We start from the raw sequence: 109,299 nt of genomic DNA on the forward strand, positions 1-109,299 counted from the left end.
CATTGCCGTGCAGCGGGCCCGGGGCCGCGGCCGTCAGATCGCGCTCGGCGACAGGGCTGGGGCTCTGCTTGGACATGACTCTCCCTCGATTTGGGGGGTGTGCTTTCGATTGCCGACCGGTTGCCACCACCGACCAACAAGACAACTATATCTCACACGGGCCACATTTGGGGTTGCGACAGACCCCTTTCTCCTCGAATTCCCCGTGGTCACAGACCATTTGGCCCCCCTGGGCGGGGCATTGCTCGAGGTCGTTTCGCCGCCGCCGCGTGGAGCGCCAGGGGCAATGTGGACGGCGCAGCGCGCCGACCCGAGAGGGGGAGGGAGCGCTGCGCCGTAGGGGTTGCTACCGCCGGGTGTCAGTCCTCGTCGTACTGCGCGATGTTGAGCACCGGTTCGCCGTTGTCACCGCCGGTGATCTCGGCAATGACGTGTGTCTTCCGGGCAGTGCGGGTGCGGCCGTCGCGGGGGACGCGGTACAGCTCCACCGGGAACCGGAGGATCGAGGGACTGACGCGGCGGCGGAGATTGAGGCTGGTCATCCACAGGACGTCCCACAGGCGGCCGGTCTCGTCCTGGACGGTCTGGCGGTCGGTGTCCTCGTCGCTCCACTCGACAGTGTCGGCCCAGGCTGCAGCGGTCAGCGCGACGGATAGAGGGAGTCCCGCCTCCCTGGCGAGTGCTGCGGGAACCTCGATCAGCGCGCCGTCCGCGATCGCCCTGGAGCGCGTATAGACGTGGATGACGTCGCCGAAGAGCTCGGTGAGGGAATCGGCCGGCTGCGCTGGCTCGGCCGTCCAGCGCATCGCGTCTTCGCTGAGGCTGTCGTGATCGGCCGCGCCGCCCATCAGGGGATTGTCGGTCATTGCTTCTCCAAGAGGTTGGGTTTTCGGTGCGGCGGGGGTGCCACTCCCCCGCCGCCGGGCCGGGGCGCAGCCGGTCGGCTGCGCCCCGGGGGTTCTAGACGTTCAGGGGCGGTGCCTCGGCGTACTCCACGCCGCGTTCCGGCGGGATCGGCTCGCCCTCGGGGTCGGTGCAGTAGGCGTTGAAGATTTGGGCGCGGCTGAGCGGGATGGCGGTGTGGTCCTGGAGGTACCAGCCGCACACGCGGGCGCCGTTGTCGGTCGCGGTGCGCACGACCAGGCCGCCGATACGGCCCGCCAGCATCAGCGTCACGATGCGGTCGGTTTCGCCCTGGTCGACCGTGATTCGCTCGCCCGTGGTGCAGAACGGCACCGTGGACACGAAGTAGTCGTCCGACGTGGAGTGCGCGCGGATCGAGACGGTGAGTGTGTGGCACCCATCGCCGACGGCGGTAAGGACGCTGTTGAGTAGTGCGGCGGCGTTCTCGACCGCTCGCGGGAACATTGCGTGCAGGAAGTGGTGGTCCATGGAGTCGCTCGCTCTCGTGTGGTTCTCGGTGGCGGCGGGGGTGCCACTCCCCCGCCGCTTGGGTCCGGGGCGCAGCCGGTGGGCTGCGCCCCGGGTCGGGCTAATCCCAGTCGGGGTCGTTCTGGCAGTGCGCGTATGCGCTGGCTGCTGCGGTATCGGCGTCGGTCGCGTCGAACTCCATGGCCCACCGGGTGAACTCGTCCTCGCTGCTGCGCAGGCAGACGACGTCGTCGGCGACCGGGCCAGGCAGAACCGCGGCGATGAGCAGTTCGCTCAGGTCGACGTCCATGCGCAGCCCGATGACCGTGAACGTCTGGGTGGCGGGGGCGCTCATGTGGTGCGTCGCGGCCGGGGCAGGAGCGCGGGCCGCTGGAGATAGCGGTCAACCAGCATGAGGGCCTGGTCTTGGGTCAGTCCGAGGATGTTGCCCTGGGCGTCCGTGGAGCCGGTGAAGACGATGTCCCCGAAGTACGGGCTAGGCAAAGCCTGGTAGGTGCTCAGGAGCGCGCAGGCGGGGCCGTTCAGCGGCTGGTCGAGGAGGAGGGCGTCCTCATCGACCCACATGATCAGCTGGGTGGTGAGGTCAATCGGCCGCGCGGTGGTGCAACACAGCGCGCGGTCCGGAGTGGCGACGGTGTCCCAGTGGAGCAAGCGGAACCTACCGGTGGGCGAGACCCACAGTGCGAAGGTCTCCACTGCCATGGCGGTCGCGGGCATAGATGTCCCCTTTGATCGGAGGGTGCGCTTTCGGTTCGTGGTCGACTGCCACCGCCGACCAACAAGACAACTATACCATCTAAGCGTCACAAATCGGAGTGACGCGTGGACCTTTCGCGGCTTTGTTTTCCCACGTCAGATGCCGTTTCGTCCCTCTCGGGCGGGGCACCGTGCGGGGCGTGTCGTCACCCCCTGGCGCGAAGCGTCGGGGGCAAGGGAGGTGGCAGCGCGGAGCGAGGGGGCGGGGCGCGCAGCGCGCCGGGGCCGGCTGCCACCTTCCGCAGCGCGTGAGAGCGCGCAGCGCTCGGTCCGGGCCGCAGCGCAGCGGAGGCCCGGCACGCGGGGAGGCGGTACGGGGAAGCGCAGCGGACTCGTACCGCCGGACGGCGCGGGCTGCACGGTGCCCCGCCCGAGAGGGAAAGGGTGTGCAGCCTCACCGCGCCGCACGTCGCCTACTACCGCGTCGCTGCGCCCTGCTGCCGCTGTGTCAGTACGAACCCGCCAGGCGGGCGCCAGGGGGCCCGTGGAGGTTCCTGCCGGGTGGTGCGCCGGTCGTCCCCGGGTGACGGGCTCCATCGGGTAGGCCGGCGACTTCCGCACTGCGGGGCAGTGGGCGCACACCGAAGCGCCCGGGCCGCGCGTTGGGGCTCTTCGGACTGCGACGGTTTCGGTCGGCAGTCGAGGGGCCGCGCAGGCTCCGGGCGCAACGGTGGGCGGGTCGTTGACCAGGTCGGGGCTCGGTGAGGCGAATGGTCAGGTGCGGGTGGAGGGACGCACGGCGCTGTAAGGGCGCAGCGCGTCATGGTCCCACCGTGCGGGCCGCGCTTGGTCGGACAGCAGGAGGCACAGCTCCGGCGAGTTGGGCTCATCCCACCGGTCATCCGCACCCGCTGCGCCGTTGAGATCATCCGGCAGGACGTCGAAGCCGCACCCGGCCCAGTCGAGCTCCTGCAGCAGGAATTGGAGGTGGGCGGGGTTTGTCGGGTCGCGCCTGCCCCAGGCGGCGAGCAGCGTGCCGCCCTGGGGGAGTTCGGTGGGAATCGGCGCGTAGCTGCGCCCGGGGCCGCCTTCCTGTCGGAAGTCCCAGACGTTGACGTTGTCCGCGTCGCGGACGCTGTCCAGGTACAGGTCCCCGGAGTAGTCGCAGCGGTGCATGACGAGGTAGGCGGCGGTGGGGAACTGCAGCCGGAGGGTGTCGGCGATGACGTGGGCGATGCGCTGGCCCGTGGCATGGGTCGCGGCGCGCACGGCGTCCCACTCGGCAAGGTTGGCGTACGGGTGCTTGGGGCTGGCGTGGCTCATAGAGGGGCTTCCCTGTGCGGATGGGCCGGCCCCAGGAAAAGGAAGCGGGGCCGGCGGGCGGAGGTACTGGACGGCACTGCCCGGGGCGGCCGGTGTGGCGGCCGCCCCGGGGTGGTCACCGGCCGTCGGGCAGCAGCTGGTTTCCGGTGCGCTGCCAGTACCCGGCCGGGGCACGGTCCGCGATTTCGGTGAATGAGCCGCTGGCGGTGATCTCGAAGCCGTCCTCGCAGAACAAGATCCGGGCATCGGGGATGCTCTGCAGAGTCGGGCTGTCGGCGGGGAAGTCGCGGAATCCCATGAAACGATGCGCCGTGTTCACGAACCAGTAGACGTCGCCCTGCGCCAAGTCGCCGTAGCGGACGCTGACCAGGTCATCCGGGCGGAATTGGCGCCACAGGCGCACGTCGAGACTGTTACAGACCTCCGCCAGCCCTTCGTACAGGGAGTGGAATGTCTCGTCGTCCATGCCCGGCGCGCAGTCCGTCTCCGCGCTGTTGCCGGTGAAGTGGACGACTCCCCGGATGTTGTGGCCGTCGAAGCCGAACAGTTCGGCCAGACCGGCCGCGACCTGGTTCGGCGCGTCCGGAGTGCTGGGCTGGTAGTGCATCTCCACGCCGTTGGCGAGCGGGACGGTGGCGTACGGGGTGGGACCAGGGAGCAGCTCGGTGAGGTTGCGGCGGATGTCCGGTGCGCCGATGGATTCGCTGACGAGTCGGTTCGGGTGCAGGGTGCTGAAGCAGCCGATTTCGTACGGGCCGTTGTTTTCGAGCGCCACGGTGTTTCTCCTGGGTTGGATTGTGTCTTCGGTGTTGGTCGACTGCCACCGCCGACCAACAAGACAACTATATCCCATTCAAGTCATGATTTGGTGCGTGCCGTGACCTTTTCATCCATCAATTTCCGCATTCGCTGGCCGTCCCGAGGCTCATTCGGGAGCTGCGCCCCGAACGGAAACGACCCCCGCCACAGGCGGGGGTCGAGGAGTGTCCGCAGGCTGCCGGGCGGCACGGGAGGGCCGGCGCTCACCGCAGGCGTTACGTCCAATCGCGCCGGGACGGCTCATGGTTGATCTGGACCGGCAGAGGCAGGCCGTACCAGTCGGCCAGAGCCTCGGTCGCGCTCGCCCGGTCGCGGTATCCGCGCCCCACGTGAGTACCTGCAGCGTCCACGACGTACAAGGTCGCGCCAGCGAAGTTGGCATGCAGGATCACGTCCCCGCCGACCTGGCGCGGGTCATAGGGGTGCTCCGACTCTTGGTCCGTGGCTGCGGCGGCGAAGCGGACGCGCTCGGTGAACTCGTCGGGTCGACCCACGGCCTGGACGCGGGCAATGGTCGGCGCCGCCTGCGGGCGAGGAGCGCGGGCACTGACGCGCACGCGGTTGCGCGACAGGTGAGTGAATCCAGCCTCGGCCAGCGCGGCTTCCAGTTGATCCAGGGCCGCATCCCACCGTTCACGAGCTGCGGTTCCCTTGCGCGGGTCCGCGCCCCGCTGGACGCGGAGCACCATCACCCCCTGGCCGTCGGCCAGGACCTGGAATCCGTCCAACGCGCCATCGTCGTCCGCTTCGATGTCGACCATGTCGGTCCGGGCAGCGAGCTCACGCCGGGCAAGCTGGACCTGCCAGCCCTGCGCGTTCGGCGCGGGAACGCTGGCCACCTGTTCAACGACCACTCCGGCCCCGCCCGGGGTGTATTCACGCTCCCCCGTACCTCCGGCACCCCGGGCAAAGACGACGAGGTAGCGGCCGGAAACCGACACCTCCACCCGGAAGCCCTTTCCCTGCAAGTGTTCGGCGATCCGCGGCAGCTCTCCCGCGAGGGAGTCGGCCGGGCCGGCACCGCGCCACAGGATGACCACCCGCCGGTTATGGTCCTCCCCCTCCGCGCTGAACCCCTCGCTGCGCGCGGTGCCATCCGAGCGGAGCTCGGCGCGAGTGAATCCGCCGCGCGCCAGCAGGTTGGAGAGGGATGAGGCGGTGATGCCGGTAGCGCGGGCCGCGCGGCGGGCCTTGACCCGCGCTTCCTTGACGCAGCGCAGCTCCGGGCACACGGCGCCAACCGGCTTGATGTGCTGCCCGTAGGCGGCGCCCTTGGTGCGCGGGCACGGCTCCACAGTGCCGGGCTGGTACCAGTAGGCGCGGACATACGGCGAGAACGTGCCGTCAACTTGGGTGATCAACCGCTTCGCGTCGCTGACGACCGACTCTGCGGACTGCCCCGGCATTCCGTACTGGGGCCGGCCGTCGACGTCCCACTCACCGTTGATCGCGAAGGCCACGCGGGGATATTCCTCGCCCTGGTCCTCCGCTACCGGGCGCGTCTCGATCGTGCGGCCCTTGTACTCGAGGCGGGCGACCGCCGAGCTCTCGGTGTCGATCTCGCCTCGGGTGCCTGCCATGTGAGCCATGCGGATCTCCTCGTTCGGTGCGTGCGGTTCGGTTGTTGGATGGCTGCCACCACCAACCAACGAGACAACTATATCCATTTTTCATCACGAGAGGGAAGGGCGCGCCGCGTATTTCTTGATCCTGGAGTTCGCACGGTCGCGCAGATGCGAGGCGTTGGGGACGGGCCCGCTGCGTACGCGTCGACCAGGCGCGGCGTGGCCGAAGTGGGCACGCGCATGCCCGGGCCCGCCAGCGACAGCAGCGGGCCCGGGGGGACGGACGGTTAGAGCTGCTGCTCCCGGGCGCGTAGGGCGCTCAGTGGCAGGGGCCGGCTGGTGCCGCCTCGGCGGTCGCGGAGGATGGCCACATCGCCGAGCTGGTCGCGCAGCTCGTTCTCTTCGGACTCGGCTCGGGCGTACCGGTCGGGGAGGGTGGCCAGCAGGTGTTTCCACTGGCGTTGTCCTGCTCGTACGCAGACACCCCCGCAGTTGTTGTGGGAGAAGCCGAGTTCGTAGAGCCGGGGCGGCGTGACGCCGAGGCGGCGCACTTCGGCCAGCAACTCTTCCTTGGTGGCGTCCGGGCCGTCGGCGAGGGGGAAGCGCACCGGCCAGGGCTGCCAGTTGCGGGCGATGGCAGGGATGCGGCGGCGGTCGTGGTCATTGGGTTCGATGCCGACGTATGCGATGGAGTCGTCCGCTGGCGCGTGCTGTTCCATCCAGCGGCGGCACGGCTTCTGCTTGAGGATGGTGGTGCAGGGCGCCAGTCGGTCGTTCCCCAGGAAGCGCTGGTCCCGGAAGACCTCCCAGGGGTTGCGGCCGTCGCGGACGATGGTCAGCGGCACTCCCAGGAAGGCGGCTGCGTCGTCCGAGAAGCGCCACAGGTCCTCGTCCTCGGCGCGGGTGTCGGCGATCAGGAGCGTCATGTCAGCGGTGCCGTACTCCTCCGCGACACGGACTGCGGCAAGGAAGGATCCGACTCCGCCCGAGAACTGGATAACGTGGCGCGTCATGCGCTCGCTCCCAGGTCGTGCAGCTCGATGCGGCGCGCGTAGCGGATGAGGGTGACCTCGAACAGGCGCAGCGTGGACAGGTCAATGCGGTCCCGCTGCGTCGCGATCAGCCACGCATGGTGCCTGCGGACGCAGTCGCCGGTAGGCAGCACGGCCGGGCCGCGATCGAAGCGGAAGACGCGCTCCGCCGCGTGCGCACCCTCGGGCAGCTCCGGCGGTGCGGTGGCCCGGCCGGGCCCGGGAAGGTCGTCGTACGTGATGGCGCGGTCGGTGCGGTCGATGGCGTGCTCGGTCAGTTCCACCCGGTCAACGAACGGCTTGTCATCCCAGTAGCTGTACCAGCGGGACGCGGCGTCGGCCGCCTCCAGGGGCGCAGTGGTGTACACCGGCTGGCCGTTGCGGTCGCAGGCCGCGACGGTCCACCAGACCTTGCGTGTCGCAGTGTCGACAGTGCTCATGATTCCTCGCCTCTCGTGTGGTGTTCTCGGTTGGGGGTGGCTGCCACCGCCACCCCCGTTGGGTGCCGCGCGCTGGCCCGGCGGGGCCGGGCCAGCGCGCCCGGTCAAGCGGCGCGCAGCGCGGCGCGGCGCTCCTGCTGGTAGCGCGCGTTCTCCGCCGCGGCCTCGGTCGCCCACTGGGCCGCCCGGGCGTGGTTGGCGCTGACGATCGGGCCGACCACGTCATCCCGGATGATCAGGATTTCAGCGATCGCACGCGCGAGGCGGCGGCATCCCCACTTGGCGAGGACGTAGTCACCCTGAACAAAGGTGTCCAGCCACTCCGCGACCATGACGGTCGATCGGGCGTAGACGCGTCCGAAGTGGTCGCCCTGGTGGTCGTAGACGTTCCACCCCTTCAGCGGCTGCAGCCCGGTGTAGTCGTCGGGCAGGCCCAGGTAGCCCAAGTCCTCGCCTGCGAGTTCCGCGCGGGACATCGGGACTGCGGTCACCTGCTCGCCGCGCACGGTGAGGACCTGGAGCGGGGGGCGGTGGGCGTTGGCGACCATGGACATGCGGGACTCCCTTGATGGGGGGTGGGGGATGGCGGGGATCCCCGCCAACAAGACAACTATATCTTACTTGCGTCACAGTGGATAGCCCGCCAGCCCAACTGCGCACCACCGGTGCCGCACCCGCCTTCCGGGCGAGCACTCCAGCGCCCCGAACGGAAACGACCCCCGCCACAGGCGGGGGTCGGGGCGGTCCGTCGGGCGGATCAGCTGGGGAGTCGCTCGATGGTCTGCGTGTAGCCGATCGCGGCAAGCTGCTCGTTTGTGCCGAGGTAGGCCCGCCCGTAGTCGTCGCTCTGGAAGTGAATGTGCTCGACGCCTTCGATGGTGACGATTTCGAGGACTGTGCCGATCATGCTGCCGCCATTCTTGGCGGGGGTGCGGCGGACGATGATGCGGTCACCTGCGGCGGGCTGGTACACGATGTCTCCCTGCGTGATGCGGCTGTTGTGTGATTCGGTTTCGCCGACCGGCTGCCACCACCGACCAACAAGACAACTATATCGCATATAGATCACAGGGAGCAGCGAAACGCCTGCTCAAGCCGCTTTTGCTGACAACGATTTCGCTCACTCGTGGGCGTGAATGAGGCGCGCCATAGGCTGCAACTCGCCCTCCATGCGAAACCGTGGACGGATGCGCCGATACATTCCGCTCACGCTTGCCGCAGTACTGCTTACGGCAGGCTGCGCCTCAGTAGCCCCCTTGAACACGAAGACGGGCCGCGACCTGGTCCCGGCAGGCCGCGCCTCCCCTGCCGCTACGGCGACCTGGCCAGAGCCGGTACCGGCTCCCCTCCACGCAGAACTCGCCATGATCGGCCCCGGTAGCGCGTCACCCATTGACGGGAGCTCGCGTGAGGCGACCTCTGCTCGGCCAACCGTTCACACGCATCCCAGCACCCCCGACACGCGCCCGTACCGAGGCACGGTGAAGCGCCCGAGCCGTCCGGCGCGCCGCCCGGTCCAGGCTGCTCCTCGGTCGCACACGCGGCGCGGGACGGCGACCCAGCATCCGAACGCCACCTACGACAGCGGGATCGTCTGCTCCTGGGCAAAGAACAGCGGCTTGGATCCCGCTGTCGTCAGCGCCTGTCGCCAACAGCTCGGTCATCGCTGACACGAGGATCAGTTCTACATCCGCGACTGCCGTTCACACGGCGGCTCTTCCCGGTTCCGAAGTCCCGGATGGGCCCGGCCGGCGCCGACGGAGAGGAGCAGCAGAGCAGGAGGTAGGACAGGAAGTAGGAATGGCTGTAGTGGCTTCTGTGCTGAGCACCGCTCGCCCGGCGGGGAGGGAAACAGATTCCTCTCCCGGGTATACCGGGAAGAGGTGTCAACTCTGGTGGGCCGGTTGCACTCATGGGGTGAGCTGGGCAAACGCCTGATTCGAAAAATGGGCGGTGTAACCAACGGCGAAACCTTGGACGAAACCAAGCGCGAAACCGTCGGTGGACCCGTGGATAGACCCGTCGGTGGACCCGTTGGTGAAACCTGCGACGAAACCAGCCGTGCAGCTCCGATCGGCAGCGTTGCACCGCCGGGCCCGCCGCGCTCATTCGACCAGCGGAAGACTGCGTCTCCTCAGACTGCGCGGACCTTGGGCCCCTTGGAGCCCTTGCGTCCGTCACCCAGTGCATCGAGCAGTTCGTCCGGCCGCGGCTGCAGGCCGCTGCCGAGGTACCGGATCCCCTCGCCTTCGGGGGGTGTTCCAGATTCCTTGCCGAGCGGGTGCCGTCGGCTGGTCGCGGTACGCCACCCGTATCGCTCGTCCCAAACCAGCGCCGGTGCAGGTTGGCCCACGCTGAGCGGAACGGCAACCGCCAGGTACTCGCCAGGCAACTGCTGTACCTCGACCTCCATCGGATCCGCGGCGCCGGCTGCGGCCAGTGCATCAGCAACGCGCTGCAGGTACGGGCGTACCTGGCGGGCGCGCTGCTCGGCGGCAGCGACCGCCAGAGCGCGCCGGCGGGCTACTACCGGGTAGCCGAGTTGTTCGGCTGCTTCCTCGGCGGTGAGCTGTGGTTCGGCCTCGAGGACGTCGGCGATGCGCCGGCCGCGCAGTTGCGCCAGGCCGCTCATGGCGGTGGTCATGGCGACCTTCAGCTCGTCGACGACCGCGGCCGCGGTGACGGCCGGGTCCAGGTCGAGCAGCTCGGCGATGCGCGGCAGGATCTCTTCGCGCGGGACCATGTCGCCGCTGCCCTTGGGCCGACCGGAGGTGGGTGACTGGCCCTTGCCCGGGCGTGCTGCCTTGAAGGCGCGGACGATGTGGCGCGGCCAGTGCTCCGTGCCTTCCTCGCCTGCCTTGCTCGCTGGGATCCGGACGACGTGCTCGGCCAGCTTCGGCTCGTGCTTGTACTTGTTCCAGCTGGCCGGTGACACCCCCAGCTCGGCTGCCGCCTCGTGACGGTCCAGCAGGTCCTCGTCGCAGTCCTCGGCCGGGAGCTGCGGGATGGGCTTGCCGGCGTAGAAGGCCTTGGTCTGCTCGGCGTCCCACAGCAGCGCCCGCGAATTCGGGGAGCTGATCGGGGCGGGGTGGCCTTCTTGGGCGTGGGGCTTCTTGTTGCGGAAGGTGCCCAGGGGCATGCCGAGCGCTGAGGCCAGGTCGGCCATGGTCTGCGCGTACTTGCGGCGGCCGGCGCGGATCATCTTGAGGCTTCTCCATCACGGGGCGGGCGGAGCGCCGTTGTCGGCGTCCCGCCCGGATCGGGTGTTACGTGGTTGAGGGGTTGGGCACGCAGTTCGGGAGGCAGAGCTCGTTCGGGTCGGCGCCGCATCCCTCGCAGCCGCGGGTGGCGGCGTCGATGAGCGGCTGGAGGTAGACGAGGACTCCCCCGGCATGGGTCAGCGGGGCCAGGTCGTCGGCGGTAATGACGTACAGGGCGTGCGGGGCATGGCCCGTGGTGTGCACGCGGATGCCGGCCGGCTCCGGGCCGCTGGTGAGACTCGGCAGGACGAGGTCCTGGCCGTCGTGCTCCACGATGACGCCGGCGTCGGCCAGCGCGGCGGCGAGCTGGTCGAGTTCGGCCGTGGCGGCCGCGGCGGTGGTCGGCCAGGCCAGTCGGGCTCGGTGAACTGCGGCCCGGGCGGCGGCGTGGCCCACGGCAGGTGCCTCGATTTCCCGGACTCGGTCCTCGTGGTCGTGCTGGGTGCGGTAGACGGGCATGGGGGTCTCCTTGCGGTTAGGTGTTTTCGGTGGTGGTGCGCTGCCACAACGCCCCACCGAAAAAACAATACCCCTCTTACGTCATTCGCAGCAAGGATGCACGCACCCAGCACCGTGTCGGGCAGCTAGACTCGAGGACGAGACCGCCTCTCGGGTTCTCCCGCGGAGTGTGTGTTTTCGGTTGGCCGGCGCCCTTGCCACCCGCCTCGGCGGAAGTGGGCGCCGGCCGCTTACGTTTCCGGCCAGGCCCCGCTCTGCCTGAAGTCCGCCCAGCCTGCGTGATCGATCCCTCTCCCGCAGCGAAGACGTGGCGACCGCCCCCGGACGGGGACCTGAGCCGATCCGATGCCTGTACCTGCCGCCAGCCATGCCTTCTTCGCGCGCACCCGCAGCAGAGCGCGTTCGACGAGCTGCCCAGGCGAGTCCTCAGGGGCCGTCGACATGCACGCGCGCCCTGTCCTGGCGCTCTCCCCGCACGGTCAAGCTGGGTGCAACCGCTTGCCCGGTTGCACCCAGCTCGACCGTGCGGGTGATTCCAAAAGTGCAACCGCTTGACCTGCAAAAACAGCGATTTTTGCAAGGAAGAGTGCAAGGGGTGGTGAGGAGAGTTCACGGCACATGAACCGAAAGGGGCCGTGCCGTGATCCGCACCGACAACGCCGTCGACCGATTGAACGCCGAATGGTCGGTGCTGTCCGCCGATGCTTCGAATGGGACGACGGTGATCGGTTGGCTCATCGACGCTGGGGTGTTCGCGCCGGACGAGGCACCGTCTGATCTCACAGCGCTGCTGCGTGAGCTCAAGCGCCGTGACCTCCGCCTCGGGCGCAAGCACACCGACCGGTGGATGGGTGCGCTGCTGCACCATGCCATCGGTCCCGGTGAGACGGGGCAGTTGGCGACCCGCGTGGTCATGCAGGCGATGTTGGCCGGAGCATGCAGCACCGCTAGCCGCATGCAGCGGGGCGACCGCCCCTATCCCGAGGTCATCCACATCGTCGTGACGGCGCTGTTCGAAGTGGTGCGGCAGTACCCGCTGCACCGACGACCCGCCAAGATCGCGGCGAACCTCCTGATGGACACGGTGCGAATCTCCCACCGGGAGCTCCAAGGGGACGCACCCTGGCTTCCTTTTGCCGACCGCGCGCCCCTGGACGACGCGCGTCATGTCAGCGGCGCCACCGACCAGGAGCCGGAGGAATGGGCGGTGCGCATGGAGTTGGCTGCCGCCGCAGCAGTCAGCGGCCTGCCGGGGTTGGCCTGCGCTCCAGAAGATTTGGTCGGCTCCCGTGGCGAAGTGATCGGGCTCTTGGTGTGGGCGCTGTCCGAGCGTGCGGTGGACACCGCGGGCGTCATGGCCGTCACGGACCACTACCAGGAAGCAGCGGTGCCGGACGAGCTGGCGGCCCGACGGGCAGGTGTGCGCCCTGCGGCGTGGCGCAAGCGTCGCTCGCGGGTGGTGAACCAGTTGCGGCAGGTGTCGGAGAGCTGGCTGGAGCAGACCGCATGAGCACCGGGCTGCCGCATCGCGGCGGCAGGAACGTGCTGACCTCTGGCGGCGGATCGGCCGGCGCCAGGACACATCACACAGGAGAGGCGGCCGGGGTGGCTACAGGGTCGGAACAAGATCGCAGTGGGGAACAGGGTGTGCCGACGGAGCAGGAGCGGCAGCTGGTGGCGGCCCGCAAGCTCGCGACGCGGGCAGCGGTGGCGCTGGTCCGTGAGCCGTTCGCGCCGGACACGGTCACCGCGGTGCAGGCGTATCTGGCTGATGCGACACAGGCACTGGCTTCGTACGCGCAGTTGCAGATGCTGCCGTCCGAGGTCGTGCGGGCGCGGATCGCGGAACTGACCCGGGGCGGCCGGAGCGGGGAGGCCTGCTCATGAGCCGGCGGTGGCGGCGCAGCGAGCGCGTGGTCGACCCCGAGTGGGTCGAAGAGGGAGTGGTCGGGGAAGCCGAGTGGGACGCGTCGCCGGTAGTCGGCGGCTGGTCGATGACCAGCGGAGCGGCTGCGAACCGGGCCGCGCTGGCACGGTGGGCGGCCTGGGCCGTGATCGTAGCCGGTCCGCTGCTCGGTGTCGGAGCGCTGTTGTCCATTCCCGCATCGGCCGGCAGCACCGTGCCCTCGGCAGCGGTGCAGCCCAGTGCGCCAGCTCCGGCGGGGACGGGCCCGGCGGGGTTCGCCGAACTGTTCGTCACGCAGTACGTGTCTGCCGGCGAGGGTGACCAGTCGGCGTTGGCGGCCTTTTGGCCCGGTGCCCGGTCGGTGAACTTCGAAGGGGCGCCGGGCCGTCGGCAGGTGACCCAGATCGCGGCCGTGCGGACGATTGCCCTGGGTGGCGGCCTGTGGTCGGTGACCGTCGGCGCGCGGGTCATCGAGCCCGATGCGCGCCCGACCACGACCGGCACCGCGGGGACACCGGCTGCGGCAGGTCCCGGGGTGCGGTACTTCCAGGTCGCTCTCGCCTCCAGCGGAGAGTCAGCGGCCGGAGTGCCGTTCGGCTACAGCGCGCTGGCCGCCCCGGCCGAGGTCGCCGCCCCCGGGCAAGCCGCAGCCCCGCAACTGGAGTACGGGGTGATGAAGTCCGCAGCCGCCAGTGACGTGCGGGTGCAGACCGTCGGCCAGTTCCTGACCGCCTATCTGGCCGGCGGTGATCTGACGCGCTTCCTCACCCCGGGGGTGCAGATGACCGGCATCACCCCGGCCCCGTACACCGCGGTGGCCGTCGACCAGATCGCCGCCGCAGGCCTCGGAGCCGATGGGGACACGGCTGGATCGCGCGTGCCGGACGACGGCACCCGGCAGGACGTGCTGGTGACGGTGCGGGCCACCGGCGGCGACGGCACCCGCACGCCGCTGTCCTACGCGCTGAGCCTGACCGCGCGGGCCGGCCGCTGGGAGATCACCGCGCTGAACGCCGCCCCCGTCCCCGCACTGGCCCCGGTCCCCACAACCGTTCCGTCCTCCTCGGCGCGCTGACCGCGCGCCGCCCCTTGAGAAAGCGAGCACACCGATGCACACCCTCCCCCAGACGCTGGCCACCGGCTGGATCGAAACCGGCACCAATCTCGGAACGGAGTTCAAGACGTTCCTGCTCTACATCGTCATTCCGATCATCGCGCTGATCGGCGTGATCCTCACGTGGTGGAAGACACATTCGACCCCGGCCGCCATCGTCGCGCTCATCATGGGCTGCGCCGTGTGGTGGGGCGCCCTGCACATGGACATGCTGCGCGACAAGACCGGCGATGACATCAACCGCTCCAACACCGTCAGCACCACCTCGGGCGCTGGAACGGCGAACGGTGGCCCGCTGGGCACGGGCGCCCGATGAGCGCCGCCACCACGACCAACGACAGCGACGAGCTGGTCGGCCGCTGCTACACCGAGGCGCGCCGCTTCCCGCTGGCGGTCGGCCGGTTCGCTTCCGGCGGCCGGATCCCGGGCGGCCCGTACACCATGACGCAGCTGGCGGTCATGGTCGGGAGTTTCGTGTTGCTGGTGGTGACCCGCCCGCTGTGGGGCACCAACCCCCTGCTGGACGCGGCGGTCGTGGTGGCGGTCCCCTTCCCGGTGGGGTGGACGGTCGGCCGGGTGCAGATCGACCACCGCAACCCCCTGGCAGCACTGGTGAGTCTGGCCAGCCGCACCGCTGCGCCAGCAGCAGGCCGTCTGCACGGCCGGCCCTACCAGCAGCGCCCGCCCCGCCGGATCGCCCCGGTCGCCACCGTCGACTTCACCACTACGGCCTGGCCGGACGAATCCGCTGGTGAACTGAGCGCGGAACCGGAGCAGGCCGCCAGCAGTCACGCCATTCCACCTGCCCCCGCGCCCACGCCCCCGGCGTCAGTCCCGGCCCCGGCCCCGGCCCCGGCCCCGGCCCCGGTGGTGTCTGGGGTTCAGGCGCTGCTCGCCCAGCGGGCCGCACGCGCAGGACAAGGAGAACAGCTGTGAAACTCCCGATCCGGCACGTCGCCGGGAACGTCGCCTGGACTACGCACGGCACCGCATGGGGAATCTGGCGGGTCAGCGCAGCGAACTACTCCCACTCCTCGGCCACCGCCAAGAAGTCCCGACTGCGCACCATCGAAGCGTTCGTGAAGGCGTTGCCGACCGGGGGCGAGCCGATCCTGCTGTCGCTGTGCCCGCAGGTGGATCCGCGCAGCGTGGTGCGCGCCATGACGGCCGACGTCGATTTGGGCCGCAGCCAGGAATACCAGGACCTCGCCGACCGGGTGCTGACCCAGCTGGAAAGCATGGAGCTGTCCGCGCGCACCGACTGGCTGGCCGTTCCGCTGCCAGCCGGAGGCCGTCTCCAGGCACTCGCTGACCTGGCCGACGCCACCCGGGCCGGGCTCGCCTTGACGCTCGGCCTGGTGCCCGCCGGGGTGAGCGCGAGCGAGCAGGACCGGCGCATCGCTCAGGCTGCCGCGCTGGCCGCGACCTGGCCGTCCGGGGTGGGTCTGAGGCCCGCCACCGAGGCGGAGATCTTGTGGATGTACGGGCATGCCGCCCGGCGCGGCACCGCGGAACCGCTGCTGCCCGCGCCCGGAGACGAGCAGCCTGTCCTGGGCCGCGGCCGCGGGGTGGCCGCGCTGGCAGAGGTTCTGCTGGCCGAGGGGGGCCGCCCCCGGGCCGAGGAGCAGCAGGGCCGGCGGATGCCGGGCAATCCCTTCGCCAACCGGCATCTGCAGGTGACGACCGAGTGGGGTACCGCGTACCAGGCGATGCTCGCGCTCGCCCAGATGCCCAAGCGTTTCGCGTTCCCCGGCAGCGAGTATCTGGCCAGCCTGGACGACTTCGACTTCCCCATCGACTGGACGTGCCGGCTGGCGATCTCCTCCGGGGCGACCGCCCTGCGGCGGACCAAGCAGCGCGCCCGCAACGTCGCCCACCAGGACAAGGAGTACGAGCACGAGCCCACCGGCGTGCCGCCCACGCAGGTGGAGGCGGTGGCTGATCTGGCGGAGAACCGGGAGCGGCTGGCCTCCTCCCACACGGAAGTCGACATCCGGTCCATGGTCACCCTGTGCGTGTGGGGACCGACCCCCGCCGAGGCGCACGCCCGCGCCGAAGCCGTCCAGCACCACTTCGGGGGCGCCGACTACACCCTGGCCCGTCCCGTCGGTGAGCAGGAGAACCTCTGGTACGCCATGCTGCCCGGCACCCGCGCCCCCAAGGTCCTTGCCTCGTATGCGCAGTACCTGCTGGCGCGGGACTGGGCGATGGCGATGCCGTGGTGCGGGTCCCAGCTCGGTGACGACAGCGGCCCGCTGTACGGGGTGCAGCTCACCGGCGGCGGCGAACGGCCCGTCCTGGTCGACTTCAGCCGCGGCCCGGCCGAGAACGCCTCCGCCTGCGCGGCGTTCATCGGGGAGTTGGGCGCCGGCAAGTCGGTCGCCTTGAAGACCGCCATGTTCTCGGTGCTCGCCGCCGGACGCCGGGTGAACTGGCCGGGCAGCCGGGGCCGGGTCGTGGTCGTGGACCGCACCGAAGACCGCGAGTGGGAGCGGTTCGCGCGGGCCTGCCCCGGCACCACCCAGGTCATCACGGTCGACGACTCCGCGGAGATCTCCCTCGACCCGCTGCGGATCTTCGCCCCCGAACAGCGCTCCCGACGGACCAAGTCCTTCCTGACGCTGCTGCTCGGCATCAAGCCCATGGACATCGAGGGCGTCGTCCTGACCGAAGCCATCAAAGCTGTGCTGTCCCGCGACGGAGCGAGCATGCAGGCCCTGACCACCGAACTCGCCGCACGCGGCGCCCATGATGCGACGGCCAGCATGCTGGCCCGCAAGCTCGCGGCCGCCGCCGAGGAGGACCTGGCCCGGGTCATCTTCGACCCATCGCTCCCGCCGGTCGCCACCGTCACCGCGGACAGCGTGGTCTTCTCCGTCAGCTCTCTGCAGCTGCCCAAGAAGAGCGAGCTGGAGAGCGAGTTCCGCATGGAGCGCATGGAGACCGAGAAAATCATCGGACGCGCCCTGATGTACGTGGTCGCCGCTCTCTGTCGCGAGATCACCTTCGGGTCGAAGGACGAATTCGCGGTCAGCGTCTGGGACGAGTGCTGGTGGCTGACCTCCTCCCCCGAGGGCCAGGAGCTGCTCCTGGAGCAGCTGCGCGACGGCCGCAAGCACCGTGCCGGGGCGCTGCTGGGTACCCACGACTCCTACGACATCGGCCCTGCGGACAGCCATCTCGGCGCGGTCCTGCGCGGCTTGATCCCACACCGGCTCCTCTTCCGGCAGACCGACGAAACCCTCGCCACGCGAGGCCTCGAGTTTCTGGGTCTGGACTCCACCGACCGGAACCTGATCGACCTGGTCACGACCGGCCTGTCCCCGATGGACCTGTCCGCCGAAGAGAAAGCGGCGCGGGCCGGCGAGTGCCTGTACCGGGATCTCAACGGGCGGGTCGGCACGATGCGCGTGCTCTTGCCCTCCGACCCGAAGGCGCAGGCACAGATCCACTCCACCCCCGGCCGGAGCGCCGCATGATCCGCCGACTGCGGGCAGCAACCCGGGGCGCGTTCGGCCGGCGACAGATCGGCGTGCTGCTCGCGCTGGCCGCGCTCACCGCCGTGCTGTGGACCGCCGGCAACGCCCACGCCGACCCCACACCCGCGCCCCGTCCGACCGCCGGTCCCACCACCACCGCACCGACAACAGCACCGACGACACCGGCGGCCGGGCCGACGGCCGGCAGCACCACGCCTCCCGTCGACGGGTCGGGAGCGGGTGGGGGCGGCGGCCTCCCGCGCATCAGCGACCAGGACATCACCAAGCGCCTGCAGCAGGCCCAGGACATGAGTGAAGCGTTCTCGACCGCGACCCAGCGAGTGCTGATGGACCAGGCCACGGAGCAGCTGCGCAAAGAGCTCCCCGACGAGGGTGGCGTGCTGGGCGTCTTCAACACCACCGACCAGTACGGGGTCCCGATCCAGGTCTACACGATCAACCCGGACACCGGCGGTTGGTCCGACTGGTCGCTGAAGGTCTACGGATTCCTGATCGAGATCTGCTTCGCGGCCACGAAGTGGATGATCGCTTTCGCGTGCTGGCTAATCACCTGGGCGCTGAGCTTCGGCCTGGCGAAGATCCTCCTCAAGCCGGTGCTGGCCATTGCGTCCAGCCTGCACTCCCAGGTCATCGTGGAGCTCGGCCTGCCGGGCCTTTTCCTGGTAGTCGCAGCGACCGTGTGCGCGTGGCACATCATGGTCGGCGACCGGGTCCGCGGGGTCGGCGAAGCCGCACTCACCCTCGTCATCGCCGCGCTCTGCGCGACCGCGTTGGTCTCTCCGCCCGAGCAGCTCATGGGCGGCGAGAAGGGCGGGATACTCGGGGCCGCCCAGGGATTCAGCCTGGAAGTGGCCGGCATCATCATCAACAGCGGCCACACCACCGGCACCCGCTCCCCGGTCTCCACTAACGACGTCAGCGCCCTGGCCCGGCCGATCAGCGACAGCCTGGTCGATGCCCTGATCGTGAAACCGGCCGAGCTCCTGCAGTACGGCCGTACCTTCGACCGGGACTGCTCCAAGGCCTACGCCGAGGCGAAGATCCAGCAGCTGGCGTGGGACCGGCAGGCCGACAGCAACATCCAGTGGGTCAAAGACCACGACTCCCTCTCCCGCCTCACCGGTGCCCCTAGTCCTCTGGACCCGACGGGGATTCAGCAGTGGGGCACGGACCAGGTCGTCGGCATCGTCGGCGGGTGGGTCAAGGACCACTACGGCAAGCCGCCGATGGGCGCTTTCGAGGCCAAGTGCGTGCCCGGCGACGTCGCCTCCGCGAAGAAGGCATCCGTCGACAAGCTCGCCGGCGCATTGTTCGTCGCGCTGGCCGCGCTCATCGTCACCTTCTTCATCTGCCGCCTGGCCGGCAGTTTGCTGGCCGCGCAGTGCCGCATCGCGCTGGAAGCGATCCGCGGCGAGGGCGTCCTGGTCGCCGGCACCCTGCCAGGAGGTGGCCGCACCCTGCTGTGGCAGTGGTGCGCCAACCTGCTGAAAGTCTTCCAGACCCTGATCATGTCGGTACTGCTGCTCGCGGTGTTCCTCGTCTTCATCACCACACTTCTGGACCCGTCCCTGGACGACGCGTTCCTCGGCAGCCTGGCCCTGCGGTTCCTCGTGCTCGACATCGTGTGCATCGCGGCCTTCATCTATCGGAAGAAGGTCGCGAAGGCGGCACGGCGCGCTGCGGGTAATTTCCGTACGCGTATGGACGGCAACCGGGTCGGCGGTGCCGGCAAGGCGATCTTCCGGGCCGGCTACGGCGACGACTCCAGCCAGCGCAGCGGAGCGCTGGGGCGGGGTGCGCTCACGCTGGGCGCGCTGGCCATCAGCGGCGGCACCGCCACCACCCTGCGCGGCACCGGGGCCCGCCTGGCCCGCCGCTTGCATACTGCCCCACGGCGCGGTCCTCGGCCTGTTCCCCGCCCGCCCCGCCGCCCCAACGGCCGCGGCCCGAACACCGCGCCGCCGGCGCAGCCGCAGCCTCAAGGGCCGCCGACGCAGGCCGGCCCCTATCGCCCGGCCGCCCCGCAGCTGGTCATGCCACCGCAGCCCACCGCACCTCCGCAACCCACGTCGCCGCCTCAGCCCCGAACGCCACCGAGGCCGCGGCCGCGGCCTCGCCCCGGACCACTGCCGCTTCCGCGCCCCGGGCCACGCCGGGTGCCCGCTCCTGTCCCTCCCTCCACTCCGCCGCCCAACTCCACCCGTCAGGCCGAGCTCCGCCGGCGGCTGGAGCGTCGCACCCCGCCCGGCGCGCCCGCGCTCCGGCCCCGGCCGCGCGGCGGCAGCACGTGAGCCGCCGCGCCTGGTCGGTCGGCGGCGTCGCGCTCGCCTCGATCCTGGCGCTGTTCGGGGTTCTGGTGCTGTTCATCGCGGTGGCGACCGGGACGGGCAACGCCGCTCTGCAGGCCGCCGCCCGTTCCCGCACCGCCCCGGTGGGAACGGTTGGCGGCACCCTGAAGCCCGGCAGCGTGCCGGCCGCCTATGAGCCGTGGGTCCTCCGCGCTGCCGCCGCGTGCCCCGGGCTGCCCGCGCCGGTTCTCGCCGCCCAGCTCCAGCAGGAAAGCGGGTTCAATCCCGCCGCCCGCTCCGAGGCCGGCGCGGAAGGCATCGCCCAGTTCATGCCCGGGACCTGGAACACCTGGAAGGCCGACGCCAACGGGGACGGCGCCGCCAACGTCTGGGATCCCGCGGACGCCATCACCGCCCAGGGCACGTTCATGTGCAGTCTGCTCAAGCAGGCGACCGCCTCCGGCTACCCCGGGCAGCCGATCGAGTTGGCCTTGGCCGGCTACAACGCGGGCTGGGGCGCCGTGCAGCGCTACCGGGGCGTTCCTCCGAAGGAGTTCGCCTCCGGCCAGACCTACCGTTACGTGCGCACGATCATGGCGGGCGCCGCACGGTACACCGCTGCCACCGGCGCCCAGCAGCTGCCGACCGAGTACGCGCTGCCCGCGAACGCCCCCGCAAAGATCCGCATTGCCCTGGCCTGGGCCCTGCAGCAGCGCGGCGGTTGGTACCACCTGGGCGGCGACTGCACCCACGGTCTCGGCTCCGACCCGGCCCACCAGTGCGACTGCAGCTCCCTGGTCCAACAGGCCTACCACGCCGCCGGCGTGAACCTGCCGCGCACCACCTTCGACCAGGTCAACGCCGGTATCGCAGTCAGCCCCGACGCACCGCTCCCCGGTGACCTGGTGTTTTCCGCCGGCTCCGACGGCACCACCAGCAGCCCGGGACATGTCGGCCTCTACGTCGGCGGTGGCCAGCTCCTCGAGGCGCCCAGGACTGGACTACAGACCCGTCTGGTCAGTTACGCCTCCTGGCGACAGTCCACCAGCAACATCACCCGGGTTGTGGCGGTCCGCCGGGTCGTGGCGTGGTGAGCCCGACGTCACTGGCTCTGCGGCCTCGCACCACTGTTTTTCGCTCTGGTTGCCGTCGTCGTGTCACATCCGGGGTCGCCCGCGTACTTGCCGGAGGTAGATGAGGTGGGTTGGCCCATCCCGCAGATCAGGAGGCTGAACATGTTCCGTCACAGGTCCGGTGGCCGACGCCGGTGGTCGATGTGAAGGACCCACGGATCGTCCTGCATGGCATCGAGCACGTCCCGCAGCAGATGGTGGCGTTCGCGGGCGCCCACCGGTGGTGGGTCACCGCCGGCGTCCTCCTCGCCGGAGCCGGCTGGGCTGCTGCAGCGGGGTGGTGGCGTCAGCGGGCGGCGACCGCTCTACGGGATCGGGTCGCCTTCGAGCTGGTGCCCGCAGCCACCTTCGAGGCCGGCCCCTCCGAGCTTCGCTGGGCGGCAGGCCAGATCGCATCGGTCCGCGCCGCCTGCGGCCCGATGCCCCGGCGCGCGGTGGCCACCCGGCTGCGGTCCACCTACACCGACAACAAGATGCGCACCCTCCTGGAAGGTCCGGCGCGGGCGGAAAGCCTGCTGCGGATGCCCGGATACGCCGACGTCGAAGTGATCCCCGCCCACACCGGCGGCACCCGACCGAAGGTGCCGCGGATCCGCTTCGAAGGCGCACCACCCGTCGTGTCAGCGCCGGCAGCCACCCAACCCACCGGAGAGACCGCCTGATGAGCGTGAACCTGAAGAAGCGGCCGACGCCTTCGAACGGCGTGCGGGAAGGGCGGCGGATGTACGTGGCGCGGGCCGAGCTCGTGCTGGCCCGGCCCGATCACCGGCCGCTGGCCCGCCTGGGCCCTGACCCCGACCCGCTGCAACGCCTCGCCGCGGCCATGGCCGCCGTGCGCAGCCAGGACGGCGAACAGGCCGATGTGATGGTGGACCTGGTGCCGGTGCCGGACGGTCAGGTGGACCGCCGTCGCCGGTCGCTGATCGCCCGCGCGGCTCGGCGCGGGCCGTCCGCGTTCGGCGAGCGCCTCGGGCCCGGTGGTGCAGGCGGTGCGTGGGTCGACACTGTGCGCACCGTTCTGGCCGACGGCATGGGGATCAGCTCCTCCCCCGGCAGCCGGCCTCGTCCGGCGAAGGTGCCGCGGCAGGTCGACCTCGCCGACGGGGTCGGCAAGTTCACGCTGGGCGAGCCGGTCTTCGCCGTGCAGGTCCTGGTTCGAGTCACTGCCACGCATCCGGTGCGGGCTCGCGCGCTGCTGCACCAGTTGCTCGGCGCGATGGCGATGTTCTCCGGCGAGAACCGTTGGCGCCCGGTCGGACCCCGCCGCACCGCCTGGCGTCCGTACAGCAACGTGTGGTGGCGCCGACGTTCCTTCGACCGGCGGGTGGCTACCGGTGAGTTCGCCCCCGCCAAGCGGCAATGGGTCACCACCGCGGAAATCGCCGGCCTGCTCAAGCCACCTACACGGCACTGCGCGGCCACCAACGTCGCCCGGTGCGGCGGCGTAGTGCCGCCCGCCCCGGCCGGGTTGCCCCAATGGACCGGACAGCGCGGCATGCTCCCGCTGGGCCGGGTGACCGGTGCCGAGGGCCGGGAGTATCTGGCGGCCGCACACGTCGCCGACGTGCTGTTCGGCCTGGGTCTGGGCAAATCCGGTTTCGGCAAGACGGAACAGGCTCTGGTCCAGATCCTCACCATCGCCTACGGCGGATACGGAGGCTGGTTCCTGGACCCGCACGGGGAGGCGCTGGCGCGTGCGCTGCCGTACCTGACGCATCCTGCGGTACGGGACCGTGTACAGCTGATCGACCTGGCCAAGCCGTCCATGGACAGCCCCTTCGGGTGCTGGAATCCCCTGGACATGCGCGGCCGCCGCCTCGAAGACATCCAGGATGTCGTTGGCGCCGTCGTCGGCGGCATCGCCTCCGCCCAGGGCTGGGGAGGAAACGCTCCGCAGGCACGGGCGATCCTGAGCAACGCGGTGCTCGTGCTGGCCCACCTCGCATACCAGCTGGTCGCTGAGAACTGTTCGCACCTGCAACCCACCGTCTTCCAGATCAAATCCCTGCTGACGGACGATGAATGGCGGGCGGGCGTACTCGAGCGCATGCCCGACGACATCAAACGGTTCTGGCGGACCAGCTTCCCGAAATACGCCGCCACCGCCGTACCAACGGTCACCAACGCCCTGGACGTCCTGGACACCTCGCTGAGCCTGAAGGCGTTCCTGGGCGGCTCCCTGTCCACCTACAACGTGCGCCACGCCATGGACAACGGGACCGTCGTACTCGTCGCACCGTCCGGAACGGGCGCCGGCGACCCCCTCATCACCAGCCTGCTCATCTTCGATCTGTTCCTGGCCGGCCTGTCCCGCCAGGACACCCCAGTCACCGAGCGCCGCACGTTCTTCGCGTGGATGGACGAGCTCGCGGGCGTCGATGCCGCCGGCCGCGGCTTCATCGCCAAAATCTTCGAGCAGCTCCGCAAGTACGAGGTGCGGCTCATGACCATGACGCAGATGGCGATGCGCCTGTCGGAGACCACCCGGCAAGCAGCACTCCAGAACCAGTCCGTCCTGTCGGCGACCGCGTGCGACATCGACGAAGCCCGCTACGTGGCCAACCGGATGCCCGGCATCACGCCCGAGACCATCGCGGGCCTGGAGAAATACGAATACATCGTCAGCGTCATGCTCCACGGCAAGCGCACCACCCCGTTCAAAGTCCGGGGTGTGCCCGTCGACCAGGTGCTGGCCGACTACTACAACCCCGACGCCCTAGCCGATCTGGACGCCGCCATCGACGTGACCCTGGGCCGTCGCCCGGTCGAAAAGATCCTGGCCGACCTGGCCACGCTGGACGAGCGGATCGGCGACCACCTCGCCGCTCACCCCGCCACCCCCCGCCCAGCAGCAGCGACCCAGGCGCAGCACGACGTCGTCCGTCACGACCCATCCCACAACAGCTCCCCCCACAACGCCGCTGCCGACGACTTGGAAAATGAGGACCAGTAATGCCCTATCCCGCCGGAATGCCGCCCGCGCACAGTCTGTCGCGGCTCGCCGAGGAGCTGCTGCCGGTGCTGTATCAGCACCGGCTGATGACCACGAGCCAGCTTCACCAGTTGATGCAGCCGCACACCGCGCATGCGGTGTACGTGCGCCGTCAGCTGAACCGTCTGCGTGAGTTGCAGCTGGTGGAGACCACGCTGCGCCGCCGCGGTGGGCGCGGTGAGCTGGCCTGGTATTGCACGGGTTTGGGGGCTGAGGTGGTGGAGGCATCCGGGGAAGTGCGGCCCCGCTCCCATCGGCTGACCGAGCAGACTGCCGCCTTCCAGCTGCAGGAACACACGCTGGCCGTCAATGCCACCGGTCTCGCATTCGTTGCAGCGGCCCGGGCGGCCGGTCACGAATGCGGGCCGCTGGACTGGGAGCCCGAGCTCGCGCACCGGCTGCGCGACGGCGACAGTCGCATCGGTGACGAAGCCTTCCTGGTCCCCGACGCGGTGCTGTCCTACATTCACCGGCAGCACAGCACCCGCACGATCGCCAACTTCTTCCTGGAAATCGACCGCGCCACCATGACCCCGGACCGCCTCGTCGACAAGTTGCGCGCGTACGCCCGCTACCAGAGCTACCACCCCACCCCCATCGTTACCGGACGGCCCAGGACCGGCAGCGGCACACCCGGCGGGGGGGCAGCATGGCGGAATCGGTACCCCGTCTTCCCCCGTGTCTTGTTCGTTCTTGCTGGCGCCCCGCCGGCCGCCCTGGACCGGCGCATTGCGGATCTGCGTGCGTTGGCGGCAGCCGATTCCCGACTGCAACGGGCCGCCCAGCGACTTACTGCCGGAGTCACCACCCTGCACCAACTGCAGACCGCCGGCCCCTGGGAACCGATCGTCGTCCCCGTGTTCGGTGAGGATGCCACCCTCACCACCGCCCTGCTGCACGCACCAGCAGCGGAGGCCGCCTGACCGCCGGCTCAGGAGGACCCCCGGGCCCGATGCTGGGAGAGCCCTGACATCGCCGGGTGACCTTCACGCCAATTCGTGCGTTGAGGACCTGTGACAAATGAAGATGCAGCTGCGCCCGCGGGCGGGCAGCGGAAGGCTGACGCTCCCGCGATCGGGGCCCTCCTGAATCAGCTGGAATCGGTGCTCGCGGCCGGACTGGCTGTCTCGGACGCCACCATTACCGTGATGGAGGCACAGGCAGCGATCCTGCGCGAGTAACGCGGACCGGCGTCGTCCGGGTGGGTACCCGGGGTACCCACCCGGTCAGGAGTCCAGCAACGCCTGACTGGCCACACCAGGTGATCGTTTCTGCGGTGAAGTTGTCCCCCGCACGGGTGAGCGTGCCAGCCGGAGGGCGCGCCGGAACATCCCGGGCGGCTACAACTCCCTTCGTGATCACGATTCTGATGCGCGCCGCGACCGCCGCGGCGCTCGCTCTCTTGCCGATGGCCCTGTCCCCCGCGCCTGCGCACGCGCACGCCTCCACAACGATGTCCTTGTCCGAAGCGGTGGCCAGCCTGCCCCTGGCCGCCGAGAGCCGCGACGGCTACCTGCGCACCAGCTTCAAGCACTGGAACGCCGGCAAGAACCTGACCGACGGCTGTAACGCCAGGATGGAAGTGCTGCTCGCGGAGGCGGTCGACGCACCGGAGGTCCTGCCCGGCTGCAAGCTGTCCGGTGGCCGCTGGTGGTCGTACTACGACGCGAAGTGGGTCACCTCCGCGGGAGCCCTGGATGTAGACCACATGGTCCCGTTGGCTGAAGCCTGGGACTCAGGGGCATCCCAGTGGACCGCCGCCCGACGTGAGGCCTACGCCAACGACCTTGACGCCGACACTTCCCTCGTCGCCGTGACCGCCGGCTCCAACCGCAGCAAGGCTGACAAGGACCCCGCCGAATGGTTGCCGAACCCCGAGGTGACGTGCCGGTACGCCTCTGAGTGGACCGGTGACAAGAAGCGCTGGGGTCTCACCGTGGATACCGACGAGCTGGCTGCCCTGACCCAACTTGCCGAGGCGTGCCCCGCCGCGACCGTCGAATACGAGCCGGCCCCCTGACCCATGGTGCCGGCCGACCGTGCCCGCTGGGGTGCCCCGGAACTCCGGGGCGCCTCCGGCCCGGTTGCTGTCGAGATGGACAGGCGCTTCATCGGCGGCGGGGATGCAGGTGGGTGTCGGCGGTGTGCGGTGCGGTGATGACGTGGGAGGCGGGGATCGCACGGCCCGCGAGGGTGACGCCGCCAGCGATGCGGCAGTTACGGCCGATGGCGATGCCGGGGCCGAGGCTGATGTTGCTGCCAGTCTGAACGCCGTCGCCAATCAGGGCGCCGAAGCGCGGAGTCTGGCACCGGTACAGGCCGTCGGGGGTACGGAAGAAGATCTCTCGTTGTGGGGTGTGCATGTGGGGGCTCCACATGCTGATCGCTGCGACGGTGACGTTGGCGGATAGGTGGGCGTCCGCGCCGACGATGGTGCGGCCCAGGGCAATGCGGTGGCCCAGGATCGTTCGGTCGCCGATGTACGCCTGGGTGACTTCGCAGCCGTAGCCGACGGAGACGCCCGCGCACAGGATGGAGCCCTTCCGGACGGTGGAGAACTCGTGAATCCGTACGTTTGGGCCGATGATCACGTCGTCGCCGACGATGGCTTGCGGGTGGATGAACGCGGTCGGGTGAATGCGCTGCCGCATGCTGGCCAGGGCCTTGGCGTGCAGTTCTTCCCAGGAGGTCAGGAATTCCGCGAGGTCGTAGGCCTCCAAGTCCCGGTACGGCGTGGCAGCGAACGCGGGGTCGGTGGGGCCGGCGACGTAGCCGCCCATCAGCAGAGATGTCATCAGGTGTTCTCCAAGGGTCGGTGGAAGGTCAGGGCGTATCGAGCTAGGCGGATACGATCGCGGTCACTGTCAGCGAGCCTTGGAGCGCTCTGTGCCGGAACTGCGTGTGGGCGTCGCGATCCTGACCATGGGCACCCGGCCCACTGAGTTGGATGCGCTGCTGGCCTCGGTGGCCCGGCAGTCCGTGGTCGCGCAGCGGATCGTGGTTGTCGGCAACGGCACCCCGCTGCCGGAGTTCGACAAGACCGTCACCCCGGTGGAGCTGGCGGAGAACCTCGGGGTGGCGGGCGGCCGCAATGTGGCCCTGGCGCAGCTGGTGGCGCTCGGGGATGTCGATGTGGTCGTGGACCTCGACGACGACGGCCTGCTGGTCGACGACCAGGTGTTCGCGCGGATCCGGGAGTTGTTCACCGCCGATGCCCGGTTGGGGATCGCGGGGTTCCGGATCGCGGACGAGACCGGATACACCGCACGCCGGCACGTCCCCCGGTTGCGGGCGGGTGACCCGATGCGTGGCGGTCTGGTGACCGGGTTCCTCGGCGGCGGGCACGCCTTGTCCTCGGCGATGCTGGAGGAGATCGGCGGGTGGCCGGAGGACTTCTTCTTCACCCACGAAGAGACGGATCTGGCCTGGCGGGCGCTGGATGCGGGGTGGAAGATCCGGTACTGCCCAGAGCTGCTGCTGCAGCACCCGCGCACCTCGCCCGCCCGCCACGCGGTCTACTACCGGATGACGGCCCGTAACCGGGTCTGGCTGGCGCGCCGCCACCTGCCCGCCCTGCTGATCCCGATCTACCTCGGTGTCTGGACCTTGTTGACCCTCGCTCGGACCCGGTCGGTTGCCGGTCTGCGGGCGTGGGCGGCCGGCTTCACAGAAGGGGTCCGCACCCCGTGCGGGCGCCGCAAGGCGATGCGCTGGCGCACCGTGCGGCGTATGACGCGCCTTGGCCGGCCTCCGGTCATCTAGCACCGGCGGCGGCTTCCTCGCGCAGCCAGGCCGGGATGGCCTGGGGTGTGGCGGTGAGCCAGGCTGCGTACCGGGCGATCCCTTCGGCCAGCCGGATGCGCGGTGTCCAGCCCAGGACTTCGGACAGGTGGGTGGTGGAGGCGTAGCCGCCCAGGGGGTCGCCGGGTGGCAGGGGCGTCTCGGTCACGGTGGTGTGCGGAAAGTGCGTGGCGACCAGTTCGGCGACCGTTCGGATGCTGGTCGGTGTCGCGGTGCCGATGTTGAGGGTCTGCTGGTGGGCTTTGGGGGTGAGCAGGGTGCGGATGGTGGCGTGGGCGATGTCGTCGACGTGGACCAGGTCGCGGATCTGGTGTCCACCGCCGTTGAGCTGCAGCGGCAGGCCCAGGGCGGCGCGTGCACAGAACCAGGCCACGACCCAGGAGTGGCTGCCGGGTTTGATGGTCTGGGGCTCTCCGTAGACGGAGAAGTACCGCACGATCGCGTGCGAGGTCCCGACCGCGCCCAGCGTCAGGGCGGTCTGGGTTTCACCGAAGACCTTGGTATTGGCGTAGACCGACAGCGGGCGCAGCGGTGAGTGCTCGGAGAACTGCGGGGTGGTGCGGCCGCCGTGGACGAACTCCAGGGCTTTGGCCAGGGCGCGGGCTTCGGGGGCCTTGGAGGCCCAGTCGTCGGGGTCGCCGTTGCCGTAGACGCTGGCGGAGGACACGAACACTAACCGGCGCACACCTTCCGTCGCGGCCACGGCGTCCAGCACGATCTGGGTGCCTGTGACGTTGGTGTCGATCGCAGCCAGCGGGTTGCGGGTGCAGGCGGCGACATCGGCGAGCGCGGCCGCGTGGATGACGTAGTCGCAGTCGGCGACCAGGCGGCGCATCAGGGCAGGGTCGGTGACGCTGCCGGTGTGGACGTCCGGGTCGTGGGGGTTGATGCCGAACACGTCGGTATAGATGTGCGGCGGGTAGGCGTCCAGCGTGCAGATCGAGACCGGGTGGGCGCCAAGCTCGCGCAGCTGGGTGGTGATGCGGCTGCCGATCAACCCTCCCCCGCCCGTCACCAGGACCCGGGCGCCGGGAAGGTCAGCCAAGCGGTCATCGTCGGGGAAGGCGTATTGCGGGCCAGGTGTCATCGGCTCACTCCTCAGCACAGGGACCCGGTACCGGCCAAAGGCGACTGGTCGGCGCGGTTCGGTCAGGTGTTCTGATCGTGGCCGCTGACCTGGAACGCTGACAGTGAGAGATCACCGCCCCCAACGGGCGGACCCACCGCACTCATCGGGCGGGTTCACCAGGATCGACCAGCGGGAACCCTGCTGGACGTACCGTGGATTCAGCGCGTCACTCCCGAAGGCCGGATGGGCGCAGAGCAGGGGGCTTGTGATGAGCACCGCTTCTCCTCCGCACCGCGATGTGCACGACGCCGCATGCGGAAAGAGCCTGCGCGAGCGGCTACTGGGACAGTGGGGCTCACCCGATCCGGTGCCGCCGGACATCCTGCGCAAGATCGCCGAGCAGATCCACCAGTGCTGCGGCCACGGCCTGCTCAAATGTCATCGGCTGGCCGCCGGCTGGACTGTTGTCCAAGCGGTTCGGACCGCCCACGACCTGGTGGCCGAACAGCACCTGCGACCGGTCGGTCTGACCGAACGGTCCTGGAAGGACTGGGAGGCCGGCGCCGCGCTCAGCGCGCACTACCAGGACCTGGTGAGCCGGATGTTCGCCACCGGCCCGGTGCAATTAGGCCTGGCCCGCGACTACTCCGCACCACGGCCGGCCCCGACGGAAACCGCCGCAGACCCTGAGGTGGACGACGTCAGCCCCTCGCTGCCCGCGCCGCCGGGAGCAGCGCCCTTCGAAGGAGACGCCACGAACCGCCGCACCGCACTCAAACTCATCACCCTGACCGCCACGGCCGCACTCGAGGTGGGACCGCCCTCGGTGAGCGAGGCCTTCGCCTTCACTCAGGAGCTGGAGCGCACCGATCTCGGGCCGGGAACCCTGGATCAGTTGCAGGAGCAGATCGAGGCGTTCGCCGCCGACTATGCCGCCTCCCCCCCTGCGGCGGCCTGGCCCCAGGTCATGGCGCTCCGCGCATACGCGGCCCGGCTCCTGGCAGGACGGCACACGCTGGGCCAGGGCCAGGATCTCGCACACGCGGCAGGGATGCTGTCCGTGGTGCTGGCCTGGCTCGCCCAAGATCTGGGTCAACCCCGCGCCGCTCTGGCCTACTGTGCCGACGCCCGGGCTCACGGAACCGCAGCAGCCGTCGGCGATGTGTGTGCGTGGGCTGACGATGCCGCCGCCACCACCTGCCTGTACGCCGACCAGCCACACCGGGCAGCACAGTACGCCGGCCGCGGTCTGAGCACCGCTACCTCCACTTCGGCCCGTGTCCGGCTGGCCGCACAGACCGCCCGCGCCCAAGCCCGTAGCGGCAACACTGACGCTTTCACATCCGCACGGTCCCTGGCGCATGAAGCCGCTGCTGGATTGCCCCAGCACGCCAGCGGCCTGTTCTCCGCCGACCAGGTGCGGCTTCTGGGCTTCGACGCCACCAGCTACCTCGCCCTTGGAAAACCCCGCCCGGCACGCGCGGCCGCAGAAGATGCCGTCGCTCAGTACGACACCGCGGTGTACCGCTCCCCTACCCGCGCCGCCATCGCCCATCTCGACCTCGCCGACGCCCACGCCGCTCTCGGCAGCCTCGATGCTGCCCTCGCACACGGCACCATCGCCCTACGCAGCGACCGCCCTGCCGACGCCATCCATACCCGAGCCCAGCATCTCGCCAACGTCCTGACCATCAAAGATCCACGCAGCCCTGCAGTTCAGGCCTTCGTCCAGCAGTTGGCGTGCTGAGCTCCGACTGGATCACGGTGCAACTCGTTGCCATTCGACATGCGTTTTCGCCCGTTGCGGTTGCCTAGGGGCAACCGCTGGGTTCGAGACCGTCTCCTCCGGCGGGACGGCAGACGACTTCACCGCTGTGTTCATCCCATCCGGCGGGCTGCGAGCTGAGGCCCTCTCCCCTTCCCTTGCTTCGCTAGGCAAGATCGCTTCATACGCCTGCATGCAGCGGGGTGAAGGGGGGAGACAGCGGTGGCAGACGACAACGGTTTCAGGATGACTGAGGCAGAGGACGACAACGGCTTCCCCGTCACTGTGGACATGATTGACCAGGATCCCAGGCCCTTCGTCAAGCCTCTCAAGTGCCGTCATTGTCCGCGCCCAGTCAGCGCGGTTCGGAGCCATTCGAAAGCGCGACCAGGCGGTGGCCCAGCTTCGTGGGTCCATGCCCACCTGCGGCTCAACGGCTATCCCGACCACGGACCGCAGTGCCCGCTCAATCCTCTGTGGGCCATCGAGCAAATCGCCCGCGGCTCCGAGGGACTGGCCATCGCCGATCCGGACGGAAGCCTGCGCCTGGTCCTGCCCGACGACTCCGGCCCGGGCCAGGTGCCCCCCACCGACGTCGACCCCGCCGAACCGCCTACCGATGTGTTGGATGATCTCACCGCGCTGCGTATCACCACGATCCGTCCGGTGCTACCGCCTGCTCTGAACAGCGCCGTGAGGATCGTGCAGTTCCTGCAGCTGAACGCCTTTGCTGCGCCCGCACTGCGGCTCTTCAACGTCGACTACCGCGGCACCCGGATCGCCTGGCGCCGGTTCTGTTACGGGCCGCCGGCTTACACCAAACTCCTCCAGCGCGTCGTCAACAGTGGCAGCGCCCTCCCGCATCCCGTCGCGGTCTACGGCACGGTGATCCGGGCAGGTGTCGCCAAGCGCACCGGTAAGGCGTACGCCGTACTCGCCAGCCAGACGCCGGGCGCCAACGGCCAGCCGCCGTTCGATGTCCTTCTCTACAGCCTCCACCCCAGCCTCCTCGCCCCGCTCAAGCCCGGGATGCATGTCCTGGCCATCGGCGAGCGCTGGAAGTACCGAACTGACCGGCCCGAAGTGCAGTTCTGGGCAACGGCACACTGGCAGCTCGCCTACTGGGCCACCGACCAGGCCACCGGGCTGCCGGCCGAGCCTGCCTGTCCTCCCCCACTGACCGCCTCAGCACGACCGCGTGCGCCGCAGCCCCGTCGGCCCACACCACGCGCAGCCCGCCCGACCACTTCCTCGACCCCACCAACACCAGCACCGCAACCCGAAGGGTCGCTGGCGGAGACCGCTGTGCCGACTCCGACCGTGCCCGCGCCAGCACCGGAAACTGCTGGCACCGCAGACACCCCGCCTGACGTTCCCGCACCTGAACCCGCCGTAGCGCCAGATCCTCCGGTGTCGCCCTCAACGCCCAAGCCAGCGGGGCCACCCCCGAAGCCGACTGATCCCCCCATTCCCCCGCCCCCGTTGTACCCGCCCCACGTTCGGAGTGACCAGCCGGGCTCCCCAGGAGTGCGGGACTGGCTTCGCCGCTTCAGGAAGGACTCGTGATCATGACCGACGGCGTCCTGAAATTCGGCGCCCGCTCGTGGTGTTCCTCTCCAGCCTGATTGCCGGGATCTCCGGCGCCGTGCGTGCACGGTCTGGCGTGGGTCCCTGGCTGTTCCCCCGCGACGCCGCGATGGTCTGCGTGGGCTCGGCATGCGTGCTGATCAGCTGCTAGTGGCTGGACGGAAGCCTCCGCCGTGCAAGGTCTCGCTGGCTGGGTCGGTGACGGGCAGACCCCTTGGCATACCGAGCCGCAGCACCGGCCCCCTGCTTATCCGACCGCGCACGGTCCCGAGAAGGATTTGTCGGCCCCCGTTGTCACATCCCCCCGGAGCTGAGTACTTGCCGTAGTTGTAGGGCCGGAATCCGTCCGGCCGCTCGCTCTGGAGATCCCTATGCGCCGTTTCCGTCGCGCCGCCGCCGCGGTTCCCCGTCCCGGATGTGAGGCGCCAGCCTCTGGCCTGGGCCTGTCCACCCCGCTGCTCGCCGAGCTGGAAGCCCTCTGCGATCACGCCCGCAACCTCTCTTGGCTTGCTACTCGTGAACACCGGCCTGAGGAGTACCAGCGCCTCGCGAGCATCGTGGTGGCGCGTCTCCTAGACGGCTGGGCCGAGCAGTCTGATGGGCACGGCACCTTCCGAGACCTGCTCACGACGCTCATCACGGACCCGGCCGTCGGCGCGACGGGCACGACGTCTGCCGAGCACCTCATAGCGAGCGCAGGAACCGCATGCGAGAAGGGATGACCCGGTCGACCGCGAGGAGCTGATCATGCATTGGTGGGGAGGGCGCGCCGACCTGCCTGCGCCCATCGTCACCGACAGGCCAAATCTGCAGTTGGGCTGGGGAGAGCGAACCAACTCGCTGCAGAACGAACTGACAGGATTCCAAATTGACGACCGTTCAAGCGCTATGCCGTCGTCTGGGAGACGAGACCAGGCGCCTCAACGACGCCTACCACCTGCTTGCTACCCAAGGCGAGGACCCTGTGGCGCGCAAGCGTGCAGCGGTGCATCTTGTGAGGGCCGCCGATTCGATCTTGGCGACTGCCGAGGCCCTAGCAGCAGATCCGGACCCAGCCGAGGCCGATGCGGAGCGTAGGCCTCGGTCTCGATCGTTCCGCGCTACGCCGGTTCCGCCCCCAATCGAAGTCGTGCTGGGGCGGCAACGGCCTCGTAGTCGCACGGAACCGACAGGTCCCGAAGTCACGGTGCATGGAGTACGGAACGGAACCCGGACCGTCACCGTTGATGCTGTTCCGGTGGGGTACGCCCTCTGCCTGGATGATGTCTTCGCTTTGATGCGGCGCGCGGGCGTGGGGCACGACGAGATTGAGTGGCTCGGCGGTGGTCCAGGTGTCTGGCCTCCGCTGTAGAGCCGCTTCGTATAGCGGTCGGTCGGTCGCCGTTCCGGTGATGATCGCTGATGGACTGGCGGGCGACATATCGACCTTCGGGTCTGCCGTAAGGAATTGTGACGTTTCTGGGCCCGTCTTGTGCCTTGAACTGTCGATACCGACTGGGTTGTTGACGGCTTTCTGCGTAACGTGTGGGCACAGAGTGATTAGGAGCGGTTACCTGATGCAGTTGGTGGCCGCGACGGTGCTGCCCTCTCGCGTAGTTTGCGCAGGTTGGCTGGCGTCGGTTCTTACGGTCGGGGAGGCGTAGTGGCACAGCCAGCACGTGCGGGACGAGGGATGTTCTGCCATCGGAGCCGAATCCGTGCGGCAACCGGGGTTCTCGTTGCAGGCACCTTGATGGCTGTGTCTGCGTGCAGCTCGGGGAATGGTTCAGACAAGAACTCCACGACTTCTCCGTCGACGTCGACGAGTACATCCACGAAGGCCGTGGATCCGACTGAGCGCGCAAAGACTGATGCGATTGGCGTCTATAACGCGTACTGGCAGCAGATGCAGCTCGCCTACACGAAGGCCAGCACCGATGGCACCGACATCAAGAAGTACGCGGTGAGCCCCGTGCTGAACGGTGTTGAGGACGAGATGAAGAGCCTCCGGAACGCGCACAGGATCGTGATCGGCCAGGCCGCGGTCGGGAATCCCACCGTGACCAGTATTCAGCTCAACCAGAAGGTGCCCAGCGCCTCTATCACCAGCTGCCTCGATGTCAGCCGCTGGGACATGGTCGACCAGGCCACGAAGAAGAAGGTCGCGCTGCCGCCCGAGCGCCGCACCAAGTACGTCACCTTGGCAACGCTCGAGCGGTGGCCGGACGGGTGGAAGGTCATCAAGGACGACCCACAGGACCGGCCATGCTGAGGCGCGGCGCTGCGATAGCCGTGATTGCTGTGGCTGCCACGGCGATGGCCGGGAGTGCCTCCGCATCAGGGCCGGGAACCGCCGGCGACTGCGGAAAGTACTTCTGCGTGGGTGTCCAGGTGCCCGGCCACCACCCGGGACCGAAGCCCGTGGGTTCCGGAGGATCGGGCAGCACTGGGCAGGAAGACGATGGCCTGGTGCACCCGGTGTGCACGTATAAGCCGACCAGTCCTCAGCCGCCGGCGGGCAGCGCGATGTGGGAGGGTCACGCGCCGGGCGATGGTCTGGTGTATGACGAGCGCTGCGTCATCAGTCCGACGAACATCGTCAACAGGACTGTCTGGGCAGCTCAGCCGCCAACGGCCCCGGCGGTCGATCCGGCTGTTCTGGCCCAGCAGGCTGTGGACAAGATGCTGCTGCGCGGAGCGGACATCGGCATTACCCCTAAGCCGGGTGGTAGGGGCGTAGTGGGCATGCCGGTCTATCTCTGGACGACGAGATCCGCTGAAACGTACGGGCCGAACACGGCGAGCGCGTCGGCTGGCGGTGTCACGGTCACCGCGACCGCGAAGGTCTCGAAGATCGTCTGGGCGATGGGTGACGGCCACACCGTGGTCTGTACGACGGCTGGCACTCCCTACCAGGCGGCCTACGGCAAAGCGCCGTCGCCGGACTGCGGCTACCGCTACACCCAGCCGTCGTCCACACAACCGGGCGGCACGTTCCCTGTGACAGCAACGTCTACCTGGACCATCGACTGGCAGGGAGCTGGCCAGACCGGTCAGCTCACCGAGGTCCGCAACAGCGCCGTGAACATCACCGTCGCTGAAGTCCAGGTCCTCAACTAAACGCACTGCGCACCCCGAGAGGCCGAACACCGCATGGAACCCCCCGTCACCGCGCCGTCGGTGCCGCGCCCGCAGAGCCCGGGCCGTCCCGAAATCCCCATCACTACCGCGGCTCCGGTCAAGCGGGAGCGCCGGTGGGCTGTCGTCGCTTTGTGCATCGTCCTGGCTGCCCTGGCCGGGCTCGGTGCCGCCGCGGCCGTCACCTCCGCGAGTAACCGCGTCAAGGTGCTGGCCATCGCCCGCGATGTCCCCGCCGGCCAGACCCTTGCCGATGCCGATCTGGCCGTGGCAGAGGTATCCGCCGATGGTGCGCTGACCCCGGTACGGGCGACAGACCGCAACAGCGTCGTCGGCAAGCGGACCGCCGTCGACCTCCGCAAGGGCGGCCTGCTGACCAGCTCCCAGCTCGGTGCCGGCACCGGCCTGGGTGACGACAAGCAGCAGGTCGGCGTGCAGGTCAAGCGCGGCCAGAGTCCCTCGGGAACGCTCGCAGCCGGAGACAAGGTCCTCGCCGTGACCACACCCGCCCAGGGTGACCAGTCCAACGGCAAGAACGACAGCCCGCCCTCAACCATCACCGCCGTGGTCGTGTCGGTCTCCCGCCCCGACGCGTCCGGCACAGTCGTCGTCAACCTGGCAGTAGCTACCAGCGATGGGCCGCTGCTGGCGACCCGTGCCGTGATGGGTCGCATCGCGCTGGTCCGTGAACCGCGGAGCAACTGATGCCGGTTACCGCGCTGGTCTCCGCCAAGTCGGGCGGCGTCACCACGACCGCCCTCGCGCTGGCTCTGGCCTCCACGCGCCCCTCGCTGCTCGCCGAGTGTGATCCGGCGGGCGGCACAATTCGGGCTGGCTTCCTCCAAGGCCAGGTCGGCGCCGGCTTCGGGCTGTACCACCTGGCCGCCGCTGAGCGAACGGGCCCTGAGGCGATGGCCAACGCGTTTGCCTCGCACTTGTGGTCGATGGATGAGGCCGGTCACCGTCGGCTGCTGCCCGGTCTGACCGACCCGGCGCAGGCTGCTGCGCTGAGCCGGACCTGGCCTGCCCTGTCGGATGTCCTGCATGTCATGGCCGCTGAGGCCGGGTACCACGTCTTCATCGACGCCGGCCGGCTGGCGTTGGAGTCAGGGCATCTGCACCCCACCTTGACGCCGGCGCCCTTGCTGCACCGGGCCGACCTGGTGCTGCTGGTGGTCCGGGGCACTGATCAGTCCCTGACGCTGGCCCGCCATGTGATCGAACCGCTCCGCGCGGAACTCGAGGAGCACGGCACCGGAGCCGATGCGCTCGGGCTGCTACTGATCGAGGAAGCCGCCTACCGGGCCCATCAGGTCGCTGAAGCCCTCAAGACACCGGTGCTGGCCGCTCTGCCGTGGGACCCGGACACGGCCGGTTACCTCACCAACGGCGGTCGCCCGCCGCGCGGCCACGCCCGCAGTCCTTTCCTGCGGCACGCCCGCACCGCCACCGAGCAACTGGAAGCCGCCGCGAGCCGGCGCCGCATCCATCAGCAGCTGCCGAACTGGCAGGGCAACCCGCAACTAGCCGGGGCCCTGCAGCGCTTGACCCAGACGAAGGGGCTTGGACGTGGCTGACACCCACCAGCGGGCCAGCGTCAACGGTCACCCCGCACCCTTGGGCCGCGACGAGCTCGCCAACCTGCTCACCACTCACATCGGGCAAGGCCGCCCCTCCGGCCCGGCTCAACCCCACCCGCTCCCCGAGCAGCCCGCACCACCGGCAGCACCCGGGCCGGCCGTGGTGCCGCGTCTGGCTGATCTGCCGGGCGGGCTTCCGGTCGGCTGGGACGTCATCGAGGACCTGCAGATCAAGGTCTCCCAACAGCTCAGCACCCGCGACCCCGACCGGACCTTGACCGAGGACGACCGACGCGCCCTGGCCCGGTCCCTGGCCACTTCCACCGTCGCCGAGTGGGGGGCTCTGTACGCCCAGGGCAACGCGCCGCTGACCGCCGAGCAGGAAGCAATCATCGGGACCGCTGTCTTCGACGCGATGTACCGCGGCGGCCGGCTGCAGTCGCTCCTGGACCAGGAGGGTGTCGAGGACCTGATGGTCGATGGCACCCGGGCCTTCGTCGAATACTTCGACAAGCCGCGGCGCACCATCGAGCGCGTCGCCGACACACACGATGAGCTCATTGCGTGGGTCAACCGGATGGCGGGGCTGTCCGGGCACGGCGAGCGGGCGCTGACGCAGGCCTCCCCGATGGTGGGCTTCCGGATGCCCGACGGATCGCGCGTGACCGCGTCGATGCTGACCAGCCGCCCTTCGGTGGTGATCCGCAAGCACCGCATCCGTCAGCACGGCATGGCCGAACTCGTCCGCTGGGGCTCGATCAACCCGCTACTGGAGCGGTTTCTCATCGCCTGCGTTCATGCCCGGATGAACATCCTGGTCGTGGGAGATATGGGCGCCGGCAAGACGTCCCTGCTGCGCGCGCTGGGCCGGGAGATCCCGGAGGCCGAGCGCCTGGTCACCTTGGAATCGGACCGCGAGCTGTACCTGGACGAGCCCGGCCTGAAGCCCGGCCCGGTGACCTTCGCCTTCGAGGCCCGGTCCTCCAATGGCGAACGCACAGGCGACAACCGGCTCGCCGGCGAGGTCACCTTGTCGGACATGTTCGCCACGGCGCTGCGCTACAACGCCACCCGCGTCATCGTCGGTGAGGTCCGCAGCACGGAGATCGTGCCGATGCTGCAGTCGATGTCTGCCGGTGGCTCCGGGTCGATGTGCACCATGCACGTGCGGCGCCCGCACGCCATCATCAGCCGCCTGGTGCAGCTGTGCACCGAGGCCGGCATGGTCAGCGAGGCCGCCCACCACCTCATCGCCTCGTCCATCGACGTGGTCATCTACCTCACCTACCTCGATGAGACCGGCCAGGGCGGGCGCAAGCACCGGTTCGTCTCGCACATCTACGAGGTCCAGGACGTCGTCGGCGAAGGCGGCCGCCCCACCACCAGCGAGCTGTTCGCCCCGATCGGCACAGAACGCCGGGCCCTGTACCGGAACATGCCGTCATTCATCGACGACCTGGAACGCACCGGTCAGTTCCACCGCACGTGGCTGACCGACAATCCCCACGGCGCGTGGGGACCCGCCCTGCAGACAGTGAGCCCCCGATGACCGCCCCCGACCTGGACGCGGTCTTCCAAGGCCTGCCCCTCAACAGCGACCTTGAGCGGGCGGGCCTCGGCCGCTGCTGGCGCCAGGGCTCCGCGCGCACCTGGAGGTCGTGGTGACTACCTCGCAACTCGCTCTGGTCGCCGCCAGTTGCTCGGTCCTGGCGATCCTGGCCGTCATCCTGCTCGTCCGGGAACTACGCGGCCGAACCCCGGATCCGACCAAACCGGCGTCCCGCACCACGGGCCGGATCCGACGCGCGAAGGCGGAACTGCCCGAGGCCTGGCGTGCCCGCTGGCGCCTGCTGGTCACCACGGCCGGCATCGTCACCGTGAGCGTGTGGGCCTGGACCGGGTGGCCCGTCCATGGCCTGCTCGCCGGCGCCGCCGTCCTCGGCCTGCCGTTCGTCCTCAACCCGGGCACGGGTGCGAAGCTGCGCATCGAGCGCCTCGAGGCGCTCGGGCAGTGGCTCAATCACCTGGCCGGTGTGCACACCGCGGGCATCAGCCTGACCCAGACCATCCGCGCCTCGGCGAAGAACCCGCCCGCGCCCATCGCGCTGAACGTGCGGTTGCTGGCCGAGCGGCTGCGCAGCGGCGTCGACGCCCAGCGCGCCTTCGCGCAGTTCGCCGATGAGCTCGCCGACGGTGTCTCCGACCATGTGGTGCTGCTCTTCCAGTCCCACGCCGTCTACAAGGGCCCGGGCCTGTCGGATGCTTTGGAGGCGCTGGCCGTCACCATTCACCAGCAGGCCGCTGACGCCCGCGATGTGGAAGCGGACCGTGCGAAGGTCCGCAAGAGCTCCCGCATGGTCTCCGTCGTGATCTGCGTGGTCGTGATCGGCTGCATGCTCAACGGCGCCTGGTCCGCCTGGTACCAGTCGCCGGCCGGGCAGATCGTGCTGGCCTTCCTCGGCGGGATGTTCGCCTGGACGCTGTCGTGGCTGCGCCGCATCGCCCGGACCAAGCCCGACCCCCGGCTGCTGGATCCGCTGCTTGCTCACCTCACCACGCTCGGGGGGACGCGATGATCCCGGTTCACGCGGTACTGCCCGCGGCCGCGGCCGGCGCCCTCATCGGGCTGGCGGTGCGGGCCGCGATGCCCGCCCGCCCCGATCTGGCCAGCGCCCTGGACCGGCTGGACGCCAGCAAGGTCACGGTCGGACCGTCCTCCGCGGACACCGCCCGCACCGGCTCGCTGCCCGAACGCATTGGGGAGCGCCTGCTGCGGGAGTTCGGCGGCCGCCTCACGCTGCCGATGAAGGACCTGAATCTGCTGCGCAAGTCACCGGCCGAGCACCTGGGCAAGCGATTCCTGTTCGCCCTCTACGGGCTGCTGCTGCCGCAGCTGCTGCAGGCCCTGCTCGCGGCGACCGGCAGTCCCTTCCACTTCATCGCCTACGGGTTCGTGTCCCTCGGCTTCGGCGCGCTGTTCTGGGTGTGGCCCGGCAAGGAAGTCGCCCGGGACGCCGCGGCTGCGCGGCTGATCGTGCGGCACGCCGCCGCCTCCTACCTGGAGCGGGTCGCGCTGGCCCGCATCGCGAACTCGGGCGCGGCCCAGGCGCTGACGCAGACCGCGGAGGTCGGCGACGGCTGGATTTTCGTGCGGATGCGGCAGGTGTTCCACCAGGCCGATCTGTCCGGCGTCACCGTGTGGGACGCGCTCAAGCAGCTGGGCGAGGAACTCGATATCCCGGAACTGACCCGGCCCGCTGACACCCTGGCGCTGGCCGGCGACGGTGCCGCTGTCTACGCCACCTTGCAAGCCCAGGCACGGCAGCTGCGCATCGCGCTGTTGTCCGATGCCAAGGCCGAAGCCAACGCGGCCAGCGCGGTGATGATCCTGCCCGTCACCGCCGGCGTGATCCTCATGCTCACCTTCGTGATGATCCCGATCACGATCACCATCCTCGGCAGCTGAACCCTAAGGAGACGAACAGCTCATGGACATCCAGATCCTCACCGTGTGGATCCGCAGCCACTACGCGACGCTCAAGGCGGGCCGCGATGCCGGCCAGACCAGCACCGAGCTGGCGCTCATCGCCGGTGCGCTCCTGGTCGGCGCAGGCCTGCTGGTCGTGGCCATCCGCGGCAAGCTCCTGGAGAAGATCGGCATCATCAACGGCGGATGAGCGATGAGCACGGACCAGCACACGGAGAGGGAGAACAAGGTGAAAGCCCAGCGAAGCCGCTGGCGGGCCATGGCCGCGCGCCTGCGCGGCAGTCGGGGATTCGCCAGCGTCGAGTTCGCGGTCCTGGCCGTCGTGGTCCTGGCGCTGATCTTCACCGCCCTCCAGGTCGGCCTGTACTACCACGCACGCAAAGTCGCCCAGTCCGCCGCACGGCAGGGCGTCGAATCCGGCCGTGCTTTCGGTGCCACCCCAGACGACGGAGTGCGCCAGGCCGACGACTTCCTCGCCAAATTCGGCAACAGCGTGCGCGACGCCCAGGTCTCCTCCGCCGGCAGCACGCCGGAGCAGATCCGCATCACCGTGACCGGACACGTCGCGACCCTGGTGCCCGGGCTGGAACTGGACGTCACCCAGTTCGCCGACGGCCCGATCGAACGCTGGACCGCCCCATGACCCGCCCGCACCGCCTCCGAATCCGCAGCGAACACCGCGAACGGGGCAGCTACGCGCTGGAGACCGCGGTCCTGGCGCCCGTCGTCATCGGCCTTCTGGGGTTGATGGTCGCCTTCGGCCGGGTCGTCGACGCCGAGGGCGCCGTGGACTCCGCGGCCCACGCCGCCGCACGCGCCGCATCCTTGGAACGCGACGGCGAGCACGCGCAGTCCCAAGCCCAGACCGCGGCCGACCGAAGCTTGGAGGGCGACGGCATCACCTGCCAGACCTCCAGCGTGCTGGTGGACACCGGCGGCTTCTCCCTGGACGTCGGCACGGAAGCCACCGTCACGGTGACGATCTCCTGCACCGCCAACCTGGCCGACATCGGGCTGCCTGGCCTGCCGGGTTCCAAAACCCTCACCTCCAGCTGGACGAGTCCCATCGACACGTATAGGGGCCGGCAATGATCCGTGCGCTGCGCCGATGCGCCCACCAGTGCCGGCCTTCAGGAGACCGGGACCGGGGTTCGATGTCCTTGTTCTTCGCCGTGGCAGCACTGGCGATCTTCATGGTCATGGGGCTGCTCGTGGACGGAGGCGGCGCTCTGAACGCCGCCAACCGTGCCACCTCCCTCGCCCAGGAAGCCGCCCGCACCGCCGGCGAGCAACTCGACCCGGCCCAGGCCATCGAGGGCACCGCCATCACCATCGACCCGGACGCCGCCCGCACCGCCGCGCAGGACTACCTCGCCGCAGCAGGCGTACAAGGCGACGTGGAGATCACCGACGGCGGGCAAACCCTCCTCGTCAACGTCCACAGCACGTACCAAACGCTGTTCGCCTCCATGGTCGGCAAGTCCACGATCCATGTGACGGGTAGCGCGAAAGCCCATCTGCAGACCCAAGCTGGAGGCTGAGCCGCACCATGGCCCCCCACACCCCCGGACCGCTGCGCACCCTCGGCGTCCTGCTGCGCGCCCTTGCCGGCCTCGCCCTCCTGCTCGCCCTGATCGCAGGAGTTCCCTACGCGCTCCTGGCGATCGGGCACCAGCCCACCGAACTGTCCGGCGGCCTGGACCTGCTGCTGCGCCAGGACGACGGCACCTTGTTCCTGGTCGTCATCACCCTCCTGGGATGGGCCGCCTGGGCCGCTTTCACCCTCTCCGCGCTCGTGGAGATCGTGGCGGTACTGCAGCGCCGCTCCGCCCCCCGGATCCGCGGTCTGAGCGGTATGCAGTCTCTCGCCAGCTTCCTCATCGGCGGGATCGTGCTCCTCGCGCCGACCGCCGCATCCGCAGCGACCGCCACCCACGCCGCCGCCGTCACCGTGACGCAGAGCGTCGCCCACGGCCAGGGCAGCGCGAGCGCCTCCGCATCGTCCACGCCCTCAGCGGATGCCACGCACTGGCTCACGCACACCGTCACCTCACCCACCGAATCCCCATGGGACCTCGCCGAGCACTACCTCGGAGCCGGCCAGCGGTGGAAGGACATCGCCGCGCTGAACCCCGAGATCCACCAGCTCGCTGCCGGCGACGGCTACCTTCCGCAGGGCGCGGTCATCAAGCTGCCCGCTGATGCCCGCACCACCACACCGACCACCAGCCCCGATCCCGCTGCAGACGCGCTCACCACCACCCGGGCGGAAGGTTCGCAGGAACATCCGGCAATGCCCGCCAGTACCAGGCCGGCCACCACGCCAGCCACCGCCGGAAGCGGGCCGGAGGTTCCGACCATCTACACCGTCGTGCCCGACGACTCCCTGTCGGGCATCGCGCAGGAGCAACTTGGCGACGCCGACCAGTGGCCGAAGATCTACAACCTGAACGCCGGCCACCTTCAGCCCGGCGGTCACCATCTCACTGACCCCGACCTGATCTACCCCGGCGAGCACCTGACCCTGCCCGCACCGGCCGAGACCACCCCGCCCTCGGCCCCGGCCACACCCCATCCTCAGCAGAAGCCCTCCGGCCCCACCGAGCAACCCCCGACGCACGCGCCGACCGAGCACCCTGCTCCCGCGCCGTCCACGACCGCCCCGGACAGCCGCCCTTCCCGTGAGCAGGCGTCGCCGAGCACGCAGTCGCCCAGGCCGAGTACCACGCCGTCCGTTCCGGCCACCCGGGCGCCGGCCCCGAACAGTGTCCCCTCCCCCGCCGCCCCGGTGCCGGCGGGCACCACCACGGCGGAGAGCACGGCCACCGGCAGCCGGATGCCGGTCTACGCACTCGGCGGCGGGCTGCTGGCCGCAGCGCTGCTCACCCTGCTCGCCACCCGCCGCAAACTGCAGCAGCGCCGACGCCGCCCCGGCCGCCGCATCCCGCTACCCACCGGCAACGCTGCCGCCACCGAGAGCGCCCTGCGCGCCACCGAGAACCCCGACGGCGCCGAGTTCATCGACACAGCGCTGCGCACCGCCGCCGTACACCTGACCGCCGCAGGGCGGGAACTGCCCGAGCTGGCCGCCGTGGTCTACGCACCGGCTACGGGTCTGCTGCTGCACCTGGCCGCGGCCGCCCCACCAGTGCCGCCGTTCATGGTCACCGATGAGGACCGGAGCCGGTGGCACTGCCCGGCCAACACCACCGAGCTCCTTGAACCCGCGGACACCCGCACCGTCGATGCCCCCTATCCGGCCCTGGTCACCCTCGGCGGGGACGCCGCCGGCCAGACAGTGCTGGTCGACCTGGAGCGCTACGGAGCCGTGCAGATCACCGGCCCCGATCGGCTATCGGTCCTGCGGGCCCTGGCCGTGGAGTTGGCCACCTCGCCGTATGCCGACCACCTCGATATCGCTGCTCTGGGAAACAGTGCCTTCGCTGGGCTGCCCGCCCTGCTCCCCGAGTGGTTCGCCGCGCCCGTCGATGTCGCGTCCGCGCTACGGGCGGTAGCCGCTCACCACACCGATCAGCAACAGGCACTCGCCGCCGTGGGCGCCGACAGCCTGCGCCAGGCCCGGCTCGGCGAGGATGGCGCAGCGTCCTGGACCCCGTACCTGCTCCTCGCCGCCGACGACATCAGCGAGCACGGTGCGCACAAGCAACTCGCGGCCATCACCGACGCGCACCCCCGCACCGCCACCGTCATCATCACCACCAACGACCCGGGCTCCGGAGCCGCTTCTCTGCCCTCGGCGTGGACGATCGACGCCTCCCCCGCCACTGCGGTGCGGCTTCCCGACACCGAGATCGTCTGTACTCCTCAGGCCCTGTCTGATCAGGACTACGCCGATGTCCTCGAACTGCTCACGCTCTCCGATGAAGCCGCCCCCGACGTGCCGGCGCGCCCCGACCCTGTGCCCGCCGTTGCCCTGGAGTCCGTCCCGGCCGAAGTGCAGGAGCCCCCCGCTGTCGCGGTGCTGGCCCCGTACCACCATGATCCGCGCGTCCACGCGCGGATCACCGAGGACGACGCCGACCTCTCCACCGCCCCATCGTTGCCATCTCCCCCTGCGGGTCCGGACGTCAACGGCCTGGACGGCATCGGCCAAGACAGCGACCGCGGGCTCCTGGCCGGCCTCGCGGATTTCGGTAGTGAACTGGACGACGAGTCGGAGCAGTCTTTCCCGGGCACCAGGGCGACGACGCCCGCCGGCATTCCGATCACCGCCCCGCACTCAGAGGGCGAACCTGCCCCGGAGCCTGCGGCCAAGGAAGTCCTTCGTGGTCCGGTCATCCAGGTACTGGGGCCCGTGGATGTGGTCGACGCGCAGGGCACTTTGGAGACGAAGCACCGCCGCACCTTGACGGAGCTCGCCGCGTGGATGGTGCTGCATCCCGGCCTCGACCACCGCGCCCTGGACGAAGCGCTGTGGCCCGGCAGGGACGTCGACCGGAAATCCCGCAACCCGTGGATCAGCCGCCTGCGCGGCTGGCTCGGCGCGAGCGCCGACGGCACCAAGCACCTGCCTCTCATCGCCAACACCGCCGACGCCCGCTACCGGTTCTCCGACACCGTCAGCTGCGACTGGCACCAGTTCCAGAACCTGGTAGCCGCTGGAAAGCGCGCACCGCTGGCCGACGGCGACGCAATGCTGCGCACCGCGTTGGAACTCGTCCGCGGCCGACCGTTCGCCGCCGTCCCGCCACGTCGCTACCACTGGGCCGGGCATCTCGCCCAGGACATGATCGACGCGATCATCGACGCGGCCGCGACGCTGGCCGAGCGCCGGCTTCAGGCTGCCGATCCGCGGAGCGCGTTGTGGGCCGCGACCAAGGGGCTGGACGTCGCGATGGAATCCGAGCGGCTGCACCGGCTGGCGTTCCAAGCGCACCACGCCCTCGGGGACTACGACGGGTTGGAACGCGCAGCCACACAGCTCGAGAAACTGTGCGACGAGCTGCACTCCGACATGGAGGACGCGACCGCGGAGCTCCTACGGACCCTGCTCGCCCCCGCATAGGAAGATCTGGATGGCACGGCGCTGACCTGCGGTGCAATCGGCCGGTGCAAGCATGTGTGCAACCGGTCCCCCGCGTCCTGCAGCGCTGGCGCAGTCGACCTCCGCCGTCTCTGAGTCTGCTGCGCAGCCGCCGCTCCAGACGCGGGGCGGCTCACGACGCCGGGCGCACAGCCGGTGCTTCACCCGCGTTGGATACTGCGCAGCATCCGCGCGGGACGGTTGGAACGTCGACAGGTGCGGACGGAGATGACGCGGCCGGCGGTGGATTGCGCAGTGCGCAGTGCCGGGGTTCGTCGGGGGATTGCGCAATGCGCAGCGCCGCGATCCGGGGGCGTTGCGCAGTCGGTGCGGCTCCTGCACAGCGTTCCAACGGTTGCGCATTCCAACGCCGGCCCTGTTCCAACGGCGTGCATCCCGCATCGTTGGAACGGTTAGTCCGCCGGTTGGAACTCGCGACGGACGGCCCCCAGGTACTTGCGCGTGGTGCCCTCCGACAGGCCCACCTGTTGCGCGAGCCGGGGCGCCAGGGCGTTGTCGGACTCCGCCCGTTCAGCCGGGGTCATGCGCGCGAAGATCGCTCTCACCCCGGCCTTGCCCCTCAGGAGCAAGGCTTCCCTGTCCTCTGTCGTCGCGACGGCGGAGCGAGTGGCCGTGGCGGCAGACGTTCCCATCGCGCTGGCCTCGGTGGGCCGATCCGGTACCCGGGAGTGCACGGTGGACGCCCTCGGCGCGGTGTGCCGGGCGGGCGGCACCCCGGCGTACCGCGGTTGCGCACTGCGCAGTTCCTGCTCTTGGAACTGCGCAACGACAACTGCAGCGTCGTCTCGCGATTCGTTCCAACCGCCGTCGCGTTCCAACCCCTCGGTCGACGGCGCCGCGGCTGGCTCGCCGGGATGTCCGGGCATCTCCTGGGCAGGTGCTGCTTCGCTCGGCGTCGCCGCCTGCTGCGGTTCCCCGTTCTGTTGCGTCTCCCCCGCCGCTGCGGATTCCTCGGGTTCCAGGAGTTCCAGCGCTGTGGTCTGGCGCGGGCGCAGGACGGCGGGAGCATCGATGCCGGCCGCCGCGAAGCCAGCTGCTGCTGTCTCGGCCAGCGGTACTCCGAAGCGGGCAAGCCGCAACGGCATCATGGCCTCGATGGGGGCCTTTCGGCGCCAGGCCCGGCCGTAGCGGGCTTGGAGGCGTGCCTGGTAGACGAGGCGGTCCTGCTCCAGGCGGATGACCTGGTCGTAGGAGCGCAGTTCCCACAGCTTCATGCGGCGCCACAGCTTGAAGGTCGGGACCGGTGCGAGCAGCCACCGCATGATGCGCACCGATTCCATGTGCCGGTCGGCGGTGAGATCCGCGATCCTGCCCAGCGCATGCCGCCCCGCTTCCACGGACACCACGAACAGCACCGGAATGATGCTGTGCATCCCGACGCCGACCGGGTCGGGCCACGCTGCGGCGCCGTTGAACGCGATGGTAGCGGCGGTCAGCAGCCAGGCCGTCGGGCGGAGCAGCGGGAACGGGATGCGCATCCAGGTCAGCAGCAGATCCAGTGCCAGGAGCACGACGATGCCAGCGTCGACGCCGATCGGGAAGACGTTCGCGAACCAGCCGAAGCCCTTTTCGTCGGCGAGGTGGCGGACCGCAGCGTACGAGCCGGCGAAGCCGATGCCAGCGATGATGACTGCACCGGTCACCACCACCGAGATCAGAATTCGGTGCGCGCGTGTCAGCGTGATGGGCGTCGCCTTCCCCGCAGTCACGTGCTGCCACCCCTCCTGCATCAGTGTGTTACTCCTGAACGGTCTTCACCGTCTCACGATGGATTGCGCGCCGGGCCTGTTCGGGGCGCTCATGGCGCGGATCGTCAGCTAAAAGTGATCACCGGGGGAGCAGAAAGGAGGCGGGCCCGCCCGGGCCCGCCTCCTTGAGCCCGTGAGTCACCCAAATTTGGGTGACTGCGCTACCGGTCTCCGAGCGCATCCTGGGCCGCGTTGAGGATCGTCGTAGCCGCAGCAGCGATCCCCTTCAACACCTCCGGGGAAGCGCCCGCCAGCTTGCCCTCGATGCCGTGGCTCAACTCCGTGAGCGCCTCATTGATCGCCTGGGCCCACTCCTCGTCGACGATTTCAGCGTCCACAAGGTCGGGGTCGTCTGCACGGTCGGCGTCATCCACGTCACCCAAATTTGGGTGATCCGGGAGTCGCGAGCCCTCCGGCGCCGAGGAGTCACCCAAATTTGGGTGACTCGAGGGGTTGGGGTTATCGACGTCCTGGGGGCCGCCGTCGGCCGCTGCTTTCGTGGCCGGGGGACTGGCCTGGGCAGGAACTCCGGCGTCAAGGGCCTTTATGCGGGCGACGAACTCGGCGACGGGAAGCGGAGTGTCAGACGGTCGCCCCGCGATCGCCGTCTGCTCGATCATCGATGTCAGGAGAGTCGCCGTCACGCGCTGGCCGTTCTCCTGCGCCCAGGCGCGCAGCTTCACGTACCCCTGCGCAGTTCCATCAAGATCGAACTTCGGGACCAGGGGGAGCAGGGCCCGGACGTGCGAGGCCGGGACCATCCGGGGAGTCGCCCAAATTTGGGCGATCGCCCTCGCCAACGGGTACTCAAGGATCATGCGGTTGGCATCGGACTCGCTCAGTCCGATCTCCTCGCAGTACTCGGGCCAAGTCCTGCCGTTCTCACGGAACAGCTTCCGCTCCCGGAGTGCGTGGATGGCCATGCCGCGCATCCACTGCGCCTGATCGGCATTGGCAAGAGCACGCTCACACCGATCGAGTTCGTCGAGCTCCTCGGCGGACAGCTCCCCTGATGCATCGACCGCTTCGGTGGATGGCAACAGATCCGCGGTGAACGGCTGCGGCCGCCGCGCGGCAGGCACCTTTTCGGGGAGCACCGCCGGCGAACCGCCGCTGCTCCCGGAACCGGATTCCGTACCCGTGGGCGGTTCGGCGGGGGGTGCACCAGTTGCCGCTGCGGCTGCTTCGCGCTCAGCCTGGTCCTTCGCGTCGCGCCGCTTCTGCTGCTCTGCCCTCAGCCGCTGGGTGTGCGTCTGGCTCACTTCAGCAGACCCCTCTTCTCGAGCTCGGTGACCAGCTGGCCGAACGGGCCCTTGCTGGCGCCGGTAATGGGATAGCTGACGGACTGGCCGAACTGCTCGCTACGGGGGATCACCGTGGTGAGAACGTTCCAGCCTTCGTCTTCCATCATTCCGCGGTAGATGCCCGTGGAGCTGGCCCCGGTCACGCTGCGGTTGAGCAGCACCCACGTGGGGGGCGCCGTGCGGTCCGCTCGCAGGGCGGCACTCATCTTGATGACGTCGCTGATCTTCGTCTTGTCGGGCGGGTCCACGATCCGGTCGAAGTCCGCCTTCGTCGGAGCCATGTGCAGGATCACCAGGTCCGCCACGCGCAGGACGGAGTTGGTGATGTCGGGGTGGTTCTCGGTGTGACCGCAGTCGACGATCGCGATCTTTCCGTCCGGCACGGTGACTTCGGTGTGGAACTTGGCGGTGGCCGCCGGCTCGACGGGGAAGGTGAACTCGCCCGTCACGCTCCATGCGTGGAACTGCTGGCTATGGTCAGCGTCGAACCCAACTACGTCGTAGTCGTGCTCTGCCTCCTGCAAGGCATGCGCCAACCATCCGGAATTGGTCGTCTTGCCGCCGGTGCGGGGGACACGTTCGCGATGAGCATGGGTCGACCCTAACGGCCCGGACGAGATCACCACATCCACCCCATGCAGTCGGACCGCATCCGTGACCCCCACAGTGGCGCCCTAAGAGCCCAGATCACTCATTTAGCCCAATCAACACCCCATCGCCGAGGGCTAGATCGGCTGTGCGGCGCTCTGACGGCCTCGGAGGGGCTTCACCGTCGCGCCATACCGGCGGCCGCGAGATCGGCCGCGCACGGCGCCGTTCTAGGCGTCGCCTATTGCCTAGTTCGCGAAATATTTCCGATTCCGCCCACCTGGTCGTCTCGGAACGGGTCGCCTTGCTTCACGGCGCACAAGCCGTTGACCAACCGTGCCGAGCACCTCGCAGCACCGCTGACTCGTGTCCTGACGGCCGGGGGCCGCCGCTCTCCCCAATTGGGGAGTTTCGTCTCGTAGGCCACGACCGACGCGGGAAAGTCCCGAAACGCAAAGAAGGCCCGGCGCCGGTAATCAACCGGGGCCGGGCCTTCAGTCTGGGAGGGGTGGCATCCGGGACGGCCGAGCGCGAAGCCGGCAGCCGTCCCGGGCCGTCGTGGGTTCTCGGATCAGGGCTCGAGGGCGGGGGAGGCCGAAGGTTCTTGGACCACGAGATCGTCGATGTTCTGGCGGTGTGGGTCGTGGTACGCGTTGAAGGCGTCGAAGTCGAAGGGCACCGCCTCGGCTACCGATCCCGGTTGGTGCAACCGCTGGCGCAGGCGCGCGGCATCGTGGTCGGCGTGGTGGCATTGGGTGTAGGGGCCGATGCGGAGGAGTGGTCGGCCGGGGCAGGTGATGTGGACGGCGTAGTGGGCTGGGGGCAGCGGCTGTTCAGGCAGCGCCCGTCCGTACGCGGCGTGGCTCAGAATCCGGTAGGCCGGCTGCCAGACGCCGACGATGAGGTGACGGTCGCAGCGGAGCCAGCCGGTGCTGACGCTGCGGTCGTACGGGACGACATGGGGAGTGTCGGGGTGTTGCAGGCTCACGGCGATGGCATCGGGTCCGTGGTCGTCGCCAGGCCGGGGGTGTGCGCGCTCGACGAACGACCCTATACGTACGGCGATGTCATCGCCGCTTCCGGCGGTCCAGGGCTTCGGATTCTTGAGGACCTGGAGCAGGGCGCGGAACTCATCAATGACGGCCTGGTCCTCGGGGAGGGGTCGGTTCCGGGGGCGTTGCCGCAGCGGCGGAAGAGACGGCGTTTCATCGGGAGGCCTCCTGTGTGTGGGTGGGGTGGGCGGTGTCGGGCGTCTTGAGTACGCGCGGCAGGTGGGCGTGGAGGTGCTCGACTTCAACCTGTCGGCCGCGGCCCCGGAGTTCGCCGGCAAGGAGCTCAATGAGGCCGCATGCCCGGTGCCGCCCGCTTGCGAATCCGATGGCGATGCGGCGAGGGCTGGCGGGCAGATCGGCGGCATAGCGGATGGTCTCGAACGTCTCGGTCTCGGTCATGCACGCCTCTCGGTTGGGCGGGCTAGTTGGGGCACCGGGGCGGCCGGAGTCGTTGCTCGGCAGCCGCCCCGGGCCGTGCAGGGTGGTGGTGCGGGCGCTCAGGCAGTGGGGGCGGGGGCGGCGAGGTGGGTGCGCAAGTGCCGGGTGCGGGCGTCGGCGGCCAGGAGCTCGCGGTTGCGCCGCTGCTGCTCGGGGGTCAGCGGTCTGGCCTGCGGGTCCCGATGCCACAGCGGCGAGGCGGGTGGCTCGGGGTAGGCCAAGGCGTGGTCGACGTCGTGCTGTGGGGTGTTGCTCATGGGGGCCTCCGTCGGGAGGTGGGGGGGGAAGCTCAGGCGTGGTCGGTGTTCCGGCCGGCTTTGGGCGGGTCGGAGACGAACCGGGTTTCGCCGGGGTGCGCCGCGTTCCAGCTCTCCGCGCAGGTTTTGTGCACGGGCTCTCCGGCGTGGGATCGCAGCGGGGTGGTCTTCGGGCACAGCACGCACCGCGCGGGCCAGGCGAAGTGGCGCCCGTCGCGCCAGTCCAGGAGACGGACCGGCACGACGGGCGGTGCCGGTGTGGGAGGTCGGCGGGTGGTCACGGCCGCAGGTCGGGCAGCTGCTGGAGGACCTGCGCGATCAGGTCCTGGGTGGGCTTCCACGGCACGAGCTGCCCGCGCGCGGGCAGCGGCAGGGCCAGTGCCTGAACGTCCGTTAGTTCGAGGTGCCACATCCCGATCTGCGCCCAGGGGGTACAGGGCGGGCAGCCGGCCGGGTCCTGGTGGCAGTCGACCAGCCGGGCGACACCGATCACTGCACCGGTGGTCAGGTCGCGGCCGCGGATCGTGCGCGCGACCAGGGGTTGGCGCAGGGCGGGCCGGTCAATGGTCAACCCCGCGTGCAGGAGCAGCCAGCCGCGCCACGGCCAGGAACGGGGGCGGTTCTCGATCGTTTTGACCCCAGCCGTGATGCAGGCGGCGTGCGGCTGCTGGATGGTGATGCCGCGGATCCAATCGCTTTCCGGCGGGTGGGTGGCGGTGCTCATGCCGCTCGCCCCCACATGGCCGTGCCCGGTCGGCCTGCCCGACGCCCGTTGATGGTCGACGTCGTGCAGTGCGCGGTGGTGGCGAGGTGAGCGCGGCCGGTGTGCTTGCCGTCGTACAGGGCCGCGTCGGCCGCGCGCTGTAGCTGTCCCAGATCGCGGGTGCCGATGGTGTCCGGGGTCGCGGCGCCTACCGAGGCGGCGATGTCGATGGTGCGGCCGTCGTCCAGGGAGATCGGTGTGTGCAGCATCCGTACCAGCTGTTCCAGGCGGCCTTCGCGGGCGCCGCGCGGCAGGTCCAGCACGATCGCGAACTCATCCCCGCCGAGCCTGCCGACGGCGGCGCGCTGGCCCGCCCATGCGGTGAGCCGGGCCGCGATCGACACCAGGACGGCGTCGCCCGCCGCATGGCCCAGGCTGTCGTTGATGGCCTTGAACCGGTCGGCGTCGACCATGACCACGGCCGTGTCGTCGTGGCGGGCCAGGATGCGGCGGGCGCGGGCGGTGTACGCGTCGCGTCGCAGCGCCCCGGTGAGCGGGTCTTTCTTCGTGGCGGCGAGGCGCCGGTGCAGTGTCAGGGCGTGCACGGTCCAGCCGGCCAAGGGGAGCGCGGCTGTGGTCACTAACAGGGTGCGCTGTCCGGTCCGGGCCTGTACGCGCAGGGTGGGGGACATACTGGTTTCTCCGTCTCGTCTCGTACGGGGTGGTGAACCCGGGGCAGGCGACGGTTTCGACGCCTGAAGCGCCTGTCCCGGGGCGAATTCACAGCAGGTTGCTGGGGTTGACCCACTCCTTCGTGGTGGCCAGGTGCCACTCCAGGACCCAGTCGGGACGCAGGCCGTGCACAGCCCATCCGTCGCTGGAGTCGTCGGGGGCCGGACGGCTGGCGGACGCGTACTGCGCGGCTCGGTCGTAGGCGCTGTGCGCGCTGGCCAGGGCCTCGCCCGGTCCGGCGGCGCGGCCGGTGAAGACGTGAAGACCGCGCCGTCCTTGCTGCGTTGCGTGGTGTATCGGGACGTCGACCTCGTAGCGGGGGTGTGTCATGACGTCCATCTCCTTCCGTGGTGAGGGACCACCGCGACCGCCCCGGCCCCGGCTGTGCGGGGTCGGGGCGGCACGGAGCGTCCGTCAGGCCACGGCCGGCGGAGCGGGCAGCGCACGGCAGGTGCGGGCGTGGTCGGTTGCAGCGTCGCGGATCAGGAGAAAGTCCTGAGCGAGGCTGCCGCTGTGGTCACGGCAGCCGGTGCAACACCACCAGGCCGGGCCCGGGGCGTGCAGCTGGTTCTCCGGCCACGGGTCCGCCCCTGTGATCTCCACCTCGGCTTCACTGCCACCGCGCCCTTCCAGGCGCACCCACACGTGCATGGGCCCTCCGGTGAAGGGCGCGTCCAGGCGCAGCAGGATGTGCCCGGTGGCAGTGCGGCGGATCTGTCCGTCACGTTCGGCGGTGTGCAGCAGCTGGTGCAGGCGGGCCCGGCTGCCGAACGGCTCCGACCCGGGGATGCTCTGCAGGACGGTCCACAGCTCGGCGGGGGTGGTGCGGTCCCCAACAAGGCGCGCGTGGTCCAGCAGTCGAAGCAAGACCTCGTACGCGGCTTCGTGGTCGAATCGGCCGCTGAACTGGTCAACTCGTAGGCCGGCGAACAGGCCGTCGAGGGTGTCGGTGCTGGTGGTCACAGGGAACTCCTTCTCAGAACGGGAGGTGGATGGTGATCGGGATGCGCGGGTCACCGGTGCTGGTGTGGACGGTGCGGCGGTGCGCGGTGAGGCCGGCGCCCCCGCCTTGGATCGGCAGGTGGCAGTCGGGGCAGCTACGGACCCAGTCGTCACCGGTCGGGAGGTCGGCCGGGGTGAGCGGGTGCGGGTGGGGCCCGCCGGCGGCGCGGCTCACCGGCCTCCGCCTCCCGTCGGCTGCCGGTCAGCGAGGGCCAGGAGCTCTGCGGCGAGATCCGGCGCGGCCAGGATGGTGCGCAAAATCGAGGCGAAGCCGGACCGCTCGGTGGCGTTGAGCCGGTCCCACACGGCGTGGGCGTCACCGTGCGCGCCGACGGCCTTGAGGTAGTCGGCCTCGGTGGTGGCGGTGCGCTCGGTGCCGCAGCGCCCGCACCGGACACCGGCCTGGTCCCACCCGCATTCGGTGGTTGTGGTCGTCATCCGCTGATCGCCTCCATGGCCTGCGCTTCGAGGTCGGCGCGGCCCTCGGGGTCGTCCTCCTGGTCCTCGTCGTTGTTCGGGCCGTGGACGGTGCAGACGATGTCCTCGTCGTCGTCCAGGTCGCCGTTCAGCGCCCGGAAGAGGCAGGTGACGCTGTAGGCGGGCGCCCAGGCGTAGCCGGTGCATTCGTCGTCGTGCGGGCAGGGCACCAGCACGTCGAATCCGATGTCGCCCTCGCCGTCGACGTCGGTGCGCAGGGCGAGGGTGAGGTACTGCTGACCGAGGCGGATCTCCGCGACGCGGTCGCCGCCGGCGACGTTCGAGCCGGGCTTCCAGCGCCACAGCGGCAGGATCTCCTCGCCGAACACCCGGCGTACGAGGTTCAGGTCACCGAGGCCAGCGCCGCCGTCCAGTCCGAGGTCGGCCTGCCGGGTCTCGCTCAGGCGCTCCAGGTACGGCAGCAGCCGGTAGAGGCTGTCGGAGAAGACGATCTCCGGGAAGCCCTCCGCCTTGAGGGTCCGGTGGGAATTGACCATGTCCTGACGCTGCTGGATGACCACCTCCTCCGGCACCGTGCGGTTGGCGGGCCGCGGGCCCTGCCGCTCGATGCAGACGCTGCCGGGGGTGGCGACCATGACCGCGATGGGGAGCATGTCGTGCCGCTTGGCTGCGGCGATCAGCGGTTCCCGGGCGGACTCGGTGACGTTGGTCGCGTCGACGACGGTGAACAACCGCCGCCGCATCCTCGCCTCCAGGAGCAGGTGCAGGGCGGCGACGGCGTCGCCGGTCGCGTCCTGGTCGCCCGCGTCGTCGCTGACGACCTCCCGCAGCGCGTCCAGGGACAGGACCTGCGAGGCGGGCCAGGTGCGCGCGACCGTGGACTTCCCGGCTCCAGAGGGGCCGATGAGGACCACAAGGCTGTGCGCGGGAATCTGCGGGTAGATCAGCTCGGTCATGCGGATTCTCCTTGCGGGTGAAGGGTGCGGGCAGCCCAGATGAGGCGCTGCCCGGCGTTGTCGGTGAGGAGGGCGGCGGCTTCGTGCAGCGGGCAGGAGGCGTCGCCGTCGCGGTCGGGCTCGATCTGTTCGGCGCGGCGCGCGGCGACGGTGACCAGCTGCGCCAGAGCCGGGATGAGGCCGCCGGGCGGGTCGGTGTCCTCGATGAGCTCGCGCAGGATCGCGGCGAGCTCCTCCTGGTCGACGTCGGCGGCGCTGAGGTCGTCCTCGATCTGCTGGAGAGCCAGGGAGGCGATGCCGACCGCTGCGCGGACGCGTTCGATGCGGGTGCGGGTCACCGGCGGCCACCGGAGCGGGTGGTGAGCCAGGTGGTGACGGCAGCGGCACCGATGCCGATGGCGCGGTGCAGGGCCGCGTCCAGTTCCATCCACGCACTGCCCGGACCGGTGAGCTCCTTGGTGAGCACACCTTCGTCGTCGAGGCGGACCGCCTGGCAGTGCTCGATGTATCCGGTCTTCTTGGTCTTCTTCGCCAGCCACAGCAGAACGGCGCCGCGGTCGATCGCGGCGTGCGTTCCGGCGTTGATGGCCGCTCCGGCGAGCAGCGCGGTGGGCGTGACGCGGTAGCCGAACGCGCGGGTGATCGCGATGGTCGCCCCGAGCTGTACGGCGGTGTAGGACGCGACGTGGCAGGCCACCGCACGCCTGCCGAGGGAGCTTGCGGTCCGGGTCGGCTCGTTGTCGCGGTCCGGGTCGTCGGGGTCGACAGCGCATCCGTCGGAGTAGACGAGGTGGTCACCGTAGAGCCGCTTCCGCGAGGCCGTCTTGCTACCCTGGACCCAGTGGTCACAGGCCGGATGCAGCTCGCCGAAGAGGGCCAGTAGGGTGCCGAAGAGGGCCAGGCGCTCGGTGGTGTTGGGCGGTCGGTGCATGCTGGGTTTCTCCTGATCTCGATATGGGTGAAGGGAGCGGGGCGGCCGGCCTCCTTGCCGATGCTGCGGTCGACCCCGTGTGCGGCTCCGCCCCCGGCCTGCGCGGCCGGGGGCGGAGTCCGTTTCAGAACGGCGGTTCGTAGGCGGTCGCGGGCAGCGGCAAGAGCAGCCGGATGGTGACCACGGCGAGGGCGAGGGTCCGGGCGCGCGCCGGGCTCAACGCGGGATAGGGCAGAGGGTGAAGCGCAGTCCGCTGGATCCGGCGTCCGTCGCGGTGAGCAGGCTGGGCTCGTTCGCGGTGAGCCGTGCCATCGCTCCCTTGATCCAGGCGGTGGTGCGCTGGAGGTCGACGCGCTGCGCGTGGAAGTCGGCGATGTGCACCCGGACCTCGTGGCGGGAGCGCAGGTTCCACAGGTGGTTGCGGATCATCGCGTCGGCCGTGGCGTCGTCCGGCCGCGCCGGGATGCCGCGGGACATCGCCCGGCACGCGGCGGCATGCGCGTTGGCGGCCATGGCGGCGTCCGTCTCCGACATCGGGTTGTGGGCCACGTTCTTGGACGCGCGCCAGGCGCAGCCGAGGCAGGCAGCCGCGCAGGTGGCGGTGGCCCGGTCGGCGTCGGCGGCGTACACGAGGATGGTCGCGCCTTCCAGCGCCCGGTAGCGCTGGGAGACGATCGTGCCCTCCGGCGACCAGGTCTCAGGGGTGGGCGCGGTGCGGGTGAACAGTGCCGACATGGTGACTCTCCTTCGAGAGATTCATTGATCAGGCGGCGAGCCGGTGGAGGACCGGGGCCGTGGCAGCGAAGTAGCTGCTGGGGTCCACGGGGGTGCCGTCGAAGCACTCCAGGCAGCAGCCGAGTTTCTTGGAGAGGCAGAAATAGAAACGCCTCCCGCAGTCGCCGCAGGTCTGGCGAGCTGCCATCGCCGCGTCCAGAGCCCACTCCTGAGCGAGCGTCGGAACGCGCTTGGGCACGGCCAGATCGACGCGGAGCAGGAAGCCGCGGGTGGGGTGGATGCACGACCACTGCGGCCGGTATCCGCACCACTTGCAGCGCAGGATCGCGACCGGCCCGTCGTTGTCTCCGGGGCTGAGGCCCAGATCCCGCAGCTGACGCCTGGTGACCAGGCCGTCGGGGACAGTGCCGCGATCGAACTCGGGCAGGGTCGCGTCACTGCGCGGCACCCGCCTCACCTCGCGGCGGCGGCGCCTCGTTCGGCGGCGCGGCATCACCGGCGCCAGGTGCCGGGCAGCCGGTCGGGGCGGTGCGGGTAGCGGGGGCCGGGGCGCTGCGGGCGAGGCCGACCGATGCGGCGACGCGGGCGGGGGATGAGCACGGTGTGTCCTCCAACAGGGTTGACGGCGGGCAGTGCTGCGCCCCACCGGCACGAGGGCCGCGGTCGGGGCGTGTGGTGTGGTGGGTGGCCGGGCGGCCTGTACGGCTCTCGCCTGCGCGGGGCGGGCGAGAGCCAGGCAGGGCGACGGGTCAGCGCTTCTGGAGCGGGTGCACGTTGTCCGGGGTGTGGTCGACGGGCGGGGCGGGGAGGTGGATGTGCGGCTCGATCTGGTGGCCGGCGTTGTGGATGTGGGTGAAGAAGGTCGGGCGCAGGGTCAGGCCGCGCAGTGCGAACGCGGAGGTGGCGGTCCAGGCGAGGACGGCGAGCCCGGTGGCGATGGTGCGGCCGTCGGCGGGTGCTGAGCTGTAGACCATGGCGATGCTGGCTGCGCCCCAGGCCGTCCAGGTGAGGCGGGCGCCGCTGCTGCGGAAGAACCCGCCGACCAGGCCGAAGAGGCCGACGATCTGCCAGAGGGTGTAGACGGTGGAGGCGCTGATCTGCAGCGAGGCGCAGTGGGCCGCGATGTACGAGCGGATCGGTTGGTCGACCACGGCGAAGACGCCGGTGGAGGTGTCCTCGCTGACCTGGACGCGCGGGACGGCGGTCAGCAGGCGGCGCAAATCGTGGGCCAGGACGTCGGTGGCGGCGTCCAGCAGCAGGATGACGAAGCAGATCCCGGCCAGCCCGAGCGCGGATTTCACCCAGGTCGCCATGCCGTGCCAGCCGAGGGTCGGGGCCTGGCGCAGGTCTTCCCAGCGGTCGTGCAGGAAGCCGCCGTCGTCCCACGCGTCGGCCCACGCCATGCGAAGGGCTGCCAGTCGCGGCTCTTTCGCTCCGGCCGCGGGTTGCGGCGGGAGCGACGGGACGTTGGGCGCCTGGTCGTGTTGGGCGGCCAGGTGTTCCTGGCGCTGGCCGGGGATGTTCGGGGTGCGGTCGTTGTGGTCAGCCACGGTCGGCTTCTCCTTCGAAGGCGGTGATGCTGCGGACGCAATGGGAATGGGCTCTGTTGCCGGGGCCAGGTGGTGCGACAGGCTCGGGCAAAACCAGGCAGCAGGGGGCGCAACATGGCAGTGGAGTTCGACTCGGTGATCGCCGACGGAGTGATCTATCCGGCGTTCACGGACGACAACGGGGTGTTATGGATCGACGACGAAGACGACTACGAGGTCGTCGTCGACCACGCGATCGTCGATGGCGTGATCTATGAGGCGGAGACCGATGAGTACGGCCGCCTGCTGATCTACCTGGACGACTGACCGCGGGCTGCTCCGGGCGGCCTGCCCCGTACTCGACTCCCGGCCGTGCGGGGCGGGGTTCGAGTACGGGGCAGGGTGCCGGGTCAGTTGTGGATGTCGTTACGGGTGCGGGCGAAGAACATGCCGCGCGTGGTGCTGTTGTTGTGAATCTCGGTCTTGTGGGTGACCGGGCCCTGGTAGATGTTCTTGGTGACGGCGGAGCGGGCGCGGTTGATCGCGCCGCCGATCGCGGTGGCGGCCATGGCCAGGCCCGCGAACGGCAGGGTGACCATCAGGACGCCGGTCAGCGTGACCGAGGCGAGGCCCTGCAGAACCAGCCAGGCGCCGCAGCCGATGCCGGTGACGCCGGCGCCGACGCCGATGGAGGCGACCGCGATCCCGGCCGCCCAGGCGGGCACGATCCGGTGGTCGTCCTGATGGACGGGCGGGGTGTCGCCGTAGGCCGGCACGGGGGAGTCGTCGCGGAACGACGTCGGGAAGTGGCGGACCGGCTGCTCGGGTCGGAACTCGGTCTCGATGATCCGCTTGGCTTCGGCGGCGGCCTCGGAGTCGGACAGCGGGCGGCCGGCGGTGGGATGGAAGTCCATCGTGCGTTCTCCGTTCGGGACGGGTGCGCCCTCCCTGCCGGGGTGGCGGGGAGGGCGCGAGGCGGGGGAGCGGGGCGGGGGAGCGGGGCGGGTTATCCGAAACTGCTGATCCATCCGGCGACGCTGCTGATCCCGTTGGTGATGGCGGGGGCGATGCCGGTGGAGGCGAGGGTGAAGCCGAACAGGACGGCGGCGAATGCGGGCCACAGCCGCAGGTAGCCGGTGCGCAGCAGGATCAACACGATGATTCCGGCGAAGACGACCAGGGAGACGGTCAGCGCCACGGCGGGGAACTCCTTCGGGAAGGCCGGCGTCCGAGCGGGGCGTGAGGCCCGGCCCGGTCGAAGAGGGAGGGGGCGGGGCTATTTCCTGAGGGTGGTCAGGATGTTGCGGACGCTGCCGAGCTGGACCGTGCGGTCGCCGTCGGCGTTGACCAGCTCCAGGATCTGGAGCGCGTCCAGCTGCTCGTCGTGCGCGTCCAGGACGACCTGGACGCGGTCGCGCAGCGTGCGGGCGCGGGGCTTGCTCGCCGCGGCTGGGACCGGGGAGGCGGCCCGGGTGCCGGCGGAGCCGCCGGAGCCCTTCTTCTTCTTTTTGCCGCCGCCGCCTTCTTCGTCGTCCTCGTCTTCCTCGGGCTCGGGGAACACGGCCCGGTACGCCTCCATGCCGTCCAGGCGCTGGCCGTAGGCGTCACCGATGAGGTCCCAGGCGTCCTGCTCGATCTCCGCCGGTGCGCCGGGGCCGTAGAGCTCCAGCACTTCGGGGTCCAGGCCCTCGGTGGGCAGGTCGGAGCCGATGTTCCAAAACCGCATCTTGCTGGACGGGTAGCGGCCGTTGACGTTGTACGCGGTGCCCTGTGTGCCGGGCAGGTCGTCGTCCTCGTGGTCTTCGTCGAACTGGCTGATGAGGTCGACTTCGCCCGCGTACTTCGGGATGGGTGCGAGGACCTGGCCGGTGGGCAGCAGGCCGTCGGTCACCAGTTGCTTCATCATCGAGCTGGTCCAGCGAAGGAGGACGACTTCGCCTTCCTTCAACATGGCCCGCAGGGTGTCGCTGCCGCCCATCTCCTCGAGGTGGCCGGCCTGTGCGAACAGGCCGATGCCGATGCCCAGCGAGCGGCCGGTGCGGCCGATGTCCTTGATGTAGAAGGTCGCTTCGTCGCGGTAGGGCGCGCCCTTCTCGAGTAGCCGGTTGGCCTCGTCCACGATCTGGTAGATCAGCGGGTCGGGGCGGCCGATGAGGAACTTGGAGCGGCCCATCCTGGAGTAGCGGTCCTGGCGGTCCATCATGGTCAGCCACGTGGTGCGCAGCTGCGCCATCGTGCCTTCCTGGGTGGTGACCCGCCAGGCGACGTTCCCGTCGGTGCCGTGCCCCTTCTGCCCGAACGCTTCCGGTGCGGACTGGCCGCCCTTGAGGTCGGCGTACAGCACCGCGATCCCGGAGCGCTTCATCGCCGCGAGGATGATCTGCCCGGCGGTGGACTTGCCCGCGCCGGTGGTGCCGAACAGCAGCAGGCGCTGCGCGGAGCCGGATTTGGGGTCGTACAGGCGCAGTAGGGAGGCTCGGCCGTTGTGGTAGCGGCCGATGTAGATGCGGCCCTTGGCGTCCATGAGCAGCATCTGCGGGTCGGCCAGGATGACCTGGGCGAGCGGGTCGTGGGGGTAGATGGTGACCAGCGCCTTGGATGTGCCGTTGGTTTCCACCGCGAGGCGGTTGACGTCCTTGATGCCGAGCGCGTCGGCGAGGCGCATCGGGTGGTAGCTGATGATGTCGCCGGCCGGTGCTTCCACGGTCAGCTCGAAGATCCTGCTCATGCGCGGAGTTCCTTGGGTTCCTCGTCGGGGATGTCGACGGTGCGGATCTTGGTGATGACCGTGCCGGGCATGCCCTTGGGGGCGATGAGCTTTTCCCAGGCGGTGTAGAGGTCCAGGGCCTGCTCGGGGGCCTGGCCGACGGTGAGCCGGCGGACCCCGGCGCCCTGGCGGGGCACGGGGGTAATGGCGATGTCGTCCTCGGGCCAGTTGATGGCGGCGGACAGCTCCAGCAGGTCGATCTTGGGGACCGGCTTGCCGGGGAGGGTGGAGCGGATGACGGCGCTCATCGAGTCGTCGCCGGTCCGCTCGATGTGCTCCAGCACGGTGTTCGGGGCGGCGCCGTCCTCGATGGCGACGTGGCTCGCCCAGAACGCGGCCATCGGGTGCTGGGGCCCGTCCTGGACGGTGTCGGCGGCCAATAGTTCCTGCGTCTGCTCGATGGCGTGGGGGGTCAGCGACTTCTCGCGGCCGGCCAGGACGCGGGCCATGCGGGCCGGGCGCACGTAGAGCACCACGGCCGTCCAGCCGGCGTCGGCGAGCAGCTGCCAGTACCAGTCGATGCCGGGCACGATCCGCTGGGCGGTGAGCAGCGCGGCCATGGACAGCGAGGGGGACAGGTACAGGCCCATCGCGGTGTTGCCGACCGGGTTGCGCGGCAGGGTCACCGACCACAGGGCGCCCCATCCGGCGCAGCCGAGGGCGGCCAGCATGCAGGGGCCGTAGAAGTCGTGGGTGAAGGTGCCGGTGGCGAGCGCGCCGGTGCCGGCCACGGTGGCGACGCGGCCGAATGCGTTGCGGGCCAGAGCGAAGCGGCCGCGCAGGGGTCCGAGGCGGATCATCGGGGGCTCTCCTTGTCAGGGCATGGGGAAGGGCGGCGAACCCGTCGTGGGGTTCGCCGCCCTTGGTGCGGGGTGGGTGGGTCAGCGGTTGCTGTAGAACTCGCGGTCGGCCATCTCGATGCCGTCGGGCATGTTGTTGGCGGCGTCCGCGACCGCGCCGTAGTCGGCGATGTGGCCGTCGGCGGTCTCGTGGAACAGCGAGGACATCTCCTCGCACTCCACCGCCATGGCCTCCGCCTCTTCCTTGCAGTCCCGCATCACGGTCGCCGCTTCGCGGTGCTCGTTGATGGTGGACTGGTCGACGGCCTTGGACGCGGCGAGATCGGCGAGGCGGTCGACGGAGCTCGCGCAGTCCTCCACGTACTTGAACGTGGAGCGGACCTGCTCGGACAGGCCCATCATGGTGGCGCTGGCGGCGGTCAGCTGCGCGACGACGATGCCGAAGCGGACCGCGCCAACGATGGCCGAGCCTGTCCTGGCGAGGGCTCCGCCGATCACGGGAAGGAGATCAGACACGTGGGTTTCTCCTATTCGACGTGGTAGTCGCGCTCAGCGGGTGCGGCGTGGCCGTGGTCGCGGGTGACGTCGGCGAGCGGCTTGTGGCGGCGCTCCGCGTTCTCGCCGGCGGTGCGGATGGCCTCGGATGCGGCGGGCAGCTTCTCCGCCAGGGCCTCCGCCTTCGCCTTCACGCTGACGGCCTTCTCCGCGAGGATCAGCACCCAGCCCTCCAGGACACCGGGGACCTTGAGGTCGACGATCTTCTGGTGGAGGGCCTCCAGCTTCGTCATCATCTTTTCGCAGCCCTCAGCTGCGGCGTTGGCCTCATCGACGCCCGCCATGATCTCTTCCGCCATGTCGGCGTCGGAGTCGATGACGTCGTAGATCGTCAGGTCGCTGTCCGCGTACTGGGTACTCGGTGCTCGCGTCGGGACGGGCACACTCACTCCGGTTCCTCCTGTCCTTGATGCGGGAATGACCCCGGCGGCAACGCCAGCCCGTCGGCGCGCATCACGCTGACGTGCCTCCCAGACGTGGCCGCCGGCCTGTTCGACGGTGGTCGTGGTGCCTTCGGCGTAGCCCCAGCCCGGGGGCGGGCCGAAGCCCCCGCCCGGTGCTGCGCCCGGCCCCGGCGTGGTGCCGGTGCTGGTGCTGGGCGGGTCGGGCTCGGAGCGTCCGGAGCGGCGGGAGCTCGCCCGCTCCCACCAGCCGCGGCGGGTGCTGGACTTGTCGGCCTTCGACTTCGGGCCCGTGCTGGTCGGCCCGGTCGACTTCGGCCCGGTCGTGCCCGTGCCGCCAGCAGGGCCGGCGGCCGGGCCCGACCCGGGGTGGCGCGGCCTCTTCGTGAGCCGGACCTTCTTGCGGAGGTTCACCTTCGGGGCCGTCCCGCCGGGGCCGGCCGGGCCGCCCGAGCTGGGCTTCGGCTTCTTCGTGAGGCTGACCTTCGGTGTCGCCGCCGTACCCCCCGCGCCGGGAGTTCCGGCCTTGGGCTTCTTGCTCTTCTTGCCTTTCCCCTTGGGGACCGTGGTCAGGACCGGAGGGTCCAGCCGCTTGCGGCGCTTCTTCAGCCGCCGCGCCGATTCCTTCGCGATGGCCGCCGCCAGTGTGACTCGGCCCTTGCCCTTGCGCTTCGGGCCGGGGCGGCCGCTGCCCGGCTTCCCTGCGCCTTTCTTGCCCTTGGCCTTGCGAACCGTGGTCAGGACGGGCGGGGACAGCCGCTTGCGGCGCTTCTTCAGCCGGCGCTCCGCTGCCGTCGCCACCGCTTCCGGCAGGGTGACCCGGCCCTTGCCGCCCGAACCCGTCCCCGACGTCTTGGACTTCGTGCCCGACGTCCCGGACTTCGTTCCGGTCGTGCCGGTCTTGGACCCGGGCCCGCGGCCCGACTTCGAGCCGGAGGACGGGGTGGTGCCGCCCGAGCCGGACTTGCCGGAGGTGCCGAGGGTGCCGGTGCCGCTCTTCGGCTTGGGGCCGTTACGGATCCGGTCGGCGGCCCGGTCGCGGACGGCTCCGGAGAGGCCGCCGGAGTTGTTCCTTGTGCCGGTTGTCGGGGTCCTTCCGCCCCCGATTCCGGGCTTTCCACCGCCCTTTGCCCCGGAAGACTCCAGGGGACTCCTGCGGCCTCCGCCGCTGCCTCCCTGCCCTCCGCTGCCCAACGTCGGCGTACGGCCACCAGAGCCGCCGCCAGGCGTCTTGTTGGGTGTCTTGCCTCCGCCCCCGCCCGGCGGCTTGGAGCCGCCGGAGGAACGGAAGGTATTCGGAATGTTGTTCTTTCCGGAATTCGTCCGGCCGCCCCCGCCGCCTGCTGTGCGGGTGCCGCGCCCGAATTCCGGGCCGGACTGCAAGCGGCCTTTCTGGCGGGCCGCTTCCACCTCGATAGAGGCTTTATCGGCCGCCGCCCGCTGCTGATCCGCAATGGCCCGGTGGTGTTCGTGCCGGGCTTTCAGATAAGCGGTTGCATTCCATGCACCGCGCATTGCGGCGACGGTAATACCGGCCATCATCACCACCGACATGGCGGCGATTCCCGGCCCGTCCGGACTGTCCGGGAGTCCGGGGTCCGCGTTCGCGGTGGTCGTTGTACTGCCGCCCCCGACGCTGGAATTCCCGGCCACCAGGAGGGAGGGCGGGGGCGCCAGGGCGGGCAGCGTGGGCAGGGAGGGGGCCGCGGCCCCGGGCGGCGGAGTGCTGCCCACCGGTCCCGGGATCGTCAGCCCGCCGGGGAAGCCGTAGACGGTCCCCCCAGCGTCGTCGTCGGCCATCGGCCGTCTCCTTCGATCAGTCACTCAGTGTGGCGAACCCGGGGGCCCCCACGCGCGCGTATAGGCGCGCATGATGGGCCCCCCGGATTCACGGAGTGAGGCGGTGATGATGAGCGGTGATGAGCGCGGAGCGTTACGGCGAAGGCCGCCGGCCCTGCTGCTCCGTGGTCCAGCGCTGGAGCAGCACGACCAGGTCGGCCCATGCCGTGTCGTCGGTGCCCGCCAGGAGGCGGGCCAGGTCCCACATCGCGGTCGCTCGCGCCTTGTTCGTGGTGGTCTCCGCCAGGCGCTTGTCCCAGCGGGCGACCTGGCCCTTGGAAAGCTGGGCAGCCACTGATCAGGCCCTCTTTTCCAGGAAGTCCAGGAAGGTGTGGTCACCGTCCGTGCCGGTTTTCTTCGCGACCGCCTTCCCGTCGCCGGTCGGCTCGGCCAGGGCGCTCGTGAGGCCGTTGAGCTGCCCGGCGGTGTTGACCGCGCGGGCGGTGCTCAGGCCCTTTTTCCTGGCCTTCTCCAGCTCCCGCTTTTCCGCGTTCGCCTCCCGCTTCTTCGGCAGCTCCACATACCGCTTCTGGAATTCCGCGTCCAGCTTTCCGGCGTGATTCACCGCGTCCCGCAGGTCGCTTTCGAGCTTCGCCAGCGGGCGCGACGCCAGATAAGCGCGGATGCGAGCCGCGAAGGGCTTGTCGCCCTCGATCTCGATGTTCTCCAGGTCGGCCCGGTACTCGTTGAGCAGCGCCTGGACCTGGTCGGCCATCTGCCGCAGCCGCTCGCGCTGCTGGGCGGCGTACAGGGCGGTGCCGCCGGGCTTCATCAGGTGGTCCGAGGTCCACCGGTTGTTGTTCTCGGGCATGGCTGAAGACCTCCAGGTCTCGGGGTGGGGAGGGGGAAGGGGTCCGTGTCCCCGAGGTCGTGTGTGCGGGGCCGGGATCGTGCTCGGTTCGGGCTGATCGGCCGCGCCCCGCTCGGGGCGGGGTGCGGGCGAGCGGCCTGCCGGCCGTGGCCGTCACCGGTCCGCGCTCACGCTCGGGAGCGTGGGCGCGGGCCGGGGGCGACCATGAGCGGCAGGGGTTCTGCCAGGGGGTGAGCGCATCGGCGCTCACCGGGTGAGCGTCACGCGCTCACCGGGCGCTCACCTACGCGCCCGGGGCGGGCTCTTCGACCTGAGCGCGCAGGCGCTGGGCGGTCGGGCGGGAGACCGGAGTGTCGGACAGGCCCGCGTCGGTGAGCGCGTCGCGGATCTCCGTCCACTCGGGGCGGCGCCCGAGCTCGGTGTAGAGCAGACGGATGCGAGCGTGGCGGCGCTCGGTCAGCGCGTCACTCTCCCTGCGCGTGAGCGCACCGTCCGCTCGGTGAGCGTCGTCATCCTCCGTGGCGCGCTCACCTTCGTGAGCGCCGGAGGTAAGCGCCGGGCGCTCGCGCTCGCCGCGCGTCACGCCCGAGGTGAGCGCGCTCATGTCCGGGTGAGCGCGGGCGCTCTCCTCCGCCCGCTCGACCGTGAGCGCGTCCTCGGGGATGAGCGTGTCGGCGAGCGCGGCGGGCACCTCCCCGAGCTTGAGCGCCATCCGATGCTCCAGCGGAGCCTTCCAGCGCCACAGCAGGCCGAACTCTTCCTTGAGCTGCGCTCGCAGGTACGTCTGCTCCTGGAGGCGGGTGAGCGCCTCGTCGTAGGAGTTGATCTCCCACAGGATCATCCGGCGGCGCAGGCGGGCGGTTGCGATCGGGGCGAGCAGCCAGCGACTGCGGCGCACCGACTCCATCCGCACCTTGCCGGTGACCGCGCCGATCCGCGTCGCATACACGTGGGAGGCGATCTCGGAGAAGACGACCCACAGCAGGGTGAGGGCGGCGTGCCCCAGACGCCCCGATGTGCTGGTGGAGGCGGCCCAGTTCAGGGCGACGGTCACCGCCGTCAGTGCCCGGGGTACCCAGCGGACCCAGCGCAGCTCCATGCCCATGCGGATCAGGACCAGGTTGGCGCCGGTGAAGGCCGGGATCGCGACGTCAATGCCGACGGGCAGCAGCCACGGCCAGTCCCAGCCCCATCCGGCTGCCTTGGTCTCCAGCGCGGTGTAGGAGGAGAGCAGGCCCAGGGTGGAGACGGTCGCGGCCGCGAGGATGATCGCGACCACACCGACCAGCTCCTGCCCGGACAGCGGCGGCACTCCGCCGGCGGGCCGGGCGTCGTTGCGGGCCTTGCGCCGGGTGGCGCGTGACTCGGCTCGGATCTCCCGGCGCCTGGCCCGCTGCACGGTGCGTTGCGTCGCCGCCTCAAGGACCCGGTCCGCTTCGGCTCGGGCCTGAGCGGCGGCGGCCTGGGCGGCCGTGGCCTGCGCCGCCGCCTCCCGAGCCATCTTCGCGTCGGCTTCGGCCTGCTCGCGCAGCCGGGCAACATCCCTGTCGGCGGCGGCCCGCAGCTCCTCAGCGGAGGCGCGGGCGTCGGCCAGAGCGCGGTCGGCGTCAACACGAAGACCAGCGGCCGCCTTCTCGGCTCCAGCCCGCACCTGCACGGCTTGGCCGTCCGCGCTCTCGCGCATCCGGTCGGCCTCGCCCCGAGCCCGCCCCAGCACCTGTTCGGCGTCGGTGGTGGCCCGGGTGCGGGTCTCAGCCGCGGTGCACTCCGCACCGGTCAACAGCTCGGTGCACGTGCTCTCCGCGTCGGAGAGGACCTTCGCGGCGGCCTGCGCGGCCTCGGTGCGGACCTGCTCCGCCTGCGCGGCCGCCGTGGTGGTGCTCTCCTGCGCCTGACGGCGCGCATCGGCGAGCAGCTGCTCCGCCGTCACCTTGGCGTCAGCGAGGACCTGGTCGGCATCACCGGCCGCCGTCGCCCTGACAGTGTCGGCCTGGCGGCGCGCGTCGGCGAGCAGCTGCTCCGCCGTCGCGTCGGCGGCGGCACGGACCTGGTCAGCGTCGGCGGCCGCCGTGGTGGCGGCCTGCGTGCGGACCTGATCGGCTTCCTTCATCGCGTCGGCGATGATCTGCGCCCGCTCAGCGTCGACCGCTTCGGTGAACGCGGCGACCTCCGCCCGAGCGCCTTCCATCAGCCCGTCGGCGAGCACTTGTCCGTCGGCGAGGATGCGGGCCGCCTCATCGACGGCCAGGTCCCGGAGGTCGGCGGCGCGATCGGCGGCGTCGGCCAGGACCGGATCGGCCTCCGGGAACACCAGCGGTGCGGCGGTCTCGGGGGCAACGGCCTGGGCGGGAATGGAGGTCGGCGTCGCCGGCGCCTTGGCGCGCCTGGCGTTACGGGGCTTCGTGTTCGCCGCAGGCTGGCGCCTGCGGCGGGTGGCGGGCTTGGTGGCCACGGGGTTCCTCTCTTCCGGGCGCCTCCGTGCAGAGGGCACCGTGGATCTACGGCGGTGGGTAGGGTCGTGACCAGGACCTCCGGGGCCCCGGCAGCTCTAATGCCGGGGACTCGGAGGGCCGTTGCGTTGAGGTGGTCAACGCCGGGTGGTGCTGGCCGGCGCGACCGGGCTGTCCGGCTCCCCTTCACCGCCCGATCCGACCCCCAGGCGGCGGCCGGTGCGAGCGGATCGGGCAGCCGTCAGGCCGTAGCGAGCTGTTCGGCCCCCAGCGGCCGGTGCGGGGCGATGATTTGCCCGTTGGGGAGCAGCTCCCCGGTGTCCTCAAAGAGCAGGACGGAATTGCACAACAGGCTCCAGCCTTGCTCGGGATACGTGGCTACGACCTGCGCTGCTTCGCGGTCCGTGCTGTCGGCAGTCGGACACGTCGGGCTGTGGGTGCAGAGCGAGTCCGGCAGCCGGGTGGTGCCGACAGCGGACGACGCGGTGTCGAATTGGGTGCTGCTGCGCATGAGCACTCCTATGAGGAAGAAAGTGGGCCCGAGACTGTTTCGGGCGGGAGGCGTGCGAAAGGCTGGCCGCCCGTGGTGCGGGCGGCCAGCCTGGTCGGACAGCGTGCTGCGGGGGAACGTTGGGTTTGCGTCCCGTGATGCGGTCAGCCTCGCTTCTGCTGAGCGAGGTAGGCGTCTTGGAGGCGCGCGAACGACTCGTACAAACGCTGGCCCTCGCCGCACCGTCCGTCCGGCGAGCACCTGGTGCAGGTCTCGCCGTGCAGGCGGGTGGCGGCAGCCGCCGCCATGTACCGGTCGTACAACCCCTTCGGCGGCGGAAGGGGGTCCATCAGCGGCCCGCTCATCGGCGGTTCGCTTCCGAGCGCCGGTTCTGCTCGGCGTTTTCCCTGGCGAGTTCGGCCCGCTCGGCATCGGTCAGCCGGGTGACGGCGTACCTCATCGCGCACCCCCGGCGGCTGCGCTTGCTGCGGCAGCAGCAGCGGCACGTGCGTCACGGTCGGCCTGCGCGGCGGCTCGGGCGGCGTCAGCTTGTGTGCTCATCGGGCACCGCCTGCGCGCGCTTCGTCCCGACGCGCCTGGTCCGCACGGGCCTGGCGCAGCGCCTCGTCGGCTTGGTTGGGGTGGTCGTCGGCGGCCAATGGGTCGAGGTTGCCTGTCATGATGGCGTTCACAGGTTTTCCTTTCAGGGTGTCCTGTGCCGACGGCGTCCGGGTCGCATCCCGGGCGCCGTCACCTGGCTGTCGTACGAGCAGCCACGGCCCCGGCCACACCCCATACGAGGGGTGGCCGGGGCCGTGGTCGTTCGTGCGGTCGATCAAGCGCTGATCCGCAGGGGTGCCAGCGGTAGGTCAGGGCCGCGCAGCTCGGAGATCGCGCCGGCCTTGATCGCCTTGCACGAGTTGTTGACTTCTTCGACGGCTGTGCCGGTCCGCTTAGCGAACTTCTTCGTCGGAGCGGCCGTGGCTTCGTGCTGCCGGGTCCACGCGGCTTCCTTCGCCTGACGTGCCCGGTCGGCGTACTGGCGGTCGAAGCGGGCCCGCTCCCTCGCGACCGCCGCTCGGATCTGGCGGCGGCGTGGTTCGTCCTGGAGGAGGCCGACGTACGTGGTGAGCAGGCGCCGGCCGGTCGGGCAGGTTTCCCGCGTGGTGCAGGCAGCACAGCGCTCACGGTGAATCTCATAGGCCTGGCGGGCCGAATCCGCGCTCTCCACCTGCGCGGTGAGGCAGTGGAGCGGCGCGACCGGGGCCGCAATGGGCTTGTAGAACTGCTGCGCAGCGCGCCGGTTCTCGGCGGGCATCGCCTCTCGATGCCGCCGGTCGACCTTGATGCGCTGTCCGCTGCCGTCGCACCGTGGGACGCGGTCCTGCGGTTTCCGCTGGGCATGACGGTTGCTGGGCTGATTGCTGCGCGGCTTCGCGCGGTGAGCTGCGATCATGCCGCGCCGCACGAAACGCCATGTGTCGCACTCGGTGCAGACGACGCTGCGGATCTCGTTGCCGTCGATGGTGACGCAGTGGGAACGGAGCGTGCTGAGCAGGAGCGGAGTACGACCGTTATGCCGCATCGAGATTCCCTTCACCAGCTAGTGGTCGGTTGCGTTCTCCGTACGCCACGGCCAAGCCATGGAGTGCGGGCAGCGCAACCGCTGCAAGTCCTGTGGGAATCCACCCGCAGCGACCTCGTGGTTCGTCAGCTGCAGGACTGCTGGACTCTTCGCAGGTGGGGCTATTCGGTACAGGTTCTCGGCCAGGGAAGCTCGGCTCCCTCCAGCCCGTCACCTCCGAAAGAGGCGGTGACTCCTGCTGTTGAGCGGATGCGGTGTTACCGAGGGGCCGTCTCCGGCGTCCCACCACCAGGCCCGCTTCTCAGCGGGCCTCGTAGAAGGCGCCGGCTCAGCTGCTGATTTGGGCGTACTGCGCGGCGCGAACCGCAGCGACTCTGAACTTGCCAGCGCCCGCTCCGCTATCAGTGGCAGGGACCTTATTGATCGTGGTCATGAGGCGAGACCTTCGATCGGTTCGGATGTGCGGCTGTTCTGCAGGTACTGCACGACCTGTGATTCAGGAACGCGGTAACCCCGGGGCCGGATCTTGCCGCGGCCCATGCGGTGGGCAGCGAGACGTCCGCTGCCGATGAGGTTGTAGACGGTCGACCTGGAGACGCGGAGCCGGGCAACGACTTCAGCAACAGTCAGGAATGGGTCCGGGCCTTCGGCCACGTTCTCGGTGACGAGCGGGGGATCGTGGCTCATGGAGGCTCCCGATTGGGTGTAGGCGAGGCGAAGTCACGAGGCATGGACTTGGACGTCCAAGTTCTCCGTGTTCCAACAGTGCGCCAACTTCCACGTCTAAGTCAAGGACGCCAAGCTCGAATCGTGAAACGGCCGCAAAAAGGGCCCCCACCAAGCGGCGGAGGCCCTGCAAGCGACGAAGGTTCGGCTAGGCGTCGATCACGTAGTCCAAGATGTAGGCGCTCGCGTCGAGCACCATCTCGTTGACCTCCACGACGCGACCTTCGGCTGTGACTGCTACGCGGACGATGATGACCACCGGCGTACCGGGGCCCAGCTGCAGCCAGGCCTTCTCCTGCCGGTTCGGCATCCGGATCCGCAGTTCCTCCTTGAATCGAGCCGGGCCAAAACCCAGTTCTCCGAGTCGCGCGTAGATCCCGCCATCGCCGGTTTCGATCTCTGCGATGGCGGTCCCGTCGGCGATCTCGGCCGGCAGGTAGGAGTCAGATTTCAGGACCGGTTTGCCATCAATGAGGTAGCGGCGACTGCGGCGCACGACCGCCTCACCTCGGCGAATGCCAAGCGCTTCCGCTACTCGAACCGTTGCCTCGATGCGCTCGACCTTCGCATCGGCCACAGTGGGGGTCTTGTCCTGGACGTCAATCGCCCACATGGACACGCCAGCACCCCAAACCTCCTGCGACAGCCTCCGGTTCGCCGGGCGTCGGATCGGCTTGAACTCGCGGACCCTTGTGGCGGCCCCCTGGGTCGCCGTCGTGAGCCCTTCATCACGGAGCCGCCGGAGCGCTTTGGTCACGGTGTCGCGACCGGCTCCGAACTCGGTCATCACGTCGTTCTCACTCGGCACCTTGGCACCCGGGGGCAGCTCGCCGCTCTCAATGCGCTCGCGAAGAGCGTCGGCGATGGCCTCATAGCCAACGCCTGCTGCGCGCTTCCTTCCCGGCACGGCACCTCCTGGTCCGACGCTTCTACTGCAGGATGCCCATGTCGCGGGGGATCCAATACTTGACCTAGACGTTGAAGTGGGCAACTGTAAGTTCCAGCAGTCCCACAAGTCTGCAACCTAGCAATCATTACCGCTGGCCTGCGACAACGGGTCGCACGCCGAACGGACGAGTCTGCATGCCCGCAATCAACTGTACGCACCACATCCACGTCTAACACCTAGCTGGCACTGCAGACCAGCGCCTCTGACCGCAGAACGATCACCTCCGGAACCCCTGGGCTTGGCGCGCAGCTGTGAATGAAAGTTCTTGGAGTGACACGCGGTCAAGGCGCGTACAGAGGGATTGCTTTGATGTATCTTTCGTCGAATCTGTTGATGATCCGGGGAGGTCTGGTGTCCGAGCTGCTTGAGGCAGTAGACGCGCTGCTCAACCGTCCCGCTGACCTGCCTGCGCCGGCCGTGCGGGGACGGCTCCGCAGAGCGGATCGGCTCACGCAGGAGCAGGTAGCTAAGGCTCTAGGCGTAAAGCGCCTGGCCGTCGTGAGGTGGGAGGCCGGGAAGACCGAGCCTCGTCCCCCCTACCGGGAGGCCTACGCCCACCTACTCAAGGGCCTTGCCGCCAAATACCCTGCGGCGCTCGCCGAACCTGACCAGGCAGAAGCCAGTTAGAAGATCGTGATGACCGCACGAGCGCCATAAACGCGAAGCGGCCCCCGTCGCCACAACGGAGGCCGCTCCCTAGCGATCGACTCGACGAACTTCCAGGAACCCGAGTCGTGAGCAGTGAGGGTGACCTCGCCTGCCGGGTGATGCCCGTGGACCTTGCGGTCCGCGTGGTCACCTACCCCCAGGATAGGCACAGCTCACCGGATAGCCAGTACAGAGCCCCTTTTTGCATGGTTTGTCTGGTCACATTCGCTGCTCCCGGCTCCCCGATAGGGGAGATCCACCTCATGTACCACCAGCTCCACCACCGCCGCCCTCCGGCCGCGGATTCGATCCCGGCAAAAAAAGTTCCGCCGGGATGTCACATGGGCCGACAACCCGGCACTTCCCTGGGTATGAGCACTTTTCTGCCCAGCATCATCTTCAGCCAGCCCGGCCCCGGCGGTGCAGCGTCCCGTCCGGTGGGACGCCCGATCAGGATTTCTGCCCGCCTGTCCCGCTCGGCGGGACGTGGGTCCCTCTCCCCGGCATCGCTGTCCTGGCGGGTTCAGGATCGCCGGATGTCGTCACTGCACAGCGCCTGCGCTCGAGGCCTCCCAGCAGCCACATCGCGGCTACTGCGCGTCGCGGGGGTGACGCGATGAAGCGGGAGCCCGAGGTTCGCCGTGGCGGGGGCCTTCCGTTTGGACAGGTCGTGTCGCGTTGGGTATGCGACCCCCGCTACACAACGAACCTGCGGACCCTCTACACGATCTTGGTGACCTACGCGGACATCGGCGCCCGCGACACGGGGAAAGCCAAGCCGTACCGCCCGGAACTTGCCAAACAGCTCGGCTGCTCGGTCAAGACTCTCGACCGGACGATCTTGGAGGGGCAGTGCGCCGGCCTGTTCTGGGTCGAGTCGCGGCCGGTTCCTGGCCAGCCGAAGCTCAATGACGCGAACGTCTACCACCTGCGGGATGCGGAGTTCTGGCGTGGTGATTGGAAGGACCCGTTGAAGCCCGGTCAGACCTCTGCCCAAGCAGCGGACGAGGTGACCGAGGCCCGGGTGAAGGCCAAGAAGGAAGCCGGGATCCTGCCCAAGGGCGGGCGGCCGTCAAAGAAGAACGAGGGGGTGGCGTCACCCATGACGCTACCTTCCAAAGAGGGGGGTGGCGTCATGGGTGACGCCAGGGGTAGCGACACCCATGACGCCACGGTGGCGTCACCCATGACGCCCAATATCAAGAACCCTGTCGAGAACCCACTTCAAGAACCACACCGTCCGTCCGTCCCGTACGTACAAGAGGTAGCGCGCGAGACCCAGACGGAGGGAGGGACGGACGGAATCGGCGGCGGAATTGGAGCAGTGCACGAGACGGCGCCTGCAGCTGCGACCGAGGCGAAGGCTGCACTGGTGGCCAAGCCCCGGCCGCGCGCGGATGAGCCGCTGGAGCGCACGCCGGGTATTGAGCTGCTGTTGTCGATCGCGGCAACGAAGCCGGAGTTCTATCTGACCGGTGACGTGCTTCGGGACCAGGCGGTGTCGGTCACCTCGATGCTGGCGGTCGGCTTCCGGGCCGAGCACATCTGGCAGATCGTCGCTGGAGAGCCGCTGCCGCCCCGAGAAAAGATCAGGGCATCGGTGGGCGCCATCGTCAGCTGGCGGCTGAGCCAGGCGATGCGGGCAGGAGCTCCGCGCCTGGCCCCCAAGCTGCCCGCCCAGCCCTCGAGCCAGTGGGACCACGGCAACGCCGAGGAGACCTGGACACCGCCGCCGCTGTCCGAGCAGACCTTCACCGGATACGAGAACGCGCGGCTACGCGACTGCGAAGGCGACAACGGCTTGTGCAAGAAACTGGCGGTTGCCGGTGAGCCGATGTGCGCCGAGCACCTGGGCTGGGCCCTGTGCCCGCAGTGCCAGATCCGTCGCATGGAGCCCGGTCTCGCCGCCTGCGAAGGATGCGGCGCGTTCACCTCCGACGATGATGTTGCGGCGACGCTCCCGCGCCCAACTACCGCCGCTGAGCAAGAGACCTACTACGAATCCGGGCAGTTCGAACGTGACGCCCACGGTCATGTGCCCGTCTAAAGCGATCATGCGGCCCGCTGACCGGCGATCACTTCGCGCCGGGGCAAGATCTCGTCAGGGGCCCTGCTCGGCCGCCAGGCGGCCGAGCAGGGGCCCTGACGTCACAGGCGCCACATCGACAAGGGGAACGGCCTGGGCGGCCGACAGCAACGGCGTGACGCTGGCGCTCTTGGCGGTGGTCTCAGCAGCGGTTCTGCGTGGAATAGGTGGTCTACAGCCTCGCCCTCGCTTCAGCCCTGCTGCAGATGGCGTGCTCGAACCCAGACCCATTGCGAACGTACGTTTGATTAACGGTTGTAGGTCGTGGGGAGATTCCGGGTTCCAACGGTGGTTGTATGGGGCGGCGTTCTGCTCCTCACAAAGTTGCGCCGGCCGTGTCGGGCCTACAGGGGCAAGCGCAGTGACAGGAGACGATTCGTGAGTGACCGAAGTTCCATCGAGTGGACGGAAGCGACGTGGAACCCGACAACGGGATGCGACCGCGTCTCCTCGGGGTGTGACAACTGCTACGCGTTGACGCTCGCGAAGCGGCTGAAGGCGATGGGCGCGGACAAATATCAGAACGATGGTGATCCGCGGACCTCCGGGCCGGGCTTCGATCTGACGGTGCACGCCGAGTCCCTGAATATTCCGTACGGGTGGAAAAGCCCGCGGACGGTGTTCGTGAACTCCATGTCGGACCTGTTTCATGCCCGGGTGCCGCTGGACTTCGTCCGGCAGGTCTTCGCTGTCATGGCGGACACCCCGCAACACACCTACCAGGTCCTGACCAAGCGGGCCCGGCGCCTGCGCCAGGTCGCAGACCAACTGGACTGGCCGGCGAACGTATGGATGGGCGTCTCGGTAGAGACCGCGAAGGAACTGCCCCGAGTCGACGATCTGCGCCAAGTGCCGGCCGCCGTACGGTTCCTGTCCTGCGAGCCGCTCCTGGGCCCGCTGGACGGCCTGGACCTGACCGGCATCGGATGGGTCATCGCCGGCGGCGAGTCCGGCACAGGCCACCGCCCGATGGACGAAGCGTGGGCTGTCCAGATCCGGGACCTGAGCATCGATGCCCAGGTCGCGTTCTTCTTCAAGCAGTGGGGCGGCCGCACCCCGAAAGCCGGCGGCCGCACGCTCCAGGGCCGCACCTGGGACCAGATGCCAGTGCCTGCCGCGGTCTGACCTACGTCGGCGGTTCGACGACCAGGTCCCGGATCTTCCTGCCGACCCCGGTGCTGGGCGTTCCGCCCTGCTCGTGCAGGTGTTTCACGGCGGCGCGGGCGGCTGGCTCGGTGACCTGCCCGTAGTACTGGCCGAAGACGTCCAGGGTCTGGTCCACCAAGGTGAACGGCTTCCCTCGGGCGAGGATCTGTGCCAGGTTCCCGGCCATGGCCGGCACCGCGGCGTCGGTGATCTCCTGGGGGTTCGGGCGGATCAGCGAGGTGGCGGAGAACAGCGTGCCCTGGTCTTCCTTGTCCTCGGCCACCTCTAGCTTCTCCCACCATGCGTCACGGGCGCGGGCGATCGCGTCGCCGAAGACCCACAGCCCGTGCTGACGTCGGGTGGCGAACACCAGGTGGTAGACCGGTTTGTGGTGCGGCGCCTTCGCGACGGGCACCGACTGGACCAGCATGCCGGTCCGTTCCGCCAGCCGGCGCGCGTACTCGGCCGCTACCGCCTCATCGGCGCCCGGGGTGAACGGCTGGCCGACCGGGAAGTACTCCCGCCACCAGCGACCCCCGCATACCTCGTCGAATCGCTCTGAGGAACGCTCCAGCCCCTTGTCGGAGCGGGCATTCCCGCCCAGCCGTCGGACGGCGACCATGCTGAAGTTCATCAGGAACTCGGTCGGTTGCCACCGGTTGGGCTGATCACGCTGGGCCATGGCGTCGACGAGACGGTTGAAGGGCAGGCACAAGCCGGTCGGGTCGAGGAACAGGAACAGGGGCAACCCGTCCGCGGTCTGGAGCACGGTGTCCAACACGCCGTCGACGTCGCCGGGGTGAACGCGGGCGTCGACGCCCTGCGTCCGGTAGATGCTGGCGACCTTTTCCAGACGGGCCAGGGATTCCGGCTCCCGCTCAACGAAGAAGCAGGTCCACCGCAGGTGGTGCCTCCGCAGGTGGCCCGAGGCAACTTTCATGGCGATTTCCGCAGAGCCGGATTCGCCGCTCTCATAGCGACCTTCGCCGGCGTAGCCGTCCAAGTAGACAACGCGGCCCTCGCGCGAGCCGGTCATCCCGCCGAACTGGGGAATGTACCGACCCAGCAGGTTGTGCTTCAGGACGCTCGGCAGCTGTTGTTCCGACCAGTAGTCCCCACCCGTTCCAGCAGACATCTCTACTCCCGCCCCCTGGCTCGTCAACGCCCTGCGACTGATGCTGAACGCTCCGCAGCCACTGGTAAAGAGGGCCACCGCGCTGATATGCACGGCCGATGTCCCTGGCCGGACACACCACCTGGGTCCTCTTCGCCGACAGGCTGGTCGAGACACGGGCGAGCGGCTGCCGTCAGTGGGGCTGCACCTCACGTCGTATGCCATCTGACCAGCCGGTTCACCGTTTCGCCAGCGCCGCTTCCGATGCGCGGTTCCTCGGTAGACTCGGACCCTACGGCAGGGCATCAGCTCACAGAGGGGTTCTTCGGCGCATGACGACGCAGCCTCATGATCACCATGGCGGGGAGCGGATCCCTCGCCCGGACCGGACGCCCCCGGCCCTGCGCGCTGCCCTGGCCGCTGTCGCCCCGAGCCGCCTGGCGGAGATGGAGCAGCACAAAGACGAGGCCTTCGCCGCGATGGCACAGGACAGCAAGATCAGCCATGTCCACACCTGGCTGGCGTTCTGGGCCCGGGAAGTCGAAGTCGAGCGACGACCTGATCTTGCCCAGCGGCGAAATCACGCGTTGAGGTCGCTCCACACGACCACCAGCAAGGACGATCCCGCATTCCGCACCGCGATGGAGGAGCTGCGCGCCGTTGAGGCCGAAGCGGACCAGGCGGTCAGTGGGTGACCTGGCGGTGGGAGTACGACCCCTCACAGGAGTACGTCATCGGCGGAGCCCCGCCGGCATTCGTCGCCGAGGTCGAGAAGAAGGCTGACGAGCTGGTCCGGGCTGCCTCGGCCAAATACCTGGACGGCACGACGTACCAGGACATCGGCCCCGGTGCGGCTATGCAGCCTGTTCCCGGCGGCATGTTCCTGTACCTGGTGGTCCCTCGCCATGAATGCGTGTACATCCGGCAGATCCAGTACCTCTAGCAGTCCTGCCCGGTGCGGGGCAGCAGGCGCCGAACTGCCGTTTCGGTCCCCATCCGCTTCGGTCTGACGTTAACTCGCCGGCGGACGACCGCGGGCCAGCAGCCGACGCCATCCCCGCAAGCGCCCGCGGCCGCACCGCCGATGTCGGCGGGCGGGCCCCTGGTGCGGGGCGCGGCCTGCGGGGGCTGGTCAGCGTCCTTCGAGGTCGGCGACGGCGCGTTCGGCAGCTGCGTCGAAGGGCAGCCGCTTCGGCTGGACTCGTGGTGCGCCAGGTTGCAGCTGAGGTACCTGCCTGTCGCTTTGGCGCTCGCGTGCCATTTGGCGCAGGGCTTCCTGCGCGGTACGCAGCAACGCTGCAGAGGGCTCTCCCCCGCAGGCATTGACGGTGATGCCGTCCGCGCGCATCTCCCGCAAGATGGGCAGGACTTCGATCCGCCACAGGGCGGTGGTGCAGGCGTCCGGGGAGGCGAGGTCGGCGGTTGTGTCGCAGCCGACGTAGGCGGCCAGTTCAGCGCGCTCGTCCGGCCCGAGGGGGACGACCTGCCCGGCGCGGACGACGCTGAGCCACTGCGGCTCGGGGCCCAGGCTGTCGAGGTCGACGCCGGCCTGGTGCAGTCCGGTCCGGAGCTGCTCGGTGCGGGCAAGGACGTCGGCGTCCGCCACCGCGGGTTCAAGACGCACGGCGACGACCGGCGCCGGGTGGGCGGTGGCGGTGTCGGCGGGACGGCGGCGGCGAAACTTGGCGAACATCTCTCGATCATGCCACCCGGCTTCCGACCAGCCCGGGCGGGTAGGCAGCGCTGATGAAGCGGGTCACCCCCGTACAAGGGCGGAGCCGTGGGCCCACCGGCCCTACCGGAGCCAGCAGCCACCTGCCCGTGCAGGAGCGGCTCTCCCACCGCTACGCTGGCACGCATGCCCAGCAACCTTGAGGAGCGCGTCGACCGCCAGGACGAGCGCATCGCGGCCGCCCTCAGCATCACCGCATCCCTGACCGCGGACGTCACGGAGATGCGCCGCACCCAGCGGGAGCACACCCAGATGCTGCGCGCGATCATGCAGCATCTCGGCGTCGAGGACCCGACCAGCCAGTAAAGCCCCAGTGGGTGACGCAGTCGCGCGCCCAGCTACCGGAAGAAACCTGCAGCGGTCAGGACGAACAAGGCGCACGGACCCGGCGTGGCGGTGCTCGCCGGCATTGTCCCCCTGCGGAAGCAGACCATGAATCCCGACCGGCTGTCGTCATTCGCCAGCCCGATGCCACGGTTGCGGGGCCTGTGGTCTCAATGCGGCAGCCGCTTCCACTGGTCGGCGAGCAGGCCGTACAGGCACTGGTCGCTCCACTCGCCGTCGGCGAAGGTGAAGGCGGGGCGCTGGCCTTCGAGCTGGAAGCCGACGCGTTCCAGGAGGCGGCGGGAGCGGGTGTTGCGGGCGTCGCATTCGGCGGACACCCGGTGCAGGCCGCCGGCGAATCGGTGGTGGAGCACGGCGCGGACGGCTTCGGTGGCGTAGCCGCGGCCGTGCCGGCCGGGGGCGAGTGTGAAGCCCACGTCACCCTGCAGCAGGTTGTCGTGGAGGTGGAAGCCGACGTCGCCGATCAGAGACCCGTCGGCGGTGAGCTCGACGGCGTACTGGAACCAGCCGGGCTGGCCCGGGTCGTCGTTGTAGGTCCGGATCCGCTCGGTCGCCGCTTCCAGTGGGAACGGGGCGTCCCAGCTCTGGTAGCGGGCGATGGCCGGGTCCGAGCGGTAGGCGGAGAACGCCGGCGCGTCCGCGGCGGTGAAACGGCGCAGGCCCAGCCGGTCGGTGTGCAGGAGCATCCGTGGATGATGCCACGCACTGCGAGCCGGCCCGGCGCCCGGTACCCAGGCTGCTGGTGCCCCGCACGGAGAAGGGCCCGAACCGCCACACTGCGGTTCAGGCCCTTCTCCGTGCGGGGTTCGGCGGGTCACCCAGCGCGGGCGGGTGCGGTGACCGGTGCCACCGCGGCGGAGGGGCTGAGGGTGAGGGCTGCCAGGTGCCGGCGGGCGACCGATCCGGAGCCATGGAGCAGGCCAGCAGGGGTGAAGTGCGGTGCGCCCAGGTGGCGCTCCAGGGCCGGCAGGTAGTTCCACCGCACGCCGGGGTGGGCGGAGTGCGCGTAGTGGTACAGGTCGCCGTAGGGGAGCCAAGTCGTGGCGGCAAGGAGCGCCAGGGCGCGGTTTCGTGGGTACAGGCGCAGGCACCGGCCGGCTTCGACGTAGGCCGGGGCGCCGCTGCGCGGTTCGGGATCGAACCAGGTGTGCTCCACCACCAAGGACAACCACGCGAGCTGCGGGTACAGCACAAGCCGGGGGATGAGCACACCGCAGACCACGGCGGTCCAGCCACCGATGAGGTAGGCGGCGGACAGCACCGCTCCGACGGCGGCCGCGCGGGTCCACCGGCCCGGTGAGCGCAGCAGGTTCGCGGCCAGATCGGCGGCGGTGACGGCCAGGCCGCGGGCGGTGAGCGGGTACATGAGGGCGGCGATGAAGCGGGGGCCGGTGACGCCGGGGAGCAGGCCGGCCCGGTGGAGTTCGGCGAGGTTCGGGTCGGTGGCCAGCGTGGCGTTGGGGTGGTGGTCGCGCACGTGCCGCTGTCGGCGGGTGGTCGCGGGGGCCAGGCCGAGGGGGAGCTGCACCAGGGCCTCGGCGAGCAGCAGGTTCGCGCGGGCGGTGCGGGCCAGGATGCCGTGGACCGCGGCGTGCCCGATCTCCTGCAGGTGGCGGAGCTGGACGGCGACGGCGAGCGTGGCCGCGATCGCGGCCCCAGCGCCGTGCCCGGCCAGGCTCCACCAGCCGGCTATCTGCACCCATTGCCCGACCAGCAGCACGGTGGGCGTCCAGTTGTTGGCGCGGGCGCGCTGCAGGGCGATGAGTTCGGCGGCGCGGGCCATGTGCGGCCGGTGCCGGGCGAAGTGGATCCGATCGACCTGGCGCAGAGCCGCACCGGCGGCAAGGAGGGTTAATGCGAGCAGCATGGGCGGTCCCCGTGACGGAGCGGCAAGATCCGCCGATTGTCACACACAGTTGAACTAGTGCACTAGTAGTCCGATGCACGACCCCTTCTCACACCCCAGGGCTGTGGCGCGACGGCGGCGTGCCGATTCATCGACGACCGGGACCCCCTGCGGAGCAGATGCGGCATGGCCGCCGCGCGCAGTGAGCCGGAGACGGCAACGGGCGTGCAGCCCTGGCCTGATGACGGCCCCTTTGGGGCATATGGCCGCAGCGGAGGGCGGTCCGCGCCACCCATCTACCGTGATCTGGGTCACAGCCCCAGATGGGTTCACTAGCTGACGTGACATCACATGAGTAGCAATCAGCCCACCTTTGAACTGCCCATGAAAGCAGCGCCGTTGTGCGCACGGACGCGGCGTAAGGCGGCGGTCGCGCGGGGCATCTACAGTGGGCACGCACACGAAAGGCCCCGTGCTTTCGATCCCTTGCCGGGGATCGACGGGGCCTCGCGCTGTGCATTCCACCCGGGTCAAATCGAATGGAGTGGCACGCAGTGAAGAGTACACAGCGCACAAGTAGTTGCGCGCACAAGATGTTGCGCTACCGCGGATCCTGTCTCACGTGCGGGATCAAGCGGTACCGCCGGACGTTCGTGCTCTACGCGGTCCGCGGAGCGGCGACCGGCGTCGGCACGGGCGCCGTCGGCCTGGTCGCCCTGTACGCCCGTCACCGCCTCTGATGTCCTGAACAGCCCGCTCAGCGCATGAAGGTGCCCGTCACCAGGATGGTGACGGGCACCTTCGCGTGCCGGACCTGCTCGCCTCCCGGCGGTGGGACAGCGGCACCATGTTCTGCACGCCCCCACAGCGCCGCAGACCCTTCGGGTGGCCTTGCTACAGGATGTCGACGGTCTGGCGGGCCCGGTCGGTGTCCCAGGTGCCGCCGTCGAGCATGGGGCGGGCGGTGGCCTCGTAGCTCTGCAGGACCATCGGGGCGGAGTCCGCGCCGTGGCCCCAGACCGACTCGAAGCGGCCGATCCAGCGCTCCACGTTCTTGAAGTACACGCTGGAGCGGCCGCGGGTGTACTCCGCGTCTCCTTGCTCCTCCTCCACCAGGGCGGCGGCGGCCGCGATGATGACGACGTCCACGGCCTGGTCCGCGCGCAGCCGGTCGCGAACCGCCAGGCCGCAGGTGACGCCGAGCTGGCGGTGGTGGTTGACCAGCGCGAGGAAGTCCTTGGCGTAGTCCTCGCGGCGCAGGTCGTCCTGGAAGACGATGAACAGCCGGTTGATGGTGCCGCCGGTCTCCAGCAGCCGGCGGTTGGCGGCCAGGTACTCGCGGCGCTGAGCGAGCAGGCCGGGGTTGGTGGTGAGGTCGGCCGCCAGGATCCGCTTGGGCTGGGTGGGGGAGTCCAGGAGCGTCTTGACCAGCAGGACGGACAGTCTGGGGACTTCACTCGCGTAGACCTGGAGGTGTCCGTCGGCAATCTCGCCGTAGTCGGAGATCAGCTCCTGCTCGAGGTGGGCGCGGACCAGGTCGTAGTACTGGGCGTCATCCATGGCTTTGAGGTTAGTGGCGCGGCGCAGGGTGATGAAGCGCTTGCGCAGCCACAGGTGATTGCCGGTCAGCGCGATCACGATGGCGGTCTCGGCTATCAGCAGGGTGTTCTTGACGCTGGCGCTCGCGCTGACCCAGGCGGCGATGGGGATGATGATCCCCGCCAGGCCGATGAGCGCGTTTAAGACCGGTGACGCCAGCGCGTCGGCGGCCCGGGTCACCGGGTCGCGGCGCGGTGCGGGCATAGCAGGTTCCCCCCTCGTCAGGCCGGACGGCCTGAGGGGTTCATGATTGCCGCTCGGTCCCATCGGCCACAAGAAGAGCACCAGTTGGGCGGGTGTCCGCGGGGTCGGGCAGATCCGGGTGCAGGACCAGGGCCTCGGCTTCCAGCTCCCGCCGGCGCCGGGTGACGGCGGTCTTCAGCTGGGTGAGGATCGCGGTGGGGCTGCGTTCGGTGAGGTGCTCGGTGATCGAGCAGGCCCGGCCGGGGTGCCAGTCGGCGGCGACCTGCGCGGCCGCCAGGAGCGGCGCGGCGGTGTCCATGGGAAGATCGGCGCAGTCCTCGGGAAGCAGGGTGGCCAGGTGCCGCTCGGTGGCGCGGGCTTGCTCGTACTGCGCCCAGGTCCACCCGGTGTCCGGGTGGTCGCGCTCGGTCGCGCTCGGTGGTGGCCGGCGGGTAGGCGAGGACCAGGGCGGCCGCCACCCGCCAGTCAGCGACCAGGGCCGTCACTGTGCCCCTCTGTATGTGTTCATGCCGGCTGTTACGCGGTTCCCAACGGGCGGCCGCCTGCTGGAGGTATTCGTCCTTGACCGCCTTGCGGCACTTCGGGCACAGGTCATCTGTCGCACCGGAGCCCGAGTAGGTGAAGATCGTCTTGCCGCATCCGGTGCACGGCTCCTCGGCGGCGGCCGGCCCGAGCTGACGGGCCATGGCCTGGACGTTCGCGACGCCGTTCTTGTTGATGAAGCCGAGCGTCCTGGCCAGCACGGCCGAGGGGAAGAACCGGATCCGGTAGTGCAGACGGCGCAGCACATTCTTCATGACGGGGTCCTCGAGGGTTCCGCCGGCCCGCACGGCGCCGTCGACCATCGCGAGGACGGCCTGTTCCGCTGCAGCGACGCGACGCTCCGCCTCCTGCCGGGCCAGGATCATCTGCCGCAGATGCTCGACCCCGTCATTGAGGCCGCTGAAGTGCTCGTCGAAGCTGATCTCGGTGGGCTGCTGGCCAGCGGTCACGTCTGTCACTGCCTTCCCTCTGTCTATTTGTCGCCGTAGACCGCGCACTGCGGAGGGGCCTGGCTGGCACCACGGGCGCTGAACCTCAACTTCCAGCGGCGGGGAGGGGAATGTCGTAAGTGATGTCCCACAGCCCGGCTGGCACCACGATGTCCGCGGTCTCCACCGGCCGGCCGTCGGTGGCGTAGTGGGTGCGCTCGATCAGCGTGGCCTGGGATCCGGCGGCGACGGCCAGCTGCTGAGCCTGGTCGCGGTCGATCTGGACCGGCCGGGGCACTTCCACCATCCGGGCGACGGTGATGCCGATGTGCGCCATCCGCGCCAGGATCCCGTGGCCGGCCAGTGGTCCGCCTTCGGGCAGCACGATGACGGTGCCGCCGGTGAGGTCCATCGGCTCCCAGCTGGTCGACAGCAGTACCGGCTGCCGGTCCAGCAGCAGTTCGTACACCGTCCGCACACACAGTGCGCCGGGATCGACGGCCAGGCGGGCGGCGATGTCCGGCGGTGCCGGCACCTTCGCGGTGCTGTCCGCTTCCCAGGTGCCGTCGAAGCCGGCCGGGGCCAGTCCCGGCCGGGGTGGGTCCGTCGCGGGGGAGGGGGTGCGCAGCAGGGTGCGACGTTCGGCCGGGGCGCGGACGAAGGTGCCAGCTCCCGGGCGGCCTTCGAGGAGGCCTTCGGCGATGAGGAGTTCTTGGGCGCGGCGGATGACGTTGTCGCCGACCGCGAACTCCTGGCCCAGCTCTGGGCGGGAGGGCATGCGGTGGCCGGGGGGCCAGGTGCCGTCTGCGATGCGGGCGCGGAAGGTGGCCGCGACCCGCAGGTAGGGGGCCAGTGGGGACGTGCCGTCAGCCATGGTTCTCCTCTGCTTACGGCGCTGACCTGTACTGATTGACAACCTAGTCCACTAGTTAAAAACTAGTGGACTAGAAGAGCTGTAGGTAATCGCTTGTATATCGAATGGTGCGTGCAGTGGGCTACGACCGCCATCTCACCGTGATCCACTCAGCCGCCGCGCAACTGACCGCCCTCGCCGGCGAAGCCTCCCGCGTCATCGAGGAACCCGGCGCGATCCGGATCGAGATCGACATAACCCCCGTTCTCGTCCGGCAGTGGCCCCGCCTCCTGGCCGTCCTCGATCTGGGCGACACCTACGGCCTGACCGCCACCGAAGCCGGACAGACCGCCTGGCTCCGCATCGCGTTAGGAACCGCCCCCTCGTGCTGACCACCCCGACCCACCTCATGGACCACCCCTTCGCCAAAGGCCACGGCGCCGAGAACGACTTCGTGATCCTCCCCGACCCCGACGGCCACCTCGATCTGAGCGCCGAGGAGGTGCTCCGGCTGTGCGACCGGCGCACCGGCCTGGGTGCCGACGGCCTGCTGCGGGCGGTGCGCACCGCCGCCGATCCCGAGGGCGCCTCGATGGCGGGGGAGGCGGAATGGTTCATGGACTACCGCAACGCCGACGGCAGCAAGGGCGCCATGTGCGGCAACGGCATCCGGGTCCTCGCCCGCTACCTCGTCTCCAGCGGCCTGGCCGCCGCCGGTCGCTTCAACATCGCAACCCGCGCCGGCAGCCGAAACGTCTTTCTCCAAGCCAACCCCGACGGGCCGGTGACCGTGGGCATGGGACGCCCGGGCCTAGCAGGCCCCGGCGACATCGAGGTTACGGTCGGCCGCAGGCGTTGGCCGGCTCTGCACGTGGATGTCGGCAACCCGCACGCCGTGGTCTTCATCGACGACCTCACCCACGCCGGAAAACTGCGCACCGCTCCCGTTGTTCGCCCGGCCCACGCCTACCCCCTCGGTGTCACGGTCGAATTCGTCACCGTCGTCGGTGACCGCCACTGCTCCATGCGCGTGCACGAACGTGGCGTCGGTGAAACCCGCTCCTGCGGCACCGGGGCCTGCGCCGCCGTCACCGCCATGCGGCAGCGTGAAACGCGCCCCCGCTCGGCCCACTACATCGTCGACACCGCCGGTGGCCGGCTGTACATAGCGGTACTTCACGATGGGACGATGCAGCTCACCGGCCCTGCACGGATCTTGGCCGAAGGGATGGTCCGGCTCAGCTACCCGTAAGCCACTCAGCGCCGTGGTGTCCCGGGGCCTAGCCCGATCGAGCGGGCGCCCGGCGCTATGAGGCCGGCAGGCAACCGCGTCGTCGCGTCGACCTATGCCACGAACACCCCGTCACGAGGGCCGTGTCACCGGTTCGCTGCGGTCGCGGGGTTACGGGGTCGGTCGTAGCGTCGGAATATGACCAGCTCAGGCATGGGATTCGTGCGATGAAGCCGCTGTGGTCCGGGACGGTGAGCTTCGGCTTGGTCTCCATCCCGGTGCGCCTGGGATCGACGGTCAGTAGCCACAAGATTCCGTTCCGGCAGATGCACAAGGCGGACCACGGCCCGGTGCGGCATCGCAAGAAGTGTGAGCTGGACGAGCAGGTTCTCGAACCGGAAGAGATCGGCCGTGCCTACGAGACGCCGGACGGGACGCTGGTGGAGATCACCGACGACGAGCTCGCCGCGATGCCGCTGCCGACCGCGAAGACGATCGAGATCAGCGGGTTCCTCGACATGGCCGGCGTCCCGGCCACGCAGTACAACGCCCCGTACGTGCTGCAGCCCAGCTCCGGTGGGGACAAGCCTTACGTGCTGATGCGCCAAGCCCTCGCCCGGTCGGGGAAGGCTGCTGTCGGGAAGGTGGCGCTGCACAACAAGGAGCAGCTGGTTCTGATCTACGCGTACGAGGACGTGTTGATCGCCCACACCCTGCACTGGCCGGACGAGATGAAGTCCCCTGCCGAGGCGGCGCCGACGCGCACGGTGGAGCTCGCGGAGCGGGAGATCGAGGCGGCGATCGCGCTGATCGAGGCCCTGGGCGAGGCGGACCTGGACGCGTACGAGGACCGGTACACCGCGGCGGTGGCCGACCTGGTGCACGCCAAGGTCGAAGGCGCCAACCTCACCCCGGCCAAGGCCCCGCAGCCCGGCAAGGTCGTCGACCTCATGCAGGCCCTCGAGGAAAGCCTCGCCCAGGCGAGGAAGAACCGCGGCCACGACGAGGACGCCACCGTCCACGACATCGCCCCGGCGAAGAAGACCGCCAAGAAAGCGCACGCGAAGAAGATCACGGCGAAGAAGGCGGCAGCGAAGAAGACCACCGCCAGCCACGCATCGACGTCGACCGCCCACACCCGTACACACGGCACGCCCAAGACCGACGAGGGCAAAAAGTCCACCGCGGCTGCCAAGAAGACGGCGGCGAAGAAGAGCGCCGCCCGCAAGCGCAGCGCCTGACCGTCGGCGCCGAAGGACTGTGGTCAGCGGTCCTCGGCGAGATCCTGGAGGCGCGCGCGAAGCGATTTCATCGTGCCGCTGTACCTTGCGGCAGCTACCTCCGGGTGCCCAGTCAGCGCTTTGAGGGCAGTCAGACGTTCGGCTTGGAGCCGGGTGAGTTGGTCGGCCTGCTCCGCCGGCCAGGCGTTGCGTAGGGCCGCCTGCTTGGGGTCCCACCCCGTGTCCGGGTCGGGGTGCAGGGCGCGCCGCTCGGCGGCCACGGCATCCGCATAGGCGGAAGCCGCCGCGTGGGCACGGTCGTACGCGCGCTGAAGCGCAATGAGGTCCGGAGACGGTTCGGGCAGGTCAGGCATGGAGGCAGGCTACGCGGCGGCCCTGACATCGTGGGGAACCGGGCGCGCGTGCGATGGGACAGGGTGACGGCGAAGGTACCCGGAATGACGATATTCGAACTATTATTCGATGCATGGGTAAGGTGCAGGCTCCGCGGGACGGCCGGCCGGTGGCGGTGGTGCACCTGCCGGGCGGTGAGGTCCGAGAATGCGTGGTCGGCCGGCGTCGGCAGGCTCCGGATGGGACCTGGTGGTACGAGTTGTCGCCGTCGGTCCCGGAGCCTGCGGCCGCCCCGGACTCGTCGCCGTCGGGTGGCTGGCCGCCGCCGGCTGCCGGCTGGCGGGCCAACCGACGGCATCTCGCCGACGGCGAGACGTGGGAGATACACCGCGGCGGTTGCTGGCTTCCGGGCGAGACTGAGCTGACCCTGGAGCGGGCGCGTGCGCTGTTGGCGTCGACAGCCGGGGTGGGCTGCGACGTGTGCGACGCGGCGGAAGGCCTCCGGCAGCCCGATGGGCCCGTAGCCAGGGAGCCGCGATGAGGAAGGCCGGCTCTACCGGCCCGGCCCCTTGTTGGCCGAGCCGGCCCTTCGCGGGGGCTGCTTGTTCGGCCCCCCTGCGGTAGAGCGGTTCGTGGCCGCCCCGCTCCGTCGGCGTGCCTGAGGGCCGACGGCCTACGTGCGGAAGGCGTCAGATTCAGGCGTTGGCTGACTGGGTCATGGACTCGATGCGCGACGTCAAGGACGCCCTCGGGCGCGACAAGTTCCACATGGTCGACGAGTTCGTGATGGAGAACGTCTTTCGCGAGCTCAATCACTGTCTGCCGCAGGTGGAGGACTCCGTTTGCTGCGTTTTCGCAGTTCAGCGGCACAGCGGAAGCTGCAGACCCCTGCCCTTCGCACATCGTGGAGGAATGTCGAGACTGCGGGCTCATTGCCGTAGCGAGACAATTACTTAGCGCAATAAGTGATCTGCATCACACGATTTGGCAATCCTAGCAAGGGCTTCCGGATGCAGTGACAGCGCGCTGACCAGGGGTTCTCAAGGTGTCAGGGCGTTTTGCATAATGCGGGGCACTTTCGCGGGGTGATCTCTCGGAAGCAGCACGCAGAAGCGGTGTGATGGACGTGGGTTGTCGTACACGGAGAGCAGAATGGTGCGCAGGCCTTGCGGGCCGCACCGGAAACGGCGGCGGCCCCCTGCTCGTAACAGGAGGCCGCCTTCGCAGTACCCGATCGACGAACCTGGAGGTCCATAGTGGGTAACCACGATTCCGAGGGTAAGCGTTGCCAGTGTCAGCGTCCTCATCCTGCCTTCCTTGAGGGACCGCCTGTCGGCTCTGAGAAGCCGAAAGTGTCCCTCTGTGCTCGCATCCGCGGTCACCGCCTCACGCGAGCCGCGGCCGACGAGGCGACCCGGGCAAGCGCCAGGGCCATGACCACCGGGCTCTTCCTGGTGCTCCTGCACTGGTGGCAGACCCGCTAGCCGGGAGCCGCCACCCACGGCGCTGAGTGGCGGACATCCCATCTCACGAACACACGGCCCCGCCGGCGCACGATGCCGGGCAGGGCCGTGGGGTGTGGAAAGGGTGCCGGCAGACCCGGGGACGCGGTGTACGTCTTCCGCGGCAAGGCGGATGCTGGCAGCCCGCGGTGGAGCGGCAGCAGATCCCGCCGCAGCCGTATGACCGTGCCCCTTCCCGGTAACCGTCGGGAAGGGGCACGGTCATGATGCACCGGGGGCGTCAGTCCGCGTCGTCTCGATTCCGGTTCTGCAAGTGGCGTTCACTTCTCCGGTACCGCAGGGGGCGTTCACCGCCACCTCCCAAGAAGTAATCCACCAGAAGCCATAGTCCTGCCAAGAAGTAATCCACCAGAAGCCGTAGCCCCGCGACTCCTGTCGCGATGACATCGCTCAGCCGCTGCGCCCGGATCATCCAGCCCAGTAGCGTCGCGGTGGCGACAACCTGGGCACCGGCGACTCCTGCGATCCAGGGTTGGCGGATCACGAAGGCGACGATCACCAGAATCGCCGATGCGGTCGCCATGATGATGGCGGGGGTCCGGCGGGAACCCGTGGCACTGCCGATGATGCGGACCCTGCCGCCGACGATGCACGGCATGAGGCCGGTGGTCTTCTCGGACATCTTGCGGATCTGTCCGTCGATGTCCTTCTTGGGGTTGCCGCGTTCGGCGGCCGCCCGACGCCACAGGTTCTCCAGCTTCCTGGTCGCCGGCTTGCCGGTGAAGAGCTCCCACAGGTGGCAGGTCTCGCTGTAGTACGCAAAGCGGGCGCCGGACAGGATGCGACTGATCACCGGCACCGTCAGATGCATCGTGGCGGTGGACCGCTCTTGCAGTTCGCGCAGGCCGGTGAAGTGGCCGCGGGCCTTGTTCCTGTCGTAGACGAGGCGCAGGTACGCCACGAACTCGTAGTTCCTGGGGCCCAGTCCGTCGACGATCGGTCCGAGCGTCGTTGTGCTGGGCTGTTGCTCGGAGAGCGTCATGCGGCGTTCTCCTGGCTCGTGATCGTGCCCTCGGCGCTCTGCGCGTCCTCGGCGCTCGCGCTGCGCTCCAGCGGGTCGGGCAGCGGCGCGTCGTTGCGGGCCGGCGCGGCCGGGCCGCTGAAGGTCCGCTGGACGGCGACGGCGGCCGCGGCCACCGCACCAATGGTGGGGACGACCGCCACCTCGCTCAGACCCATCGCGTACAGGACGACGGCCAGGCCGCCGAAGAGTACGACAGTTGCTATGAGCAGGCCGAGTCCGCTCGGGTTGCTACGGCTGTTCACGCTTTCTCCTTGATCAACAGCATCTGGTCTTGTCTGGAGCGAGGGGCGGATCCGGTGCTTAGCCCACATCGGAGGTGCACCGCTCATCGCGCTGCCGACAAGCTAGACGATGATCACCTTCTGTTACACCTCGGTAGCTGTATGAAGTGCGCAGGAATGTCCCTGACCTGCGGAAATGCCGCGAATCATGAAACGCTGGGCATCGGACCTAGCACATAGTGGGATTCGTGATTTCCCTTGAAGAGCGGTGGCGCCCCCTGACCTGCACAAACGGCCCGAAACATGAAACATCATGTTGCAAAGAGACGCGTAGCCGGGCCTAATGGAGGACGGTGCCGTCTCGCGCTACGGCTGGCCGGCACCGGGGGAGTCTTGTCTGGACACCCAGTTGTGCGTTCCGCGTTAGCCCCGCGGGACATCAGGGGCGGGCCCTCTACAGGGGTCCGCCCCTTCGCATGCCCGGACCGTCACCCGCCGCCGTGGCCGACACCGCCTCCCTGGGGAACGCGCTACCGACCGTGGTGCCCGGTTGCGGCTGCCAACCAGTCAACGGGCTGCGGGGATGAACCGCCAGAGGTTCGCTGACCCACTTCGTTTACCGCGTTTACTGGGACATTCGTGCGAAGGAAAAGCCCAGCTCACCGGGGTGAACCGTCCCCGTCAGCGAGAACGCGAACCTTGATCGAGTCACCCGATCGGGTGAATGGGTTGTCAGTGGCCGCTCCTACCGTGCGGGCATGACCGCACTGCAGAGAACTGCCCCTGTCCCCGTTCTGCGCGCAGGCCCGAGCTCGCCGGCCAACGTGCCGCCTTGGGTTGGGTGGTGAAGTATGAGCCTGACGTCCGGGCTGAAGAGCCCCCGCACCCCGCTGCGCCGTTTCCTGGACCGTGAACTGTCCGCCGGCCCCAAGCCGTTGCGCGCGGACTTCCGCGCCCGGCACGTGCCCGACCGCGTGCTGATGCCGCCGCCGGGGATCGGCGGCGAGGCCGGCACCATCGGTACGGCGATCGACCAGCGACTGCGCCTGGCCTTCACCGCGGCCGCCCCGGTCGACGACGCCAGCCTGGACGGCATCGCCGTCGCCGCCACGATGTCGGACACTCTGGCCGGCGACCGCATGGGCGCGGTCGGCGCCGAACTGGTGGAACACCTGGAAGCGACCGTGCACGCCCTGTCCCTCGACGACCGCCGGCAAGACCTCGAGCGCGCGCACGACGAAGAGCAGTATTTGGCCCGGATGCTGCTCGCGGCCGCCTGGTTCGCCGTCGCCTACCGCAACTGGTACGGCTTCACCTTCACCCCGCTGTACGAAGCCGCCCGCGAGGATCCCGCGGCTTTCACCCTGGCTCGGCTCCTGCAGCTTCCCGTCCAGGTGCTGGTGGACGACGTCGTCGACCAGGTCCACCACGCCGCCGGTGGCCCTCTGGACTTCCTGCGCCAGGCCAGTGCGCCGGCCGACTGCCGCGGCGGCCCGACGTTTCCCGGTGCTCGGATCAGCGCCGACGCCGACCTCCTGGTCGACGGGCTGCTGCTGGACTTCAAGAGTGCCTCCCGCCCCCACAACTTGCCCCAGCAGACCGTCTGGCAGCTGCTCGGCTATCTGCTGCTCGACACCGCCGATCGCTATCGCATCGACACCGTCGGCCTCTACCTCACCCGTAGCGCTCGCCTGGTGAGCTGGCCCGTTGAGGACTACCTCGATCTGCTCGGAGCTCGCCGCCGCGAGCTCCAGGAACTGCGCAGGGTCTTCGCCGACCTGCTGGCAGGCTGCCAGGCCGACGCCGACCCTCACGTCTTCGGTGACAACCCAGCCGCTGACCGGCTCGTGGAAGAACTCGCCGCCGTCATCCCGGCTGGCCACTGCCACGTGTGTGCCCGGCCCCTTCCTGTCGGGGTGGCGCGCTCCTGGTGCTCTGCGTGGTGCCATACCCGCCAGGCCACGTTGCGCAGACGCGGTTGGCTGCCCGCGCAGTCCGCCGCGTCCGTCTCGGTCCGGCCCTGAGCTCACTGCGCGGCGGCCGACCCGCCGCGCGCCAGGGCTGTCCCCGTCTCAACGAAGTTCGATTGGCCATCAAGTCAATCGACCGCGACTGGCGGTGGCGTGGACGCCAGTACAGTGACAGCCATCCGTCCGCTCAAGTGTCGGTGGGTTCGTCGTCTGTCGTTGCTGGCTGCGTCTCCGTGGCGAGCACCGGGAACCTGGGCCAGGCGATGTGTTCGAGCAGCCAGGCCGGAATGGACCAGATGCCGTGGGGTTCGTGCAGTTCATCGCCGTGTACGGCCACGGGGTAGGCGTTGGGACCCTGGAAGCCGTCCCGGCTGCCGCCCCACCAGGTGTCGGCGTTGTACTCGCACTCCACGCCGATCGTGCCGACAAAGGTCTCCTCGCCGTCGCCGTGCCAGAGGTCGATCTCCGCAGTCCAGTTCTCGCCGTCGTGGGTCAAGACGACGTGAGCGCTCGTTCCCGGGATGTTGAACCGCTGTCGGTCCTCGAGAGCTCCTTTCTCCAGCGCGATACCGGGGACCATGTTCAGGGCGTCGATGAGATCAGTTTCCGCTTCGTCGATCTCGTCGAAAGCCCGCTCAAGGAGCATGGCGGTGGCGTCGGTGTCAGCCGACATGGAGGTGACGACCCCATCAGCGAACTGGAAGGTGAGGTTGGCGCGCACCAGGACGTTGCTGATCGAAAAGAGCGCTACCTCGGGGTCGCCGCCGTGGAGCAGCCTCTGGATGGTTGCCTCGCCGGTCGCCAGGAAGAACACCATCGCGTCGGCGGTCTTCCGGTGCGCCGTGCCGGGATCGGTGGGTCTGGGCCTCCGGTCGGATGGCACCTGTTCTGCGCTCTCGCCCGCTTCTACCCGGACGACCCCGATGCCGGCCAGCGCGACGAGGCCCGTCACGGAGGCACCGTAGCTGCTGGGGCTGCCGAGCCCGGTGTCTTCCTCCTCTAGCGTGTTGGTGAAGGCCGCTTCCAGCCCCACGATGCGTCCGATGTCGAGCGCATCCTCGTCCTGCTGATCGGCGGGAAGACGCGCGGTCAGGTAGCGGATGATCGCGGAGCGCGCGTGCCCGTCGTCCACGCTGAGGTCGAACAGCGTCGGACGCAGCTCGGCCAAGGTCCGCAGATTGGGTACGGGCTTCTCCCACGCCTCGAACGCTGCACGAACGTCGCCGTCGCTGGTGACGATGAGGACCTCCCCTGGGTCAGCGAGGTCGAGGACGTCGCGGAGCCAGGCGCTGTCGCTCGCGCCCGTCTTGGTGGCCTTGGCGAGGTCTTCCGCCCCCTTGAGCTTCGCTGGGGGGCGGAGGAGAACCTGGTCCTTCAACCCCTCGAGCGCACTGCGGCCGGTGAGCTCGATGACCTTCACGTTGGGGATCTTGGCGAGGTTCTCCAACACCGCCGCGATCACTTCGTCGCGAGTGGCGTATCCGGTCGGCGCTGGCACTTCGAGGCCCGCGCTCTGCAACCGCTTTCGTTCGTTACTGGTCGCGCCCTTCAGAACCTGCCAGTCACGGGCTAAGTGTTCCGCCCACTCCCAGGCAACGGGTTCTGGCACCCAGGTCTCGACACCCATCCCGGCGAGGCGCTGAGCCCAGCGGCCGAGTTGGTCGAGGTCGGGCCGTGCGTGGCCGTAGGCGTTCGCGTCGAGCACTACGGCCTTGAGCTTCTCGAGGTCTTGAGGGGTGAGGCGGACCTGCGCTTCGTCCGCCGGTTGGCTTTGTACGCGAGTAGCGACGTCGTTTCGACACGACATTGGAAGTCGCACGCTCGCGCGAATTGACGGTGTTCACGAGAACGGGAGGCAGTCATCCCGGGCTTCGTGCGGCCTCGGTACTGGGTACGGCGGTCATCGGTGAGAACGATCACGACGCCTAGCGCGGAAGCGGTGTCGTTGCCTCGCCGCTTTCGCGTCGTTGGCAGGACACACGACCGAGAGGCAGTGATCGACATGGCAGGACCAGGAGTCAGCCGGCGCAGGATGTTGGGCTGGATGGCCGCCGCCGGGGCGGCCGGGGTGGCGGGGGCGGCGACCTTCGGCACGCGGTTGGCGGCCGCGGTGCCGGCCGCGGAGGTGGTGACGCGTCCGGAGATCCGCCAACTTTCCGACGGCCAGCGGACGCGGTTCTTCAACGCGGTCAAGACACTCAAGAACAACAACGCGGTCAACAACCAGTACAACCAGTTCGTCGCCGTCCACTACAACAACCAGACCGCCGGTCACGGGGTGCCGGCCTTCCTGCCCTGGCACCGCGAATACCTGCGCCTCTTCGAGGCCGCCCTCCAGAAGATCGACCCGACTGTCGTCCTGCCCTACTGGGACTGGTCCCGCGACTCCCAGGCACCGGAGAGATCAGTCATCTTCAGCTCCGCCTACTTCGGCGGCAACGGCGCCGGGAGCAACCGGTGCGTGACCAGCGGGGCCTTCGCCGGCTGGCAGGTCAGGATCCCGAACCAGCGCTGCCTGCAACGCCAGTTCAACGGCGGCTCCACGATCGGATCCTGGTACAGCCCCGGGATGATCGAGAACCTCCTGAACACGAACAGGACGAGCTACGACCAATTCCGCCGGGCGATCGAAGGCAGTCCACACGCGAGCGTCCACGTGAACATCGGCGGCGACATGAGCCAGATGTACTCCACCAACGACCCCCTGGACTGGGTCCACCACGCCTTCATCGACCTCCTCTGGGCCGAATGGCAAGCACGCAACCCCAGCCTCGCCAACACCTACCAGGGTTCGACGAGCACACTTCTGCGCCCCTTCGGCGTCACCGTCGCCTCCACCCTCGACACCCGCTCCCTTGGCTACACGTACGCTCGCTGGAGCGGCTCCTCCAGCCCGGCGTGACGTGGCCTGTCCTCCGGCCGCTGCCGGAGGACAGGCTGAGGTCAGCCGCGCAGCGGACAGGGCGGGGAACCTCGTGCAGCAGATGGATCTCCCGCCACGCATCCGCCGACAGCGGGGCGGCTCGCCCCGGCGTGGAGGAGTAGACGGGCAGCAGAGTGGCACCCGGTCCGTATCGAAGAGACCTCACTGGGCACCTGCCTGGTGCATCCGACCGCCATGAGTGACTCCCGAACTCATGGACATTGACCATCGCGGCAGCACGCGAAGTGACTCCCGAAGTCGTCAACAAACGACTCCCGTTCCCGTGTCCACAGCCAGCCGGTCGCGGTCGGGGAGTACGTGCCATGCCGGGATTCTTCCAGGGAGAGGTGGCTACGCGATCCAATCGGTAAAGATCATCTGGCGCTGTCTCTCTCCCTGCCTCCGCGACTTCAACGCCGAGCTCGCGATGAGACGAATCAAGGGCCCGTGTCCTGTGTCATCGAACCTTGAGCGTTGTCATCCAAGATTGAGTGGCAGGGTGATCAGCTACTCGGTCGCCAAGACGACGGCCAACTCGTGCGCTCGGGGATGGCTCCCCCCGGGACCTGCAGGCTCGCCCGCGCTTTGTCGTAGAAGCTTTGCCGGGCAACCCTGTATGTGGTGTATGCCTGGTCCCAAGCAGCCGCTTCTCCGGCCAGAAGTCCCCGCGCCATCCACTCCAGATGCCAAACAGCATCGTTCAGCTCACGGACGGCAGCGGCTGTCGCGGGATCTGCGAGCAAGCGCAGAGGCTCGGTCATGGCCGCTCGCCGCTCTTCCGCCTTCGCGGCTTGGTCAAGCGCATCGTCCCCAGGCTCGACAGAGGTGGAGTCCGCAGCCATGCCTTGATGAGCAGCAAGCCGCTGGTACGTAACGACGCACGCTTTGATCGACTGGCCGTAGTCGCTATACGCCTGCAGAAGTAGCCCGTCCCACCGCGCTCCCTGCTCCCTCCGCCAGCGCGTGCGCTCGTTCAGCATCCCTACCAAATACGACAACACCGCGCCCAATGCGACGCCGATCAGGGTCGATAACTGATTGATCACCCGTCCCCCTCCACGGTCGGCAGCGCCCTGTGACGCCCGCCTCCATCAGGCTGCGGGGTGCCGGCATTGTTCAAACTTCGCCGGGGCAAGTGCTGGTCGCTCAACCTTCGGTGACAACACTCAAGGTTCGATGACACGGGACAGCCCGCGGATGACCCCCCGCGCCCTCCTGTAACCCTGCCGCCTCCCAGAATCATCAGAAAGGGTTAAAGGAATGGGTTAAATTTTAGGGTAAGCACTGTTAGGGTGAGGTACGAAAGGAGGCTCTCCATGCCCACCGAGGAAGAGCTGTACGCGAACATCGACGCGTTGCTGCAGGAGGAGCCACAGCTCCCGCCCCCGACGGAGCGCGCCCGCCTGCGGGAGGCGGCTGGCATCACGCAGGCGCGTCTCGCGACTGCGCTCAAGACCACGACGCAGACGGTGAAGAACTACGAGAACGGCAGGAGCGAGCCCAAGGAACCGCGGCTTTCGGCGTACCAGCGGCTGCTGAACGGATGGGCCGCGAAGTTCCCCGCCCACGGAACTCCCGCCGCGCCCGTCCAGGCCCCCGTGGCCGCGCCGCCGCCCGCCCCGGTGCCGGAGACGTTCACTGCCGTGCCCACCGTCGAGGCGGACCTGGCCGAACCCGACCCTCCCGCCGATGCGCAGCCGGTGCGTCCTGCCCGTCCGGTTGTGTCGTCGCGCCGCCCGGCCGCTAAGAAGGCCGCCAAGGCTGCGCTGGACCCGCGCTTCCCGCACGGCCCGCTCGCCGTGCTGGACGGTGACGGCTCCGCGTACGGAGTCGACGGGATCGTGCTGGACTGCCCGGCGACCACGATCCCGGAACTGGTGGAGTGGACCCTCAAGGAGTCCGGCCTGGGTGCCGCGAAGCTCAACCGGCACGGCAAGGACTCCGACCCTCTGATCGTGCTCACGGCCGCGGCCGCGGTGAAGCTCGGGCTGCCGGAGCGCCTGGAGGGCCACGAGCAGCGCCGTAACCTGCGCCTCCCTGAGGACCACCCGGTGGTCAAGCAGGTGGTGAAGGCGAAGTGGCAGCTCACCCAGCGCGGGTTCGGTCCGTGGGCGCGGATCTACCGCAAGGCGCAGGGCCGTGAGCGGCAGTGCGTGCAGCTGGCGATCCTGTCGTGGGACGCCCTCGATGAGCGGTCCTGGCCCGGTGTCGCCGAGATGGAGCCGGCCGACGTCGCCCGCGTCCTGGGCGTGTACGCCCAGCGCGTCATCACCCCGCGCGGCAGCACTGCCGTCTCCGGCTTGGAGCTGATGACCGCGCTGCGCCCGCCAACGAAGGCTGTCCAGGACCCGGCGACCGGGAACTGGGTGTCCGGCTACAACCAGGGCTCGCTCGGCACAGAACCGATGGACCCGGCGCCGCCGGAAGCGACCCCCGAGCACCCCGTCGTCGTGAACTCCGGTTGGAGCGGCGGGTTCCTCAATGAGGAGGCGTACCAGTGGGTGCGGTCGGTGGACTCGCTCTCCGATGAGGAGTGCCTGCTGCCGTACGCGGTCGGCCTGGACCTCAACACCGCGTTCCTCGCGGCCGCGGCCCGCCTCACCGTGGGCCTGTCCGCGCCGGACCATTTCACCGCCCCGACGTTCAACCCGAAGATCCCCGGCAGCTGGCTGGTCGACCTCAGCGGCATCGACCTGGACCCGCGCCTGCCGTCACCGTTCACGCCGGACGGCACGCGTCCGACGGGACCCGCCTGGTACCAGACGCACACCGTCGCCTACGCCCAGGAGCTCGGGCACGACGTGCACCCGATCGAGGCGTACCTGCGCCGCGAGACCGGCGCGTACCTGGACCCGTGGCACGACCGCCTCAAGACCGCGTACGTCGACACCCTCGCCGACCTCGGCGTCACCAAGGACCTGGACGACGCGGCGTTCCTGGCCGCGATGGAGCAGCACAAGCAGAACGACCCGGCCCTGGCCGCCGTGCTCGCCGCCATCAAGGCGACCGTGAAGGGCGGCGTCGGCAAGCTCCGCGAGCGCCCCCAGGGCAAGTCCTACAAGGAGGGCGAGCCGTGGCCGGCCCTGCAGCGGCCGACCTGGCGCCCGGACATCCGGGCCGCGGTCATCAGCAAGGCCCGGGTCAACATGCACCGCAAGCTCAACAACATGGTCAAGATGACCGGCCTGTACCCGCTCGCCGTGCTCTCCGACTGCGTCGTCTACCCCAGCCCCGGCGACAGCCCGCTGGACTTCCTCCCCTACGCCGCTTCGGGCAAGCCGCAGCCCGGCGGGTTCCGCCTGGGGGCCACGCCAGGCCTGGCGAAGCTGGAGGGTGTGCAGTCGATGCTGTGGGCGGTCGAACTGATGGAGAAGGGCCTGAACCCGGCCCGCCACATCAAGGGCGGCGACGCCGTCCTGGACGAAGGGGAGTAGGCCATGGGCGATATCGAGGACGCCATCGAGCGCGCCGACCGCGAGGCATTCACCCGTCAGCCGCCCAAGACGCTTACGGCCCGTATCAACTACCTGCTCAAGCAGTTGGGGACCGCGAAGGCGGTGGCGGCTGAGCTCGGCATCACCGCCGACTCCGTCAACCGCTACCGGCGCGGCGCGAGGAAGAACCCGCCCAAGGACATCGCCGCGAAGATCGACAACGCCGTACGGCAGCGATGGCAGCCTCAAGTACGCAAGCGCCGGCGCCAGCAGGCCGCCGCCAGCGGGATCACCGTGGAGACCCGGGCCCGGTTCGGCTACGCGTCGTCCGCCGGATCGACCGACGACGGCCGCTTCCGCCGCCTCACCGTCCGTCTTCCCGCCGCGTACGCGCAACGCCTCTTCGACGCCCGCGACACAGGGGCCAGCGACCAGGACATGCGTGGGATCATCGCCGAAGGGTTTAAGGAAGTCTATTTCCAGGACGGCGGAGGCCGCGCCATGGGACTCTCGGACGTAACCCTGAATGACATCGATTACCTGGATCTGGATTTCTGAATAGGAACGAAATCATGACCGCTGAATTCCCGCTGAGCCGAAGCACGATAGTTGTCACAAAGGCAGGCTTGTTGTCACTTCGCGTCGGCGTCTGGCTCTTCCTGGGTCCTGGGAGTGGCAACGCCGGTGCAGGCCAGTACTGCTGTGGCGGCATCGTTGAGGAAGAGCATGAACGTCCATGACGTCTCTGCCGCGTCGATGCGGCCGATGCGGAGGGGCTCTTCTCCTGCCTGTTGGAGGCGGTCGACGGTGGCGGCGAGGGCCAGTGTCGGTTGGCCGCGCTTTTGGGTGAGGCGGAGTCGGGTCCGGTATGTGTGTGCGAGCTGATTGGCGGGGACCAGGCCGTCCCAGACGATGAAGGTGCCGCCGCTGAGCAAGGCGTCGCGCGCCGGTGGGCAGGCTGAGGTCTGCGCGTTGAGCATCGCGGCGAGGTCGTCGCGGGTCACGCGGTGACCTCGCCTATGGGTGCTGCGTCGAGGTGCTGCCTGGCGGCGATCCAGATCAGTTCGAAGGTCTCTGCCGTGATCTCAGCGGCGTCTTCGGCGTCCTGCCAGCCGTCCAGAGAGCCCTCGGCTAGGACGCCGTAGCGCCGCTCGTAGGCGGACATTGCGGTGGGATCGGCGTGGTCCCTGAGCGCGAGGACTTCAGTGAGAGCGGCTGCCGTGACCGGCAATCGAGCCGCCCCTTGCAGGTCGACTTGCCGCCTCGCCCACCCTTCGTCGTCGAGCTCCAGGTAGGTCCAGATGTCGTCCTGAGTGCAGTGGGTCTGGATCCACATCGTCATGGACCTATGATCGCTGATCTGTTCGGCGAGGCGCGTCGATGGCTTGGGCGAGAAGGTCAGCGTGGTCGTCGAGGAGGCGCTTGAGCTGACGGTAGTAGGGGTGGTCCTCGCTGCGTCGGAGCCAATTGCCGACCGTAGTGCGCTGCCGCATCCAGAGGTGTCGTGCTGCTGGGTCTTCCGCGATGTCGGCTGGACAGGGAGAGAGGTAGTACTCGCCTTGAGTGACCCGGGCCCAGATGTGGGCGGAGACGGCGAGTCTCTTCCGGTCGTCGGAGACGGCCCGGTTTCCGGGCCTGATCTCCAACTTGTCGACCATGCGCTGCCAGACATTGGGCTCGAGCGTCCAGCTGGCGAGGGCCTCACGGCGGCGCTGATAGTTGATGAGAGGGGACGACTCCAGGTCGGCGGCGATCGCGTCGATGGCCATATCGAAGGCATGCAGGTTGTCCTGGGCGCGGATCCAGTTGCCGAGCAAGGTCCCGAATCCGATCAGCTTGTCACTGGCGCTGATGCCGAGGAACTGCGCGGCTTCGTTGAGGCCGCGCCCCTGGGCGCGTCGGACGAGGTAGGTGGAGGCAGTGCGTCGTAGGAGACGGGTGCTGATGCCGGTGAAGGCGCTCAGGTGTCGGTCGGCCCACTCCTGGGGGAGCAACGCGGGGACGTGCTCGGGGCCGTAACCGATACGACTCAGCGGGATCCTTTGGCCGCCTGGTTTGGTGCGGCGGAAGTTGAAGACGAGTGTTTCGCCGACGCGCTGGAACCGCTCGGAGCATTCTTCGCGGTGGATCTTGAACGCCCGGTCCCAGGAATGGTGCCGGATGGGAGGGATGCCGGTGCGGGTGCGGTTCTCGACTGGCGCCAGCGGTGCGAGCGCGGCGCGCAGGTCGTCGGCACTCAGGAGGATGTCGGCGGCGTGGAGGAAGGCCGCGCAGGCCCGGGGGTCGGTGGGTGGGGCGTTGGAGAGTTGCCGGGCATCAGGAGCGTGATGTCCGGCGACGTGCTGGTCGGCGGCCGTCACCGCGGTGCTGGTAGGTGCCGGTCTTGCCCGGGGCCAGGTGATGATGATCAGCGCGGCGACCAGTTGCAGTTCGGTGAAGTACTGGCTGGCTATTTCCGCGGAGTGCCCGGGAGCGAGCATTGCGGTGATCTTCTTCTGGAGTGTGAAGAGTCCGGGATCGGGGCGGTCCGCGGCACTGGCCTCGATCTGGTCGAGCCGGCCCTGGCAGAGGGCATCCCAAGTCCTGGGCCGGCGTTGGGCCTCGGGGTGTGGGTGGCGGCACTGGGCGGGGTGGAGGCCGGTGATGGTGGGCCGGGCGACCAGGTGGCCGTAGTTGCGGGTGCCGACGGGCTCGTGGCAGGTGGGGCAGAGGTGTTCGAGGAAGCGCTGGTGCCGCAGGCAGGCGAAGACCACCGGTAGTCGCCAGGCGCGTTGCCAGGGGCCCCCGTGCAGGTCCTGGACGGGGGAGCCGTCGCCGGCCAGGCAGGCGGGGCAGTAACGGACTGTGGCCGCGAACAGCCCGTCCAGCTGAGGAACTCGTTGGCCGAGCCGGAGGTATTCCAGGGTCCGGGCGATCGGCGGGTAGTGGGAGGCGAGAGGGGCCAGGGTTAGCGCGGTGGTCTCGACAGCGGTGAGGCGGGTCGCGGAGGCGAAGTCGGCGGCCTTGGTCATGGGCAGTTGGGTTGACCAGGCAGCCTTGGCCATGGCCTGGGTGTTGTTCTGGATGTCGGCCAGGCCGGTGCGGCGGAGGATCCGGTCTGGGGAGACCCGCAGGCGGTGGGAGAGGCGGAGCACGAACCCGGACAGGGACTCTCCGGGAAGGGGTTCCAGGCTCCGGCCGAGCTCCCGGACGTCGGTTTCCTCGGGCGCCTCAGCCATCGGCGGCCGGCCTTTCGCCATGGTCGTCGAAGACCGTGTTCCGTGGCTTCTTCCTGCTGGTCTTCTTCTCCTGGGGAGGGCGGACGTTCTGGGGGATCTCGGGGATTTCCCCGGCGTCCGGGTCGAGGTCGGCGAGGTCACCGAGGTGGATGGAGGTCCGGGCGAGAAGTTCCGGGGTCAGCTGTTCCTCGCCGTTGGTGATCGCTTCCGTGCAGCCGTCTTCGATCAGCCGTCGCAGCAGGCCGACGATGCCGCGCGTGCGGCGGAACAGGTACTCCGGCATCGCTCCGGTGGTGAGCATGCCCTCGAAGGAGCGGAACAGCCTGAGCTGGTCCTCGATCCCGGCGAGGTGGTCCAGGAACGCGGTGATGCCCGCGGGGGTGGAGTAGTCGAACGGGTCGAGGTCGACCAGGTCGAAGCGGCGCTCGGTCTGGGTGGAGGCGGCGTCGTTGTGGCTCCTGCCCTGTTTGACCTCGGGGAAGACCCATTGTTTGGTGCGCGGGTCGACGTAGGCACTCCGCAGCAGGCCCGATCGCGGGATGTCGACGCCGATCAGTACGAGTGTGACGTTGAGATCCATCAGTTCGCGGATCAGGTCCAGGGTGTCCTGGTCGTCCTCGCGGTGGAGCCGCAGTCTCGTCACGTCGTCGATCAGCAAAGCGGTGGTGTTGTGATCTCTGATCGCGTCCCGGACCGCCCGGATCAGGTCGTCCAGGGTGTTGGGGTGGGGGTCTCCGTAGACGTCCAGGATCGTTTTGCACAATGCCTTCGGCGCCGCGCGTACCGGCAGACGGCAGTAGGCGACGGGCACGAACAGGTCGCGGGTTCCCGGGGTCTGTCCGGGCAGGAGCTGGCGGTGGACGTCCCGCCACAGATCCTCGAAGGAGGCGGCCGCGTCGCACGCGGTCTCGGTCTTCCCCTGGAAACCCCCGCCGTTGACCATCAGGCCGTCGCGGGTGCCGGGCATGAACTTCACCGCGTTGTTCTGCAGCCGCCCGCGCATCAGGTCGGCGACCCTCACACTCATCGGCGTCTCCTGGAGACGCATGTTCACGTGCGTCGCGGTCCGGTGCAGGTTATGCAGGGCCCGGCGCCTGGGGCTCAGCGCCTCGTACTCCTGAAGCGACAGGCGCGATGCCGGGATGAACGTTCCGCGTGCTTCCCGCCACTGCTGCCACCCTTCCCATCTGGTGCGGTCCGGCGGCGGGCCGACCCGTAGGAACTGGATGATCGGGTTCTCATCTGGCGCTGGCCGGTCCACCACGGTGTTCCTCTTCCTCGTCGTCCTCGGGCAGCAGGAACACGTTGCGTTCGCGGAAGCTCGCCCCCAGCCGGGGCGGCGGCTTGGGGACAGAGCTGACGGCCGCCTCCCGTCGGCGGCGGCGTTCGCTGTCGACGGCGTCCTGGGTCTGCTGGGCCCGCCGCGGCCACTGCAGCACTGCCGCCGTCATCTCCTCCTGCCCCGCCGTTTCCTCCGGTGCTTCGGGCCTCGCGGCCGGGCGGTCGGCGGCGGCGGCCTTGGCCTGGGCGACCTCGCGCGCGTGCTCGGTCCGCTGCGATTTCTTCATCTGGGTCGGCCACTGGCTGACCGGGATCCGTGATCCGATCAACTCCAGCAGGACGGGCATGAGTTCGGTGTCGGACTTCGGCCTCATGCCGCCGGCCGCGGCCTTCCGCAGGAGTTCGCGAACGCGCGCGTCGCCGAAGGCCGGCATCTGCCCGACCGGCGGCATGCCCGTCCAGGTCAGAGGATGCCAGTCGTGGGTGATCGGGTCCTGGAAGTAGACGTGGCGCCTGTCCCGGGGGTCGCGCCGGATGACCCACTGGCCTTTGTGTTTTCCTCCGCGCGTTGACCGGTTGCCGCGGTAGTCGTGCAGGACCTTCTCGTCGTCGTACCAAAGTCCGCGGATCTTCACCCCGCGTCGGGCGTGGATGCGCACGTAGTGGACCGGCAGCAACTCGTAGAACAGCTCCGGCGAGGGGATGTCCATCGCGAACCCCGTCTGCGCGAACGAGGCCGCGAACAGGGAGTTCGGGCTGTGGGACCCGTTCGGGTCCCAGCTCGGCGCGTACTCGCCCAGTTTCCGCGTCTGCCAAACGGACACGATCCACGTGGCGATCAGATGTTCCATCTCGTCGACGGTCAGTACCGCGTCGGCGGCCGGGTCGGCCCCGCGGTCGGCGGTGTCGACTCCGGTGTAGCCCGTCAGCTGCTCGAACAGCAGTTGCCTGATGACGCCGAACGCCCGTTCGCAGGCGGCCTTGTCGGTAGGGCGCATGACCCGGGCCGGCAGGACGTTGCAGCCGATCACCCGCTGGACTTCCACCAGGTGATGGTTGCGGTAGACAGAGCCGTGGTCGGTGGTCACGGTCTCCGGGGTGAAGAACGGCAGGCCGGCGACCTTGTGCCCGGCGAACTCGGCGATGACCGCGGCCGGGATCCCGGGGTAGGGCCACTCCAGCTCGTCGCCCCAGTCCGCCCGCATGGGCAGCGGCATCATCACGTCCCGCAGCAGCATCGCGACGTCCACCGACGTATCGGACACGAGTGTGAGCCGGAACGCGATCAGCGAGTGTGTGTAGACATCCAGAGCCAGCGTGAGGTGCACCTTCACCGGATCGCCGAACACGCCCTCGCGGACCATGACAGGCAGGATCGTGGTGTCCAGGGCGACGACCTGACCCGGCCGGTGGATCACCACATGCCCGTTCTTCATCGGCAGTTCCGCCGACCGGGCATAACGCTGCCGGGCACCGCCGGGGCCGAACCATGCCCGCCAGGCCCGGCGGAGCGTGTCGTAGCTCGGCACCTTCGTCTCCGGGCCGAAGGTCTCGCGGACGTACTGTCGGATCATGCGGTCCTTCGTCCGCATAGACACCTTCGCCCCGCGCAGGGTCTCGTCACGGACCGCGAAGACCGCTTCTCGGACCTCCTCGCTGACCTTCGGATCGCCCCCGCCCTCCCGCAGCCAGCGGTCGTCCGCGCAGCCGATCAGCCCGAACCGCCTGCGCGCGTTCTCCCACCGGATCAAGGTGCGATAGCCGACGGCGTCCAGACCCAGCAGTCTTGCCTGCTGCCGGTCCAGGGCCAGCAGCTCGGCCACCTTGGCCAGGCGACGGCTCGTCAGCGTCGTGGTGCCCGGGTCGTACTCGGGCTTCGGCTCTCCCGGCCCTGGCGTCAGCGGATCGCCGCCGCGGAACCCGGTGGCCACCTCCTGCAGGTGGGCCAGCCTGAGCTCGGTGAGCTCCGGCCTGCCCTTCTTCAGATCCTTCACCGTCTTGGCCTGACGGCCACGGTCGGCCCCGCCCGCAGATGTCCGTGAGGACGACCGACAGCCCGGATGGTTGGCCAGGAACCGGAAACTCACCCGCTGCCGTGTGCCGTCGGCTCCGACCAACTGCACCCGCCCCAGGTGCGGCTCACGTTGCGCAACGATCCACTCCGCGCCGTCCAGCACCAGCCCGGCCCCGGGCGAAAGATCCAGCACCGCCGCCGCGTTCATCGCCCCGCCTCCGCGGCCAGGAGCACGGGCGAGCGATCCTCCAGCGGCTCAGTGAGGTCCACCCCCAACTGCCGGAGCCAGAGCAGGTGCAGCAGTTGGGCCCGGGCCACCGGCTCACAGCTCGTCGACGCGGCAAGTTCACCGAAGGTCAAGCCCCGTTCAGCCTGGACGAGCAGAGCAGGCCGCAGCCTCAGCGGATCGGTCCGGATACGTCGCCTCGAGGAGAACGCGTCCAAGGCCGGCCCTGTGTGCTCCCGCCATCGAGCCGCCACCATGTACTGCCAGCCGCAAGCGACGGCGACCTCGGCCGCCGCAGCGAAGGACTCCTGGTCCGCCTCTTTGATCAATCCTTCGGGACGCACGTCGATAAGCCAGACGCCCGAACGCGTCACTACGAGGAAATCCGGCGTGTGATTCCTGCGCTTTCCAGCGGCGATGAAGCCCAGTACCAGCGGCTGCGAGACGACGTGGACCAAGTCTCCGGCGAAGTCCAGAGCGAGCAGCAGCCGGGCCTCTTCCAAGCTCTCCGTCCCGCGATGATGCTCACTGCTGACCATGAACTGAAGCCCCGGACGATGATGCTGCCCTCGCCACCAGGAAAACCAGCGGATCGGATCGCTGTCCATCATCGGCGACTGCACGAGGTCCCGTACGGAGCAGGACATGTGCTCCCGGCCGCTCTGCCACGTCACCGACCACTCACAGGGCCAGCCCTCACCCAGGTCCAAGCCGGGCCTGCCCGCGTCGACGGACACCGCGACGAGAAGGTCATCCCACCTGCAACGATGGGACCACAGAGGCCCTCGAGCAGCCGACTGGACTACCCTGCCGAGCTCAGCGCGTGCTTCAGCCATGACCTCATGGAAGCGTCACGGACCGTCGGCGGCCCCCGGTCTTCGATACTGGTGACAGAAAGGCTGCAAAATGGCCGTTGGTGACAAGCAGAATGCCTCATTGGTGACAACCAGCTTGCTTCACGAGGCCCAAACGGCCAGCTCGCCCCGTCCTGAAGGTGACAACTATCGTGCTTCGGCTCACCCGCCCATCGACCGCGACAAGAGCCCGCTTCCCGACGCCGACCACGACCCTGTCCGCGTCGCCGACGCGCTGCGCCGCAGCCCACACTTCACCGCCGCCGACGCTGACGCCAGCGGCGACACGGTGTGGTTCACCACCGAGGCCGGCATCAACTACAAGCTGACCTTCAAGGACCCGGAGCCCACCGACGACGACCTGCTGCCCGAGCCGGTGCTCACCGAGGCCATCGCCGCAGCGATCCTCAACCACCCCGGCTTCGTCATCGCGAATGCGGACTCGCCGCGCGAGGACACCATCACTATCCAGACCCGCAACCAGGTGCGCCACCTCCTGGTCCTGGACGTCGACCGCGGCAACCTCCTCGCCCCGGAAGACCTGTCCACCCCGGCCGTCGACGTCGCCCTCGCCGCCGACAAGCTGCTCGCCAGCGACCCGAGCGATGCGGAGCGCGCCACGGCCGAACTCCTCAACTACGTGGCCGCCACCTGGGACAAGCAGGACCTCCCGCTGCGCGAGCACGCCCAGGCCGTCGCCCGCACCCTGCGCACCCGGTAGAACCCGATCAGCGCGCAGCCCGACCACGGAAAGAGAAACCATGACCGCCGCATTGCCGCCCATCGACCACGACAAGAGCCCGTTAATCGACGCCGACCACGACGTCGTCCGCATCGCTGATGCGCTGCGCGCCAGCCCGCACATCCGCAGCGTCACCGCCGCGGAACCCGGCGAGGAGACGATCTGGTTCACCGACGACCACGGCACCGGCTTCGCCCTGGCCCTGACCGGCGAGGAACCGTGTGCCGACGACCCGCAGACGGTGGCCTACACCTGGGACGCTGTCGCCGCCGCGATCGGCAACCACCCTCACTTCGTCCACGCGGAACTCGCCAGGGACGGCTTCGGCCCGGAAAAGCTCGACACCATCACCGCCCGCACCCGTACCGGCAACGAGTACACGCTGAAACTGACCGTCGGCCTGCCTCCCCACCACGGCGTCCCTGAAGAACCGCCCGTCGCGGTCGCCGACATCCTCCACGCTGTCGGCCAGCTCCGCGCCCACCTCACCAGCGACCCCGCCGGCGTGACGCTCAACGCGGCTGCCGATCTCCTGGAGCACATCGCCGGGACCTGGGACCAGCAGGACGACCAGACGCGCCAACGCGCCTACGTCCTGGCTCTCTCCCTGTAGAAGGGATCTCACCCATGCCCCCATCCACGGCCACCCGGCGCGCGTACCGTGAGGTGACGACCCGCCGGGAGGACCAGATGAGCGCGCAACCCGACCACGCCCCCGTCACCGCCCCCGCGCCCGCGCCCGGGGCGCCGGCCGAACTCCTCGCCCAGCTGCGCACCGACCGGCGCGCGGACCGGTGGGTGCCGGCCTTCGAGGGGCAGTGGGCGGCCGCCCTCGAGGAATCGCGCCGCACGTTCTCCCTCGCCAAGCTGTACGAGGTCGTCCAGGAGTGGCAGGGCCTGATCGCCTCCGCTCCGGCGGTCGACGCGTTCGTCGCCTCCGGCTACGACGACAGCGACTTCATCGACATGGCGGAGCTCCGCGGCAGGCGCCGGTGAGCGGACAGCCGTACGCGGTCCGCTTCTCCGCTCCGGCCGCCAAGGTCCTCAACGTCCTGCCCGAGCACGCAGAAGACACCGTGTGGGACGTCCTGGACGCCGCCGCCACCGACCCCTGGGGGTTCCGGCAGTTCAACGCCGACGACCCCGAGGGCCAGGACGTGCGCCATGCGTCCGTCGGCCAGCTGTCCCTCACCTATTGGGTGAACCGGCCGCTGCGCCGCCTGTCCGTCCTGACCATCACCTGGCTCGGATAGCCACCTGGTGACAACGCCCCGCCCCCTGGCACTCGAACTGTCAGGGGGCGGGGCGTTTTGCATTGTACGTGGGCTGTGCAGCCGTCCAGGTATGTCAGTGGACTGGGCCATCATCGGTGGATGCCGCAGAAGAAGCCCCTCCCGCCGACCTACCAACAGCGCCTGCTGGAGCAGCTCGACGCGATCGAGCAGGACTACCTCACCGTGCTGGAATCCTCCGAGATCCAGTACGTCAACCCGAACAAACCAGGCAGCGGCATGTACATCCTGACCGCCGCGAACTGGGGATGGGGACCCAGCAGTCCCGCGCTGGAGACCTGCAGGATGGACCTGCTGCGCCGCCTGCGGGGCTGGGAGCCCCGCTTCCGGCTGCTGTTCCCGCACCCGACGCCCGAAGCAGCGACGAAACTCAAAGAGGGCATCGAGCATCTGGAGCGCTGGCTGCTGCGCGAAGGGACGTGGAGCGACTGGTCCGTCCCACAACAGATGCCGCAGGCGGTGCAGCTCCTGCAGGCGACGGTGCAGCAGTTGCGGAGCCTGAGCGATCTCCTGCCGACGGACCCGTGGCCGGTGCGCCTGACCGTCGACACCAACGCCCTGATCGACAATCCCGACCTCGCCGCCTACACCGGCCAGATCGGGCCGCGCTACATGGCCCACCTGCTGCCGGTCGTGCTGCGCGAGATCGACGAGCAAAAGCGCACCGGCCGCAACGACGCCCTGCGCGAGGCGGCCAAGAAGGCCGACCGGCGCCTGAAGGGACTGCGCACCAACGGCGACATCACCGTGGGCGTGCGGGTCGCCGGCGACGTCCACGCCGTCTTCGAGTACATCGAGCCCAAGTCCGAGGCGCTGCCGGACTGGCTCGACCTGGACGTCCCGGACGACCGGTTCATCGCCTCCACCCTGCTCCTGCTGTCCCAGCACCCCGGATCCGCGTGGTACGTCGCCACCAGCGACATCAACATGCAGACCAAACTGGCTGCCGTATCCCTGCCGTTCATCGAACCCCCGGACCCCTCGTAGGCCCGGCCGCCCAGGTGCATGCTGCCGCAGCGCTGCGGGTCGATTGCCTCAGTTGGCCGGCGGCAGGGCCAGGGCTGGGGTGGCTGTCCCGTAGAACACCGCCCGGAGACCGGCCACGGCCTCGGTGATCGCCGATTCGCCGTGGTCCTCCAAGCAGGCGTCCATCAGCTTCTGCGCGGCCTCGGCAAGTGCCGGGTCGTCCGCCATGCCCAGCGGGAGCCCGGCCGCGGCGACCCTGGCCATGTGCGGGGCCAGCGTTGCCGCCTCTTCCACGCTGCGCCGGTTCCAGTCGTGCACCACCCGCGCCGACGGGCGAGCGCCACGACCGCAGCGTTCCACGTACTCTCCCGTGCCTGCCAAGCGGACCAGAACTCGATCGCGGCCATGCCCCCCATCCGCCATCGCGTGGTCCGGCTCATCCAGGTCACCTGGTAGATCTTCCGCGCTGTGATCAACTCCGCGGCCGCCACGACCAGCTGCTGCATCTGCATCAGCCGGCGTTCACGTTCTGCCTGGACCGCATCGATGCGCTGCTGGCGTCGCGAAAGCCAGAACCCCAACCACACACCCGGCAGCGCAACCGCCCCGCCGACCAAAGCACCGATCACTGTTTCCATCACGCGCACAGCATGCGCCGCTTCCTCCGCAGGGGCGGGGGGAACTCCGTTTCAGGGACCAGGCGGAGCACCCATCAACTGTTTTCCCAGCTAGACGCGCCGAACCATGACGTAGTGAGGGTGTGAGGTGGGGGCGTGCGACGCGTCTCTGTGCGCCCTGGACCCGCCCGCCCGCCCGCCGGACGATAGGCCCATGGGCACCCGCGACCAGGACGACGTCGCCGGCCCGGCGCGACAGCGCCGCCCGGCGGGGGCTCTGGGCTGTTCACCTGCTTCCGGTCCGATGACGACTGAACGCGTCCGGTGTTTCGTCGGCGGCCGCCAGCCGGAGATACGGCCGGTGCATGGCCACGAGGTGTTCGATCTCCTCTGGGGCGAGCCGGCAGTCTGGGCAGTCCACGGGGTTCGGTACGCCATGCTCGCAGGGGGCGTTGTAGCCGGCCCAGAAC

119 protein-coding genes are annotated in these 109,299 nt (G+C 69.5%); 51 read left to right on the plus strand and 68 right to left on the minus strand.

What is annotated here, in order from left to right:
• Positions 1–359: 359 nt before the first annotated feature.
• From LNW72_RS40200 to LNW72_RS40260, 13 genes are all read right to left on the minus strand, one after another.
• On the minus strand, positions 360–866 hold the full coding sequence (locus tag LNW72_RS40200) for a DUF6573 family protein (RefSeq protein ID WP_250980500.1): 507 nt from the start codon (positions 864–866) through the stop codon (positions 360–362).
• A 94-nt stretch (positions 867–960) separates the two neighbouring features.
• Positions 961–1,392: a hypothetical protein gene (locus LNW72_RS40205; RefSeq protein ID WP_250980501.1), complete on the minus strand. Its 432-nt coding sequence runs from the start codon at positions 1,390–1,392 to the stop codon at positions 961–963.
• Positions 1,393–1,492: 100 nt separating this feature from the next.
• Entirely contained in the window at positions 1,493–1,726 is a 234-nt protein-coding gene (locus LNW72_RS40210) for a hypothetical protein (RefSeq protein WP_250980502.1), read from the minus strand.
• Entirely contained in the window at positions 1,723–2,109 is a 387-nt protein-coding gene (locus LNW72_RS40215) for a DUF3846 domain-containing protein (RefSeq protein ID WP_250980503.1), read from the minus strand. The genes LNW72_RS40210 and LNW72_RS40215 overlap by 4 nt, the downstream gene beginning before the upstream one ends.
• A gap of 753 nt (positions 2,110–2,862) precedes the next feature.
• A complete protein-coding gene (locus LNW72_RS40220; RefSeq protein ID WP_250980504.1) occupies positions 2,863–3,411 on the minus strand; it encodes a hypothetical protein in 549 nt (182 codons plus the stop codon).
• Positions 3,412–3,526: 115 nt separating this feature from the next.
• Entirely contained in the window at positions 3,527–4,186 is a 660-nt protein-coding gene (locus LNW72_RS40225; RefSeq protein ID WP_250980505.1) for a hypothetical protein, read from the minus strand.
• Between the two features lie 259 nt (positions 4,187–4,445).
• Positions 4,446–5,819: a hypothetical protein gene (locus LNW72_RS40230; protein WP_250980506.1), complete on the minus strand. Its 1,374-nt coding sequence runs from the start codon at positions 5,817–5,819 to the stop codon at positions 4,446–4,448.
• A gap of 263 nt (positions 5,820–6,082) precedes the next feature.
• Complete coding sequence (locus tag LNW72_RS40235; RefSeq protein WP_250980507.1) at positions 6,083–6,808, minus strand: hypothetical protein; 726 nt, start codon at positions 6,806–6,808, stop codon at positions 6,083–6,085.
• The gene (locus LNW72_RS40240) at positions 6,805–7,266 is read right to left on the minus strand and encodes a hypothetical protein (RefSeq protein WP_250980508.1); all 462 of its coding nucleotides are present in this window, start codon (positions 7,264–7,266) and stop codon (positions 6,805–6,807) included. The genes LNW72_RS40235 and LNW72_RS40240 overlap by 4 nt, the downstream gene beginning before the upstream one ends.
• A gap of 104 nt (positions 7,267–7,370) precedes the next feature.
• The gene (locus LNW72_RS40245; RefSeq protein WP_250980509.1) at positions 7,371–7,820 is read right to left on the minus strand and encodes a hypothetical protein; all 450 of its coding nucleotides are present in this window, start codon (positions 7,818–7,820) and stop codon (positions 7,371–7,373) included.
• Between the two features lie 203 nt (positions 7,821–8,023).
• Positions 8,024–8,239, minus strand: coding sequence for a hypothetical protein (locus LNW72_RS40250; protein WP_250980510.1), 216 nt, complete (start codon positions 8,237–8,239; stop codon positions 8,024–8,026).
• A gap of 1,161 nt (positions 8,240–9,400) precedes the next feature.
• A complete protein-coding gene (locus LNW72_RS40255) occupies positions 9,401–10,468 on the minus strand; it encodes a DUF6292 family protein (RefSeq protein ID WP_250980511.1) in 1,068 nt (355 codons plus the stop codon).
• Between the two features lie 64 nt (positions 10,469–10,532).
• Positions 10,533–10,985, minus strand: a complete 453-nt coding sequence (locus LNW72_RS40260) for a hypothetical protein (RefSeq protein ID WP_250980512.1) — start codon at positions 10,983–10,985, stop codon at positions 10,533–10,535.
• 640 nt (positions 10,986–11,625) lie between these two features.
• Here LNW72_RS40260 and LNW72_RS40265 point away from each other — a divergent pair.
• The 12 genes from LNW72_RS40265 (at position 11,626) to LNW72_RS40320 (ending at position 25,938) form a co-directional block, all read left to right on the plus strand.
• Positions 11,626–12,495, plus strand: coding sequence for a hypothetical protein (locus LNW72_RS40265; RefSeq protein ID WP_250980513.1), 870 nt, complete (start codon positions 11,626–11,628; stop codon positions 12,493–12,495).
• A 137-nt stretch (positions 12,496–12,632) separates the two neighbouring features.
• Positions 12,633–12,872, plus strand: a complete 240-nt coding sequence (locus tag LNW72_RS40270; RefSeq protein ID WP_250980514.1) for a hypothetical protein — start codon at positions 12,633–12,635, stop codon at positions 12,870–12,872.
• Positions 12,869–13,966, plus strand: a complete 1,098-nt coding sequence (locus LNW72_RS40275) for a conjugal transfer protein (RefSeq protein ID WP_250980515.1) — start codon at positions 12,869–12,871, stop codon at positions 13,964–13,966. The genes LNW72_RS40270 and LNW72_RS40275 overlap by 4 nt, the downstream gene beginning before the upstream one ends.
• Before the next feature lie 34 nt (positions 13,967–14,000).
• Complete coding sequence (locus LNW72_RS40280) at positions 14,001–14,321, plus strand: hypothetical protein (RefSeq protein WP_250980516.1); 321 nt, start codon at positions 14,001–14,003, stop codon at positions 14,319–14,321.
• Positions 14,318–14,941 (plus strand): hypothetical protein, encoded by a 624-nt coding sequence (locus LNW72_RS40285; RefSeq protein ID WP_250980517.1) that lies wholly within the window; start codon positions 14,318–14,320, stop codon positions 14,939–14,941. Before LNW72_RS40280 ends, LNW72_RS40285 begins: the two co-directional genes overlap by 4 nt.
• Positions 14,938–17,484, plus strand: coding sequence for an ATP-binding protein (locus LNW72_RS40290; RefSeq protein WP_250980518.1), 2,547 nt, complete (start codon positions 14,938–14,940; stop codon positions 17,482–17,484). The genes LNW72_RS40285 and LNW72_RS40290 overlap by 4 nt, the downstream gene beginning before the upstream one ends.
• Complete coding sequence (locus LNW72_RS40295) at positions 17,481–19,796, plus strand: hypothetical protein (RefSeq protein ID WP_250980519.1); 2,316 nt, start codon at positions 17,481–17,483, stop codon at positions 19,794–19,796. The genes LNW72_RS40290 and LNW72_RS40295 overlap by 4 nt, the downstream gene beginning before the upstream one ends.
• Positions 19,793–20,887 carry an NlpC/P60 family protein gene (locus LNW72_RS40300; protein ID WP_250980520.1) on the plus strand — a complete coding sequence of 365 codons (1,095 nt, stop codon included), beginning with the start codon at positions 19,793–19,795 and terminating at the stop codon, positions 20,885–20,887. Before LNW72_RS40295 ends, LNW72_RS40300 begins: the two co-directional genes overlap by 4 nt.
• Before the next feature lie 182 nt (positions 20,888–21,069).
• Positions 21,070–21,588, plus strand: coding sequence for a hypothetical protein (locus LNW72_RS40305; RefSeq protein ID WP_250980521.1), 519 nt, complete (start codon positions 21,070–21,072; stop codon positions 21,586–21,588).
• The gene (locus tag LNW72_RS40310) at positions 21,588–23,879 is read left to right on the plus strand and encodes an ATP/GTP-binding protein (RefSeq protein WP_250980522.1); all 2,292 of its coding nucleotides are present in this window, start codon (positions 21,588–21,590) and stop codon (positions 23,877–23,879) included. The genes LNW72_RS40305 and LNW72_RS40310 overlap by 1 nt, the downstream gene beginning before the upstream one ends.
• Entirely contained in the window at positions 23,879–24,841 is a 963-nt protein-coding gene (locus LNW72_RS40315) for a replication-relaxation family protein (RefSeq protein ID WP_250980523.1), read from the plus strand. Before LNW72_RS40310 ends, LNW72_RS40315 begins: the two co-directional genes overlap by 1 nt.
• Before the next feature lie 431 nt (positions 24,842–25,272).
• On the plus strand, positions 25,273–25,938 hold the full coding sequence (locus tag LNW72_RS40320) for an HNH endonuclease family protein (RefSeq protein ID WP_250980524.1): 666 nt from the start codon (positions 25,273–25,275) through the stop codon (positions 25,936–25,938).
• 88 nt (positions 25,939–26,026) lie between these two features.
• On the opposite strand, the gene LNW72_RS40325 is transcribed toward LNW72_RS40320, so the two are convergent.
• Positions 26,027–26,698, minus strand: a complete 672-nt coding sequence (locus LNW72_RS40325) for a transferase (RefSeq protein ID WP_250980525.1) — start codon at positions 26,696–26,698, stop codon at positions 26,027–26,029.
• 106 nt (positions 26,699–26,804) lie between these two features.
• Between LNW72_RS40325 and LNW72_RS40330 the strand changes: the two genes are divergently transcribed.
• A complete protein-coding gene (locus tag LNW72_RS40330) occupies positions 26,805–27,680 on the plus strand; it encodes a glycosyltransferase family 2 protein (RefSeq protein WP_250980526.1) in 876 nt (291 codons plus the stop codon).
• On the opposite strand, the gene LNW72_RS40335 is transcribed toward LNW72_RS40330, so the two are convergent.
• Positions 27,673–28,764, minus strand: a complete 1,092-nt coding sequence (locus LNW72_RS40335; RefSeq protein WP_308402162.1) for an NAD-dependent epimerase/dehydratase family protein — start codon at positions 28,762–28,764, stop codon at positions 27,673–27,675. The two genes, LNW72_RS40330 and LNW72_RS40335, sit on opposite strands and share 8 nt — an antisense overlap.
• Positions 28,765–29,056: 292 nt before the next feature.
• Between LNW72_RS40335 and LNW72_RS40340 the strand changes: the two genes are divergently transcribed.
• The 15 genes from LNW72_RS40340 to LNW72_RS40410 all read left to right on the plus strand — a co-directional run bounded on the left by LNW72_RS40340 (position 29,057) and on the right by LNW72_RS40410 (position 45,350).
• Positions 29,057–30,535, plus strand: coding sequence for a hypothetical protein (locus LNW72_RS40340; RefSeq protein ID WP_250980528.1), 1,479 nt, complete (start codon positions 29,057–29,059; stop codon positions 30,533–30,535).
• A gap of 240 nt (positions 30,536–30,775) precedes the next feature.
• Positions 30,776–32,119, plus strand: coding sequence for a hypothetical protein (locus LNW72_RS40345; protein ID WP_250980614.1), 1,344 nt, complete (start codon positions 30,776–30,778; stop codon positions 32,117–32,119).
• Between the two features lie 392 nt (positions 32,120–32,511).
• Positions 32,512–32,862, plus strand: coding sequence for a hypothetical protein (locus LNW72_RS40350; protein ID WP_250980529.1), 351 nt, complete (start codon positions 32,512–32,514; stop codon positions 32,860–32,862).
• Between the two features lie 1,100 nt (positions 32,863–33,962).
• Positions 33,963–34,391, plus strand: coding sequence for a hypothetical protein (locus LNW72_RS40355; protein WP_250980530.1), 429 nt, complete (start codon positions 33,963–33,965; stop codon positions 34,389–34,391).
• A 287-nt stretch (positions 34,392–34,678) separates the two neighbouring features.
• Positions 34,679–35,239: an ATP/GTP-binding protein gene (locus tag LNW72_RS40360; RefSeq protein ID WP_250980531.1), complete on the plus strand. Its 561-nt coding sequence runs from the start codon at positions 34,679–34,681 to the stop codon at positions 35,237–35,239.
• 33 nt (positions 35,240–35,272) lie between these two features.
• Positions 35,273–35,962 carry an SAF domain-containing protein gene (locus tag LNW72_RS40365; RefSeq protein ID WP_250980532.1) on the plus strand — a complete coding sequence of 230 codons (690 nt, stop codon included), beginning with the start codon at positions 35,273–35,275 and terminating at the stop codon, positions 35,960–35,962.
• Positions 35,962–36,834, plus strand: a complete 873-nt coding sequence (locus LNW72_RS40370) for a hypothetical protein (protein ID WP_250980533.1) — start codon at positions 35,962–35,964, stop codon at positions 36,832–36,834. Before LNW72_RS40365 ends, LNW72_RS40370 begins: the two co-directional genes overlap by 1 nt.
• Complete coding sequence (locus tag LNW72_RS40375) at positions 36,827–38,386, plus strand: CpaF/VirB11 family protein (protein ID WP_250980534.1); 1,560 nt, start codon at positions 36,827–36,829, stop codon at positions 38,384–38,386. Before LNW72_RS40370 ends, LNW72_RS40375 begins: the two co-directional genes overlap by 8 nt.
• 112 nt (positions 38,387–38,498) lie before the next feature.
• Positions 38,499–39,413, plus strand: coding sequence for a type II secretion system F family protein (locus LNW72_RS40380; RefSeq protein WP_250980535.1), 915 nt, complete (start codon positions 38,499–38,501; stop codon positions 39,411–39,413).
• Positions 39,410–40,303: a type II secretion system F family protein gene (locus LNW72_RS40385; protein WP_250980536.1), complete on the plus strand. Its 894-nt coding sequence runs from the start codon at positions 39,410–39,412 to the stop codon at positions 40,301–40,303. The genes LNW72_RS40380 and LNW72_RS40385 overlap by 4 nt, the downstream gene beginning before the upstream one ends.
• A gap of 22 nt (positions 40,304–40,325) precedes the next feature.
• On the plus strand, positions 40,326–40,514 hold the full coding sequence (locus tag LNW72_RS40390; protein WP_250980537.1) for a hypothetical protein: 189 nt from the start codon (positions 40,326–40,328) through the stop codon (positions 40,512–40,514).
• A 39-nt stretch (positions 40,515–40,553) separates the two neighbouring features.
• Complete coding sequence (locus LNW72_RS40395; RefSeq protein ID WP_250980538.1) at positions 40,554–40,967, plus strand: TadE/TadG family type IV pilus assembly protein; 414 nt, start codon at positions 40,554–40,556, stop codon at positions 40,965–40,967.
• On the plus strand, positions 40,964–41,416 hold the full coding sequence (locus LNW72_RS40400; RefSeq protein ID WP_250980539.1) for a TadE/TadG family type IV pilus assembly protein: 453 nt from the start codon (positions 40,964–40,966) through the stop codon (positions 41,414–41,416). The genes LNW72_RS40395 and LNW72_RS40400 overlap by 4 nt, the downstream gene beginning before the upstream one ends.
• A 62-nt stretch (positions 41,417–41,478) precedes the next feature.
• Positions 41,479–41,865 carry a pilus assembly protein TadG-related protein gene (locus LNW72_RS40405; protein WP_250980540.1) on the plus strand — a complete coding sequence of 129 codons (387 nt, stop codon included), beginning with the start codon at positions 41,479–41,481 and terminating at the stop codon, positions 41,863–41,865.
• Between the two features lie 8 nt (positions 41,866–41,873).
• A complete protein-coding gene (locus LNW72_RS40410; RefSeq protein ID WP_250980541.1) occupies positions 41,874–45,350 on the plus strand; it encodes a LysM peptidoglycan-binding domain-containing protein in 3,477 nt (1,158 codons plus the stop codon).
• Positions 45,351–45,781: 431 nt separating this feature from the next.
• On the opposite strand, the gene LNW72_RS40415 is transcribed toward LNW72_RS40410, so the two are convergent.
• The 19 genes from LNW72_RS40415 to LNW72_RS40505 all read right to left on the minus strand — a co-directional run bounded on the left by LNW72_RS40415 (position 45,782) and on the right by LNW72_RS40505 (position 57,823).
• Complete coding sequence (locus LNW72_RS40415; RefSeq protein WP_250980542.1) at positions 45,782–47,119, minus strand: DUF2637 domain-containing protein; 1,338 nt, start codon at positions 47,117–47,119, stop codon at positions 45,782–45,784.
• Positions 47,120–47,298: 179 nt separating this feature from the next.
• Entirely contained in the window at positions 47,299–48,399 is a 1,101-nt protein-coding gene (locus LNW72_RS40420) for a hypothetical protein (protein WP_250980543.1), read from the minus strand.
• Positions 48,396–49,073 carry a plasmid partition protein gene (locus LNW72_RS40425; protein ID WP_250980544.1) on the minus strand — a complete coding sequence of 226 codons (678 nt, stop codon included), beginning with the start codon at positions 49,071–49,073 and terminating at the stop codon, positions 48,396–48,398. The genes LNW72_RS40420 and LNW72_RS40425 overlap by 4 nt, the downstream gene beginning before the upstream one ends.
• Before the next feature lie 527 nt (positions 49,074–49,600).
• Positions 49,601–50,017: a hypothetical protein gene (locus LNW72_RS40430; protein WP_250980545.1), complete on the minus strand. Its 417-nt coding sequence runs from the start codon at positions 50,015–50,017 to the stop codon at positions 49,601–49,603.
• A 217-nt stretch (positions 50,018–50,234) separates the two neighbouring features.
• The gene (locus tag LNW72_RS40435; protein ID WP_250980546.1) at positions 50,235–50,480 is read right to left on the minus strand and encodes a hypothetical protein; all 246 of its coding nucleotides are present in this window, start codon (positions 50,478–50,480) and stop codon (positions 50,235–50,237) included.
• 98 nt (positions 50,481–50,578) lie between these two features.
• Complete coding sequence (locus LNW72_RS40440) at positions 50,579–50,776, minus strand: hypothetical protein (protein WP_250980547.1); 198 nt, start codon at positions 50,774–50,776, stop codon at positions 50,579–50,581.
• Between the two features lie 32 nt (positions 50,777–50,808).
• Entirely contained in the window at positions 50,809–51,018 is a 210-nt protein-coding gene (locus tag LNW72_RS40445; protein ID WP_250980548.1) for a hypothetical protein, read from the minus strand.
• Between the two features lie 35 nt (positions 51,019–51,053).
• Positions 51,054–51,500 carry a hypothetical protein gene (locus LNW72_RS40450; RefSeq protein WP_250980549.1) on the minus strand — a complete coding sequence of 149 codons (447 nt, stop codon included), beginning with the start codon at positions 51,498–51,500 and terminating at the stop codon, positions 51,054–51,056.
• The gene (locus LNW72_RS40455; protein WP_250980550.1) at positions 51,497–52,171 is read right to left on the minus strand and encodes a GGDEF domain-containing protein; all 675 of its coding nucleotides are present in this window, start codon (positions 52,169–52,171) and stop codon (positions 51,497–51,499) included. Before LNW72_RS40455 ends, LNW72_RS40450 begins: the two co-directional genes overlap by 4 nt.
• Positions 52,172–52,259: 88 nt before the next feature.
• A complete protein-coding gene (locus LNW72_RS40460; protein ID WP_250980551.1) occupies positions 52,260–52,541 on the minus strand; it encodes a hypothetical protein in 282 nt (93 codons plus the stop codon).
• 84 nt (positions 52,542–52,625) lie between these two features.
• Positions 52,626–53,174: a hypothetical protein gene (locus LNW72_RS40465; RefSeq protein WP_250980552.1), complete on the minus strand. Its 549-nt coding sequence runs from the start codon at positions 53,172–53,174 to the stop codon at positions 52,626–52,628.
• 13 nt (positions 53,175–53,187) lie between these two features.
• A complete protein-coding gene (locus LNW72_RS40470; RefSeq protein ID WP_250980553.1) occupies positions 53,188–53,388 on the minus strand; it encodes a hypothetical protein in 201 nt (66 codons plus the stop codon).
• Positions 53,385–53,651 carry a hypothetical protein gene (locus tag LNW72_RS40475; RefSeq protein WP_250980554.1) on the minus strand — a complete coding sequence of 89 codons (267 nt, stop codon included), beginning with the start codon at positions 53,649–53,651 and terminating at the stop codon, positions 53,385–53,387. The genes LNW72_RS40470 and LNW72_RS40475 overlap by 4 nt, the downstream gene beginning before the upstream one ends.
• Positions 53,648–54,607 (minus strand): ATP-binding protein, encoded by a 960-nt coding sequence (locus tag LNW72_RS40480; RefSeq protein WP_250980555.1) that lies wholly within the window; start codon positions 54,605–54,607, stop codon positions 53,648–53,650. Before LNW72_RS40480 ends, LNW72_RS40475 begins: the two co-directional genes overlap by 4 nt.
• A complete protein-coding gene (locus LNW72_RS40485) occupies positions 54,604–54,945 on the minus strand; it encodes a hypothetical protein (protein ID WP_250980556.1) in 342 nt (113 codons plus the stop codon). Before LNW72_RS40485 ends, LNW72_RS40480 begins: the two co-directional genes overlap by 4 nt.
• Entirely contained in the window at positions 54,942–55,538 is a 597-nt protein-coding gene (locus tag LNW72_RS40490; protein ID WP_250980557.1) for a hypothetical protein, read from the minus strand. Before LNW72_RS40490 ends, LNW72_RS40485 begins: the two co-directional genes overlap by 4 nt.
• A 216-nt stretch (positions 55,539–55,754) precedes the next feature.
• Positions 55,755–56,273: a hypothetical protein gene (locus LNW72_RS40495; protein WP_250980558.1), complete on the minus strand. Its 519-nt coding sequence runs from the start codon at positions 56,271–56,273 to the stop codon at positions 55,755–55,757.
• Positions 56,274–56,301: 28 nt separating this feature from the next.
• The gene (locus LNW72_RS40500; protein ID WP_374117451.1) at positions 56,302–56,721 is read right to left on the minus strand and encodes an RRQRL motif-containing zinc-binding protein; all 420 of its coding nucleotides are present in this window, start codon (positions 56,719–56,721) and stop codon (positions 56,302–56,304) included.
• A 301-nt stretch (positions 56,722–57,022) separates the two neighbouring features.
• Complete coding sequence (locus LNW72_RS40505) at positions 57,023–57,823, minus strand: hypothetical protein (RefSeq protein WP_250980560.1); 801 nt, start codon at positions 57,821–57,823, stop codon at positions 57,023–57,025.
• 114 nt (positions 57,824–57,937) lie between these two features.
• Here LNW72_RS40505 and LNW72_RS40510 point away from each other — a divergent pair, with 114 nt between their 5' ends.
• Entirely contained in the window at positions 57,938–58,129 is a 192-nt protein-coding gene (locus LNW72_RS40510; RefSeq protein WP_250980561.1) for a hypothetical protein, read from the plus strand.
• Between the two features lie 83 nt (positions 58,130–58,212).
• Here LNW72_RS40510 and LNW72_RS40515 read toward each other — a convergent pair whose 3' ends face one another.
• The 14 genes from LNW72_RS40515 to LNW72_RS40575 all read right to left on the minus strand — a co-directional run bounded on the left by LNW72_RS40515 (position 58,213) and on the right by LNW72_RS40575 (position 71,133).
• A complete protein-coding gene (locus LNW72_RS40515; protein WP_250980562.1) occupies positions 58,213–58,716 on the minus strand; it encodes a hypothetical protein in 504 nt (167 codons plus the stop codon).
• A gap of 92 nt (positions 58,717–58,808) precedes the next feature.
• Entirely contained in the window at positions 58,809–59,000 is a 192-nt protein-coding gene (locus LNW72_RS40520; protein WP_250980563.1) for a hypothetical protein, read from the minus strand.
• A 78-nt stretch (positions 59,001–59,078) separates the two neighbouring features.
• Positions 59,079–60,530, minus strand: coding sequence for a transfer protein (locus LNW72_RS40525; RefSeq protein ID WP_250980564.1), 1,452 nt, complete (start codon positions 60,528–60,530; stop codon positions 59,079–59,081).
• Complete coding sequence (locus LNW72_RS40530; RefSeq protein ID WP_250980565.1) at positions 60,527–61,369, minus strand: hypothetical protein; 843 nt, start codon at positions 61,367–61,369, stop codon at positions 60,527–60,529. Before LNW72_RS40530 ends, LNW72_RS40525 begins: the two co-directional genes overlap by 4 nt.
• An 81-nt stretch (positions 61,370–61,450) precedes the next feature.
• Positions 61,451–61,885 (minus strand): hypothetical protein, encoded by a 435-nt coding sequence (locus LNW72_RS40535; protein WP_250980566.1) that lies wholly within the window; start codon positions 61,883–61,885, stop codon positions 61,451–61,453.
• A gap of 11 nt (positions 61,886–61,896) precedes the next feature.
• Complete coding sequence (locus LNW72_RS40540; RefSeq protein WP_250980567.1) at positions 61,897–64,125, minus strand: hypothetical protein; 2,229 nt, start codon at positions 64,123–64,125, stop codon at positions 61,897–61,899.
• Between the two features lie 133 nt (positions 64,126–64,258).
• Positions 64,259–64,459, minus strand: coding sequence for a hypothetical protein (locus LNW72_RS40545; RefSeq protein ID WP_250980568.1), 201 nt, complete (start codon positions 64,457–64,459; stop codon positions 64,259–64,261).
• 3 nt (positions 64,460–64,462) lie between these two features.
• The gene (locus LNW72_RS40550; RefSeq protein ID WP_250980569.1) at positions 64,463–64,975 is read right to left on the minus strand and encodes a hypothetical protein; all 513 of its coding nucleotides are present in this window, start codon (positions 64,973–64,975) and stop codon (positions 64,463–64,465) included.
• Between the two features lie 283 nt (positions 64,976–65,258).
• Positions 65,259–67,427, minus strand: coding sequence for a DUF2637 domain-containing protein (locus LNW72_RS41915; RefSeq protein ID WP_250980570.1), 2,169 nt, complete (start codon positions 67,425–67,427; stop codon positions 65,259–65,261).
• A 239-nt stretch (positions 67,428–67,666) separates the two neighbouring features.
• Entirely contained in the window at positions 67,667–67,936 is a 270-nt protein-coding gene (locus tag LNW72_RS40560; RefSeq protein ID WP_250980571.1) for a DUF5999 family protein, read from the minus strand.
• Between the two features lie 536 nt (positions 67,937–68,472).
• Positions 68,473–68,607 (minus strand): hypothetical protein, encoded by a 135-nt coding sequence (locus tag LNW72_RS41485; RefSeq protein WP_285371196.1) that lies wholly within the window; start codon positions 68,605–68,607, stop codon positions 68,473–68,475.
• 143 nt (positions 68,608–68,750) lie between these two features.
• Positions 68,751–69,515: a hypothetical protein gene (locus LNW72_RS40565; RefSeq protein ID WP_250980572.1), complete on the minus strand. Its 765-nt coding sequence runs from the start codon at positions 69,513–69,515 to the stop codon at positions 68,751–68,753.
• A gap of 414 nt (positions 69,516–69,929) precedes the next feature.
• On the minus strand, positions 69,930–70,187 hold the full coding sequence (locus LNW72_RS40570) for a helix-turn-helix domain-containing protein (RefSeq protein WP_250980573.1): 258 nt from the start codon (positions 70,185–70,187) through the stop codon (positions 69,930–69,932).
• A 187-nt stretch (positions 70,188–70,374) separates the two neighbouring features.
• Positions 70,375–71,133, minus strand: coding sequence for a GntR family transcriptional regulator (locus tag LNW72_RS40575; protein ID WP_250980574.1), 759 nt, complete (start codon positions 71,131–71,133; stop codon positions 70,375–70,377).
• A 375-nt stretch (positions 71,134–71,508) separates the two neighbouring features.
• On the opposite strand from LNW72_RS40575, the gene LNW72_RS40580 reads away from it, so the two are divergent.
• The 3 genes from LNW72_RS40580 (at position 71,509) to LNW72_RS40590 (ending at position 75,034) form a co-directional block, all read left to right on the plus strand.
• Positions 71,509–71,802 carry a helix-turn-helix transcriptional regulator gene (locus LNW72_RS40580; protein WP_308402164.1) on the plus strand — a complete coding sequence of 98 codons (294 nt, stop codon included), beginning with the start codon at positions 71,509–71,511 and terminating at the stop codon, positions 71,800–71,802.
• Positions 71,803–72,556: 754 nt separating this feature from the next.
• Positions 72,557–73,870 carry a hypothetical protein gene (locus tag LNW72_RS40585; RefSeq protein WP_250980575.1) on the plus strand — a complete coding sequence of 438 codons (1,314 nt, stop codon included), beginning with the start codon at positions 72,557–72,559 and terminating at the stop codon, positions 73,868–73,870.
• Positions 73,871–74,287: 417 nt separating this feature from the next.
• Positions 74,288–75,034 carry a phage Gp37/Gp68 family protein gene (locus LNW72_RS40590; protein WP_250980576.1) on the plus strand — a complete coding sequence of 249 codons (747 nt, stop codon included), beginning with the start codon at positions 74,288–74,290 and terminating at the stop codon, positions 75,032–75,034.
• Position 75,035: 1 nt separating this feature from the next.
• On the opposite strand, the gene tcmP is transcribed toward LNW72_RS40590, so the two are convergent.
• Positions 75,036–76,283 carry a three-Cys-motif partner protein TcmP gene (gene tcmP / locus LNW72_RS40595; RefSeq protein ID WP_250980577.1) on the minus strand — a complete coding sequence of 416 codons (1,248 nt, stop codon included), beginning with the start codon at positions 76,281–76,283 and terminating at the stop codon, positions 75,036–75,038.
• 218 nt (positions 76,284–76,501) lie between these two features.
• On the opposite strand from tcmP, the gene LNW72_RS40600 reads away from it, so the two are divergent.
• Both LNW72_RS40600 and LNW72_RS40605 read left to right on the plus strand, forming a co-directional pair.
• Complete coding sequence (locus LNW72_RS40600; protein WP_250980578.1) at positions 76,502–76,864, plus strand: hypothetical protein; 363 nt, start codon at positions 76,502–76,504, stop codon at positions 76,862–76,864.
• Positions 76,861–77,112, plus strand: a complete 252-nt coding sequence (locus LNW72_RS40605; protein WP_250980579.1) for a hypothetical protein — start codon at positions 76,861–76,863, stop codon at positions 77,110–77,112. The genes LNW72_RS40600 and LNW72_RS40605 overlap by 4 nt, the downstream gene beginning before the upstream one ends.
• 189 nt (positions 77,113–77,301) lie before the next feature.
• Here LNW72_RS40605 and LNW72_RS40610 read toward each other — a convergent pair whose 3' ends face one another.
• Complete coding sequence (locus LNW72_RS40610; RefSeq protein ID WP_250980580.1) at positions 77,302–77,862, minus strand: hypothetical protein; 561 nt, start codon at positions 77,860–77,862, stop codon at positions 77,302–77,304.
• A 165-nt stretch (positions 77,863–78,027) separates the two neighbouring features.
• Here LNW72_RS40610 and LNW72_RS40615 point away from each other — a divergent pair, with 165 nt between their 5' ends.
• Complete coding sequence (locus LNW72_RS40615) at positions 78,028–78,207, plus strand: hypothetical protein (RefSeq protein WP_250980581.1); 180 nt, start codon at positions 78,028–78,030, stop codon at positions 78,205–78,207.
• Between the two features lie 188 nt (positions 78,208–78,395).
• On the opposite strand, the gene LNW72_RS40620 is transcribed toward LNW72_RS40615, so the two are convergent.
• On the minus strand, positions 78,396–78,932 hold the full coding sequence (locus LNW72_RS40620; protein WP_250980582.1) for a GNAT family N-acetyltransferase: 537 nt from the start codon (positions 78,930–78,932) through the stop codon (positions 78,396–78,398).
• 128 nt (positions 78,933–79,060) lie between these two features.
• Positions 79,061–80,113 carry a fatty acid desaturase gene (locus LNW72_RS40625; RefSeq protein ID WP_250980583.1) on the minus strand — a complete coding sequence of 351 codons (1,053 nt, stop codon included), beginning with the start codon at positions 80,111–80,113 and terminating at the stop codon, positions 79,061–79,063.
• A 533-nt stretch (positions 80,114–80,646) separates the two neighbouring features.
• On the opposite strand from LNW72_RS40625, the gene LNW72_RS40630 reads away from it, so the two are divergent.
• Positions 80,647–80,832 carry a hypothetical protein gene (locus LNW72_RS40630; protein WP_250980584.1) on the plus strand — a complete coding sequence of 62 codons (186 nt, stop codon included), beginning with the start codon at positions 80,647–80,649 and terminating at the stop codon, positions 80,830–80,832.
• 154 nt (positions 80,833–80,986) lie between these two features.
• Here the strand turns inward: LNW72_RS40630 and LNW72_RS40635 are convergent, their stop codons facing one another.
• Positions 80,987–81,895 (minus strand): hypothetical protein, encoded by a 909-nt coding sequence (locus LNW72_RS40635; RefSeq protein WP_250980585.1) that lies wholly within the window; start codon positions 81,893–81,895, stop codon positions 80,987–80,989.
• A gap of 40 nt (positions 81,896–81,935) precedes the next feature.
• Positions 81,936–82,193, minus strand: coding sequence for a hypothetical protein (locus LNW72_RS40640; protein WP_250980586.1), 258 nt, complete (start codon positions 82,191–82,193; stop codon positions 81,936–81,938).
• 88 nt (positions 82,194–82,281) lie between these two features.
• Between LNW72_RS40640 and LNW72_RS40645 the strand changes: the two genes are divergently transcribed.
• Complete coding sequence (locus tag LNW72_RS40645; RefSeq protein WP_250980587.1) at positions 82,282–82,926, plus strand: hypothetical protein; 645 nt, start codon at positions 82,282–82,284, stop codon at positions 82,924–82,926.
• Positions 82,927–82,972: 46 nt separating this feature from the next.
• Here LNW72_RS40645 and LNW72_RS40650 read toward each other — a convergent pair whose 3' ends face one another.
• Complete coding sequence (locus LNW72_RS40650) at positions 82,973–83,740, minus strand: GntR family transcriptional regulator (protein ID WP_250980588.1); 768 nt, start codon at positions 83,738–83,740, stop codon at positions 82,973–82,975.
• Positions 83,741–83,856: 116 nt separating this feature from the next.
• Between LNW72_RS40650 and LNW72_RS40655 the strand changes: the two genes are divergently transcribed.
• The 3 genes from LNW72_RS40655 (at position 83,857) to LNW72_RS40665 (ending at position 86,191) form a co-directional block, all read left to right on the plus strand.
• A complete protein-coding gene (locus LNW72_RS40655; RefSeq protein WP_250980589.1) occupies positions 83,857–84,111 on the plus strand; it encodes a hypothetical protein in 255 nt (84 codons plus the stop codon).
• Between the two features lie 17 nt (positions 84,112–84,128).
• Entirely contained in the window at positions 84,129–84,971 is an 843-nt protein-coding gene (gene dapF, locus LNW72_RS40660) for a diaminopimelate epimerase (protein ID WP_250980612.1), read from the plus strand.
• A gap of 206 nt (positions 84,972–85,177) precedes the next feature.
• Positions 85,178–86,191, plus strand: a complete 1,014-nt coding sequence (locus LNW72_RS40665; RefSeq protein ID WP_250980590.1) for a Ku protein — start codon at positions 85,178–85,180, stop codon at positions 86,189–86,191.
• Between the two features lie 23 nt (positions 86,192–86,214).
• Here the strand turns inward: LNW72_RS40665 and LNW72_RS40670 are convergent, their stop codons facing one another.
• Complete coding sequence (locus LNW72_RS40670) at positions 86,215–86,544, minus strand: hypothetical protein (RefSeq protein WP_250980591.1); 330 nt, start codon at positions 86,542–86,544, stop codon at positions 86,215–86,217.
• A gap of 113 nt (positions 86,545–86,657) precedes the next feature.
• Between LNW72_RS40670 and LNW72_RS42225 the strand changes: the two genes are divergently transcribed.
• Together LNW72_RS42225 and LNW72_RS41490 are read left to right on the plus strand one after the other, a co-directional pair.
• Positions 86,658–87,065 carry a DUF6233 domain-containing protein gene (locus LNW72_RS42225; protein WP_374117452.1) on the plus strand — a complete coding sequence of 136 codons (408 nt, stop codon included), beginning with the start codon at positions 86,658–86,660 and terminating at the stop codon, positions 87,063–87,065.
• Between the two features lie 811 nt (positions 87,066–87,876).
• A complete protein-coding gene (locus LNW72_RS41490) occupies positions 87,877–88,008 on the plus strand; it encodes a hypothetical protein (protein ID WP_285371200.1) in 132 nt (43 codons plus the stop codon).
• Between the two features lie 259 nt (positions 88,009–88,267).
• Here the strand turns inward: LNW72_RS41490 and LNW72_RS40675 are convergent, their stop codons facing one another.
• Together LNW72_RS40675 and LNW72_RS40680 are read right to left on the minus strand one after the other, a co-directional pair.
• Positions 88,268–89,029: a hypothetical protein gene (locus LNW72_RS40675; protein ID WP_250980592.1), complete on the minus strand. Its 762-nt coding sequence runs from the start codon at positions 89,027–89,029 to the stop codon at positions 88,268–88,270.
• Entirely contained in the window at positions 89,026–89,313 is a 288-nt protein-coding gene (locus tag LNW72_RS40680; protein ID WP_250980593.1) for a hypothetical protein, read from the minus strand. Before LNW72_RS40680 ends, LNW72_RS40675 begins: the two co-directional genes overlap by 4 nt.
• 830 nt (positions 89,314–90,143) lie before the next feature.
• Between LNW72_RS40680 and LNW72_RS40685 the strand changes: the two genes are divergently transcribed.
• The gene (locus LNW72_RS40685) at positions 90,144–91,316 is read left to right on the plus strand and encodes a hypothetical protein (protein WP_250980594.1); all 1,173 of its coding nucleotides are present in this window, start codon (positions 90,144–90,146) and stop codon (positions 91,314–91,316) included.
• Between the two features lie 133 nt (positions 91,317–91,449).
• Here the strand turns inward: LNW72_RS40685 and LNW72_RS40690 are convergent, their stop codons facing one another.
• Entirely contained in the window at positions 91,450–92,967 is a 1,518-nt protein-coding gene (locus tag LNW72_RS40690) for a hypothetical protein (protein WP_250980595.1), read from the minus strand.
• Between the two features lie 297 nt (positions 92,968–93,264).
• On the opposite strand from LNW72_RS40690, the gene LNW72_RS40695 reads away from it, so the two are divergent.
• Entirely contained in the window at positions 93,265–94,164 is a 900-nt protein-coding gene (locus LNW72_RS40695; protein WP_250980596.1) for a tyrosinase family protein, read from the plus strand.
• Between the two features lie 524 nt (positions 94,165–94,688).
• Here the strand turns inward: LNW72_RS40695 and LNW72_RS40700 are convergent.
• Positions 94,689–95,231: a hypothetical protein gene (locus tag LNW72_RS40700; RefSeq protein WP_250980597.1), complete on the minus strand. Its 543-nt coding sequence runs from the start codon at positions 95,229–95,231 to the stop codon at positions 94,689–94,691.
• Between the two features lie 270 nt (positions 95,232–95,501).
• On the opposite strand from LNW72_RS40700, the gene LNW72_RS40705 reads away from it, so the two are divergent.
• Positions 95,502–97,619, plus strand: a complete 2,118-nt coding sequence (locus LNW72_RS40705) for a helix-turn-helix transcriptional regulator (RefSeq protein WP_250980598.1) — start codon at positions 95,502–95,504, stop codon at positions 97,617–97,619.
• Between the two features lie 3 nt (positions 97,620–97,622).
• Positions 97,623–98,177, plus strand: a complete 555-nt coding sequence (locus LNW72_RS40710; protein WP_250980599.1) for an XRE family transcriptional regulator — start codon at positions 97,623–97,625, stop codon at positions 98,175–98,177.
• A 74-nt stretch (positions 98,178–98,251) separates the two neighbouring features.
• On the opposite strand, the gene LNW72_RS40715 is transcribed toward LNW72_RS40710, so the two are convergent.
• From LNW72_RS40715 to LNW72_RS40740, 6 genes are all read right to left on the minus strand, one after another.
• Positions 98,252–98,623, minus strand: a complete 372-nt coding sequence (locus LNW72_RS40715) for a hypothetical protein (protein WP_250980600.1) — start codon at positions 98,621–98,623, stop codon at positions 98,252–98,254.
• Positions 98,620–98,961 (minus strand): hypothetical protein, encoded by a 342-nt coding sequence (locus LNW72_RS40720; protein WP_250980601.1) that lies wholly within the window; start codon positions 98,959–98,961, stop codon positions 98,620–98,622. Before LNW72_RS40720 ends, LNW72_RS40715 begins: the two co-directional genes overlap by 4 nt.
• Before the next feature lie 4 nt (positions 98,962–98,965).
• On the minus strand, positions 98,966–100,837 hold the full coding sequence (locus LNW72_RS40725; protein ID WP_250980602.1) for a TniQ family protein: 1,872 nt from the start codon (positions 100,835–100,837) through the stop codon (positions 98,966–98,968).
• Entirely contained in the window at positions 100,830–101,864 is a 1,035-nt protein-coding gene (locus LNW72_RS40730) for an AAA family ATPase (RefSeq protein WP_250980603.1), read from the minus strand. Before LNW72_RS40730 ends, LNW72_RS40725 begins: the two co-directional genes overlap by 8 nt.
• Before the next feature lie 211 nt (positions 101,865–102,075).
• Positions 102,076–104,340, minus strand: a complete 2,265-nt coding sequence (locus LNW72_RS40735; RefSeq protein ID WP_250980604.1) for a transposase — start codon at positions 104,338–104,340, stop codon at positions 102,076–102,078.
• Positions 104,337–105,095 carry a TnsA-like heteromeric transposase endonuclease subunit gene (locus LNW72_RS40740; protein ID WP_250980605.1) on the minus strand — a complete coding sequence of 253 codons (759 nt, stop codon included), beginning with the start codon at positions 105,093–105,095 and terminating at the stop codon, positions 104,337–104,339. The genes LNW72_RS40735 and LNW72_RS40740 overlap by 4 nt, the downstream gene beginning before the upstream one ends.
• Before the next feature lie 199 nt (positions 105,096–105,294).
• On the opposite strand from LNW72_RS40740, the gene LNW72_RS40745 reads away from it, so the two are divergent.
• The 5 genes from LNW72_RS40745 (at position 105,295) to LNW72_RS40765 (ending at position 108,233) form a co-directional block, all read left to right on the plus strand.
• A complete protein-coding gene (locus tag LNW72_RS40745) occupies positions 105,295–105,933 on the plus strand; it encodes a hypothetical protein (RefSeq protein ID WP_250980606.1) in 639 nt (212 codons plus the stop codon).
• 40 nt (positions 105,934–105,973) lie between these two features.
• The gene (locus LNW72_RS40750) at positions 105,974–106,567 is read left to right on the plus strand and encodes a hypothetical protein (protein ID WP_250980607.1); all 594 of its coding nucleotides are present in this window, start codon (positions 105,974–105,976) and stop codon (positions 106,565–106,567) included.
• A gap of 77 nt (positions 106,568–106,644) precedes the next feature.
• Positions 106,645–106,950 (plus strand): DUF6247 family protein, encoded by a 306-nt coding sequence (locus LNW72_RS40755; protein ID WP_250980613.1) that lies wholly within the window; start codon positions 106,645–106,647, stop codon positions 106,948–106,950.
• Positions 106,947–107,207 carry a hypothetical protein gene (locus LNW72_RS40760; protein ID WP_250980608.1) on the plus strand — a complete coding sequence of 87 codons (261 nt, stop codon included), beginning with the start codon at positions 106,947–106,949 and terminating at the stop codon, positions 107,205–107,207. The genes LNW72_RS40755 and LNW72_RS40760 overlap by 4 nt, the downstream gene beginning before the upstream one ends.
• Before the next feature lie 120 nt (positions 107,208–107,327).
• The gene (locus LNW72_RS40765; RefSeq protein ID WP_250980609.1) at positions 107,328–108,233 is read left to right on the plus strand and encodes a PIN domain-containing protein; all 906 of its coding nucleotides are present in this window, start codon (positions 107,328–107,330) and stop codon (positions 108,231–108,233) included.
• Between the two features lie 48 nt (positions 108,234–108,281).
• Here the strand turns inward: LNW72_RS40765 and LNW72_RS40770 are convergent, their stop codons facing one another.
• Positions 108,282–108,572: a hypothetical protein gene (locus LNW72_RS40770; RefSeq protein WP_250980610.1), complete on the minus strand. Its 291-nt coding sequence runs from the start codon at positions 108,570–108,572 to the stop codon at positions 108,282–108,284.
• Between the two features lie 543 nt (positions 108,573–109,115).
• Positions 109,116–109,299: hypothetical protein (locus LNW72_RS40775; protein ID WP_250980611.1), on the minus strand; the 184-nt coding region annotated here is incomplete at its 5' end.

This window comes from Streptomyces sp. RKAG293 (genome assembly GCF_023701745.1).
Lineage (GTDB): Bacteria > Actinomycetota > Actinomycetes > Streptomycetales > Streptomycetaceae > Actinacidiphila.

What these genes read in the sequence shown, in the direction of transcription:
- LNW72_RS40200 (WP_250980500.1), bottom strand. Translation starts at nt 866, where the DNA reads ATGACCGACAATCCCCTGATGGGCGGCGCGGCCGATCACGACAGCCTC.
- LNW72_RS40205 (WP_250980501.1), bottom strand. Translation starts at nt 1,392, where the DNA reads ATGGACCACCACTTCCTGCACGCAATGTTCCCGCGAGCGGTCGAGAAC.
- LNW72_RS40210 (WP_250980502.1), bottom strand. Translation starts at nt 1,726, where the DNA reads ATGAGCGCCCCCGCCACCCAGACGTTCACGGTCATCGGGCTGCGCATG.
- LNW72_RS40215 (WP_250980503.1), bottom strand. Translation starts at nt 2,109, where the DNA reads ATGCCCGCGACCGCCATGGCAGTGGAGACCTTCGCACTGTGGGTCTCG.
- LNW72_RS40220 (WP_250980504.1), bottom strand. Translation starts at nt 3,411, where the DNA reads ATGAGCCACGCCAGCCCCAAGCACCCGTACGCCAACCTTGCCGAGTGG.
- LNW72_RS40230 (WP_250980506.1), bottom strand. Translation starts at nt 5,819, where the DNA reads ATGGCTCACATGGCAGGCACCCGAGGCGAGATCGACACCGAGAGCTCG.
- LNW72_RS40235 (WP_250980507.1), bottom strand. Translation starts at nt 6,808, where the DNA reads ATGACGCGCCACGTTATCCAGTTCTCGGGCGGAGTCGGATCCTTCCTT.
- LNW72_RS40240 (WP_250980508.1), bottom strand. Translation starts at nt 7,266, where the DNA reads ATGAGCACTGTCGACACTGCGACACGCAAGGTCTGGTGGACCGTCGCG.
- LNW72_RS40245 (WP_250980509.1), bottom strand. Translation starts at nt 7,820, where the DNA reads ATGTCCATGGTCGCCAACGCCCACCGCCCCCCGCTCCAGGTCCTCACC.
- LNW72_RS40255 (WP_250980511.1), bottom strand. Translation starts at nt 10,468, where the DNA reads ATGATCCGCGCCGGCCGCCGCAAGTACGCGCAGACCATGGCCGACCTG.
- LNW72_RS40260 (WP_250980512.1), bottom strand. Translation starts at nt 10,985, where the DNA reads ATGCCCGTCTACCGCACCCAGCACGACCACGAGGACCGAGTCCGGGAA.
- LNW72_RS40275 (WP_250980515.1), top strand. Translation starts at nt 12,869, where the DNA reads ATGAGCCGGCGGTGGCGGCGCAGCGAGCGCGTGGTCGACCCCGAGTGG.
- LNW72_RS40280 (WP_250980516.1), top strand. Translation starts at nt 14,001, where the DNA reads ATGCACACCCTCCCCCAGACGCTGGCCACCGGCTGGATCGAAACCGGC.
- LNW72_RS40285 (WP_250980517.1), top strand. Translation starts at nt 14,318, where the DNA reads ATGAGCGCCGCCACCACGACCAACGACAGCGACGAGCTGGTCGGCCGC.
- LNW72_RS40295 (WP_250980519.1), top strand. Translation starts at nt 17,481, where the DNA reads ATGATCCGCCGACTGCGGGCAGCAACCCGGGGCGCGTTCGGCCGGCGA.
- LNW72_RS40310 (WP_250980522.1), top strand. Translation starts at nt 21,588, where the DNA reads ATGAGCGTGAACCTGAAGAAGCGGCCGACGCCTTCGAACGGCGTGCGG.
- LNW72_RS40315 (WP_250980523.1), top strand. Translation starts at nt 23,879, where the DNA reads ATGCCCTATCCCGCCGGAATGCCGCCCGCGCACAGTCTGTCGCGGCTC.
- LNW72_RS40325 (WP_250980525.1), bottom strand. Translation starts at nt 26,698, where the DNA reads ATGGGCGGCTACGTCGCCGGCCCCACCGACCCCGCGTTCGCTGCCACG.
- LNW72_RS40340 (WP_250980528.1), top strand. Translation starts at nt 29,057, where the DNA reads ATGAGCACCGCTTCTCCTCCGCACCGCGATGTGCACGACGCCGCATGC.
- LNW72_RS40350 (WP_250980529.1), top strand. Translation starts at nt 32,512, where the DNA reads ATGCGCCGTTTCCGTCGCGCCGCCGCCGCGGTTCCCCGTCCCGGATGT.
- LNW72_RS40365 (WP_250980532.1), top strand. Translation starts at nt 35,273, where the DNA reads ATGGAACCCCCCGTCACCGCGCCGTCGGTGCCGCGCCCGCAGAGCCCG.
- LNW72_RS40370 (WP_250980533.1), top strand. Translation starts at nt 35,962, where the DNA reads ATGCCGGTTACCGCGCTGGTCTCCGCCAAGTCGGGCGGCGTCACCACG.
- LNW72_RS40385 (WP_250980536.1), top strand. Translation starts at nt 39,410, where the DNA reads ATGATCCCGGTTCACGCGGTACTGCCCGCGGCCGCGGCCGGCGCCCTC.
- LNW72_RS40390 (WP_250980537.1), top strand. Translation starts at nt 40,326, where the DNA reads ATGGACATCCAGATCCTCACCGTGTGGATCCGCAGCCACTACGCGACG.
- LNW72_RS40400 (WP_250980539.1), top strand. Translation starts at nt 40,964, where the DNA reads ATGACCCGCCCGCACCGCCTCCGAATCCGCAGCGAACACCGCGAACGG.
- LNW72_RS40405 (WP_250980540.1), top strand. Translation starts at nt 41,479, where the DNA reads ATGTCCTTGTTCTTCGCCGTGGCAGCACTGGCGATCTTCATGGTCATG.
- LNW72_RS40410 (WP_250980541.1), top strand. Translation starts at nt 41,874, where the DNA reads ATGGCCCCCCACACCCCCGGACCGCTGCGCACCCTCGGCGTCCTGCTG.
- LNW72_RS40415 (WP_250980542.1), bottom strand. Translation starts at nt 47,119, where the DNA reads ATGCAGGAGGGGTGGCAGCACGTGACTGCGGGGAAGGCGACGCCCATC.
- LNW72_RS40435 (WP_250980546.1), bottom strand. Translation starts at nt 50,480, where the DNA reads ATGACCGAGACCGAGACGTTCGAGACCATCCGCTATGCCGCCGATCTG.
- LNW72_RS40440 (WP_250980547.1), bottom strand. Translation starts at nt 50,776, where the DNA reads ATGAGCAACACCCCACAGCACGACGTCGACCACGCCTTGGCCTACCCC.
- LNW72_RS40450 (WP_250980549.1), bottom strand. Translation starts at nt 51,500, where the DNA reads ATGAGCACCGCCACCCACCCGCCGGAAAGCGATTGGATCCGCGGCATC.
- LNW72_RS40455 (WP_250980550.1), bottom strand. Translation starts at nt 52,171, where the DNA reads ATGTCCCCCACCCTGCGCGTACAGGCCCGGACCGGACAGCGCACCCTG.
- LNW72_RS40460 (WP_250980551.1), bottom strand. Translation starts at nt 52,541, where the DNA reads ATGACACACCCCCGCTACGAGGTCGACGTCCCGATACACCACGCAACG.
- LNW72_RS40475 (WP_250980554.1), bottom strand. Translation starts at nt 53,651, where the DNA reads ATGACGACCACAACCACCGAATGCGGGTGGGACCAGGCCGGTGTCCGG.
- LNW72_RS40480 (WP_250980555.1), bottom strand. Translation starts at nt 54,607, where the DNA reads ATGACCGAGCTGATCTACCCGCAGATTCCCGCGCACAGCCTTGTGGTC.
- LNW72_RS40490 (WP_250980557.1), bottom strand. Translation starts at nt 55,538, where the DNA reads ATGCACCGACCGCCCAACACCACCGAGCGCCTGGCCCTCTTCGGCACC.
- LNW72_RS40495 (WP_250980558.1), bottom strand. Translation starts at nt 56,273, where the DNA reads ATGTCGGCACTGTTCACCCGCACCGCGCCCACCCCTGAGACCTGGTCG.
- LNW72_RS40510 (WP_250980561.1), top strand. Translation starts at nt 57,938, where the DNA reads ATGGCAGTGGAGTTCGACTCGGTGATCGCCGACGGAGTGATCTATCCG.
- LNW72_RS40515 (WP_250980562.1), bottom strand. Translation starts at nt 58,716, where the DNA reads ATGGACTTCCATCCCACCGCCGGCCGCCCGCTGTCCGACTCCGAGGCC.
- LNW72_RS40525 (WP_250980564.1), bottom strand. Translation starts at nt 60,530, where the DNA reads ATGAGCAGGATCTTCGAGCTGACCGTGGAAGCACCGGCCGGCGACATC.
- LNW72_RS40530 (WP_250980565.1), bottom strand. Translation starts at nt 61,369, where the DNA reads ATGATCCGCCTCGGACCCCTGCGCGGCCGCTTCGCTCTGGCCCGCAAC.
- LNW72_RS40540 (WP_250980567.1), bottom strand. Translation starts at nt 64,125, where the DNA reads ATGGCCGACGACGACGCTGGGGGGACCGTCTACGGCTTCCCCGGCGGG.
- LNW72_RS40550 (WP_250980569.1), bottom strand. Translation starts at nt 64,975, where the DNA reads ATGCCCGAGAACAACAACCGGTGGACCTCGGACCACCTGATGAAGCCC.
- LNW72_RS40560 (WP_250980571.1), bottom strand. Translation starts at nt 67,936, where the DNA reads ATGCGCAGCAGCACCCAATTCGACACCGCGTCGTCCGCTGTCGGCACC.
- LNW72_RS40570 (WP_250980573.1), bottom strand. Translation starts at nt 70,187, where the DNA reads ATGAGCCACGATCCCCCGCTCGTCACCGAGAACGTGGCCGAAGGCCCG.
- LNW72_RS40580 (WP_308402164.1), top strand. Translation starts at nt 71,509, where the DNA reads ATGATCCGGGGAGGTCTGGTGTCCGAGCTGCTTGAGGCAGTAGACGCG.
- LNW72_RS40600 (WP_250980578.1), top strand. Translation starts at nt 76,502, where the DNA reads ATGACGACGCAGCCTCATGATCACCATGGCGGGGAGCGGATCCCTCGC.
- LNW72_RS40610 (WP_250980580.1), bottom strand. Translation starts at nt 77,862, where the DNA reads ATGTTCGCCAAGTTTCGCCGCCGCCGTCCCGCCGACACCGCCACCGCC.
- LNW72_RS40615 (WP_250980581.1), top strand. Translation starts at nt 78,028, where the DNA reads ATGCCCAGCAACCTTGAGGAGCGCGTCGACCGCCAGGACGAGCGCATC.
- LNW72_RS40620 (WP_250980582.1), bottom strand. Translation starts at nt 78,932, where the DNA reads ATGCTCCTGCACACCGACCGGCTGGGCCTGCGCCGTTTCACCGCCGCG.
- LNW72_RS40625 (WP_250980583.1), bottom strand. Translation starts at nt 80,113, where the DNA reads ATGCTGCTCGCATTAACCCTCCTTGCCGCCGGTGCGGCTCTGCGCCAG.
- LNW72_RS40635 (WP_250980585.1), bottom strand. Translation starts at nt 81,895, where the DNA reads ATGCCCGCACCGCGCCGCGACCCGGTGACCCGGGCCGCCGACGCGCTG.
- LNW72_RS40640 (WP_250980586.1), bottom strand. Translation starts at nt 82,193, where the DNA reads ATGGACACCGCCGCGCCGCTCCTGGCGGCCGCGCAGGTCGCCGCCGAC.
- LNW72_RS40650 (WP_250980588.1), bottom strand. Translation starts at nt 83,740, where the DNA reads ATGGCTGACGGCACGTCCCCACTGGCCCCCTACCTGCGGGTCGCGGCC.
- dapF (WP_250980612.1), top strand. Translation starts at nt 84,129, where the DNA reads ATGGACCACCCCTTCGCCAAAGGCCACGGCGCCGAGAACGACTTCGTG.
- LNW72_RS40665 (WP_250980590.1), top strand. Translation starts at nt 85,178, where the DNA reads ATGAAGCCGCTGTGGTCCGGGACGGTGAGCTTCGGCTTGGTCTCCATC.
- LNW72_RS40670 (WP_250980591.1), bottom strand. Translation starts at nt 86,544, where the DNA reads ATGCCTGACCTGCCCGAACCGTCTCCGGACCTCATTGCGCTTCAGCGC.
- LNW72_RS42225 (WP_374117452.1), top strand. Translation starts at nt 86,658, where the DNA reads ATGGGTAAGGTGCAGGCTCCGCGGGACGGCCGGCCGGTGGCGGTGGTG.
- LNW72_RS40675 (WP_250980592.1), bottom strand. Translation starts at nt 89,029, where the DNA reads ATGACGCTCTCCGAGCAACAGCCCAGCACAACGACGCTCGGACCGATC.
- LNW72_RS40685 (WP_250980594.1), top strand. Translation starts at nt 90,144, where the DNA reads ATGAGCCTGACGTCCGGGCTGAAGAGCCCCCGCACCCCGCTGCGCCGT.
- LNW72_RS40695 (WP_250980596.1), top strand. Translation starts at nt 93,265, where the DNA reads ATGGCAGGACCAGGAGTCAGCCGGCGCAGGATGTTGGGCTGGATGGCC.
- LNW72_RS40705 (WP_250980598.1), top strand. Translation starts at nt 95,502, where the DNA reads ATGCCCACCGAGGAAGAGCTGTACGCGAACATCGACGCGTTGCTGCAG.
- LNW72_RS40710 (WP_250980599.1), top strand. Translation starts at nt 97,623, where the DNA reads ATGGGCGATATCGAGGACGCCATCGAGCGCGCCGACCGCGAGGCATTC.
- LNW72_RS40720 (WP_250980601.1), bottom strand. Translation starts at nt 98,961, where the DNA reads ATGACGATGTGGATCCAGACCCACTGCACTCAGGACGACATCTGGACC.
- LNW72_RS40725 (WP_250980602.1), bottom strand. Translation starts at nt 100,837, where the DNA reads ATGGCTGAGGCGCCCGAGGAAACCGACGTCCGGGAGCTCGGCCGGAGC.
- LNW72_RS40730 (WP_250980603.1), bottom strand. Translation starts at nt 101,864, where the DNA reads ATGAGTGTGAGGGTCGCCGACCTGATGCGCGGGCGGCTGCAGAACAAC.
- LNW72_RS40735 (WP_250980604.1), bottom strand. Translation starts at nt 104,340, where the DNA reads ATGAACGCGGCGGCGGTGCTGGATCTTTCGCCCGGGGCCGGGCTGGTG.
- LNW72_RS40750 (WP_250980607.1), top strand. Translation starts at nt 105,974, where the DNA reads ATGACCGCCGCATTGCCGCCCATCGACCACGACAAGAGCCCGTTAATC.
- LNW72_RS40755 (WP_250980613.1), top strand. Translation starts at nt 106,645, where the DNA reads ATGAGCGCGCAACCCGACCACGCCCCCGTCACCGCCCCCGCGCCCGCG.
- LNW72_RS40765 (WP_250980609.1), top strand. Translation starts at nt 107,328, where the DNA reads ATGCCGCAGAAGAAGCCCCTCCCGCCGACCTACCAACAGCGCCTGCTG.